Genomic DNA, 113,890 nt, shown 5'->3' with positions numbered 1-113,890 from the left:
CTACCACTGATACAGGGATAGAAAAAAATTCACTTGCAAAATATCCAATTAACAGCAGCCCTAAGATATACCATGACAGTCTGAACATGTTTTGATCTTTAATTGCTTCAACCGGTTTTTTAACCTCAGTCAGATCATAGCGTTTTGGTATGCTTTTTCTAAAGAAAAGGTAAAGTACAATGATGCTCGCCAGCAGCGAAAACAAGTACGGGACAACCATTCTGGATGCATAATCAATAAACGTAATATGAAAATAGTCCGCTGAAACAATGTTGACCAAATTGCTCACTACTAAAGGAAGCGAAGTGGTATCCGCAATAAATCCGCTGGCAATGATAAAAGGAAAAACTAATTTTTCATTAAAATGTAATGCTCTGACCATCGCTAATACGATTGGTGTCAATATAAGAGCTGCACCGTCATTTGCAAATAACGCGGCGACGATAGCTCCTAATAGAGATACATAAACGAACATCCGCACACCGTTTCCTTTTGCAGCCTTAGCCATATGAAGCGCTGCCCATTCAAAGAAACCGATATTATCAAGAATTAACGATATCAGTATGATGGCCACAAAAGCCAATGTCGCATTCCAAACAATCCCTGTCACAGTTAACACATCATGAAAATTGACAACACCTGCTATTAGAGCTAAAACTGCGCCTCCACAGGCTGACCACCCTATAGATAAATTTTTCGGCTGCCATATGACCAATACTAGAGTTAATAAAAAGATGAATACTGCCAAAATCATTGATGTCAATCTAATGCCTCCTTACTGGCAACACGCTTGAGTTTTCTTTTGTTTGATATGGTTTAACAATTCATCCTCTTGATCAATTTGATGTAAGATCAATTGCAATGTATCAAACTCAGGACAGGAACCATTTATTGAATAATAACGCCATTGGCCTCTTCTGTCCTCATTCACAAAACCTGCGTTTTTTAATTTCCGCAAATGCTGGCTTATGGCGGGCTGGCTCATTTCGAACATATCAACCAATTGACAGACACAATATTCTTTTTCAAGAAATAATCTCATCATTATAAGCCTAGTTTGATCACTAAGTGTTTTCAAACAACGAGTCATCGCCGCAACATCAATCGTCATATGCACTCGTCCTTCACAACTCGTTATATAAGCAACAAATGTCTATACATTCCCCTTTACGTTTCTTTATACAGCGCTCTGTTTGTCTAAACGAAAGCATGAGTCTCTCCCCGCGTTTTTTTAGCGCCTCCGCCATTATATAAACTATTATTTATATAAACAATCCCTTATATTTGGAACATCAAAGCTTTTTGATTCCTTAACACCAACCTCATTCTGAAAACCCTTTGCATTGCTTCATTACACATTAGATTTGATTATTTTGACATTGAAGAATGCCATTTTATTTGTATGGGACCGGCTGTTTTCAATCATGATCCAGATCATGATAAAAATGAGACGATTTCAAGTTGCAGGGAGTGGTCATTCAGCCAATGCTGAATATAGATGGAGCATCCGGTCATAAAAAAAACAGGCCTCTTTAGAGGCCTGTTTATACTGCAAGTATTTTCTCCATTGGCATGACATCTACAAAATGGCCGTTAATTTCTCTCTGTTCTTTGAAGGCTTTCTGTACCAAATCCTTCATGTAGCTTGAACTCCCTTAAACGCATTCACTACCAAATCATGCACATAGGAGTCATTCACCTCGTCCCCTGTTATAAGCAGACGATAGAAAATCGGTCCGTATATGAGATCTATGCTTACTTCAATATCAAGATTCTCTCTCAATTCACCTTTCTGAATTCCCTTTTCTAGAAGGCCTTTCGCTTGGAGGCGGCGAGGCTGGAAAAATCGCGTGCGATATTCTTCTGCCAATTTTTCATCCAACTGCCCTGCACCTATTAATTCCTTAATAACGGTTCCTTCCCGGCTTGTCAAAAACCTAGCTAAATTCGTGGCGTGGGTTACTATATCTTGTACTGACGACCCTGTATCAGGCACAGGCAGCCTGTCCGTCGCGGTCGAAAGAAAGCTGTCCATGATAACGGCAGCCTTGTTAGACCACCATTTATAAATCGTTGCTTTACTCACTTTCGCACGCTCGGCAATTTTATCGACTGTCACCGCATCGAAGCCTTTTTCCAGCAATAGGTCATAGGCTGCAGAGAGAATCGCCTTATGCGTTCCTTCATCACGCGGCCGCCCTCGTTTACTCTGCACATGAATCATTCCTTCCCGCAATATAAACTATACGTTCAGTATACTTAATCTGAATAAAAAAAGAAAACAGAAACCTATTTACAAAACTGAACGTTTAGTATATTATTTTCCTTAATCAACGAAACTGAACGTTCAGTTTATAAAATCACTTGTGAGAAGTCATGATTACACTCAAAAAACCACTTAAAAAGGAGTTCATTCATATGGCTAATGGAAACAAACAAGCAGGTCAGAGGATTTCACCCAGTTTAACCCTTCTTCTCGCAACTGCATGCGGTATCATTGTTGCTAATCTTTACTATGCACAACCCTTGGTCGGATTAATTAGTAAGGCAATTGGACTTTCTCCAAGCAGTGCTGGATTGATTGTCACACTCACCCAAATCGGATACGTTGCCGGCTTACTATTTCTTGTCCCTTTAGGAGATATTATCGAAAACAAAAAACTTATTGTTGTATCGCTCCTTCTAAGCGCAGCGGCTTTGACACTAACAGCATTTGTGAAGCATGGAACACTGTTTTTAGCAGCTGCGTTTTTCGTCGGATTGGGATCAATCGCAGCCCAAGTGCTTGTTCCATTTGCATCATACCTTGCATCAGACGCTGCACGCGGCCGGGTTGTTGGCAATGTCATGAGCGGCTTATTACTCGGTATTATGCTTTCCCGTCCGATATCTAGTCTAGTCGCTGATATCTGGGGGTGGATTGCAATATTCGCTTTGTCCGCCGTGGTAAGTGTTATCCTGGCCATCGTATTATCAAAAGTGCTTCCTGCCAGAAAACCAACAGCAAATACAAACTATACTGCCTTACTCGGTTCAATGTGGAAGCTGCTGCGCACGACTCCAATCTTACGCCGCCGTGCCATCTATCATGCGTTTGTATTTGGAGCTTTCAGCTTGTTCTGGACTACCGTTCCTTTATTATTGTCCGGTCCTGATTTTCATTTTTCTCAGAAGGCAATAGCACTCTACGCATTGGTGGGCATTGCGGGTGCAGTCGCTGCACCAATAGGCGGCCGTCTGGCTGATCGCGGCTTGACCCGGATTGCCACTGGAATCGCTCTCGGTGTTGTCATTGTCTCTTTATTACTGCCGCTCATGATTCAGAGCAGCTCCCCCTTCGGCATAACAGTTCTAGTGGCTGCCGCTATTCTGTTAGATATGGGCGTATCTGCAAACCTTGTGCTCAGTCAACGTGCCATTTTTTCGTTGGCGCCTGAAATTCGCAGTCGATTAAACGGATTATTCATGGCAATCTTCTTTCTAGGCGGTGCTATAGGGTCATCTATTGGAGGATGGGCATATGCCTCAGGCGGCTGGAGTACAGCACTATGGATTGGTATCGCTTTTCCGGTCATCGCTTTGCTTTATTTCGCCACAGAGAAATAATCTTTCACCAAAATGGCTTATTTTTGGCAGAAAAAATACCAAGGGTTTTGACACCCTTGGTATTTCTATAATTCAGACCTTTACGGTTACACCCTCAAGCCCTCAAAAAGTGTTTTTGATTATATTTATCGGCGGCATGTCAGTTAAGGTCATTCTTTTTTCTAATGATGATTAAGACTTCTAAAATTGCTGCCCTTCACTTCAGCTACGTCATATACGGTGACAAAGGCGGATTTATCAATATCATTAATAATTTCCTTTAGTTTGGTTTCTTCTAAACGGTTGATGACACATGTGATTTCTTTAAATTTCTCGTGGGAAAAACCCCCGTAAGCTTCTTTATATGTGGCGCTTCGGCCTAATTGATCACGTATTGTCTCTACCATTAATTCAGGTTGGGTTGTAATAATTTGAAAGGTTTTAGAGCCGCTTAAGCCTTCCTCCACAACATGAATCACTTTGGATGCAATGTAGTAAGCAATGACTGAAAGCAATGCCCCTTGTAAGCCAAATACTGTGGAAACAAAAATAAACACAAATAGGTTTAAGAATAGAATGAGATCGCTCGTTCCGAATGGCAGTTTTCGGGATAGCAGCACAGCAAGCATGTCAATTCCATCTAATGCGCCGCCATTACGCAGCGCCAGCCCCATTCCGAATCCAAGGATAATCCCGCCGACAACGGTAATTAACAGGGTATCTCCTTCTATGATAGCGGGTGTGTGGTGGAAAAAGCTTGTCCCCGCGGCAAGCGATACGATTCCGATAATTGATAATAATGCAAAGCTTTTCCCAATTTGCTTATATCCTAACCAGACAAATGGAATGTTGATCACAGCAATCAAAATCCCCAGCGGCAAGTTGAATAGCTGTGAACCAACAATGCTAAGACCCGTCACCCCTCCATCAGATACACTGTTTGGAATGAGCACTGTTTCTAGTCCATATGCCGCAATGATTCCTCCAATGATAACCATGATGATTTGGAGAATCATTTTCGCTTTAAATTTCTTACGTTTTTTGGGTGTATTCATACCATTCCTCATTTCTCAAATATTTCGTTATATTTAAATATACCATAATAGATATTTTCAGCTAAAAACATGCGTTTTTTTAAATAAAGTAATTAACAGTAAGGTAACCCTCTTTGACTTAGAACATTCATGTACCGTGCCGCCTGTTGAGCAAGTGCTCCTTTCAGTTCAGATCGCGAATCGCCCTCAAACTTCAACACCGAAAATCCTGAATTATTCTGATATGATACCTTAAAAAGGAGGTTCGATTACATGGATAGCCTGTGCCGCAGTAAACAAGCCCCATTTGAATACACCTTATCTCTTATAGGGGGCAAATGGAAAATGAGAATTCTCTATGAGTTAGGGTGTGAAAAAACGATGAGATACGGCGAGCTGAAAAGGGCTATGCCCTTCATCACCCATAAAATGTTAAGCGCACAGCTTAAGGAATTGCAAACTGACGGCCTTATTCATCGGTCTGAGGTTTCTCAAACCCCACTGAAAGTAGAGTATTCGTTATCTGACAGAGGGCGATCTTTGTATCCCCTCATAGATGAGATGTGTAAGTGGGGAATGGCACAAGGAGTGCCTCATATGTAAAGCTACTTACAAAAAAGTGCGTACTTGTTTCCCAATGAGAGGAATTTTATACTGAATGAAAATATTTCTTAGGAGGAAATAATGACAAAACAAGTCTATATCATTCATGGCTACAGAGCCTCCTCAACAAATCATTGGTTCCCTTGGCTGAAAAAACGTCTGCTCGCAGATGGGGTCCAAGCAGACATTTTAAACATGCCTAATCCGCTCCAGCCAAGACTTGAGGATTGGCTGGATACACTCTCTTTATATCAGCACACTTTACACGAAAATACGTATTTGGTTGCGCACAGCTTAGGGTGCCCTGCCATTTTGAGATTTTTGGAACATATTCAATTACGAAAACAGCTTGGCGGAATCATACTTGTTTCCGGCTTTGCCAAATCGTTGCCCACTTTACAGATGTTAGATGAATTTACACAGGGATCGTTTGATCATCAAAAAATCATCGAGTCCGCGAAGCACCGTGCTGTCATTGCTTCTAAGAACGACCAAATTGTTCCATTTTCATGGAGCAAGGAGCTGGCACAACAAATTGACGCTGCGTTATACGAAGTCCAGCACGGGGGTCATTTTCTAGAAAATGAGGGGTTTACTTCTTTGCCTATTGTTTATGATATTTTAACCTCTTATTTTTCAAAAGAAACCCGCTAACATCTTTCACCCATCTGCTTCAATCGAGCCCGCGAAAAGCGGGCTTTCTGAGTTATCGTTTCATCAATACGGATAACTCACCTTCAAACACTTTTACTTCTTTTTGATTATAAGTAGATAACAATACTGTGAGTATTCCCAATTCATTTCTCTTTGGCTGCTTATCAAGAACCTCAACAATTGTAAACAATTCATCATCCGGATATACGGGTTTTATGAATGTCATATGATTCATCTCTGTTCCGGCTATAATATCGTCTCCATAGAGACCTTCTTCAATCCAAAGTTTAAAAGATATGGCCAGTGTTTGTATGCCGGAAGCGATAATTCCATTAAATCTGCCTTTACTCGCTTTTTCTTCATCTACATGCATATACTGAGGGTCAAATTCACCCGCAAACCGCATAATATCATCTTTTGATACTTTTAATGATTTCGTTTTGAAGACCTGGCCAATTGTAAACTCATCTAACTTCATTCTTACACCTCTATTTTTTCAATTGTCTCTTTTGTTTATTTTAGCACTGTGATGAGCAAATAAAAAATTCTGTTTTTCGCTAAACAGACATATCGTGGGCTGGACTGCTGGCACTCATCATATACTTAAAAAATATTGAACAGCTCTCAACACTTAGTTCCGTCACTTGGCCGTTTTGCTAAACTGAAAGCTCCCTCATATCTTCCAGGCAGCCTTCAGTTTTTTTATGCCTTCTCTTATGTCGGATTCAGAAACCCCTGCAAACCCGAGCGAAACCGTTTTTGTAGGAGGATGATGTTGATAAGAAAGAGAAACAGGATAAATTTTTACTCCATGTTTTTTCGCCTTCTCAATTAACTCTTTTTCACCAAATGGCAAATAAACGTCAAGTAAGATACGAAGCCCAGAGTTTTCTCCGCGGATTCTGACATGCTCTCCTAATTCCCTTTGCACTGCCTCTAATACAATGGCTCTTTTTTTGCGGTAAAGTTTTCTCATTCTGTTGATGTGTTTTTGCCACTCTCCATTTTTTATAAATTCAGCTAGGGTTAGCTGACTGTGGCAGGACACTGTCTGCTTATATAAGGACGTGATTTCATGCCCCTTTTTTAAAAGAGGCGAAGGAAGAATCATATAGCTGATACGCAGCGAGGGCAAAAGAGACTTAGAAAAAGTGCCCATATAAATGACACGGTTATGCTGATCAAGCCCTTGCAGAGAAGGAACCGGCTGTCCTGTGTACCTAAATTCCCCGTCATAATCATCCTCTATGATAAAGGATTGATTTTCGGCCGCCCATTTGAGCAGCTGAATTCTTCTGTTGATCGTCATGATTGTTCCCAGCGTAAATTGATGGGAAGGTGTGACATATACAAGGTTTGGCTGCTGTTCTTTGATCTTCTGTATACAGATTCCTTCCTCATCGACTGGTATCGGAACAATATTCATGCGATTGGCTTCAAAAATTTTGCGTGCTCTTGGATAACCAGGATCCTCATACCCTATAGAAATATTCGGCTCAAAAACTTGGCACAAGATTTGCAGCAGAATAGGGTTCCCGGCACCTATAATCACTTGTTCAGGGCCGCAATGAACACCCCGAGATTGATACAGGTACTCTGCAATGAGTGTTCTCAGCTCAAACTCTCCTAAAACATGTCCCGGCCGATAAAGCTCGTGTCCATATTGGTCTAAGCTATTGACCATGCTTTTTCGCCATGCGGAAAAAGGGAAGTAAGAAGAATCTACATTTCCATAATGAAAATCAATCCATTGTTTATTTTCTTCTGCTTCTTGTTGGATGGGTGTTGTGCTTGGCATTCTATCATAAGCAAAATCAGAATCATGATAATCAGCAAACCACCCGCTTCTTGGCTTGCTCACAATATAGCCCTCAGCAGCGAGCTGTTCATAGGCACGTTCTACAGTCGTTTGGCTGATGGAAAGCTGATTCGCCAGGAGTCTTTTTGAAGGAAGCTTCATTCCTTTTTGAATACGGCCCCGATGCATATTTTCTTTAAAATACCGATAAAGCTGCTGATAAAGCGGAATATCCAGAGTTCTATTCAAAAAAGGCGTGATATCCATTTGCACGTTGTTCTCCTAACTGGTATGCATTTTTTTATGAAAACTGGCCGTTTAAAAAAGGCCAATTCCAGTTTATAGTCATTGTAATCCTTAGCTGCTGGTTTTGTTAAGAAAATACAGACAATGAACAAGAAAGATATGTGGAGTGATTGTAATGAACAAACGAACAAATGGCTGGATAAATGGTTTTATAGGCGTACTCATTTTCAGCGGCTCGCTGCCTGCGACCCGTTTGGCTGTGTCAGACTTCGATCCGTTATTTCTCACAGTTTGCCGTGCTGCAATAGCTGGTGTACTGGCGGGAGGTCTCCTTCTCATCTTCCGGCAGCAGCATCCTGCCAAAAGAGATCTCATTTCATTGTTAGTGGTAGCGTTCGGCGTAGTGATTGGTTTCCCGTTGCTGACAGCTTTAGCGCTTCAGCATGTCACATCCGCACACGCCATTGTCTTCATTGGACTTCTTCCACTCGCAACGGCAGTCTTCGGCGTACTGCGCGGGGGTGAACGCCCTCGCCCCGTCTTCTGGATTTTCTCAGCTGCCGGCAGCTTGTTAGTAGCAGGTTTCGCCCTCATTCAGGGGGGAGGTTCATCCCCGCTTGGCGACGCGTACATGCTGGCTTCTATTGTCGTATGCGGTCTTGGTTATGCGGAAGGGGCAAGGCTTTCACGGCGTCTGGGGAATTGGCAGGTGATCTCATGGGCACTCGTTCTGTCGCTTCCTCTTATGCTGCCATTGTCGTTCTTTTTTACGCCGGACTCATGGTCGGCGATCGGCGTTCCCGCGCTACTCAGTCTTGCATATGTATCCTTATTCAGCATGCTGATTGGCTTCGTGTTCTGGTATCGAGGTCTTGCCCAAGGGGGAATTGCAGCGGTTGGGCAGCTCCAGCTTCTCCAGCCTTTTTTTGGACTGCTGCTTGCCTCAGTGATACTGCACGAGAAAGTAGGCTGGGCACTCGTAGCAGTGAATATCGCCGTTATCATGTGCGTTGCCGCAGCTCGGCGATTTGCAAAGTAAGGCAGACCATTAAGCATAAACTTCAAAAATGCATGAAAGTATAAAAATACCAAGGGCCAGCAACCCTTGGTATTTTGTATGCGATCGAGGAGACTTGAATCTCTCGCTTAGACAAATAAGTCACCTTCTTGTTCCTAACGATTCGCAACACCCATTTACCTGCCTCCATTATAAAATCCTCTCTAACAAATCCCCCACTTTTTCTGCCATGACACGAGGCGGGTAAGGCATTTCGTTTTTCAACCACCATTCCACTACCCCTACGTAAGCATTTGCTATAAATTCAACAATGACATCTTCACTTTGGCCGTAATTCTTGCCTTTCGTTACATCTACATCTTTCCTGAACTCTTCGATATTAAACTTAAGGAACTGACTGCGAAAATATCGAGCGCCTTCACTGGCTAACATCGTCGAAAAGAATAAATAATTACTCTCAAGGTATTCCATGCAGTGTACAGTCGATTCAATCCAGTCCATTTCAGCTGCCGACTCACAAAAATCCCCCATATTGTTTATATGCTCTTCCATAATTTTTTCTAATAGATCAAATTTATCTAAGTAATGAAGATAGATTGTTCCCCGGTTTACATTTGCCCTTTCAGAAATTTCCTTAATCGTAATATGATCAAAACTTTTTTCAGTCATCAGCTCAATCAGAGCTATTTTAATAGCCTCTTGGCTTTTGGTTATTCTTCTATCCACTTTGGACATAGCTTTTCACCAAACTTTCTTAAGATAATCAACAATTTAGAGTGGAATGTTGAATAATCAACAAATCGCCTGAATGTAACCATTGTACACACCAAGTTTTTATTTACAATAATAAACAAATGTTGATTAGTGAATCATGCTTTTTTCTCGAATGAAGACATTGTCCATTTTAGTTAGTTGAGAATTATTTTGTAAACACAAAGAAAGGGTGTTATTTCAAAATGCAGAGAAAATGATGAAATTAGATCACTTATCCTAAGGTACTCTAAATTCAAATTTGATCTGCAACCCAACTATAAATCCGTCAAGAGGCAGACTTTAATGAGGTGAAGAATGATTAAAAGACAATTTACGATCATTAAGGAAACAGGGTTTGCGCGACCAGCTACCCTGTTAGTCAGTATAGCTCATCGGTTTACATCAGATATTTTTCTTGAATACCAAGGGAAAACTGTTAACCTCAAACAAGCGCCAAAAGCCATCATGGACATTATGGATTTAGGAATTAAACCAGGAACCGAAATACATATATACGCTCATGGAGCCGACGAAGCGAAGGCAATTCAAAAAATGAAAGAGCATTTACTAAAAAACGCTTATATACAGTAATCAAAATCAGACACACAATATATCGTAGTAGCGGGATTGTTATCGTTAATTTATTTTGCGGCAAAACAGCTTTTCAGATCATGCGTTCATTTTTCTTCTGGTGATCATTCAACCTAAAATACAAAAATTAAAAAGGATCTACAAACGAAAATGGAGGGTTTATATATGTGCAGCAGAACATAATACCAAGGGCAGTTATACCCTTGGTATTATTGGATACCGAAAGAACTTAAATCTCTACAGGTGCTTATAAGCTATAAATGGTTAGTCCCGTGGCATTTCTATGTGCTCCGTTTATGCTTAAGGGTGTTCCACATTTTAATGGATACAATAGAAACCAAAACAAATGATGCGACAACCAATACAGTTCCCATTAATCACTCACTAAAATTGATCACAATGAAACTCGAAAATATCAATAAAGGGATATTCGTAACGATAACCGTTAAAATGTAAGTGGTATACTTGATTCCTACAGCTGCCGATAAAAAACAAACGACATCTGTTGGAGCTATTGGACAAATCATCCCCAGCGCCAACAACTTATAATTGTAAGTCTCCAATAATTTTTTCAACTCTGGATATTTACGTTCTAAATCCTTCATCATGTTCCCGCTTGAAAACACAGAAAAAGGGGCAAAACTTCTTAAGAATTCTTAAGTTTTCGCGATGTTATTCAAGATCGTTTCCTCTTCTTAAACAGTTTTCAATATCATCCTATCTATTCCATGGTAATATTTAGATACATAAACTTATATATGAAGCTGACCTGAGTTAATGGAGAGGGAGGAATGAATGAAAGAATGAAGAAACACAGAAAGATATATTTTTGTATTACTGCCCTGCTGCTCATGATTTTGCTTGCTGGATGTACGGGCAGTAAGGATGAAGAAGCACATCAACCTTCAAATCAAGCTTCTGCTGTGCAAACTGACGAAAAACACACTGAGCCTGAAGAGAGAACCAAAATACGCAAGGATGAAGCGGAGCCAATAACAGAATCAGAAGAATCCGCAACAAAAGCTGCAAATGATACCTCTTCAGCAGAGGAGAAAAGCAAAGAAGACAATGTATTGGCAGCATACTCTTCGGAAAAAATTGAATATGCCAGGGTTTGGCTTCAACTGGGACCTAATCAAGAGATAGATGAATTAAATGTTCGACATATTTCGGCTGGCGAGCCAATTAATCCTAATGATGATACAAGTGCCAGCTATCCAGAAGATGTGACCCAGTTGGCAGGTTCTCGTTTAGTGGATGGATCAGTCACTTATCATGGCAATGGGGATGGCACGATTCATGTATATAATGTGCCTTTACGCTGGGATTCCGCTGATGATTTAGAAAAAGGCGTCATGAGGGAAGTGACTGAGAATATCATAAAAAACAGAAAAACAGTGTATGTTGATACAGGTGACAATGAAAAAATCAAGCGGCTCATTGATATCATGATGATTCATTAATCAGTATTCGTTTGTCTGTACCTGACTAAATACAATGGTTAATAAGGAAATAAGATATATTAATATAAAAACAAAGTTTGAAGTGCAGTAACTTGCTGAAAAATCTTCCGGTTCTATTAGTTCTCCTAGGCATTCTAAATGTGATGAGCCGTACCATTGAGCTATTTCTAGGTGTTGCATTAATATTTTATAACGCTGTCTAGTGGCATACAATGTTAATCAAAAGAAGCATTTCAGCAGTAAGTGAATGTTGTCCTAAGAAAAAACAAGCATCTTACTATGCTTGTTTTTCTTCTATAGAAAGGATCTTATTACGCTATGATGCTATTCCTTTAGCCTGAACCTTGGCGTGCCTAATCCTTTAATCCCTTTCCATCGAGAATTTTTTGCACATATTTTTCGACTCTCGATTCTCGGGTTTTGGATTGTTTGGCTTGAGAAAAATAAAGAGTGTACGCTCTTTGCCGTCCCGGGGTCAAAGCTTCAAAAGCAATTTTCAATGCAGGGATTTCATCGAATTTTTTTTGAAGTTCTTCAGGAATGTTCAATTCAATATTTTTGTTAACTTCCACTTTCAAACCGGCTTTTTCAACTTCAATGGCTTCGTGAATATAGGCTTTCAAAATGTTTTCTAGCTCATTTATTTCCTGAACATTTGTAAACCGAATCTGGCGCGCCGCCTGTACATTCTCCGTTTGTTGAATGAGAATTCCATCGGTATCCTGTAATAGGGCACCTTTGTGAAACAGAAGCGCACAATATTCTTTAAACCCATGTATTAAAACGACATTTTTATTATTGTATGTGTAACAAGGATGCATCCACTTAAAATCTTCAGTCAGCTCACAGTCAAGAATGATGGTTCTCAACTTCTTAAATTCTGCCTTCCACTTTTTCGCTTTACTTAAAAATTCATCAACCTTCGGATTCGTTCTGCTATTTGTCATGAAGGAATTCCCCTCTTTCCAAGCTTTTTACATTTACGTGAATTGATAATAATGAAGTCCAGTTTTATTTTTGACATCTCGGTATTTATTTTATTCTTCTATAGGTTCCTTCTCTTATTATTCAATAGATTAAGCTTAAAGTGAGGATGATGCAACAACAAAAAATATCATGGGCTATATCCATGTCCACAACATAAAAAGAGAAGGCCCACAAAGCCTTCTCATCTTGTTTTATTATTTCACTGACAACCTGAAAAAATAACAATTCAATTATTATATATCTTTTTTATTCTTGCCAATGCATAAGGTTACGGCAACACTAGCTATACTGACTAAAGTTCCTGCAATAGAAACTAGAATTGTCAAAAAGCCATTGGGAATAAGAAATCCAATTGGAATGAGCCCCAGAAAAGTGAAAACGATAAAACATTGGTAGACACCAGATATTATTCTTACAACCAAATTGCCAAAAAAGGACATGACTAATGGAGGGATAAATAAAAATACAACGATCCCAATTGAGATCATCAAGATAAGAGGTTCATCAAATGAGATGACATGATCTCCAGGCGACTCTTTAGCGGCCGCTAAAACAACAAGTATAGACATCATTAGTGTAACAAAAACAAGAGAAAACCTTTTTAACAACGTTATGACTCCTTTACCTAAAGCGAGTAATCCTGCCTTTTTCAAATCCGATAACCATTTTATGTGATTCAATTAAAGAATATGCAGTGAGTGACACAGCTATAAGGAATCCTGGTCAAATCTTTATAATAGATTTAATGGAGCAACTATAGTTCGTTAGAATATTAGATGCTGCAATAGACTTTATCTAACAATATAACAAATTAATGTAAATTAAACAATCCTACCCTTTAGCGGCCCCTAAACCATACCACCACTGGAATGAGTAATAAGGACAACATCCCTCCAGTAAATGATAATGCTAGGTAACTTGACCCTGCCACAATCATTCCAGATAGTGCCCCGCCAGCAGCTCCTGACAACGCAATCAGAACATCCACTGTCCCCTGCGTTTTAGCTCGTGTGGCAGTATCAGTTGAATCTACAATAAGGGCAGTCCCGCTTATCAAACCAAAATTCCACCCTAATCCGAGTAAAGAAAGAGCAATGACGAGAAGAACCATAGAATCTCCCGGAGCAAATGCTGCTATTACACCTGCCAAAAGCAACGTTGTTCCAGAGGAAATAGCCATTGCGGTACGTCCCAACCTATCTACAAGAACACCTGTAACCAGTGAAGGGAGATACATAGCACCTATATGAAAACCAATAACAAGCCCTACTGCCCCCAAGTCATGCCCATGATGTCTCATATGAACCGGTGTCATTGTCATAATAGCTACCATTACTATTTGGGTAAGAACCATAACTGTTGCCCCAACGATTATCCCTTTTTTGTTTTCTGTATGCTCAGTTGCCGCCAAATGTCCTTTATCACCAGGCTCTTCATTTGCCACTTCTATTGTTCTTGCTATAACTAATGGATCTGGACGAAGCATAATGAAAAGGACCACACCTGCTAACATATATGCTGCTGCGGCTAAAATGAAAGGGCCAGCAAGTGATGGAACACCAATAGAAAGAGCGAAATCCCCCATCACATTCACTAAGCTTGGACCTGCCACTGCGCCAAATGTAGTAAAAACCATCGTAATACTAACAGCAGTCGCTCGCTGCTTATGATTTGCTAAGTCTGTACCAGCATAACGGGCCTGTAAATTTGTGGCTGTTCCTGCACCGTAAATAAGCAACGAAATAAATAACAAGAAAATACTATTTATGATTGCTGCCATAATAACGCCTATTGCTCCAAGTCCGCCAATCATAAAGCCAGCTGAAAGACCTGTTCGACGGCCATAACGTTGAGAAAGTCTTCCAACAATTAATGCAGATCCTGCTGACCCTAAAGTAAATAAAGCAGAAGGCAAACCAGCAAACGCATCAGTGCCAAGCATTTGCTGTGCAATAAGCGCACCGACAGTCACTCCTGCCGCCAGCCCCGCACCGCCAAAAATTTGTGAGATACTCACAACGAATAGTGTACGCTTGTATAACGATTTTTGTTTTTCTGGTGAACTGATGTAGCTTTGTAATGAAGCAGTTTGAACATCTATTGCTTTTACGCTGTCCTTGTCTAACATCATCTGACCTTCCTTTCTAAAAGCCAATTTTGTATAAACCTCCCTCTAGATGTGGATCATCATAACACGCACAAAAAAGCCATACAATGTCATAATTGTATGGCAAACAATATTAGGTAAGATCGTCTAGCAAACGTCTCAGGATCATTAATCCTTGTTCAAGCTCTTCAAGTGTTTTTGGTGCACAGACAGAAACCCTTACAGCCCTTTCAGGACAACTATTTCCCACTACAAAGCGTTCAGCCGCATACACTTGCACGCCATGTCGAGCAGCCAATTCTTCAAATTCGGCACCAGACATTTTACCCGGTAACAACAACCAACGAAAAATGCCTGTTTCAACACCTAAACATGTATATCCCGCAACATATCGGTTTACGAGTTGATTTCTGCGAATGGTTTGTTCACGATGACTCTCAATTAAGACTTCAAATTGATTTGATACAATCGTGCGAGCAGTAAGTTCAGCTAATAGCGGGGAAACGGTTATATTTAAATTATAAAGCGCCTTCGATATTGGCTCCTTATATTGTCTCGGCACTGCTACATAAGCCAAACGCAGGCCTGGCGCTAACGATTTTGATAAACTTGCAATATGAATAACCTGTTGCGGTGCGAATGAGGCGAGTGCCGGAAGCGGCTTTTTGCTAAGAAGATGGTACGATGCATCCTCAATAACAAACAGATTATATTTCTTTGCAATGTCTGCAACCATTCTTCGATTCTCAACAGACATAAAGGAAGTCGTCGGATTATGATAATCCGGGATTAAATACAAACCTTTAATATTTTCATTTTTACACGCATATTCAAGTGACTCCGGACTCATTTCATCGTTCTCTGATTTTATCGGTACGATTTGCACACTAAGCAATGATGCAACAGTTTTTAAACCAGGGTACGTATGATGGTCAACTCCGATGCGGTCTCCAGGCTTACAAAGACTCGCCAATGTCGCTGCAATCGCATTTTGCCCTCCATTTGCAAATAAAATGTGATCAACGGATGTTTCAAATCCGCCTCTTTGGATGAGCTTTACAGCTGCATCTTTTTGCCAAAGGCTTTCGCCTGCCCGGCCGTAGCTAAACCATTTTTCATAATCCTCCTCCTGAATCATGTTTTTCAGTTGGTGTAACAAGGGCTCATATGAAGCGTGATCTGGAAGTATTGCTCCCATTTCAATTAAATGTGTCGGCTTTGTATCCTCAAGTAAATACGCATTCGACAACGCATCATACGATACAAATGTGCCGCTCCCTACAGTCGCACTCAGCAGCCCCTTTAACTCACACACTTTAAATGCTTTGGAAATCGTACTCACATTTAAATCTAAATAATCGGCCAATTCTCGCTGTGGAGGAAGTTTTGTTCCAGGTAATAAAACTCCGTTTAAAATATCCTGTTCCAATTGCCCTGCAAGTGCTTTATAAATAGGCTTTTCAGCTTTATCAATCGATGGCTTCCAGCTCATCGGATAGTTTTCAAAAGAATTGATAGGCATGATACGCATCCTTTTTCACTCAATTATATGAATGTGCCGTTTATAAGACAATTATAACTTTCTTTTATTGATGCCTTTTTATGAACAGCATGCTTCAATAAAACCTGTACAAATACAAGTGAATCACTTACTTTATTTCATATAAGTCATCCTGCAAAACTGTGCACAGAATGTCGGATAAATACATTTCACTCCTGTTATTCTTTGGTTAAAGGAGGCCAAATAAATGGATTTGCTTAAAAGTATGAATAGGGCGTTAAAGTATATTGAAGAAAACCTCACTAATGATATTGATTTTCAAGAGGCAGCAAAGCTTGCTTTCTGCTCTGAATATCATTTTAAAAGGATGTTTTCCTTCCTTGCAGGTATTTCATTATCGGAATATATTCGTCGCAGACGTCTTACTCTTGCAGCTTTTGAACTTAAAGACAGCAATGTAAAAGTGATTGATATTGCAATAAAGTACGGTTATAACTCACCTGATTCTTTTGCACGGGCATTCCAAAATTTACATGGCATAAACCCATCAAAAGCCAGACTTAATGGCCATTCCCTTAAAGCTTATCCACGAATGACCTTCCAGCTAACAATTAAAGGAGGAAATGAAATGAACTACCGTATTGAAGAAAAAGAGGCATTTCGCATCGTTGGCATTAAAAAAAGAGTTCCTATTATTTTTAAAGGGATTAATCCGGAGATTGCATCTATGTGGGAAAGTTTAGATGAAAAAGCAATAAATAAACTAAAAGAGCTTTCTAATGTAGCACCATCAGGCCTCATTAGTGCATCCACGAATTTTTCTGAAGGTCGGACAGAGGAAAACGGAGAGCTCGATCACTATATTGGCGCAGCCACAACGAAACAGTGTCCAGATAATTTCTCACGGCTTGAAGTTCCTGCCTCAACGTGGGCTGTATTCGAATCAATCGGACCATTTCCGGATACACTGCAAGAAGTATGGGGACGTATTTATTCCGAATGGTTTCCATCGTCAAATTACGAACAAATAGAAGGTCCAGAAATATTGTGGAATGAGCATAAGGATGTAACATCACCATCTTTTAAAAGTGAAATTTGGATACCAATTACAAAAAGGTAATACGTTTTTCGATCAGAGAAGAAGAATTGAAGGTTCTTGAAGAAAAAATATCAAGGGCGTCAAAACCCTTGGTATTTTTGATACTGCCGAGAGTGCTCAAACTCAACCAGTATTTTTCATTGCCGGACCGGTCATGTAAGCAAAAAAAGCCCCTATATATCCCGATTTGCATGATTCCTAATCTTTAATATCGACTTTTCACTTTGCATAGAAGGCTCTTTATTTAAAGCCAATATTAAAGTTATCCCTATAATACAAATAGCACCAATCCATTGAAAAGAACCAAATGGCGCTTTTAACCAAACGACAGTTGTTACAACAGCGGATAAAGGTTCTAAACTGCCTAATAGGCTTGTTTCTTTGGGAGAAAGGCTTTCCAAGCTTTTTATGAAGAACCAGAACGCAATCATTGTTCCAAATAATATCACAAATAAAATATATGCATACGCCTCAGCAGTTAATCGTTGAAAATCCAGTTGCCATGGCGGATGGATAAAACCCAATGCAAAACCGCCAATAATCATAGCCCAACCTACAACGACAAGAGAATCAAATTTATTTAATAAACCAACGGCATACAAAGTATAAAAAGCTGCCGCGAATCCTGATAAAACTCCCCATACTACTGCAGCTGCCGGCACTGAAAGTTGAGACATTGAACCATTTGTTAACAAAAAAAAGCAACCCACTAAAGCAAGCACAACAGTAATGATATCTTGTTTGGCAAGAACCGTTTGTTTTCGCAAAAGCGTGTAGATAATGACGATTACTGGGGATAAATATTGCAATAATGTAGCAACGGCAGCATTCCCATGTTGAATGGATGCCATATATGTGTACTGCACAGCTAGCATTCCCAATAGGCCAAAAATAAGAAGCTGGCCAGCCGACGCTTTGTTTTTCCAAACCTCAATAACCTGAGACCGATGCTTTCTGAACAATTGCAGCATTAAAAGTAACATTCCAGCCGTAAGCAAACGTGTCGTTACAAGCCAATTGACATCAATTTGATATTCTTGAAAAAGTTTTTTGGCTACTGTGCCTCCAATTCCCCAACATGTCGCCCCTGTGATAACATAGAACAATCCCATTCTTCTATTGGAAGTATTCATACATGACTCCTCACTAATAAATATAATAATAGTGTTATAATAAATGCAAAATATGATAAAAAATACTCAAATTGAATGAAAAAATATAAATATATTGAGGTGAGAAGTCAGAATGAAGAATTTTGTGATCGACCAAAATTTAAAAGAATTAACAGAGCACCGAACGGTAGAATTACCAGTTGCCTGCTACAAGACAACGATCAATCAAAATATAAATGGCTATATTCCGCTTCATTGGCATGATGAAATCCAATTTGTTTTGATACTAAAAGGGATAGCTCTCTTTCAAATAAATGAAGAAAAAATAGAGGTTCACGAAGGGGATGGATTATTTATCAATAGCGGCTGCCTGCACATGGCAGAAGAAAAGGAAGGCTCGGATTGTACGTATATTTGCTTAAATGTGTCACCCCATTTCGTTTTATCTCAAGAACTGTATTCCAGCTATGTTCAGCCCTATATGTTTTCAACCAATTTGCCCTATTTATTTTTGGATGGAAATCAACAGTGGGCAAAAAATATTCTAGATGCTGTTAAAAAAATAAATCAATTGATTCAACAAAAGACATCGCTCTATGAGATTGACATTACGATGCAATTAACGTTAATGTGGAAAAACCTGGTCGTTAATGGTTTTCAATTAGAGTACGATCAATCTGAAATGATAAAAAGTCATCGAATGAAACAAATGTTAAACTGGATCCATCTCCATTATGCTGAAAAAATCACATTAGAGGACATTGCAAAAGCTGGCCAACTGAGCCGTTCTGAATGCTGCCGTTATTTTAAACGAATGCTGAATAAGTCGCCATTACGTTATGTAATGGATTATAGAATTCAAAAAAGCTTATTATTACTGCAACACCCTGAATCCAATGTGACAGAAGTGTCTTATCAAGTTGGATTTAACAGTACCAGTTATTTCATAAGTAAATTTCAACAAGCGATGAATATGACGCCATTATCATACAAAAAAATGAATTCATAAAGTTTATTCTATTAATAAACGGAGTCCCCTTAAGGTGTTTACGGCTTTAAAACCAACATTGTATAATGATAGTCATTCTTAAAAATCGAGGTGATCATAACATGTTTTTAGCTCCACTATTTGAAAATGATGTTCCAGTAGCACTTCTCCGCCCTTAATGGAGTAAAGTGACTACTTCTCTCCGTTAGGGCATTTATTGACCTAATTTTAAATACGGAGGGAACAAAAAAATGAAAAATACCCTGTTAGGTTCTATATATTTAGCTTTAGCCGCTAGTATCTGGGGTGGCATGTATGTTGTGGTTAAGGTTGTTGTCGCAGTAATTCCGCCTTTTGAATTGGTTTGGATCAGGTATGTCATCGCCATCCTTGCTCTTCTTATTGTTGGTTTAATAAGGAAACAATCTTGGAAAATTCATAAGCGCGATCTTTTATTAATTGTGGCCATTGGAATTGTTGGCAACACCATTTCAATTGTTACACAAGAATATGGAACGATGTTGTCTTCAGCACAAATGGGAGCAATTATTACGTCCTCCACACCAGCGTTCATGGTTATTTTTGCTCGTCTATTACTTAAAGAACCATTGACTATCAAAAAAGGAACTTCAATAATTTTAGCGACCACAGGCGTATTATTTATTGTTGGAAACGGACATATTGATACCTCTAATCAGCTTGGCGGTATTTCTCTGCTTGTTGCAGCACTTACATGGGCACTGATGTCAGTGCTTATCAAACGCGTGCCAAACAGCTATTCGCCTATACTTGTTACAACGTATTCAACTTTTGTGGCCATTGTGGCACTAACTCCTTTTGTAAAACCTAGCACGATTTTTACGCCACTACTGCTTGAACCTAAAATTCTAGGTGGCCTTTTGTATTTGGGAATTGTTTCAACCGCTTGTGCATTTTTATTGTGGAACCGTGGCTTACAATTATTAAATGCTTCAAGCGGAGGCCTCTTTTTCTTTTTTCAGCCTCTGGTTGGAACCTTACTCGGATGGATTCTGCTGGGAGAACAAATAGGCGGGACATTTTGGATAGGTTCGTTTTTAATTCTTAGCGGTGTTTTATTAGTCATTAAAGAGAAAGAAAAAGAAGTGAATTCATAACAAAAAGAAAAGCAAACTATTTTATATAGTTTGCTTTTCAATTAACCTTGTTCTTTCCCCTTTACTTCTTTATGTTCTGGTCTTCATTTATAATCTCTCCTTTCTTTATTTTTCTTCTCACCTCAATACCCATTTGAAGGTTGTCAATTTCCATATTAATAATGCCAATCTCGGTGGCAAAATGTTCATTTTTCTGCTCCCAAGATAAGTGAAAATGCATCATTAAGTAAGTCGGCCGTTATCCATATCAAATCGGTAAAGAAATTAGAACTTAATCATGTGCTTTTAATATTTTTAGCTGACATTTCACAAATATCGTTCCTTCTTATTTCTACTCAAATCATTTCTGTGATGTCATTGAGCCAATGAAAAACTGATCACACGGATCAATTGACCTTTTCCTGATTGGAAATCCGACACGTTCCCTATTGTTTTTGCTTGATCTGTTTTTTCAAAAAAATTATTGACATCAAAAATTCGATCATGTTATTATTAAAATTTTGATATTACACCTCCATATATGGTAATCTTAAGAAGGTTACCATATATGGAGGTGGATGATATGTTTCAAATTGGCGATAACATTGTTTATCCAATGCACGGAGCAGGTATAATTGAAGCCATAGAAGAAAAAGAATTCTTAGAGGAAAAACAACAGTATTATGTCATAAGAATGTCAATCAGTAATATGACAGTTATGATTCCAACGCGTAAAATATTGAGTTCGAATATACGACCAGTTACCGATATACTTGCATTAAAACACATTATGCACATTTTTCAGCATGGAGAATCAGATAGGTTACTGCCATGGAAGCAAAGGTATAAAATAAACACGGACAAAATAAAAACAGGTGAAATACAAGAAGGCGCTGAAGTTGTACGTGATTTAATGCGTATGAAGAAAGAAAAAGCACTTAATGCAAGCGAAAAAAAAATGCTGGATAATGCATATGAATTTTTGATTAGTGAACTGGAAGTAATTAAAGGAATCACTGAAAAACAAATAAAAAGTTTTGGTTAGATACATCCCAAAAGATATTTCGGAATATTATGATGAAAAGCAAATCTTCTCCAAGTTATGTTTAGAACATTAACGACCTCTTTTGTTATTCCTACATTCTAATCCATTTTTATTATTTACATTTCTTCTGCGAAGATTGAAGTTTTACCAAAAAACTCAATAAAATAGTCACTTTTTTTAGTATCCTGATTCACACTGGCACGGACAAGGAGCCGTAAGGATGGAAGAGAGGTAGGGCTTTCATTGTTTTAGGTATCTCTAAGTGATTATTTCCAGGAGAAAAAAACAATCGATCTCCTCATTATTTTTAAGAATTTCTTATATCCACTGCCACATTGAATAATAATTGTTTATCTTCTTCTCATAAAAGAGATATGCGAGTTGATAACATTTAGATGAAACCATTTTTATAATTCATCTAATCTTACTTAAATGAACGAACAGGTTAGTGAAAAAAAGAGTCAGTTATCTATATTTGAACAAAACATTAAATATTTTATATACATTCCGCATATTGTCAATCCAGTATGTTATACTGTAAACAAACCTTTGAAGTTTTAAATCTTTTTCTATTACCTTGTAGCATCTCCCTACTCGAACGTTGAGTAGGGTTTTTTATTGAGTATGATATAGACATAAAAAAACAGGCCCTATATAAAGAGCCTGTTTGTATAAACGATTGAAGATTAAGCTTTTTGAACGTTAGCAGCTTGAGCTCCACGAGCACCTTGCTCAACGTCAAACGATACTTTTTGACCTTCGTCTAAAGATTTGAATCCGTCACTTTGGATTGCAGAAAAGTGTACGAATACATCGTCTCCATTTTCGCGTTCGATAAAGCCAAAACCTTTTTCTGCATTAAACCATTTAACTGTACCTTGTTCCATTTTTGTTGCCTCCTAGTGTGTAACCACACAGTATATACTATCCTTGCCCAAAGTATCATCAAGACGAAAAGTCAATCTTCATACTATCCTTTACACCGAACAAAAATAATTCTTCTTTATTATATCAGGAATCGGAAATAACTGCAAATTATATTTACGATTTATTCATGGCATTATTTGTTAAACATGTGTATACCAGCGCTGAATAAGAGGCCTATTAAAAACTTTGGTTTGAAAACACCGTGAAAAATGAATCACGAGTGTCTTTCTTTGCTTAATAGTACTTAGCTCAGCTGTTTCTTGTTCAAGAGCAAGATAATCTTTTAAAAGCAGGGCTGTTCACTTGTAAAACTTTGTTTCTGCAGATGTTTCCAAACAGTCACTCATGGATATACCCATTCTTTTTTCCTCAAACAATCAATGTTCACGGTCAAATAAATCGATCCCCATGGGGGAGCATTGAGAGAGTTTGACCCGATAATGTGCTGGGTATAATCTTCATACGCCTTTTGTATCCCGGCTGACTCTGCTAATAATAAACTGGAAATCAGTTTATTATTTCCAATAATTTTACAGATGAATAGGAAGAATACTTATCATATATGAGGTGTATAACGTTGGGCCTTCTAAGGCTATAAAACGTTTTCTACACTTAGAAGATCACCAGGGAAGGGGAAACTTTTTAATATGAAAGAACAAAACCTAAGGACTTTGAGAAAACTGGTTACACCTTATGAAAAGTCCGATTTACACAAAAGCATTTGTCAAATCATTAACACATTGGTACCATTTTTCCTATTATGGTGTTTGGCATATAAGAGCTTGTCGATTTCTTATTTCCTTACATTAGCGATTTCTGTTGTTGCGGCAGGTTTTTTAGTGAGAACCTTCATCATCTTTCATGATTGCTGCCACTATTCCTTTTTTAAGAACAGAAAGGCGAATCGAATCCTTGGAACATTAACAGGAATTCTGACTCTGCATCCTTTTGATCATTGGGCACACGACCATTCTGTCCATCATGCGACAAGCAGCAATCTGGACAAACGCGGAACAGGCGATATTTGGGTACTGACGGTTGAGGAATATAAGGAAGCCTCAACTAAGACCAAAATAATGTACCGATTGTACAGAAATCCGTTTGTTATGTTTATTATCGGGCCGATTTACGTTTTCGGGATTGCCAATCGTTTTAATCGAAAAGGGGCAAAACGCAAAGAACGGATGAATACGTATGTAACGAACCTGGGGATCGTCGCTTTGGCAGCACTTTTATGTTTGGCTGTCGGCTGGCAAAACTTCCTGCTGGTTCAGGTGCCGATTTTTATGATATCGGGCTCTCTCGGAATTTGGATGTTTTATATTCAGCATACGTTTGAGGATTCTTATTTTGAAGAAGATGAGCATTGGGAATATGTAAAAGCAGCAGTTGAAGGAAGCTCTTTTTATAAGCTTCCAAAAGTCATGCAGTGGCTAACAGGCAATATCGGTTTTCATCATGTTCATCATTTAAGCCCGAGAGTCCCAAACTATAAGCTTGAAAAAGTGCATAACAACACTGAACCATTGCAAAACGTTCCGACCATTACACTGGCAACAAGCCTTAAGTCGTTAAAGTTCCGCCTATGGGATGAAGAAGGCAAAAAATTTGTTGGTTTTAGCCACTTAAAAAAAGCTTCTAAAAGCCAAGTATCGGCGCGGCTAACAACGGATTAAAATAAACTCCCCATAATCGCAGAATAAAAGTGCAGACTCGCGCAACGATGTTGTACAGAGGTCAGCACTTTTTTAGTGGACTCCACAATGCGGTACATTTGTTGCCGTATTTTCCGCAAAAGAATAACGCCAAAGATGGTTAAACCCTTGGTATTATTGGGGGTGCGGCCGAGAGAACTTGAACCTTTACGGGTTATTCACTCCACTGGGCCCTCAACATGGTAAATTCATATCACTGGTTATGAAAGCTTATTTTCATTACATTTTACATCATCTCTAACGGTTTGTATGAATTGTGGTTAATAATTGGCGAGCAAAAAACCCCCATACTTTCCCATATCTCCAAATCTCATTATAAAATGATTTCATATTCGTTCCCTCTCCTAAAACAATTAAAACTACAGAGACACTATCTTTCTCGGTAATTGAATTCACAAAAAATCTTTTTTATATCGAACGGCTAGATAGATTGCTGAAGCGAAGAATGCAATAGAATACTTAAATAAGAAGAAAACTTGCCACATATATTCTTTTGGGAAAACCAAGTCGCACAAAATTAGTGCATATAACATACAGAGGCAACCTTTTAAAGCGATTTGGTTTGTTCTTTCGTCATTCTTACCCATTTTTTTAGTAAATACGATTGTTAGAATCAATCCAACTACAAGCAATACAAATCCGCTGCCAATGAGAATACTCCAATTTCCCGGAGAATGTTCAGCCCAGGACTTTAAAGGAGAAAAAATAGCGTTAGTGATCGTATCTGTGATCGAATTCATTTTCATTTTTGATCATTTCCTTTCTCATAAGTAAAAATCTCGTTTACATCCACATTAAAAAATTCGGCAATTCGAAAAGCTAACAGCAGAGTCGGAACATAATTTCCTTTCTCCATTACAAAGATGGTTTGTTTGGAAACCCCGACTTTCTTTGCTAATTCTTGCTGAGACAATCTGGCAAGTACACGATATTCATAAACCTTATTTGAGATCGAATCACCAAAATCTTTCTTCATGACCATCACCTCTTGAACCAAATTATAAACTCACCTTATATAAAAGTAAAGTAAACTTATACAAAAATATAAAATACTTTTATGTTTACTAAGATTACTTTGATTTAATCATGAACCAGAATGCAGAAAGAACCTGACGAAATTCATGATTCCGTCAGGTTCGATCTAGTGTAATTTATATTTTTAAAAGAACACGGTTTTGGTGGCGCATACAGAACAATGATTCTTGGTTATGACTCTGAGGCGCTGAAGTTGTAGAGCAAACAAAAGAATACAGAATCACTGATTATGTAAGAATATTTTCATTACACTTTCTAACTTCTCTTTACGTTAATAATTGGTGAGCAAAAAAACACCCTTACTTCATATTTCTCCAACTCTCATTATGTTCAAATAATCTAAGATTCGTTCCCTACCCCTTAAACTTCATATCTATTCCATGGTAATATTTAGATATAAACTTACTGAAAGGATTGGACAATGAAGGTATTTGAAGCTAAGTCTTTGTTATCTGAAGCTGAAAATCGAGCAAAAGATTATAAAGAATTGAAAAATCAAATGATTAAGCTAAGAAAAGCATTTAAGGCTGTTGCTGATCTGGATGATAGTGAGTTCTCTGGCAAGGGAGCAAACAATATCAAAGCATTTTATCACGATCATGTGGGTGTCACTGATCAATGGATTGATTTAATTGAAATGAAGATCGCATTCCTTGCTAGTATCTCCGGTGTTTTAAAAGATGCCAGCTTATCTGATGCATATATCGAGGAATCCTTCTTAGAACATGAATTAGCAAACGCATATAAAAAATCAAAATCAATTATGTCTGAGCAGAAGAAAGCAATGAAAGATATTCTGAATGACATCGATGACATTCTTCCACTTGATTTATTTTCAACTGAGACTTTTAAGGATGAACTCTCTTCTGCCGAAAACAAACGGAAAAAGACTGTTGATAAAATAGGCGATGTGGACGAAAACTTAAAAACTGAATATGCAATAACTGAACCTAACGAACAATTCATTAAAGCAGATTTTCAAAAGTTACAGGAATCAACAGGTAAGGGCAAGAATGCTACACCCCTTCACTATAATGCCAAGGCATATCGTGAGAGCGATATACATAAGAAAAAAAGCGATATCGAAAAGCAATCTGAAGCTTATTTAAAGATCAAAAAAGAGGAAGCTAATAAACGCGAAATTAAAGATTTGAAAAAAAAGCTTGTAAAGGTAACAGATCCAGACGAGTATTTAAATATAGCGAAGAAAATAGGATACGAGAATTTGGAACCTGAGCAGCAAGTTTATTTCCGCCAACTCGAAGAACTCCAACAAAAAGCTAAAATTGGAAAAGGTATTGCAGTGGGAATGTATGAAGCAGGTAAAGATACAGTGATGGGTCTCTATCAACTTGCAAGACACCCGATTGAATCGCTTTCTGGAACTGTGAACGCAGCCTTACATCCAATCGATACTTATAAGATCATAGCAAAAGACATAGAAGACACTTTTCAACGTGATATGATTAATGGAGATAGCTACAGCAGAGCAAAATGGGTTTCCTATGTAGGGAGTACTGTTGTTCTTGCAATAGTTGGTCCGAAGGGTATTGATAAAGTATCCAAAGTTGCAAAAGCCGGTTCAAAAGTTGCTGCACTTAAGACACTTGAAGTTTCAAAAACAGGAATAAAAAAAGGTATTGAACATGTTAAAATACCAAATGTTTTTGAACAACAGTATGCAATGGCTGGTGGTTCAGGGACTTTTCCTTTCAACGTGATTGATGGAGAGAATTATAAAAGCTCTGCACTTGAAATATTCAAGACCTCGTCTACTGTACAAGGATTAAAGAAAGCTGAGCCTCATGAAGTTGTAAACGAATTAAAAACTTTTCAAAGCAGAAAATACATTTTTGGAGGACAATCATTCCTCATAGACAAACGAGGAATGAAGCATATTTTAGAGCGCCATCATCCTAATTTATGGGATGGTTCAGTTAAATCTCAACAATCTTTTCTCAATAAAGAGATGACTGTTAACGATGTTGCAGATGCGATAGAATCAATTATGAAACAAAACCGTGAAGAGTTAACGAAAAAAGGAACTAAATTTAGTTATCAAATTAGAGGAACATATGAGGGTCAACAATATGTTGTAGGCTTTCAAAAAGGAAGAGTAGGACAATTCTATCCGGAAAAACAGGAGAGGTAAAATGTTTTATATTCAATCATTAATTCTTAGGCCAAATAAGAAGATAAACGATCTTTCAATCTTAAAAAATAATATTGACGATTACTTTGTTCCACTTAGCAATATAGAGGGACTAAAGAACATAAAACCACAGTTAGACTCTTACTATTTATCGGGGGCGATTATTTTAAAATATGGTGAACAAGATTTGCTTGATGTCACTATGTGGGACTTGGTTGACCAATTGTGGGCTTATTTTTTAAATCTAATTGAAGAAGCTATTGAAACAGGAAAAAGCGAAACTTATTTTCCAGATCAACCCCTTCTATTGAAAATGAAATCAATATCGAATGATATGTTGTTATTTGAAATTGACCAAAAACAAAAAGTATTACTACCGAAACTTGATTTTTTTGAATCACTCTTAAAGAATGCGAGACGTTTCTTTGAAACTATGAATTTTGTTTTAGAAGAAAACTGTGATTATGAGTACGAACTTAATAAGATCGATGAATTGCAAACCAAAATCAAATGTATGTGAGGCTAAATGTGCATTACTCTAGAGTGAAAAAGTTCTTTGATGAGAATAAAAAATATTCAATTCTTACTGGAGGTGTCATAGATAAACAAATAGATACCAAGAAGTTGTAACTCGTCCTCAAAAATTATTTCTTAGAGATAAGAGTTTTCATTACTTATTTTCAATTTTTAACATTGAACTTCCGAGAGGAGAAATCAAATGAATCCTTTATTGTTAGATGTGCCTTTACAATTGGAAACAGAAAGACTAATCCTTCGAGCACCACACCAAACAGGAGACGGGAAAATTGTAAACCAAGCAATTAGGGATTCCTTTAATGAATTAAAAGCGTGGTTGCCATTTGCTCAAAAACTTCCCACTGTTGAAGAAACAGAGATAAATTTAAGACTTGCCCATATAAATTTTCTAAAAAGAAAAAGTTTTCGTTTTCTTATTTTTAATAAAGATACCAAGGGCTTTATTGGAATAACTAGCCTTCAGGGGATTGACTGGGACATACCTAAATGTGAAATTGGATACTGGGGAAATACCACATTTAGCGGGAATGGGTATATGGTAGAAGCAGTAAAGAAATTAGCTGACTTTGGGTTAAACAATATCAAATTTAGAAGAATTGAAATAAGGTGTGAATCGACAAACCTTAAAAGTCGTGCTATTCCAGAAAAACTTGGTTTTGTATTCGAAGGCACTTTAAGAAATGATGATTTATCCGCAGATGGAAGCAAGCTGACCGACACTTGTTTTTATACCATAATAAAGTAACATTGTACCCTTAAAATAACGGAGGCGTTATTAAAACAAAAAAGGGCATAACATATTTTGTATGCTAATATACAATGCCCTTTTTATCTTATTAAACTATATACTTTTGCGGACAAATCAGACCACCTACTTAAAGTAAGTGGTCAGTTTTAGTCACAAAATACGTTCTGTTCAAAAGACACAAAAAATACCAAGGTACTCTAACCCTTGGTATCATTGATGCGGCCGAGAGGACTTGAACCTCCACGGGTTATTCACCCACTAGGCCCTCAACCTAGCGCGTCTGCCATTCCGCCACGACCGCGTGATCATGAAATTGTGTTTGTGCTGGTTTAGTAGGCTCTTAATCTAGTAAAACCGATTTGCGTGCACTTTGTAAATAAAGTGCGGGTGAAGGGACTCGAACCCCCACGTCGTAAGACACTAGATCCTAAGTCTAGCGCGTCTGCCAATTCCGCCACACCCGCAAAAAGACAAATGGTGAGCCATGAAGGACTCGAACCTTCGACCCTCTGATTAAAAGTCAGATGCTCTACCAACTGAGCTAATGGCTCTTACTATTAGATTTCAAAAAATAAAAATGGCTGGGCTAGCTGGATTCGAACCAACGCATGACGGAGTCAAAGTCCGTTGCCTTACCGCTTGGCTATAGCCCAACGAAATGGAATGACCCGTACGGGATTCGAACCCGTGTTACCGCCGTGAAAGGGCGGTGTCTTAACCGCTTGACCAACGGGCCGATGGTTGAGAACTTATATCGAAATCTTATGGCGGAGAAGGAGGGATTTGAACCCTCGCGCCGCTTACGCGACCTACACCCTTAGCAGGGGCGCCTCTTCAGCCACTTGAGTACTTCTCCAATATGGCTCCACAGGCAGGATTCGAACCTGCGACCGATCGGTTAACAGCCGATAGCTCTACCACTGAGCTACTGTGGAATAATGAGACAAGACTTATTTTATCAGCCTTGATTTACAGTGTCAAGAGGTAAATATTTTTATTTATCTCTCGTAACGACTTTTATAATGTAACATAGGCTTGCCATATTCGTCAACCTTTTTCACGAAAAAATTCTTTTTATTTTCCCGCGGCATTTTCCGCACCTGTATCTGTCAGGGTTCATGGCGCGCTTCTTTATATACTGTTGGCCGCAGGCCGTACAGATATACATATAAGTTTTTTTGTTTTCCGCTTTTTTCTTAAGGGGTGTACAGAACCTCGGCGCGTTGACTTGCTGCAAAAGCATTCTAAAATCTCTGTCTCTGTGCTTGTACCCTTTTCCTTCAAGGTGGAGGTGATAATGGCAGAGCTCGTGCTTGATAATGCCGATCAGCTCCTCCCTGCCGTGTTCAATCAGATATTTTCTGTTCAATTCAATGTTATGGGAGGTTAACAGGTACCTGCCGCCAGTGGTTTTAAGCCTGTCATTAAAAAGCGCCTGATGGCGGAACGGCTTTTTAAAATACGTTTCAGAAATATCCTCTGTCAGCTTTTGAAGCTCTATATTATCCATAGTGCACCTCACTTAAAAAACATTGAACGGGACAATTCACCGTTCGCATACAATATGGTAATCACCGTCCCTCTTATGATAAAAGCTGAGGAGGAATGAGCCTATGCCAAATTGGCTTAAAAAGCAGATGCAAAAAGCGTTCCTTGAAAAAGATAATTACCAAATTAAACTGCTGAATCAATGCTGGTATTTCTATAGGAAAAAACACTGCTCGTAAGCAGTGCTTTTATTTTACCATAGACAGCGATACTCTGCCTTTTTGTACATCTACGCCGTCAACCCAAACTGTCACAATATCGCCGACAGATACGACATCAAGAGGATGCTTGACGAATTGATTGCTCAATTTTGAGATATGCACAAGCCCGTCTTGTTTGACTCCAATATCAACAAACGCTCCGAAGTCCACTACATTGCGCACGGTGCCCTGCAGTTCCATTCCCTCTTTCAAATCTTCCAGCTGAAGGACGTCTGTTTTCAGCAAAGGCTTAGGCACCTCATCGCGCGGATCGCGTTCCGGCCTTGTCAGCTGTTCACAAATGTCTTTCAGAGTGATTTCGCCGATTCCCAGCTCTTTTGCCGTTTCAGAGAGCGCCAGCTGATTGATTTTGTCCTTCAATTCCGCCGTGCCGATATGTTCTGTTGAAAGTCCGAGTTTTTTCAAAAGTGCTTTTGTTTCTTTATAGCTTTCCGGGTGGATGCCTGTTCTATCCAAAGGCTCTGTCCCTTCCTGCACTCTTAAGAAACCGATACATTGCTCGTAGGTTTTCGCACCTAACCTTGGGATGTCCTTCAGTTCTTTTCGATTTGAAAACTTTCCGATTTCCTCACGTTTTTTGACAACGTTGCCTGCTACAGACTTCGATAATCCCGCTACATACTGAAGCAGCGCGGCGGAGGCTGTGTTGACGTTTACTCCCACCTGGTTTACGACCGTTTCGACGACAAACCGCAGAGATTCATTTAAGCGTTTTTGGCTGACGTCATGCTGATACTGTCCGACACCAACAGACTTCGGATCGATCTTAACGAGCTCCGCGAGCGGGTCTTGAAGTCTTCGCGCAATAGATACAGCACTGCGCTCTTCAACCTTAAGGTCAGGGAATTCTTCTCTGGCCAGCTCTGAAGCCGAATAGACGCTTGCTCCCGCTTCATTGACGATCACATAATAAATTTTGCGCGGCATGTCTTTGAGTACATTGACGATGAATTGTTCTGTTTCTCTGGATGCTGTGCCGTTTCCGATCGCCACCATCTCGACTTGATACTGCTCAAGAATCTTTTTCACTTTTTCATGGGCTTCTTTTGTTTTGTTGACTGGCGCATGCGGATAGATCACATCAATTTTCAAGACTTTTCCAGTCTCATCTGACACAGCGAGCTTACAGCCGGTTCGAAAGGCTGGGTCAACACCGAGAACGGTTTTGCCTTTCATCGGCGGCTGCAAAAGAAGTTTTCTCAAGTTCTCTGAGAAAATATGAATCGCCTGTTCATCAGCTTTTTCTGAGAGCTCTTTCCTGATTTCACGCTCGATTGCCGGCTGGATCAGCCTTTTATAGCTGTCTTCAATTGTCTCCTGCAAAATCTCTTTTACGGATGTTGAGCGATTTTTGATGATTTGTTTTTCTAAATACGCCTTAATGTGATCCGCAGGCGGTTCGATCGACACCTTTAAAATGTCTTCTTTTTCGCCGCGGTTCATTGCCAGCACCCTATGCGGAACGACTTTTGCAATTGGCTCTTCATACTCGTAATACATTTCATACACATTTTTCTCATCGGTGTCTGCCGACTTTCCGGCTGCAGACTTAATGGTTCCTCTTTTGAAGGTTTCCTGGCGAATCCACTTTCTGAAGGTCGGCTCGTCTGAGATTTGTTCTGCAATAATGTGCTTGGCACCTTCAATCGCTTCTTCTCGTGTGAACACTTCTTTTTCTTCGCTGATGTATTGGTCTGCAGTTGCTGCCAGACGATCATCTTGGGGAAGTGTCAGGATATAGTCGGCAAGCGGCTCAAGGCCTTTGCTTTTGGCAACTGTCGCCTTTGTTTTGCGTTTTTGTTTATAAGGGCGGTAAAGGTCTTCCACTTCCTGAAGCTTCACCGATTGCTCGATTTTACGTTTTAGATCATCTGTCAGTTTATCCTGCTCTGCAATCAGCCTGATGACTTCTTCTTTTCGCTGATTCAGGTTTTGTATGTATTGCCAGCGTTCAGAAATCGTCTGAATCTGAACCTCATCCATTGAACCCGTCTGCTCTTTTCGATACCGGGCAATAAACGGGACTGTATTGCCGTCCTCAAGCAGGCGGATGACACTTTCAACGTGTTTTTGTGATAAACCTATTTCTTTCGCAATTTGCTGTTTTAAAAGGGCTGACGTTTCCATGTAACCAAAGCCTCCAATTTTGTCGTTCTTTCTCTAGTGTATCAAAAACCGAAAAAAACACATAAAAAAAAGAAGCCGGTATTCCAGCTTCTTCTTGTTCTTATTCTCTTAGGACAGCTGTCCAAGAATATAGGTCAGGTCATCTTTTCTCGATGTCGTATACATTTTCAGCGAATTCGATATTTCTTCTACCGATTGGCCTTTTTTCAAATGGGAGCGGATATCAGGTACGTTGAGTCCATCTGTATGTATAATGAACTTTGAACCCTTTTCATAGGTGGCGGTGTGCGTTTTGTATTTTTGCGGCTTGCCTGATAAATAGCCCGAAATCGGCAGAGGATAAAAGCTTTCACCAGACGGGGAATGCAGAATAAACCGTACATTTCCGACAGAGCAGTACGTAAACTGCCTTTGCTCAAAATTGATTTTCAGGATAGATGCTGTAGCGCCTCTTTTGTTTTTCATCGCCTGATTACAGCGTTCGATAATGCTTTCTACGTCTTCACTCGCATAGTTTTCCACTAAGTCTTTGATGGCTGCAGAGGATTCGTTAGCAAGTGATCCACTTCCCAGTCCGTCAGCAACCGCGCAAATTAACTCCTTATCATCAGCTTTCATAAAAAAGCTGTCACCGCAAATCGATTTCCCTTCTTTATTCAGTTGATATACTAGAGTTTGAATATGCTCGTTTTCTTCAACCTGGATCATTACATTAACTCCATCGAGGGATCTTCAATCAAGGCCTCTCTGAGCTTCTTCACAGCTTTGCGTTGCAAGCGCGAGACGTGCATTTGAGATATACCGAGAATGTCCCCAGTTTCTTTTTGGCTTTTGTTTTGAATATACGTAAGGTCTATGATTTGTTTCTCACGGTCTGAAAGGACATGAAGCACGCTTTGCAGCATCAATTGCTGGTTGACCCGCTCATATCCGTCCTCCTGTGATCCGACGATATCAAGAATCGTGACAGTGCTTCCGTCCGAATCCGCTTCAATGCTGTGGTCAACGGATAAGGCTTGATAGCTTTTGCCCATTTCCATCGTTTCAAGAACCTCTTCTTCAGAAACATCGAGGAATTCGGCAATCTCTTCGACTTTCGGCGATCTTTGTGTTTCAGTGGTCAGCTGATCAACCGCCATTTTGATTCTTGGACCCAGTTCTTTAATTCGTCTCGGCACATGAACGCTCCATGTTTTATCTCTGAGGAAACGTTTAATTTCACCGATGATTGTCGGGATTGCAAAAGCTTCAAACGATTTGCCGACAACAGGATCGTATCGCTTAATCGCGCCTAGCAGCCCGATCATGCCGACCTGGCGGAGATCCTCATGGAAGCTTTTGCCTTTTGAGTATTTTTTCGCAAGCATGTCAACCAGATTTGTATACACCCGCACAAGCGTTTCCTGCGCTTGTTCATCTTGCTTTGTTTGGTAATCGCTTATGAGCCGATCGACTTCATCTTTAGTTAGTTTCGTAGTTTTTGATGGTTGTGTCATGATCAACTCGCTCCCCATTTAAATACTTTGTCATCGCTACGGTGACGCCGGAGTGGTTTTGCACTCTGACTTCATCCATGAGCGTTTCCATTAAATATAGACCGAGCCCTCCTTCTGATAATTGATCAACTGTGTGCGAAGGTGTGTACGGCCCTAGATCCTGCTGCTTTTGATCAAAGTCAAAGCTGTCTCCTTCATCCGCCACAATAACCTCTAAACGGTCTTCAAACACACCGAATCGTATTGACACTTCCCCATTTTTATCTTCTTTGTAAGCGTGCTGAACCGCATTTGTGCACGCCTCACTGACTGCGATTTTCAAGTCTTCAATTTCATCGTACGTATAGCCCATTCTGCTTGCGACCCCTGACAGCGTCAGTCTTATAATTCCCACATATTCAGGTTGGGCCGGCACTTTCATTTCGATGTAATCAGCATTATTCTTCATTGCACTCCACCTTCTGACTTTGCAGAAATATCAATGATGTCCTTCAAGCCTGTAATGTCAAACAGTCGGATCAGCCGTTCAGAAAGATTTTCAAGTTTCAGCGAACCACCTTGTTTTTTCACCATTTTAAAGGTCCCTACAAAAACGCCCAATCCGGTACTGTCCATGTAGCTGACATCTTTCAGACAAATTCTTAAGTCAGCTCCTTGTTCTGCCAGAGGAACGAGCTTCTCTCTAAGCACCGGGGCTGAGTATACATCAATTTCTCCTGCAATGTTTACTTGTATATCATTCTCGTTTTGCTTCACATCAACATTTATATTCATTCGTATCACCTCAAATTTTCCTTCAAATCACTAGTTGCTTTATACCCTGGTCTGACAGACGTTAAACCTTTCTCCGCAAAACAATTAACGTAAAATCATCGTGAAGCTGAAAATCCTGCAATTTGAGGAGGCTGTCATAAATGTTTTTGACCATTTCCTGCGCGGAGGAACACATATGTTCCTCAATGAGCTTCTGCAGATCAGGACGCTCCAAGAAACCGTTTTCCGTTCTGCATTCTGTGACGCCGTCAGAAAATAAAACAATCATATCGCCCTTTTCCAGATGCTGATCGAATTGTTTATAGTCATAGTCCTGCGAGATGCCGAGAACGAGTCCTTTGGCCTCTAAATCGTAAAACGTGTTGTCTTTTTGAGAATAATAGAATCCCGGTTCATGTCCCGCTGAAGCATATGTAAATTGATGCTTGTCCATATTGTAATTCGCATAAAACATCGTAATAAACATACTGGCATCAACGTTTTGTTCAACAACACGATTCAAATTTTTCAGCACTTGAGAAGGGTGTATGCCCGTTTCCGGCAAAGAGTCCATCGCGTATTTAATCATGGACATGCATAAAGCCGCTGGAATGCCTTTTCCGATCACGTCCGCGATTGCGATATTGATGGATTCCTTGTCTTTGACAAAGTGGTAGTAATCACCGCTCATCTGTTTAGCGGGAACACTGATGGCGCCGATATCCAGCGCTTCCTCCTGAGGAACTTTAGTTCCGAGAAGCGTCTGCTGGACATTTGCCGCGATTTCAATTTCTGATTTGATTTCCTGCTGTATCCCTCTAAGGGTTTGATGCTCCTGATAAGCCATTCCATAGCCAATCATGACTTCTATTAAAAAATCCAGCGAATGAAACACATCTTCCGGGAGACTTGGATACAGCTCCTTCAGCACTTTTCTGTGAATGCTGATGATTTCTTCCGGAGGAATTTGGTGCTCGATTGTTTTTCGGCTGAATTTTTGGGCTTGATATAAAGATGTTTCTGTTAATTCGGCTATATATCGACTAAGCAGCTGATGATACCGCTGCTCAATAACCTCCCTAAAATCCACGTTCTTACCTCCTACCGAAGCCATTTGATGGCTTGTATCTCTGTTCCTTCCCCCGATACGGAATTTAAGCTGAATTCATCCATCAGCCTTTTGACCCCGGGAAGTCCCGCACCAAGTCCTCCAGACGTTGAAAACCCGTCTTCCATGACTTTTCGGATATCAGGAATTCCCGGCCCTTGGTCTTCCGCTATGATTTTCAGGCCTTTTTTTCCTCTGTCTGCGACCTGTTCAATTCCAATCTGCCCTTTGCCGGCATATAAATAAATATTCCTGGCTAATTCTGAAATAGCCGTTGTAATTCTAGCCTGGTCTACCGTGCCGAAACCCAGTTCTTTCGCAACGTTTCGTCCCAGCTGTCTGGCGGCCACAATATCCCATTCTGTCATGATTCTTACACAGGATTGGTCGTTCATTCGCTATTCCCCCAATTCCCGCTTCAATGTCTCAAGCCCCTGCTCTAAGTCGAGCGCAGTTTCGATTTCCTCAAGTGCGATTCCAAGTTCAATCAGCGTCACTGCCACAGCGGGCTGAATGCCGGTCAAGACGACTTTAGCCCCCATTAACTTAGACATTGTAATGACGTCGCCCAGCACTTTCGCGATAAATGAATCAATCATATCCACAGATGTCAGGTCAATGACGACTCCGTTAGCACCTGTTTCGTATATTTTATTTAATAAGTCTTCTTGAAAAGTTAATGCTGTCTGGTCATCAAGTTCCCATTGAATGGATACTAATAAGCAATTATACAGTTTCAAGATCGGGATTTTCGGATGTCTCAAAATGTTATTCCCCCAATGAAACGATTTTTCGATCCGTCATTTCCAATGCTGTTTGAATTCCTTTTTGCAGGGTATTCTTAGTTATAACTTGGGATAAATCAATCCCCAGGTTGACGATTGTTTGAGCAATTTCCGGACGGATTCCGGCCAGCAGGCATTTTGCTCCGACAAGCCTTACAGCTTCTGATGCCTGAATAATATGATGGGCAACCATCGTATCGACGACAGGGACACCTGTAATGTCAATCAGCACGACTTGGGAACGGTGTTTGACGACGCCATTAAGAAGGTTTTCCATAATTCGTTTCGCGCGTTCGGTATCAATTGTTCCGACAAGAGGCATCACAGTGATATTTTCAAACACCGGGATAAGCGGCGCAGACAGCTCTTGCAGCGCGATTTTTTGCAGGGATACTGTTTTTTCCCATGAGATTGAGTATTGATTAAAAATTTCTGTGTTAATCGGGCTGAAAAAGCGGTCAATCTGCCAGATTAATTCCGTGCTCTCTTGATCTGGCAATCTCTTATCATTCATTTTCGTGTAGAGACGCTTCCAGAATTCAGCAAGCGCAGTAGCCAAAAACTTCATAGACAGTCCGATTTGGACCGCTCGAAGCGCCAGTTCGCTGATTTGGCTTTCAGCAGCGTTTTCGTCCTTAACAGACAGCAGCAGAATGTCGATATATTCTTTAGATATATTTTCATACACTTGGTCAGTCAGCTGATAGGATTCTTGCTCGCTTAATTCTTTTAGTGTGTCAGTCCACAGTTGGAGCAGTTCATTTTGATTTTCGGCAATGAACTGGTATACAGTCTGATTCGACATCAAATTCGCTTACCTCCCAATAAAAAACAACATATTTTTTTCGTTATTTCACTATTATATCGTTTATGTTTTTTGAAAACAAAAAAAGTTGCTCTATTTGAGCAACCTGCAAATATGTCTAAAAATCAATGAGTGCCAAACTGATTTGTAAGGCTTCATCAACCTTATCCATCATTTCATCATCCAGATGAGTAATCTTATCCGTTAACCTTTGCTTGTCAATCGTCCGAATTTGCTCCAGCAAAATAACGGAATCTCTTTCAAAACCGTAGCGTTTTGCATCGATTTCGACGTGGGTTGGTAATTTCGCTTTCTGTATTTGTGCTGTTATGGCTGCAACAATAGCAGTTGGGCTGAAGCGATTTCCGATGTCATTTTGGATCACTAAAACCGGGCGCACCCCGCCTTGCTCTGAGCCAACAACAGGAGATAAATCAGCAAAATAAACATCGCCGCGTTTCACAATCAAATGATTATCCTCCGCTGACTAAGCGCTCAACTGTCGTTTCAGCCTCGCACTCCGCAAAGTGAGCCTCAGAAGAAATATTCAGGTTGATTTTCGCCATTTCCATATAGCCGCGTCTCATCAAATCACGGTTGTGACGAGTTGTTCGTTCGCTGACATACGCTCTCACTGCTTGTGATATCAGTTCGTTTCTGCTTCGTTTCTCCCGCATCGCTACACCATCCAATTCAGCTACTAGGTTTTCGGGCAAGCTGATTTTCATTTCGGTTCTTGCGCTGGATTCAGACAAAAAACATACACCTCCACCAAACTTACGGATACGACTCTTTTATCCATCCAGTGATAATGATACCATTATTCACTCTTCAAGCAAAGCTGTTTTATGAATTCTCCATTTAGGTAAGTTAATTGCTTGTATTTACCTGCAATAAAGGATTTCTTACTTCCATTATACTCCCATTTTCCAAAAACATACGGGGAACACGGGAACTTATTGTACAGGCCACCTCATAGTTAATGGTTTCGAGCCTTCCTGCAATCTCATCCATGGAAATATATTCATCCCCCTGCCGGCCAATTAATGTGACTTTTGTGCCCGGCGGATATTCTTGATCCAGCTCCACCATAAATTGGTCCATGCAAATTCGGCCGGCAATTTTCAGGCGTTTTCCCTTCACGAGGATGTCGGTCCCTTTCAATTTTCGGAGCCAGCCGTCCGCATAGCCTACAGGCACCGTCCCGATCCATGTGTCTTTTTCTGCTGTGTAATCGGCTCCGTAGCTGACGCTCTCGCCTTTTCTGATCAGTTTGACATGTGACAACGTGGAATGCAGGGTAAATGCCGGACGCAGCTGAAACGGTATCTCGTCCGAAATGTCAGCAGACGGGCGAAGGCCATACATGCCGATGCCGAATCTGACTGCATTAAAAAAGCCTTTTTTCAGCCGGAGTCCGGCGGCGCTGTTCGCGCAGTGGACCATCAGATTCTTTAACGGCAGCGGAGCAATCAGCTCTTTAAAGCGCTCAAACTGCATTAAGAAATAGCCTCTTTCTTTTTCATCCGCTGTCGCAAAATGGGTAAATACCCCTTTGCACTTTAAACGAGGGTTGCGGTCAAGAATTGCCATCACGTTCTGAACTTCTTCCTCTGTTTTTACACCAAGCCTGTTCATCCCCGTATCGACCTTCAGATGAAAATGAAGGGAACCTTTTTTCGTGTGGCGGGCTGCCTCCTGAAGCCATTCAACAGAATAACCTGTTAAGGTCACGTTATACTCAGCAGCGATTGCAACATACTCCGGGGGAACCGCGCCAAGCACCAATATAGGCGCCTTCAATCCCTTTTTGCGCAGTGAAATCGCTTCATCCAAAATGGCCACCGCCAAGCATGAAGCACCTGCGTCAAGAGCAGCCTTTGCTGTTTCTGCATCACCATGCCCGTAGGCGTTTGCTTTCACAACTGCCATCAGGTGGACATGTTCACCGATATGTTTTTTCATATTGCTGACATTTTCTTTTATCGCGGACAAGTCAATTTCCGCCCACGTATCTCGGTAAAAAGGTTTTGTGCTCATTACGACACTTCCTAGCTTTTATTCAATATCATTTACATATCATACTAAAATTAAAGGCTAAAGGGAAACGATGTCTAACGAAAAAAAGGCCAAATCATGTTTGGCCTTTGGCGGTTATTTCGATGATTGTCCCTGCATGCTTTTCGCTACTGTCACCATTTCCTCTTTAGAAAGATCTTTAGAAGAGAGAAGGTAATCTACGCCGTCATATGTCCATGATAATGATGCATCCGACAGGGCGCCGATGGTGTAGCCGAGATTTACCGGTTCGCCGTTCAGCGTAACGGAGGAGGAAGCCTTGGCAATCTGGGCTTTTTCCTGAATTAACGTAAATGATTTTTCTCCTCCGTACGTCATAATGATGCGCTTCCCGTCTTCAGTAGATATATCTTTTTCTTCAAGCAGCTTGACACCAAGCGGCAGTTCCAGCGGCGTTTTGACCGCAAATGTATCGGAAGGCTTCGCGCTTGTGGCGACATCCATTTGAGAAAGGGTCATATTTTTCTTTTCATCAAATGATTCTTTATCAAATTGTTTATTAAATTCAAAGCTGCTGAATTCTACTTTGACCATCACTTTGCGGTCAGTATCCATCACTTTGACAGATGACGGGCTCATATCTTTTTTGTTAAATGTAATTTCTTGCGTGGGCAGCATTTTGTTATGCTGATAGTTTGTTTTTGTTTCGAATACGTATTTCTTTTCTTTCGCTGTGAAAACTGCATCCGAATCGTTTTGAACATCCTTTACGAGCGATTCAAACAGATAAACCTGGCTGCTGTTGTTCGGCCAATCGCTTTGAAATCTGAAGCTCTTATTTAAAGACGGCGTGAGAACGAATACTCCGTTTTCATTTCGTAAAATGACTTGGTTTTGGTCCTTTTTCGGATTTTCTAAATAAACCCTGTACAGAGACGGCTTTTTGTGCCAGATTTCCACATTGTATACTTGAGGCTCACTCCCTGTCTCGATGGTCATTTTCGCTTTTGCTTTGTACGAGGTGTATTCTTTCGCCTTTTCATCTAACCCGGCCACAATATCTTGCTGTGTTTTTTGCCCGCAGGCAGAAAGAATAAGAACAGCAAGCAGTCCCGTTAAAAGCAAAACAAAGCTTTTTCTCACCTTTTTCAACCCCTTTTTCTCAATTGATGTAAAAGGAAGAAATCGCTTGTTTGACTTTAACGGTACGCTCGGTACACGTTTAGGCAGAACAGATGCGTACCATAAAAGCCTCAAACAACTTGTCTCCCTTAATGCACTATCAAATATATGAGTGGGGTTTCCCTAATATGCAGACTAGCTTGACAACCTTTCAATCACAACCTGCGCGGCAGCGTATTCTTTTGTATGAGTGATCGATACGTGAACGGCAGCCTGGCTCAGTTTCGTGCAAATGATATAGGGCTTGCCATTTTGGTCTTTCCTAATTTCAATGTCCTGAAAGCTGAGCTGCCTCCCAATGCCGGTGCCAAATGCTTTCGAGAAAGCTTCTTTTGCCGCGAATCTGCCCGCGAGAAATTCGATTTTTCTTTTCTCTGAAAGCTCATAGTATTGGTCAAGCTCGCTTCGCGTCAAAATCCGCTCGGCAAACCTTTTCTGGCGTCCGGCCATAGAGGCGATCCGTTTAAGCTCGGTAATGTCCAGCCCAATGCCGTAAATCATGTATGATAACCTCCTTTGCGTACGTACTATTTAAATGGTTTGTCTCATAAACGTGTTACTATAGATATACCAAAATGAAGAAAAGGGGCTCGGAATGTTTATACGGACTGAAAATTTTCAAACATTTATCAGGCTTTACCCCGTTGTCACCTTTATATTGGCTTTGCAAGCTGTTCTCTGGCTGTTTTTTTCACTTCCTGCCCATTCAGTTGTGTTATGGAGGGATACCGTCACAGGCTATAATCTAGGTGTCGCAAACGGTGAATGGTGGCGGCTGATCACACCGATTTTGCTGCACGCCGGTTTCACACATCTGCTGTTTAATTCCATGTCCATCTTTTTATTTGCCCCGGCTTTGGAACGCATGCTGGGAAAAGCGCGTTTTCTTCTTGTATACGCCGGCTCCGGCATCATCGGCAATATCGGCACTTATGTTACAGAGCCGCTTGATTACGTGCATGTCGGTGCTTCAGGCGCCATTTTCGGGCTATTCGGCGTGTACCTGTTTATGGTTCTTTTTCGCAATGAGCTAATAGGGCAGGAGCATTCCAAAATGATCATCACACTGCTCGCATTTGCCGTTCTCATGTCATTTATCAACTCCAATATTAACATGATGGCCCATCTGTTTGGACTATGCGGCGGGTTTCTTCTTTCATTTTTATGCGTGCAAAAAAAAGAGCGGCGGTATTAACCGCCGCTTCAGATTGTTGACAAAATCCTAAAATGGTTTTCATTTTAAGATTTTGTCATCTTTTCAGCGTGATTGAAAACCCTTGAAGTCTAGGAAGGACGAGCATAGGAGCGGAGCGAATGTTCTCATTCGTGAGCACCGAAGCGCAGTCCTGACAACGAATGCGAGGGTTTGCCGACACGCTGGAGCGGCGGTATTAACCGTCCGCTTTTTCATATGAGTACCACTTTAAAATGAAGGCTGCATCCTCTTCACCTACATCCCTCACCGTTAATTCTTCCATATGGCTCGATGATTTCACCGAAGTAGAAATGGTATACAAGCGGCCTTTCTTTTGGAAATAGGATTGGCTGAACTTGCAGACCTGCATTCGTTTTTTCAGTACAATGGCGGTTGTTCTGCCTATAAATCTAGACGTCAGCTGAAGACGGTCCCCGTTGATCGTCCATGCAGCCTCTTTATACGCGAGATAGCCGAAGAACAATTCTATCGGCAGCAGGATCACTGACAGATAGCCCCATGGCTGAAAGAAGATACATAACGGGATGATCAAAAAGAGTGAAAAAATGACAGAACGGAACAAATAGCGTTTCAACGCGCGCCGTGGCAGGCGGCGGCAGTTTTCTTCCAGCGTGTATTCCGGCGTAAATGTTCGGAGCATGTGCGGAAGCTTTTTTTTATGAATCATTGGAAAGAGAATGGTCAAAGCGCCTTCTTCTTTTTCCCGGTCGCCGCCTCCTGCGCTGACGATGGACACCGTTACAAATCCGAAAAGCTGGCGAATGATATTTTCTTTGATTTTAATGGCTTGTATTTTTCGCAACGGAATCGTGACTTGATGTTTTTCAATAATTCCCCTTGAAATCACCAGTTCCTGCTCTTTTTTTATGATTTGAAAGTTCGCGTATCTAAACATCATGCCCGCGATGCTGAAAATCCAGGCGATAAATAAACCGATAAAAATCAGTACCGCGTAAATACCGATGCTGGCGTGCTGAAGGAAGGAAAACTTATCGAATAACCAATCCATCGGCAGCACTTCATCAAGCTGGGAAATAAGTGCAAATACAGCGGAGATAATGACTCCAATTCCGCCGGAGGTAGAAGCGGCCATGAGCAATTCTTTCGCGTTCATGCGATAGTGCTCTTGCACCTCAACGGCCGGAACCAACTCCTCTTCAGCTTCAAGCCGTTCTTCATCAAGTTCATTTTCTCGTCTTTGCGCTTTTTTCTTAAAGACAGCTTCTTTGATGCGTTCGGCTTCTTCAACAGAAATAGCAGAAAGAACGGCTTCTGCCTCCTTGCCTCCGCCTGCTGTTTCAATTTGCAGCTTTACAAGCTTAAAGATTTGCTGGACAAGGCCCGCGCTCGTATTCATCGTTTGAATCCGATCAATCGATATGTATCGCTTTTTCGTAACAAATAAGCCTTCTTCGATTCTAAATTCATCATCTTCAATTCGATAGGTAAACCTTCTCCATTTGATGATGCTTGCCGCTACAAGCCAGATGAACAGCACACCGAGCGCAATAGCCCCGTAAAAACGGACAGTATGGTTTGAATTGACAATATACACAAAAAAGAATGGCAGAATGATATTTTTTATCGTTTGAATAATGGTATGGCATAAATTCAAAATGACTGCTGCCGGGTGCAGGCGTTTCGGTTCAGACATCATCGTCAGTCACCCTCGCCAGACGGGAAATGGAGTCTCTCAGCCGATCCGCTTCCTCCATCTCTAAAGCGGGGATCGAATGAACGGTCGCGGCCGTGGAAATTTTCACCGTTGCCAGGTTGTATTTTTTTAATAATGGCCCTTGTGACGTATCGACGTGCTGAACTCTGACCATCGGAACAATCACACGTGTCACCACAAAAATACCTGACTGAATATCTATTTCATGTTCATGGACTTCATATCGCCACACCTTATGACGGACCTTCGGAATGATAAAGACCGTCACAATCGATCCCAGCAGCCAAACCGCGCCGAGCACGCCGCTGATCCAGTACGGCCAATGAAAATAATAGCTTAACACTGCAACTGCAATGACAATAAGTAAGCAAACAGCGGATATGATGATCTCTTGAAGTCGCCAAACCTTTAATCCGTCTGGACTGATTTGGTTTTTTGGCTGCTCTCTCAAAAATACCTACCTCCCTTTTTTTCGTCGTTATTTATACGTCTCTTTTACAGAAAGGTTTCATTCTTAAGCATACAGAGAAAAATGGCTTCCGTCAGCTGAAAGTTTGCTGAATAACAAATCGCGAACATAAAAAAGCCCAAAACATCATGTTTTGGGCTCTGAATCGATCAAATTAGTAAGATTTTTTCTGGCGTCTGTCACCTGAAGAACGGCGATCGTTTGAACGCTTTTTGTCATAGGAAGAACGGTTGTTGCTTTTCCCTTTTCCACCGCGGTAGCCGCCGCCTTGACCGTCTCTGCGTTTAGAAGAGCGCTGGTTCTTGTAGCGTTTGCTGACCATCGGCGCTTCGTCTGTTAAGCGAACCGGTGTGTCGTCTGGCTCTTTTGTAGCCATTTTGATAGCCGCCGCAACCACTGTTACTGCATCATGATCTTCAAGCAGCTCAGCTGCCGCTGTCATGTAGAAGTTCAGGTTGTTTTCACTGATTGTTGTGCGAAGACGTTCAACAGTAACCTGTTGCTGGCCTTCTAACGCTTCATCAAGTGTAGGCTCCTTCATGCGGTCCATTTTGCGTTTTGTTGTTTGTTCAATTGCGCGAAGCATGCTTTTCTCACGCGGTGTAATGAACGTCATTGCCATACCTGTTTTTCCTGCACGGCCCGTTCTTCCGATACGGTGAACGTAGCTTTCAGGATCTTGAGGCACGTCGAAGTTGTATACGTGTGTAACACCTGAGATATCAAGTCCGCGAGCGGCAACATCAGTTGCGACAAGAACTTCGATTGCGCCTTCTTTAAATTTACGAAGCGCAACCATACGTTTCGCCTGCGTTAAGTCACCGTGAATTCCTTCAGCTGCATATCCGCGAAGGTTCAGGGCTTCAGCCAGTTCATCGACACGGCGTTTTGTACGTCCGAATACGATCGCAAGCTCAGGAGACTGAATGTCAAGAAGACGAGTCAGTGTATCGAATTTTTTGCGTTCTTGCACTTCCAAATAGAACTGCTGAATGTTAGAAACCGTCATTTCTTTCGCTTTTACTTTTACGTGTTCCGGCTCAGTCATAAAGCGCTCTGCAATGCGTTTGATCGGCGCAGGCATTGTGGCAGAGAACAGAAGTGTCTGATGCTCGCTTGGCACGTTTGAAAGGATAGATTCAATATCATCAATGAATCCCATGTTCAGCATTTCATCCGCTTCATCCATTACAACGGTATTTACATTGTTTAAACGAATGGTGCGGCGATTGATGTGGTCAAGAAGACGTCCAGGTGTTCCGACAATAATATTCGGATTCTTCTTTAACGCCCGGATTTGCCGTCCAATATCCTGTCCGCCGTAAATAGGAAGAACCTTCGCACGTTTATCTTGTCCGATTTTATACAATTCTTCAGATACTTGAATGGCTAATTCACGGGTTGGCGCGATTACGATTGCTTGAATATTAGGAGACTCGGGGTTAATTTTTTCAACAAGGGGTATACCAAACGCAGCTGTTTTACCTGTACCTGTTTGCGCTTGTCCAATGACGTCTTTATTTGAAAGTCCGAGCGGTATCGTTTGTGCCTGAATCGGTGTTGCTTCTTCAAATCCCATACGATTAATTGCTTTCATGAGATCAGAACTTAAATTAAAATCTTGAAACGTTATAGTCAAATTATTCAAACTCCTTCTAATTGCTGTTTCAGTAATGTCGTGATTTACCACTTATAAAACTGCCCTTTAGACAAGAAGGACAGGATCCATCCGTATACAAAGCCCGAATTACTTTAAGTTTTATCTTACCATTACACTATTTGTTTTTCAATAAGATGAGAAGCAGATCGGCATCTCGAATATGCCGGCTGCTGCTCCATCCGCTCCCAAGAATCCAGCGGAGAACTTCGGGTCACGATGAAAAGTCCGGACGAATATGTTCGTATCGCGAAATAACCTATATATATTGTATCATAGCCGCAGCCGGCCAGATATACATAATTTTCGGCCGGCATACATTAGTGTTTGCACATCATGTTATTTTATGATGCAATATGCGTTTTTTCGCAAAATATTTTCTTACGAAAGCGGGCTCTCTATTAAATCTTTAACGATTTCTTCAAGCTTCATACCTCTGGACGCTTTGAATAAAATCAAATCGCCTTTTAATGCGTTTTCCTTCACAGCTTGGAGGAGATCTTTTTTCTCAGTGTAATGGCTGACGCGGTCTTTCTCAAAGTGTTTCAGGGCGCCTTCCGCGATAAAAGCTCCCAGTTTTCCGTACGTAAAGACGCGGTCAATTTTATCAGGGCTGATCACAGCGCCGCACTCTTTATGGAACGTTTCTTCAAGATCGCCGAGTTCAAGCATATCACCGAGCACGAGCATTTTTTTGCCGTAGCCTTCGAGGCTTTCTGTCAATTGAATTGCAGCTTTCATGGAAGTCGGGCTCGCATTATAAGCGTCATTGATTATCGAAAGGCCGCTGTCTGTTTTGATGAGTTCAAGTCTCATCCCGGTTACCTTTAGGCCGCTCAGTCCTTTTGCCGCACCCTCAGGCGTGATGCCAAAATAAGCTCCTGCAGCAATCGCTGCCATGGCGTTCATCACATTGTGCTTGCCGAGTATTGGAATAAAAAACGTGTTTTTTATCCCTTTGATTGTAAAATGGGTTCCTTCCTCACTCTGGCTGACATCCTGAAGCTGATAATCATTATGCGCTCCCGTACCGTACGTTTTCGTCTGGCAGCTGTATGCATTTTGAAGAAGCGGTTCGTCCCCGATATAAATCAGCACTCCGTCTTCTTTAAGCCCGTTAATGATTTCAAGCTTCGCCTCCGCGATGCCCTCTCTAGAGCCAAGGTCTTGCATATGCGATTCGCCGATATTCGTAATCACTGCCGCATCCGGGTTTGCCAGTCGGCTCAAGAGGTCAATTTCTCCTTTGGCGCTCATTCCCATCTCCAATACGGCGATCTCCGTATTTTCAGGCATCGCTAAAACCGTCAGCGGCAAACCGATATGATTATTGAAGTTTCCTCCTGTTTTGTGAACACGGTACTTGGTCCCCAGTACGGCGTGAATCATATCTTTTGTTGTCGTTTTGCCATTGCTTCCGGTTACTCCGATGACACGTGTGCCAAGCTCCTGCAAATAGGCTTTTGCAAGCTGCTGAAGTGCGGTAAGGGTATCGTCCACTAAAATGACGGCGTGATTCTCGGGCGGATTTGGTTCTGACCGATCCCAAAGAACAGCCGCTACACCAGCTTCAAAAGCCTGCTCCACAAAAGTGTGGCCGTCAAAACGTTCCCCTTTCAGCGGAATGAAGAGCTGATGTTGTTCCAGTTTTCTTGTATCGGTTGCCACTCCATGAATGACTGTTTGTTCATATTGCGGATTTGTTAGTGTGCCATTAACCATTTCGGCAATGTTTTTTACTGTTCGCTTAATCAAGTAAGGTCCCTCTCTTTCTTTTGTATATACGGGAAAAAACACTGCCCTTTTACCGGCAGTGTCCTTCTTCATTAGAATGTATGCTTAATCAATTGTTTTTCAGCGTGGCGTTCTTTTGCAAGCTCCACAAGCTGTTCAATCAGGTCAGCATATTCCACTCCGGCTTCTTTCCAGAGCAGCGGGAACATGCTGAAAGGTGTAAAGCCAGGCATTGTGTTGACTTCATTGATCAGAACTTCGCCGTCAGCTGTCAGGAAAAAGTCCGCTCTGACGAGTCCTGAACCGTCGATCGCTTTAAATGCTTTGATCGCCATATCACTGATTGTTGCGTATTCCTCATCAGTCACAATCGCCGGAATCATCAGATCAGTATCTCCATCCTCATATTTCGCTTTGTAATCGTAGAAATCCGTCTTCGGTGCGATTTCCCCCACAACAGAGCATTTAGGATCGTCATTTCCAAGAACGCCGATTTCGATCTCGCGGCCGTTAATGCCTTCTTCGACGACGACTTTGCGGTCATATTGGAAAGCAAGCTCAAACGCTTTTTGCAGTTCTTCACGGTTTCGGCATTTGCTGATTCCGACACTTGAGCCGAGGTTAGCCGGCTTTACGAAGCAAGGGTAGCCTAATTCCTGTTCAACCTGCTCGCAGCTTTCTTTCGGAGAACGAGTCCAGTCTTTCTTAAGGAAAGCTGCGTATTTAGCCTGAGCAAGGCCAGCCTGCGCAAATAAATGTTTCATGACAACTTTATCCATGCCAGCTGAGGAAGCAAGCACTCCGTTGCCGACATAAGGAATGTTCAACAGCTCGAGCATTCCCTGAATCGTACCGTCTTCTCCGTTCGGTCCGTGGAGGAGCGGGAATACGACGTCGATGGCTTCATTTTGCTGTGACGCTTCCTGCGGAAACATCTCCTGGTTCAAGGCAGCTGGAGAAAAAGCACTGCCTCCTTGCTCAAATTGAAGCATTTTCACATTTGAAACAGGCTCAGTTAAACGGGCGCCTCTTACCCATTCGCCTTTTTCTGTTATATAAATCGGATGTATATCAAACTTCTCAGTATTTAGCGCTTTGATTACAGCCAGAGCCGTCTGCAGGGAAACATTATGTTCTGCCGACTTTCCTCCGTACACTAATCCTAGACTTGTTTTCAATGGATACTCCCCCCACTACAATTCATCTTTACTATCTTATCATTTTCACCGGAAAATGATCTAATTATTTTTGGGCATGCTGATGTTGAATGCATTTGTATGTAATTCCTTTTTATTTTATATTAAAATGGCATTGAAAAGGAGATGTGACATATGAAAAAAATCACAACAAACGAACAATTTAATGAACTGATTCAATCTGATAAAGAAATCATTGTAAAGTTTTATGCTGATTGGTGCCCAGACTGCACACGCATGAATATGTTCATCGGCGATATTTTGGAAGAGTACAACCAAAACGATTGGTATGAGCTGAATAAGGACGAGCTTCCTGACCTGGCTGAAAAATACCAAGTAATGGGCATTCCCAGCCTGCTTATTTTCAAGAACGGTGAAAAAACAGCTCACCTTCACAGCGCCAATGCCAAAACGCCTGAAGAAGTGACTGAATTTTTATCTGAACATATAAGCTAATTCGTTAAACAGCCTTATTTTATGTCGTCGGGCTCTACATGAACATGAACATGAGTGACATCGTGTTCATGTTTTATTTTTTCTTCTACTTCATCCGCCACTCCATGGCCTTCTTCTACTGTAAGCTTCGGATCAACCGTAATCACCATCTCGATATGAACTGTACTGCCTAAATACCTCGCTTTCACATCCTTTAGGCGATGCACATTTTCAATCCTGCCGACGGTCTGTTTGTAAGGCTCAAGATCTTTTAAATGGAAGCCGTCTGTTAAGGAATGTGAAGCGTCTTTAAAGATATCCCACGCAGTTTTGCAAATGATGATGCCGATGATAAAAGCCGTTACCGGATCAATCCACGGCAGCTTCAGCTGGGACGAAAAAACACCGATAAACGCGCCGGCACTTACAAAAGCGTCTGACCTGCTGTCCTTTGCCGCTGCCATCAGGGCAGAGCTTTTAATGGACGCTGCCAGCCTTTTGTTATATAAATAGATGCCATACATAAACACAGCACTGCCTAACGCCGTCCATGCCGCGATAAGATTTGGCGTTTCCGTTGTGCCGCCCGCAATCGCTTTTCCTCCGCCGATTAACACTTCAATGCCGACTGCCATCATAATAAAAGACGCAACAAGAGACGAAATTGTTTCAGCCCGATAATGGCCGTATGGATGATCGCTGTCAGCCGGTCTTTGAGAAATCCGCAATCCTATCAGCACTGCTACTGACGCAACAATATCTGTTCCATTATTTAACCCGTCTGCTCTCAGCGCTTCAGAATGATATAGAATCCCGATGACTAGCTTTACAACAGCAAGGATGACATATGCAAAAATATTGAGGAGCGCCCCTTTTTCTCCCTTTTTCAGATTTTCTGTCCGCTCCATTGAATACCAGCCTCCATTCTATTACATAGTATGGTTCAAAACATGAAAAATAGCAGGGGGCGTTCAATGAAGCGGAATATTTCGACAGCAAATTATTGCCCGGGAAACTTTTTGTCGATTTGTTGAATGTTTGTAAATTGGTGAAAGAATAGGACTGTTTTCACCTTTACAGGCGATCGCGGACATTGTATACTGAAGTTAATTGATAATGATTATCAATATCGTTTGATTGGAGGTTGGTGACACAATGACACCTCAGTCTGCAGAAATCAGAAAAAAACAGCTCATTCATCTGTTAATACAGAATGGTATATACAAAAAGTCAAAGCGTCATCTGTATGAATTGTCGCTGACGGAGTTAGAAAGTGAATACAACCATGTCAGGAGGGCGCCGGAGCATGCCGAAGCGTAAAGTGAAAACTTACCAACAGCTGATCCAGGAAAACAAAGAGGCGATTATGGGCAATCCAAAGCTGATGAACGTTATTTATGACAGAATTGACCGCAAGCATCAAAAAAATCTGCAAGAGCAAAACAATACATAAAAAGAGCCGGTAAGGCTCTTTTTTTATGACTCAAACGCTTCAGCCGCCAGCTTGTGTATCACGGCGTCATCCATCGGCGGGTTGTGAAGACCGGCGCGCACATCACGGTAATAGCGCTGAAGCGGGTTGGTTCGTTCCAGGCTTTTGGCCCCGACAATTCTCATCGCTTTATCAACAACAGACAGCGCAGCGTTTGTGACGATATGCTTAGCCGCACCGAGCTCGCTGGTCAAGTGTGGACGCCGCTCCGGATCGTCATACAATTGAGCGATATGGAAAAGAAAGTGTCTGGCATTGAGCAGTTCAAGCTCCATTTCGCCTGTTCTTTGCTGTACGGCCGGGACATTCTTGATCGGTCCATTCAAGCTGTTTGGAGAATACTCAGATGCAAATTGCACTGCATAGTCACTAGCAGCTTGAGCAACACCAAGATAAATCGCCGGAATGTGAAGCAGCCAGCCATTCGGCTTAGCTCCGCGAGGCCCTTGAAGCAGTTCCACCAGCTTATTCTCATCAAGCATGACTTCGTTCAGTACAAGGTCATGGCTCCCAGTCGCCCGCATCGCCATCATATCCCACGTCTCTTCAATCGACAAGCCGGGATCATCTTTATGAATGAGAAACACGCCTGTTGTTTGTTTGTCTTCAATCCATGCGGTTACTAAAAAATAATCCAGAGCTTGTGACATCGTCGTAAAGGTTTTTCTCCCGTTCACTGCCCATTTGCCATCCTTTTTGACGGCGTTTGTACCGGGACGCCCTCCTCTTGTCGGGCTTCCGGTTTTCGCTTCAGTTGCCGCCCTGTTAATGACAGCTCCGTTTTGGACTTCCTTGGCAACAAATGCAAATACGTCTTCATCCCAGCTGTTGCCTTCCCCAAGCTCGCCGATTACACTCAAATGCCAGCCGATGCTAAGAGCCGTAGGAGCATCTCCCCGTGCAAGCCGTTCTTGAAACAGGAGCATATCGTAAACAGAAATGCCCCCTCCGCCATGAGATGCCGGCAATGTTAATGCCGTATACCCAGCATCACGCAGTTTTTGTATTTTCTCTGCAGGAAAACGTCCCTGTTCGTCATCTTCAGCAGCAGTTTGCTGAAATTCATCCGCAATCCGTCCGATTTTCTCCATCCATTGCCGCTGTTGATCGTTTTGTATAAATAATGACATCCGGCAGCCCCCCAAGTTTTAATTCCGATAAATTTAATATGTATTATAGATTTCCTGCCATTTTTCCGCAACTGTTAATCTTTTTGTCCAGTATAGAAAAACACGCCGTTCCCCAAGGGAACAGCGCGATTACACAGGATTTGCATCCCGGTCTTGTTTCATGCCGAGATAAATCAGCATATATGTCAGGTAACCCATCGTCATCACCAGGCCGCCAAAGAAAAAGCTTGAGAAAATCGGCTCTTCAAAAGCGGTCACTGCGGCCAACACAATCCAGCTGGCATACAGATAGATGATAAAATAGCGGATGCCCGTCTTCATTTTATATATCATGTACAGTCCCACGAGTGAAAACAACCCAAGCGCGAGCCTGAAATAAACAAGATGTTCAAACTGAAACATGAATGACACAAATGAGAATCCAAGCAGCAATACAATCGGTAAAGCGGTAATAAAGTTCCTCAATCGAGACACCTCCGTCAGTACCTTTAGTATAAACCAAAATATCACTTGATATTGATTTACGTGAGCTTTTTCACAAAAATGTCATTCCTTGCCTTTAGACCCGAACATCCCGTTTACAGAAGCACCACCAGCCAACAACGATGAAGAATATGGCATGTATGATGAGAATTCCAATTGAGAACAATGGCGTCATGCCTGAAAACAACGCTGTCTCTCCGCTTCTGTATTGCGTAAAGTCAGTGTTCGCAAAAAGCAAAAAGCTGCCCCACTTGTTTTCAAACAACTTCATGAGCTGAACAAGTGTACTCGCTCCGTATAAAACGACAAAAGAAACAACAACTGCTACCGCGCTATTGCGGAACAGCGAAGAACAAAGCAGCCCGAATAATCCCATCATTACAGCTTCAAGCCAGTTTGACCCGATCAGCGCCAAGGTGTTGACCAGCAATGTCTTTGATTCCGCAGTCACCGATGTGCCAAAAAACACGAGACCGAATAATAATGCCAGAATGTAGTATGCCAAATACAAATAGAAGCTGACCATCACGACTGTGATTAATTTTGACCAAAAGACCTTTTGGCGTTTAACCGGACGAATGAGCAAAAATTTGATCGTCTTTTTATCAAATTCCATCGAAACAATTGTTGCTGCAATTACGATCGTTAAAGCCTGCAGCAAAATGTTCAGGCTCGGTGTATACGATAAATAGCCGATGAAGTTTTCATCTGTTCCGGCACTGATGACAATCCGTTTAATGATCAATGCCATGAAGAATTGAAAGACAGCCATCAGGATAAGGGAAACCAAAGTGACCTTCCGATTAAAAAGTTTCATATGTTCATTCCAAATTAATTTAGACAAGCTCTTCTCCCTCCTCTTGATGAGCTGTTGTCGCTTTTATAAATTCGTCTTCCAGTGACTGCGTGTAAGGCGTAATGGAAAATACATTTAGATCTTGTCCGACAAGTGATCGGTTCAGCTCCGGTATGTTTTCTTTTGCCACCTCAACTACAATCGTCCCGTCTTGGCTCTCAGCTTGATATTGATTGCCTGTCAGCCAATTGAGCGCTTTTTCTTGCGGCTGCACTTCTATAATCGCTTTTTCTGTGGTTTGATCAGTTCCTTGTAAGCTGACTTCCGCTTTGATCTCACCTTTTTGAATGATGATGACACGGTCGCACAAGTCTTCAACCTCGCGCAATAAATGAGTGGCGAACAGGACAGCTGTTCCTTCCATTTCTGCGAGTTCCTTAATATGATCGCGAAAATCCTTCATCCCCGCAGGATCGAGGCCGTTTGTCGGTTCATCTAGAATGAGAAGCTTCGGCCGGTGAAGAATTGCCTGGGCGATTCCCAGGCGCTGGCGCATCCCAAGGGAATAGGTTTTCACCTTATCATGAATCGCTGACGTCAGCCCGACACGTTCTACCACTTCATCAAGCCGTTCATCCGCTATTTTTTTGTGCATATTCGCAAAGTGCTTGAGGTTTTCCCAGCCTGTCAGGTACGGATAGAACTCAGGGTTCTCAACAATCGCTCCAACCGCTTCCATCGCTTTTTCAAACTCTGTATCATGCTGGAATCCGCTGATTGTCACGCTTCCGCTATTTTGTTTCAGCAGCCCGACGATGATACGGATGAGTGTTGTTTTTCCGGAACCATTCGGACCGAGAAGGCCGATGATTTCACCCTCCATGACGTCCATGCTGATCTGTTTTAAAATCTGTTTAGACCCAATCTTTTTATCGAGGCCTTCAATATGTAAAATCGGCTCAGCCATAAAGCCTTCCTCCTTTTTCGACAAAAAATAAACAGTGCCCAACATTAGGCACTGTTTGTATTATAGCATTTGTTGCTTCCAAATGTTTGGTTAAACCGATGATGAGCGTTTGCTCCGACTGTTTGTTCTTTTCAGTTTCTGTAATGATGACAGGCATTGTCACCTGTTGTGTTCACCACTGTGCGAAGCAATGCCAAGCTCCGATCCGAGTCTTAATCTCATGCCCTGAACAGGCAGGCCGGCAGATCGAGGCACACTCATTATTCGATTTTAAACTACTTTTTATCGCTATTCACTCGGGGTCCTTTAGACCTATCTTCCTTGTTGGTGACATCCAGAATATCAAGGAGAAACACAAAGATCGGAATCCCGATAATTAAACCCCAAATGCCGAAAAAGTGTTCAGAGAAAATGAGTACAGTGAAGGTGAAAAAGATTGGCAGCTCTGTTTTCGCCGACATCAGCTTCGGATTTAAGAAATATGTTTCGATCGCATGAATGGCGAATATGACAAGGACAATGTAGAGCACATACATTCCGCCGCCAGTGCTGTAGGCGATAATGCTGAGCGGAATCAGGGAAATGACGACGCCTGCTACAGGGATCAACCCAAGGAAGAACACCATAATCGAAAGCCCAAACAGCTGCGGAAAATGCATAATCCAAAGCGCGATAAACGTCAGAATACAGTTGACGAGCGCAATGATAAATTGAGCCTCGAGCACCTTGCCGAACGTTCTTGCAAATTTGCTTCCGAAAAAAGCAATTTCCTCATAAAAGACCCTCAGTTTGCTCGTTTTAAATTTCGCCATGAATTCAGAAAGCCGTTTTTTCTCAAATAAGAAAAACATGCTGAGAATGAGCGCCATCACGACCTGCAAGCCGAATGTGCTGATATCGGCCAGATACGTATACACTACATTGAAGCCCTCTTTGACATATGAACTGATGTTAATATCTCCGAAGACACTGGTGATCTCATCAAAGAAAGGGATGCTGTCAGGGTGATACGCAATATGTTTAATCTGCTTAACCAGCTGCTGGATCTGCGCCGCGACGACCGGATAAAACACAAAGCCCCCGACTGTAAGCAGCACAGCCAGCAACATGTAAAGAAACGTAATGACAACCCGCTGGCTCACGCGGAAGAACTGGCTTACAAACTGCCGCACGACAAGCTCCAAACGATCCATTAGAAATGTGAAAATAAAGGTAAGCAATATTAAGTTGATCATGCTCTTAAATAGATATAACACACCAGTTAACACGACAAAGATGGAGAAACGCCTTACTCCCGGGTGCTGAAAAAATTTAACTAAAGCGGCCATTTATACACTCCTGTTAGGACAAACGTCCTTCATTCAATATAGTATCCATTTGTAAATTATATAACAAAAAAATGCTGAGGTCTCTGTCCTTACCTTAATAATTCTTAAACAATTAAAAAAACGGCCCCATGGATGGGCCGTTCTTTTTTCAGACTGCTGTTTTCATTTTTTTCATGCCTTCCACAGCCTCTACGCTTTTTGCTTCATCAAATTCATTTTCGCTTTTGGCAACAATGATCGTGGCGATTCCGTTTCCGATTAGGTTCACAATGGCTCTTCCTTCACTCATGAAACGGTCGACCCCGAGCAGGAGTGCAAGCCCCTCCAGCGGAATGACCTGCAGCGCTGACAGCGTTGAGGCAAGGACGATAAATCCGCTTCCCGTCACACCTGCCGCTCCCTTCGATGTCAGCATCAGAACGAGGATAATCGTAATTTGCTGGCCGATGCTGAGGTCTACTCCAAACACCTGTGCCAAAAAGACAGTCGCCATTGATAAATAAATGGATGTGCCGTCGAGGTTAAACGAATAGCCCGTCGGAATAACAAGCCCGACAACGGATTTGGAACAGCCGTAGCGCTCCATTTTATCCATCATACGCGGAAGCACCGATTCTGAAGAGCTTGTGCCAAGCACGATCAGAAGCTCATCCTTAATGAAGCGAAGGTAATTCCACAGGCTGAATCCGTAAAGCTTGCAGATGATATTTAAAGCAACAAATACGAACAGGAACATCGTAATATAAACAGACATCATTAAGCTTGCCAGCGGTTTGATGGAATCGAGCCCGAAGTGTCCGATTGTATACGCCATCGCCCCGAATGCCCCGATTGGCGCGGCACGCATAATGTAGCCGATAATTTTGAAAAAAACGTGAGAAACCTTGTCGAAGAAATCAATGACGCTTTTCCCTTTTTCGCCTAATGCCGCAAGACCCACTCCGAAAAGAATAGAAAAGAATAAGACCTGCAAAATGTCCCCTTTTGCGAAGGCATCAACCATGTTGGATGGAACAATGTGTGTAACAAATTCAATCCAGTCGATTCCCTGACCGCCATTTTGCGTGTATTGTGATACATCTCCCTTTTCAAGCTTGCTGTAATCAAGACCCGCACCCGGCTTCATAATATTGACGACAAATAAACCGATAATGAGTGCGAGGGTGGTGACAATCTCGAAATAGATAAACGCTTTTCCCCCTACTTTTCCAACCTTCTTCATATCGCCCATTTTTGCAATCCCGAGAACGATTGTGAAGAAAATAATTGGTGCGATCACCATTTTAACAGCGTTGATAAATGTATCGCCAAGCGGTTTCATTTCTTTGCCGACATCCGGCCAAACCAGCCCGACAATGACCCCAATGATGACCGCGGTTATGACCTGAACTGTTAAATTTCTAAACAGTTTCATATCCTTCATCCCCCTGTCCTATTCGCCTTTTGTGTCTTTCTTACTAGAATGATAGCGTTTTCATAACGTCTGGGGAAGTTTATGATCATAACGGACATTTTGGTCTTTTTGGTCTCAGGTTTATCCTTTTAACACGTAACGGTTGACCGGCCGGCCGACTCCGCCGTATTGAACGTCCAATTTGATGATCCCGGTTTTTTCTAAGTAATCAAGATATCGTCTGGCTGTCACTCTGGCGATGCCGAGCGCCTTGGCGACCTCTTCAGCAGAAAGGGATGCGGTTTGCTGTTTCAAAAAAGCAGTGACTTCATTCATCGTGAAGTGATTCAACCCTTTCGGCAGATCCTGTACGGCCTGCTGCGGAATATTCAGGATCGCATCGAGCTGTTCCTGGGACAGCGTATCATTCGCTTCGATTTTTTGTTTATATTGCTTGTACTTTTCGAGCGCCTGTCTCATTCGCTCAAGCTTAAACGGCTTTAAGATATAGTCAATCGCTCCGTTTTGCAGCATGAGTGAGATCGTTTCCTTGTCTTTTGCAGCGGAGACGACAATGACATCCACTTCAAGCTTTTGCTTTCTGATCTCCTGCAAGGTCTTGATGCCGTCTTTTTTCGGCATGTACACATCGAGAATGACGAGATCCGGCTGTTCTTCTTTAATCAGCTTCATGCCTTCCTCTCCGTTTCCTGCCGTTGCACAGACAGTAACGCCTTTAACAGTTGTAATGAAATCCTTATTGACCTCTTGAACCATCGGATCGTCTTCAATGAGCAGAACCTTCCATTCTTTACGAGCCATGCTGTGCTTCCTCCCCCTTCATTGGAAAAACGATAGAAAAAGATGTCCCCTGCCCCGCATGTGAATCAACTTCTATCGCGCCCGATCCTTTGTCTATGATTTGTTTCACTAGATACAGGCCATAGCCTGTGCCGCCAGTTTTATTGACCGTAAAACCTTTGTCGTAAAGGCGAGGCATATGTGCCGGATCAATTCCGCAGCCGTTATCTTCTATTAAAATAGCAAGGATATCATCTGTTTGTTCGATACTAATGTCAATTCGTTTGTCTTCAGATTGAACGGTTTCAAATGAGCCGAAGGCATTTTCAATCAGATTCCCCAAAAGCACGACAATATCATGCTGATCAACATGCTCGGGAAATTGCTGAAGACTGCTGTTTTCATCTATATGAACAGCAATGCCGAGCTCTCTTCCCCTTCTGATTTTACTTAATAGAAGGCCTGCCGCAGCGTCATTTTGAATCGAGCGGTGCAGAAATTCAGTCACATTTTCCTGCTCAGTTGACGCCTGGAATGCAAGCTGCAAGGCTTTTTCAGATTTCCCCAGCTGGATGAGACCGGCGATCGTGTGCAGCTTATTCATATGCTCATGGTTTTGGACACGGAGCGCCTCCACAAAGTTTCTGACACCAGTCAATTCCTCTGCCATCTTGGCCGCTTCCGTTCTGTCCTGAAAAATCGCGACGGCGCCGATCACTTTTTTCTTCATGACGATCGGAATTCTGCTGCTCATGATGACTTTTCCGCTGACACGGATTTCTTCATTATAAACCGCTTTGTTCCGCTCCACGATTTCGGGCAGGCGCGAATCCTTGAGAACCTCCCAAATCACCTTGCCGATCAGATCCCCCTGCACTTCAAAGATCTGTTTCGCTTTTTCATTGAAAATCGTAATGACGAGCCGATTGTCAATAGCGATCACCCCTTCATTCATCGAGTGAAACGTCGCTGTCCGTTCTTCATACATTCGGACAATCTCATGGGGTTCAAGCTGAAACATTTGTTTTTTGATATGGCGGGCCAGCAAAAAGGAACCAGCAAGGCCGAAGCCGAGTGTCAGCACAACGATGAATGCGATATCACGCTTTAAATGAAGCAGGATGTCAGCGATCCCCGGCAGCGTTTTTCCGACAAGCACCACGCCTATTTGGTTCAGGTCTTGATCCTTAACCGGATAAAAAGCGCGAACCGCCGTGCCGAGCTCGCCCTTTGCTTCAGAGAAATAAATGTGCTCCGCAAACGCTGCCTCCTCGTCTGCACCTTCTGATTTTTTGCCGATGCTTGTGCTGACAGGATGCGTATATCGGATGTGATTCATATCCATGACGACAATATAGTCTGCTTCATTAATCATCCTGATTTCTTCAACGGCATGGCGAACAGCTTCTGTTTGTTTTTTTCGCGCCAAGGCTTCTTTCACTTCTGTCATCTCTGACACCGTCCTGGCCGTATTCATCAGCCGCTTTTTCAGCTCCCGCTCCTCTGTATGCTGAATGTTGCCGATGAGCACAATGCCGCCGATCAAAAAGGAGAAAATGACGAGTATATAGGATAAGATCGTGATTTTCCAACGGATTGAGAGCTTCTTTTTGTTCATCAGCTTCTCCTTTCAGGTCTTTACGAATGTCATTGCCCCCATTATCCTTAACATAGGGGAGGGCTTTTCATGAAGAGTTTGCTTGCATGTCTCGCACTGATGATCGCTGGAATTGCAACCGCTTTATTTATCGGATTCCATGATCATACAGGCAATAAAAAGATTGTTTATGATGACGACCAGGAAGGCCTGCAGGATCAAATCGTGTTTAAATTCAGCCACGTGGTTGCTGAAAATACGCCAAAAGGGCTGGCCGCCAATAAATTCGCTGATCTGGTGAACGAAAAATCAGGCGGGAAAATAAAAATAGAAGTATTTCCGAATGGAAGCCTGTACTCGGACATTGAAGAAATTGAAGCATTGCAAAACGGCGATGTTCAATTTATCGCCCCCTCCACATCGAAGCTCGGCATGCTCTCGCCTGAATGGGGAGTGCTGGATCTGCCGTATGCATTTACAGATTACAACGCCGTCAAAAAAGGGCTGAACGGAAGCATCGGCACACAGCTGTTTGATTCTCTAAAGAAAAACCAATTAAAAGGACTGGCCTATTGGACGAACGGCTTTAAACAAATCACAACAAATCAAGGGCCGGTCAAAACACCGGATGATTTAAAAGGGCAGGATCTGCGCATTATGCAAAGTGATGTGATTGAGGATCAGTTCAAGCTGCTTGGCGCAACACCTCATCAGGAATCCTTCAATTCTACCTTTCAGCTGTTAGAAAACAATGTAGTCGATGGCGAAGAAAATACAATTTCAAACATCTATTCTAAAAAATTTTATAATGTTCAGGACTATTTGACAATAAGCAGCCACGGTTACCTCGGCTACGCTGTCATGACTGATGAACACTTCTGGAAGGCGCAAACACCAGAAACAAGACGCATTTTGACTGAAGCGATGAAGGAGACGACGGAGTGGAATGAAACGTATGCCGAACAAATGAACAAGGAGCAGCTGGAAGAAATCAAAAAGAATTCTGCTATACATATTTATGAGCTGTCAGATAAAGAGAAACAAGAATGGATGAAGCGTCTTGACCCTGTTTACCGGCAGTATGAGCCCATCTTCGGCCGGGAGCTGATCCGGGAACTGTTGGAGCTGCGAAAAGATTCATAGTTCCCATCTCGATACGCTGTTTTTCGTTTATCTTTCTATCGATCGGAAATATAAAAAGAGATAAACGAAAAAAGGAGATGGGTACATGTTTAAGCACACAAAAATGCTGCAGCATCCTGCTAAACCAGATCGTCCAGATCCATTATTCGCTAAAAAAATGCAAGAAATTTTAGGCGGGCAATTCGGAGAAATTTCAGTTGCCATGCAGTACTTATTTCAAGGCTGGAACACAAGAGGAAATGAAAAATACAAGGACTTGCTGATGGATACGGCAACCGAGGAGCTCGGGCATGTTGAAATGATTGCAACAATGATTGCCAGACTTCTTGAGGATGCACCTCTTGATCAGCAGGAAAAAGCTGCTGAAGATCCGGTCATCGGCTCCATCCTAGGCGGCATGAACCCTCACCATGCGATTGTATCAGGACTTGGCGCTATGCCTGAAAGCAGTACAGGCGTACCTTGGAGCGGCGGTTATATCGTAGCAAGCGGAAACCTGCTGGCAGACTTCCGCGCCAACCTGAATGCGGAATCTCAGGGCCGTCTGCAGGTCGCACGCCTGTTTGAAATGACGGATGACAAAGGCGTCAAAGATATGCTCAGCTTCCTGCTGGCGCGTGACACAATGCACCAAAATCAATGGCTCGCCGCCATTAAAGAATTAGAAGCACAGGAAGGTCCGGTTGTGCCGGGTACATTCCCGAAAGCGCTCGAAAAACAAGAGTTCTCACATCAGCTTATCAATTTCTCTGAAGGCGAAGAAAGCGCCCAGCAAAACTGGCTGAATGAAAAAGCGCCGGACGGAGAAGCCTTTGAATATGTGAAAGAAGCAAAAACGTTTGGAGAAAAACCGGAGTTAAAACCAGCACCGCCTTTTGTTCATAATACACTTCCGGGACGCGAGTAAAGAGACAAGCCCAAAACATGATGTTTTGGGCTTTGATTATGCCTTCAGAACCGTCCAGTCTGGTTCGTGCCGGATATCAGGGTTATGTAACAGATCGTGAACGAACGGTTTATCCTCTTCGTACACCGTCACCTCTATCGAAAGAATTACAGCCTTCTGATCGTTTTCCTCGTATATGCTGTCATGTTCGTTCTCCATAAAATGATCATAGGCTTCTCTGTTTTCCCATACACTGATGATTTCTGCGGTGAGCGGCTCGTCTATCGTTTTTCGCCAGCCGCCGGCCTGTTTGATAAAGCCGCTTATATGCGATAATGCTCCCCACTGTGACTGCGCTTTTGCAAATGCTTCAGCGTTTGCAGCGTCTACTTCACATATCATCTTTTTGATTAGCGTGGCTACTCCTCTATGATGACGGTTTCGGCTTGTTTATGCTCCACACAGAGATTTACCGTTCTGACGTAAGAGCGTGTGCGGTGAACCGTGCCTTTCGGGATCAGCAGGCTGTCATTTGTTTTGAGCACCGCGGTTTCTTTGTCCTTAAAATCGATCAGCAGCTCCCCTTCAAGAACAATAAACAATTCGTCTGAGTCAGGGTGATGGTGCCAGTCATATTCTCCCGTAAACACCGCAAGGCGCACGCAGTGGTCGTTGACCTCTGAGATTGAAAAATTGGCGTGCTTTTCTTTGACTTCATTTGCGATGGCGAGCAAGTTTTGTATCTTGGGCATTAGCGAAAACCCCTTTTTCACTTATTGTATCGCAATAGCGGCATAAATTGAGAAGATTCAAAAAAAAAAAAAAAAGCGATCCAGCTGATGTGCCGGATCGCTTTTTTATTTACAGGTTGTCTGCCTTTATGCTTTTGATTAGTCGTTGTTGCGGGCGTTTCCGCCTTTTGAGCCAATTTCTTGGTAGAATTCTTTATCATGATTTTTGCTTGTTGCCTCTCCGCCTTTTCGGCCGATTTCTTGATAGAATTCTTTGTCATGATTTTCGCTAGTGGCTTCTCCGCCTTTTTCACCGATTTCTTGATAGAACTCTTTGTCATGATTTTCGCTAGTGGCTTCTCCGCCTTTTTCACCGATTTCTTGATAGAATTCTTTGTCATGGTTTTTACTTGTGGCTTCTCCGCCTTTTTTCCCAATCTCTTGATAGAATTCTTTGTCATGGTTCTTGCTTGTTGTTTCTCCGCCTTTTCTACCTGCTTCTTCTCTGCTCATTTTGTTATCGTCTGCCATTTTGAATTCCTCCTTTAATTGGTGTTGGTTGTTGTATTCCCGCTATCAATTCTTTTAAACAAACAAAACACATTGGGTGTGTTTTCAATAAAAAAGCAGACGGATTGCGGTGTCCGTCTGCTTTCTGCTATTCCATCTCTCGTTCTGTTTCTTTCAGTCGTTCAAGAATGCGCCTCTTTTTGTACAGCATCATGCCTGTCTCGGTAATGTCGTTTAATGTTGAGCGATTGGCAGCGGCGCCAAAAACCATTCCGGCAACCGGCACCATCTGGAAAAGTTTTTTCCAGCCAAACGTGTCTCGATAGCCCAAAACGACTTCTCGCCAGCCTTGGATTTGAGAAGCGACATTCTTATATGTACGGTCTTGATCGTAGTGTTTTAATTCCTGCAAAATCGATCTTTTGCCGACAACATCAGCCGACGTCAGCTGCAGGCATTTCACAATGAAGACGCGTTCTTTTTTCTCCTTTGGGTCATAGCCGTATGCGACTGCGATATCCTGTAATGTTTTTAGTGATAAGCCAAGCACTGCCGGAATGTCTGCCGCCAGCGTAAACACGCCGCCCACACCGGTTGTCGCGCCTTGAACGGTTGCTGCGTTGGTTCTGTTTTTGCCCATTCCTTCCGCAATTTCATCCATGACAGGAAGAGGCGCTTTCCGGATGTCCTCCAGCGATTCAAAGATCTCCTCCGGCAGTTTCTTTTGAAACATCCTGATAATCTGTTTTTCAGATGTCAGGTACTGTCCGCCTGTTTGAACAAAGCTGCCGACCTCATCCAAGAGCTTGCCGATCTTTTTCTGGATGAATTCTGGTGTCAGCTTGTCCAGGAGTTGAAACGGGAGACGGCTGAGCTTTTCCCAAAACCAGACTTTTTGCTGATCTTTTTCCCATTTCTCTATCTCTTTTAATTGCTGATGTAAGTCTTCTTTTCGTTCTGTTGGCACCCAACCCGCACTTCCCTTCCGTTTTTTCTACTATATAGTATACCTTCATTTTTTCGGATGCGTTTTTATTTTTCACCTGCGGGTACCATTTTTATAAAAGGAAAAGGAGTGATGGACATGCCTTGGTCGATGAAGGATTATCCTGCTTCATTAAAAAATCTTGAGAAGCCGGTGAGAAAAAAGGCGATAGACATTGCGAATGCGATGATTGATGAAGGCTATGAGGAAGGGCGCGCGATTCCAATTGCGACAAGCAAAGCGAAGGAATGGGCGGAAAACGCCTCTACAGATGAAATTGATGATTTCCTGACGCATGATGATGAGACAGAACGCGATGCTGATCCAAGCAGCGGCAGCGGCTCCGAGCTCATGAACAAAGCAGAACATGTTATTAAGCATAAAAAAGGCTGGGCAGTCAAAGCCGAGGGCGCCAAACGCGTGTCTGAAATCAAGGATACAAAGAAAGAAGCGATTGAACGGGCAAAGGAAATCGCGGCGCATAAAGGCACTGAGGTCATTGTTCATTTAGCTGACGGCAGTGTGCAGAGAAAGATTAAAACAGGATCATAAAGGAATATGCTTTTAGGTGTTTCGAAATGATCAGGAGCGGTTATTGATTGGTAAATCATTTATGAGAGGTGATCATGATGCTTAGCTTTTTGGTTTCATTAGTTGTTGCTATTGTTATCGGATTAATTGGGAGCGCCATTGTAGGAAACCGGCTGCCGGGAGGAATTTTCGGCTCTATGATTGCCGGGCTGATCGGCGCTTGGATTGGGCACGGACTTCTTGGCACATGGGGACCGAGCCTCGCCGGCTTTGCTATTTTCCCGGCCATCATCGGGGCAGCCATCTTCGTATTCTTGCTGGGCCTTATATTCCGCGGGCTGCGGAAGGAAGCCTAGACTCATTAGATACAGAAGGCATCGTTTCGAACTGAAACGATGTCTTTTTATATGGGACCTTATCCCGAATCCCTACATATCATGTTACATAACAGGGAAAAATTCAGAAGTGTATTTTGAACATTTTCGGTTGACAAGAAACCGGGATGGTCATATGATGTAGATAAAATAATTTGCCTCAAGGAAACTCTTTGTTGTACGGCAAAAACAAACAGAATTCAGGTGAGACATGATGAACAAGGACATCACAGCACAATCTCCCCGTTCCAAAGCCGTCCAAGATGCGCTTGACGGGAAAATCAGAGGATTCAGAGGGCTGCTCCCTTTTCTCGGCCCTGCATTTATAGCAGCCATTGCCTATATTGATCCCGGCAACTTCGCAACGAATATTTCGGCGGGTTCTAAATACGGATATATGCTCTTATGGGTGATTTTATTTTCTAATATTATGGCGCTTTTAATTCAATCCCTATCCGCCAAACTCGGTATTGCGACAGGCAAAAATTTGCCTGAGGTTGCCCGTGAAGAATTCCCGAAGCCTGTCTCGATCGGATTATGGATTCAGGGCGAGCTGGTCATTATCGCAACTGATCTGGCGGAATTTATCGGAGCGGCTCTGGGACTGTATTTGCTGTTCGGCATTCCGATGCTTGAAGCGTCTATTATAGCTGCGATCGGTTCTTTCGCGATATTGGAGCTTCAGCGCCGCGGTTATCGCTCACTTGAAGCCGGTATTGCCGGTATGCTGTTTGTGGTCGTGATCGCCTTTGCGCTGCAAACCTTTTTCGCAAAGCCTGATGCCGTGTCAGTGATGAAGGGCCTTTTTGTCCCGGCGTTTCATGGCACCGACAGTGTGCTTCTTGCAGCGGGTATTCTTGGCGCAACTGTTATGCCGCACGCCATTTATTTACACTCTGCCCTTACACAGCGGCGGGTGGTTGGCAAAACTGATGCAGAACGGAAAAAAATCTTTAGGTTTGAATTTATTGATATTTTAATAGCGATGCTGATTGCAGGGGCTATTAATGCAAGTATGCTGATTGTGGCTGCTGCATTATTCTTCAAAAACGGCCTGTTTGTTGAGGATCTTGACGTCGCATTTCAGCAATTCGGACATCTTGTCAGCCCTATGTCTGCGGCTTTATTCGGGATCGGGCTGCTCGTTGCCGGTCTATCCAGTTCGTCTGTCGGCACACTTTCAGGCGACGTGATTATGCAAGGATTTATCAACTACCGCATTCCGCTGTATGTACGGCGTTTTATCACGATCATTCCGCCGATCTTGATCATCGCGTCAGGTGTTAATCCGACGACCGCTCTCGTACTGAGCCAAGTCGTGCTGTCCTTCGGGATCGCCTTTGCCCTCATTCCGCTTATTATGTTTACAAGCAATAAACGGATCATGGGATCTCTGATCAACGCCAAATGGGTCACAGTGGTGTCTTGGCTGATTGCTGTATTGATCGTCGCTTTGAATGTGTTTTTAATTGTAGATACGTTTCGATAAAAAAACCGGCTTCTAAAGCCGGTTTTTATTTTTTCGCAAAAGCTCATTGATACCCTTTTTGACAGAAATTTGTTATGATAGAAGAAAAATCGGAGTTTTGATGATGTCAGTATTTATTCTGTTTTATTTGTGGATTGTTCCTATTGTAATCGGGATTTTATGTTCTGTTGCTGCCCATAGATCCAAGGGAAAAATGAGAGTCGCGCCCGGCATTGCCATGATCGTGCTCAGTATCATTTCCTTAATCACGGCGTTTACGGCCGGACACACAAATTTCCACGTGTTTATCGGTGGCATGTTTTTATTCGGCACCTTCTTGGTCGGTTCTGCTTTTCCTTTCTTCTTCGGGCTGAAGAAAAAAGAGAAATAAGCTTATAATGAGAAGAGTTCTGTAAGATTTGATAAGAATAAGCATGCAAGGACAAAAATAATTGACTAGGTAAAATTAAGACTGCCGACTCACATCGACAGTCTTTTAACTATACAATTGTATTTATTTCGTGTTAATTAACAAAAACAAGAAGTCCTTAAGATTAGCTAAAAATAAAAACAAATAACAAAATAGCACTACTCCACTTAATCGTTTATTTTTGAAAAATATGCACTTGTCATTTTGTCCTTTTTTTGCATAGTTATAATCGTGATAACAAGCGTAGATCATTCCAATTGATCCGATTAAATAAATAATAATCTTAATGTAATCAAACATAAAACCCCTTCCCCCTAAATTGGATTGAAAAGACATAATAATTATAACAGTCTGACATTAACATTTAAACGATATTTTAAATGGTGGGATTTCTTAACTTTTGGTTGAAAATATTCCTAAACTTCAGTTTAAACTTATCATAAATTCGTGATAAAAACTTGTACAATTTCCTATACTCCGTATCCGTTATAAACAATAAATCAAGGGCTATCATTATAACACCAAATTGAAGAAGACCCATAAATATAATTATAGATAAATGAAAAAGAATTGAACCTATAAGCAGGGGAATTTTAAAATACCTATTCCAAACTAATATTGGAAACATTAGCTGGAGAAACAATGCTGAGTATGTTCCTAATACTAGAAGATAAGGGTTATCAATAACGAGATTTGTAAACCCTTTGTTTATACTATATTCATCAACCTGTAGTATATAGTAAAGTGCGGTCCCATGGGTCCACATTTTTCCTTGCGCTTTGTTAAAGCCCGCAAAAAAATAAAGTAAAGACACTTGAATCATTGAAATCATCACTGAGAAATTGTGAATAATAATAGTAACTTTAGACTTTTCTTTCGAACGGGATTCAGTATGAATAGTAAAAAACTCACCTAAGGATGCAAAAATAAGATACAACATAATAAGAATAAGAATATTATTACCACCGTCATGTATATAAGGATTCCTTTGATATAAAGACCAAACCCAAATAAAATTTATGATGCTGACTATTCTCATTTTATACCCTAATATATACAGAGTATTAATGACTATTCCACTTATAAAAATAAACTCAAAATATAACTGTGAGTCACTAAAAAGATATAGAGAAGTAAAACCATAATCTTCAAAGCATTTTTCAAATGAATAAAAAGCATTAGGTCCCCATATTTCATTCCTTTGAGCAAAGTGAATTAAATAAGTAAACATAATATGTAATCCAATAAATATCCTTAAGATGCTTGAACCTATTAAATAATGCATTTTATTTGACATTAAATGATTAAAATTTCTGAACTTATTTAAAATAATTTTCAAATTAAATCTCATTCCTTTGTTAGTAAATTGATATGGGGGAACTGCTGTACATTAAATTTTGACTTCCCCTTCTTTCCATACTCAGGAAACGATTCTATAGACAACTTAACATCTAATGATTCTAATTTTACTTTCTTACTTCTCTCTATTTTTTTCACAGCTATACTAGATATAATTTGGATGTACTCGTTCTCAATTAATTGTTTATTCTTCTTTTTATCATTCAGTTTTAGATACGGTTGAACCTCAAAGACAGCACCAGAAAGCGCAGTTTTCATTAATCTGTTTGGTGAAAATAAATTGTTTTTAATATCTGCATTATAACTTTCTGTAATATCTATCCACTCAGTATATTCTTTTTGTCCTTTATTATTTGTAAAGACCCCCCTGCAGATAATATTATTATTTGTGCTTACCGGATCTGGGGCAAATAATTGCCAGTTTTGAGTAAATAATGGATTCATATACGTTGAAATTAATTTCTCATGCTTAAAGTTAACAGGATTTAACGGCAAGTTATACATTATCATTATTATTGTATGGAATACTACTAATAAAGAAAGGAACAAAACAAGTAAATTATATTTCCTCTTTGTCTTCAAATTATACAACCTCCATTTGAAAAGGAAGGGAGGCCCCTTCCTTTTTACCTACCAAATTCCGCAACTTCTGAAATATCAATATCCTTGTGATCTTGAGGATTCACTATATAACATGCATATTTTCTAGCAGGAGCTGCACTATATATAGATTGTGCATTAGCTTTGTTTGCTTGTTTTCCCAACCAATTTCCAGCGGCTTTAATGCCATCATAAACTGCTGCACTAACAATACCGGCAGCAACTCCAGCAGCAAATGCATTTTTTGTTGTGTATTCATCTTCACCAGTATTTAATTCAATATGTTTTACCTGTTTAATATGCTCTGGTGCAGCTTGCGTTGTATAAGAATTCGCAAAAAATGTTACTCCTAATACCCCTATTGAAATTGTACTAAATAACTTTTTTTTCATAATCTAATTCCCCTTATACTTATTTTTATCGACCGAAACACTTATCCTTATAGTTCCTCCTTTTTTAAAAATTGGAAATACAAGGACATAATAACATATCATTTTTTTATATGTAAACACTTTCTTACAATACATCTATGATCCTATGAGTCGACATCTAAATCTAAAAATAGGTTTTTCAATTTAATTAAAAGGGTTATTGGGAGTTATCCCAATAACCCATAGTTATATTCACTAAAATAACCGTTTCAAACTTTTCTTCAGTGACGGCATTTCAAATTTTTGGTTTTCGAAGAAGTTTTTCAGCATGTATTTGCTAAAGCCTTTCGCCTGCCCGTAGGTGATTTTGCCAGGCAGCGGCGGTTCGTTTCCAATCATGACATCCACAACAACAGGTTGGTCAGAGTGCAGCGCCTCATGGAATGCCTGCGCAAGCTCTTCCGCTTTGGTCACTTTGATGCCCTTTGCTCCGCAGCTTTCTGCAAATGCGGCATAGTCGACATTTTGAAGTTTTGTGACATAGTCGATATTGCCTTTGACCTGCTGCTCGTACTCAATCATGCCGAGATTTTCGTTGTTTAAAATGACGACTGTGATCGGGAGCTTATATTTGACGGCGGTCGGAAGGTCCTGCATGACCATAGAAAATCCCCCGTCACCGCAGACGGCGATCGCCTGGCGTTCCGGTTCGGACAAGCTTGCTGCAATCGCTCCCGGCAGGCCGCAGCCCATTGTCGCAAGCCAGCTGGAGACGATGAAATCCTGGTTCGCGTTCATTTTGAAATGACGCGCCATCCAGACTGTCACAGTGCCGACATCGACAGAGAGCACCGCATCATCGGCTGCCGCTTCCTGAAGACGGGCCACGACCTGCTGAGGTTTAAGCGGTGTTGTTGCCTCTGTCTCATCTTTTTCAATTTCGTTCCACCAATGCTGCATATGTTCTGTGCAGGCATTCAGGAATCTTCTGTCTTCCTTGCGTTCAATATACTCTGTCAATTCGCGCAAACCGAGAGCCGAATCACAGACAAGGCCCGCTGTCACCGGATACCGTTTTCCGATTTTTGCCGGGTCTGAATCGAGCTGTATCGCCGGCGTGTCATCAGGCAAATAATCACGGTACGGGAATGACGTTCCGAGCATGATTAATAAATCACATTCCTCCATTGCCTCGTAAGCCGGCTTTGTTCCGATCTGACCGAGGTTGCCGAGAAAATGCGGGTGCTTATCGGGAACAACACCCTTTGCCGGGAGTGTAACAACGATCGGAGCGGCGGCTTTGTCCGCAAATTCTAAGAGCTCACGTTTCGCCTTTTTCATTCCCTGCCCTGCCAGGATAATCGGCTTCTTAGCGTTATTAATATATTGGGCGCAGGTGACGAGCTGTTCTTTTTTCGGTTCAAGGTTCCCTTCAATATACACTGGTGAAGTATACACGGGCTCACGTTTGATTTTCTCCGCAAACAAATCATCTGACACGCTCAATACCGCAACGCCTTTTTTGCTGTAGGCGGTCCTGATCGCCTGATTTAAGAGATCTGGAAGTGATTCTGCGCTATGTACCTCTCTGTTGAACACAGCCACGTCCTCAAACATTTGCTCCAGCTTGATCTCCTGGAAATAGTCCCGTCCGACTTCGCCAGAAGAAACCTGTCCTGCAATCGCCAGCACAGGGGCGCCGTCCGCTTTTGCATCATATAAACCATTTAATAAGTGCACCGCTCCCGGCCCTGCGATTGACAGACAGACTCCGATCTTGCCGGTGAGTTTTGCTTCAGCCGCGGCTGCCAGTGCCGCTACCTCTTCATGGCGAGTTTGAATGAACTTCAGTTGATTTCTTTCGTGTCTTAATTCTTCAATAAACTCATTTATACTGTCTCCGGGGATGCCGTATACGTGATCAACTCCCCATTGCTCAAGCAGCTCTGTCATTACTTGTCCTGCAGTTTTATGTGCCATAACGTATCCTCCTTTTTCCTTTTTTCAATACCACAGGAGAAAGGCTTTAAAACCCGGAGACCTGAATCACTTGCCCAGTCTTCTTTTCAACAGGTCGATCGCCGCGAGCAACCCTCTATCCTTGACGGTGACATTTACATCTTGAGCGCCGTTCTTGAAATCATTGATCTGCCTTTTTCGGTTCGGCACCATAAAAAGCGGCAAACGCCCCGGGGAAACCCACTTTAATCCCGCTGTCTCTGTGCCGTCAGCCATTGCTTGTCCGCCTGTTATGCTTCCGAAAAACAGATGCTGTTCATCTTGAAACTTTGGCCTTTGGTAAACACCTATTTTCGCAGAAAGCGCTGCATTGTATCCCGTTTCTTCCAATACCTCCCGCACTGCCGCTTCCTCAGCCGATTCCCCGGGATCAACCCTGCCGCCCGGCAAATCCCATAGAGGGACATCTTTTCGTTTCACCAGCAGAATTTGCTGACTTTCGTTCAATACGATCACAAAAGCACCTTGTGTATACACCGCCATACCTCCTTTTCCCGCAAAAAAGGACCAAGGTGATTCCCTTGGTCCTAGAGGTTTACTTTTTAAAATGATACGGCAGTGTGGCAACCATTATGTCCTTTTTCCAGAACAGCCGGACTCTGAGGAGAAAGGCCGATTGGTTGTGAAGGATGGTGTGCCAGCGTTTTTTCGTTATAAATTGCGGAAACAGCACCATAACGGAAAACTGCTCCTTCTTCGCTTTTGCCTCAACTGTTTCCAAAAACTTATCAAACGGATGGACAAGGCTTCTGTACGAGGAGTGAAGCGTAACGAGACGCACTCCGTTATTAAGCTCTTCCCAGCGTTTTTCGAATTTCTTTTCCTGTTCTCTGTCAAATGACACGTGAACGGCGATCACTTGATCGGACAGTGATTTCGCATAGTGAATCGATTTTTGCACGACGGTGGTGACACCGGCCACAGGCACAATCACAACGGTGCCTTTGATTTCTTCCGGCTCTTTGTCTACGATGCGAAGCTGTTCGCCAACTGCTGTATAGTGATTTTTAATCGCAAAAAACAGCAAAACAACGATAGGCATAAAGATTAACACAGGCCATACGACATTAAACTTCGTCACAAACAGAATGGATAGAACCATAAACGATATCAGAGCGCCGCAGGAGTTGATCAGCATTTTTCCGATCCAGCCTTTTGGTTTTTGCTTGATCCATTTCATGCACATGCCGGTTTGTGAAAGCGTAAATGGAATAAATACGCCCACAGCATATAACGGGATTAAGTGCTCCGTCTGCCCTCCGAATAAGATAATGAGAACAATGGAGGCAAAGCCTAAAAAGATAATCCCATTTGAGAAGCCTAAGCGGTCGCCCCTGACTGTAAACATCCGCGGCATATACTGGTCTCTCGCCAGGTTGAAGGCAAGCTGCGGAAAGGCTGAAAATCCTGTATTTGCCGCAAGGACCAAAATAAGCGATGTGACACCTTGGATGACATAGTAGAACACATTCCGCCCGAAGGTTTCGGATGCAATTTGTGAAACCACTGTTTCATCAGGCTTCGGCGCCGTACCATACCCGTACGCGAGAACCGTGATGCCGGAAAACAGAATCGCCAGCAAAATCCCCATCATCGCAAGCGTTCTTGCCGCGTTTCGCGCAGGCGGGTTTTTGAATGCAGGAATCGCATTAGAAATGGCCTCAACCCCGGTCAACGCTGAGCATCCGGAGGAAAAAGCCTTAAGCAGCAAAAACAGCGTAATGCCGGCTACAGGTGTGCCGAGCGGTGTATGATGGGCTGGCTGGTCTATTTGTCCTGTCATAAGTTTAAACAACCCGACTGCAATGAGAACCAAAAGCGCCACCACAAACAGATAAACCGGGTAGGCAAGTATGGATGCTGATTCCGAAAGACCGCGCAGGTTCAAAATCATAATCACTAACACGAGAAAAATAGCGATCGGCACATGATAATCATGCAATGCAGGAAAGGCTGACGTGATGGCGTCCGTGCCTGCGGAAATACTTACCGCTACTGTTAAAATATAATCAACAAGCAATGAACCGCCCGCAATCAATCCCGGTTTTTCACCGAGATTTTCTTTAGAAACGACATACGCCCCGCCGCCCTGCGGATAAGCGTAAATAATTTGCCTGTATGAAAGAATCAGTGCGAGCAGTAATATGAGAACGCCCACCGCAATCGGAATGGAGTACCAAAATGCGGCAGCACTGATTGTTGCCAAAATGATTAGAATTTGTTCTGTCCCATATGCGACAGATGACAGCGCATCTGAGGAAAGCATAGCCAAGGCTTTTAATTTCGTCAGTTTTTGCTCTCCAGCTGCTTGGGATTTTAGTGGTTTCCCAATCAAAAAACGTTTGATTGAATGATACATCGATGTCTTCCCCTTTTAATTTCTCATTTTTCAATTAAAACAATAAAACATCCATCAGTGTCTTGCTCTCACATGTTGATGATAGTCCTTTCTGCTATGATGTCTCTGTATGCGATTTGCATTCAAAAATGAACAACAAAAAACACAGAGGCAAACGGATGCCCCTGTGCCATAACATCGAACACAGGTTTCATTCATCTCCTCTCACGAACGCTTACGAGGTTAGCTGACGGATTCGGGCATATGAGAGTTAGCCCTACCTAAAAAGGATTCACCCCAACGGCAAAAAGCCGTTCTATTGGGTCCCCCGCTCTGATTTCAGATTAAGCGATTTGTTTTCTAAAAGAGATCATACTCCCGTTCCCGCACGTTGTAAAGAGGCTTATTGGCTGAGAGAAAAAAATAAAATGACAGGTTCCACAAATGGAATTTACTTACCAAAAATAAAAAAAACAGAGGCTAAAATCGCCTCTGTTTTATTCTGTATCTGTCTTTCTTTTTCTGCGTCTTACGGCAATCCAAATGAACACTGCCGCAACCACCATAATGAGTGCCAGCACACCAATATACATCCATTTCTGGCTATGATCCTGTGTTGGTTGTTCAGCATCGGAACTGTTTGTTTCCGATTTGAGCTGCTGGTGGTTTGTAAACACCTGCTGGCTATTTGTTTCATTAAGGACGGTTGCCGACTCATCGTTGCTGTTCAGATAACTGATGATCTCTTTTGTGACAGCCGTGCCAACTCCTTTTGACGGTGCAAAGACTGCCATTGTATAGCGTGAATCCCAAACCGATGCTTGGGTAAATACCACTTGTTTTGTCGTCTCATTCAGCATCTCGAAACCAGATACATCAAACGAGCCGTTCTTTTCCTGCGGCACAAGCAGATCTGATGATTTCTCCTTCAGAAGAGAAAATTGATTGATCCCCCCTATGAAAATGAGGTTTCGTCCTTTCGCATCCTTTGCTGTAACGTCAGATGATTTCTTTACCGTATATGAATGCTGTGCTTCGCTGCCAAAGGATTCCGTCACGAGAGAAAGCTCCTCAAGCTTCGATTGGCTTACGGTGTCAGGAAGCACGATTAACGTTGTTTGATCCTGGTTTCCGGCGTAAGGCAGCGGCCACTCTTGAAAATTCGCTGACGGAGACATGCCTTTGATGGCGTATGATAATGTACTGTTTTTATCGATAAAAACCCACTTTTCTTCATCAGTGGTGTTGCAAGGGTTGTTTTCCTTTAAACCGGTCGTGACGAACTGAATATCAATGTAGCGGTTTTTTTGCAGCAGCTTAGGGTCCACTTTCACTGTGACATGATAGAATCCGTTTTTATCTTCTTTTCCTAATTCATCAAGCCGGACCGAGTGCGGCTGGCCGTTGATCATCACTTTCAGTTCTGCAGCCTGAGAGGCTGACTCGTTTTCAGCCGTTGAGGCTTGAATCGTTTCAGACTTTTTTAGTTTAAGCGACAGCTTCGCCAATTGGTTTTCATCTAAAACAGCCGAAGCCGGATAAAAATAATGTGCTGAAGATGTTTTGTCAGCTCCAATTGTGATATCACCCGCTCCTAAATTCTCAAGGGTCAGCTTATCGCTTTCTTTTTTTTCAGTCTGCTGAAGCTTGCTGATTGAAAGTGTATCGCCGCTGAGCTGGCCTGTATATGTCTGATCTGTCATCACGCTGATTTTTTTAGTAAGCGCGTCCTCGGACGCCGCTTGCGCAAACAGAACCGGCTGCTGTTTGCCCTCTGCTTTCAGCACCCGCTCCGCAAGCAGAAGGTTTTCTCCTTTTGCCTGTAGTCCGGCTTGTTTCAACAGGTTTTTCACTTTGCCGTTCCAATGCTTGTCCACGCCGATAACAATCGTCGGCTTATCGATTTTTTTCAGTTCAGATTCCGTGACATACGCAATACTGACACTGCTGTCCACCGTTTTCAAATAGCCTTCTGTTTTAACAGCAGCTTCTATTTCTGCTGAACTTGGGTTATCCGGAATGACGATAGCTGTTTCTTCCGCTGTATTTCCAGATTGGGCGAAAGGATACGGATAATGGTCCAGCGACGTTCCCTTCGCTTCACTGCTGTCAGCAAGTGTCAGCCGGCTGTCCGGATAAATTTTGATCCAGTTGCCTGATGTATCCTGTCTGACGCACACGCCCTCTTTCATTACGCCGTAGAATTTCAGTGATACGTTGTGATAGCCTTGCGCAGACTGGCTTTTATTCAGATGCAGCTTCACTGTTTTCCGTTTGGAATCACGATCAAGCTTTAACGTCTTGACCGGTTCATCATCAATGACAGCCGTTAACGATGATGGAGAAATTAAAAGATTTGATGCCTCGTATTCGATTACCAATTGCTGATTGCCCGAAGAGGCGCCTGCCGGGATCTGGTACGTCAGCTCTGCGCTGTCTTTTGATCCATACAGTGTAATCAACTCGCTGGTCAGCACCTGCTGTTTGGCTTGTTCTTGGCTGCTTTTCCCGAGGAGCGAACCGCTGACCTGTACGTCTTTGGCAAGAGCCGTTTGTCCAGTCATCGCCAGCAGCATGAAGCTTGTGAGAAAAATCATTATTTGTTTCAAAAAGGTCACCCGCTTTTATGTTGATTGTATCGTTCTGTCTTGTACCATTTGACCTCTTGCTTGAATAAACGGTGCTTGATTTCTACGAATAAAGAGTAGATAACAAGCACAATCCATGCCTGTGAGTATGTGAAGTACATGAGAAATACGATAAAAAAGTTTTGCTTGTTCATTTCTGTTTTTTCAATGCTCAACGTAATCATGACCTCTGTCATAAATAAGAAAAACGCCAAAATCCAGAGAATCATTGCCAAAAATCCAACAGACAAATGCAAATCATAAAACAAATTCACTACAAAAATCGCATTTGACATGATCACGCCAAAGAAAAACAGAAAGTACGTAAAGAAAAAATAAAACAAATCAAAGATAATCCGTTTTCGTTTCAGCTTAAAAAACTGCGCCAAAAATTTGAGCACGACATATTGATTGCCGCGCGCCCATCGGGTGCGCTGGCGCCACCATACCTTCCATGTTTCCGGTTCCTGCTCCCACGTGATGGCGGCAGGGAAAAAGCGGATGTGATAGCCGAGATTATATACCCGGATGGTCAGCTCAGTATCCTCAGCGAGCGCTTTGTCATCCCAGCCTCCGAGCTTTTCGATAATGCTTCTGCGGATCGCAAAGTTGGTGCCTGGGATCGTGGCGATTTTGAACCACTTCCATCTGCCTCCCTGGGCCATCCACTGAAAACAGATCGTTTCGATATTAATAAACCTCGTCAGCAGCGTCTTTGCCGCATTGATGACGCGGAATTTCCCTACCACGGCGCCTGCCTTTTCGTCATTCATCAGGCCGAGCACGAGGTAATACACGGCCATTTTCTCAGGCGTGTTGTCGGCGTCATACACACAGATCACATCGCCGTTCGATTCGGCAAAACCCGAGTTAAGTGCAGAGGATTTTCCTTTTCCTGCATTTGGCGGCTTCGTAATCACCATTTTGATGAAATCGTATTTCTCGGAAAATTCATTGACGATATCACCCGTCCGGTCTGATGAATTATCATTAACGACGATAATCTCCAGCCGGTCCTTCGGATAATAAAGGTTGACCATCGCCTTCAGCGTCTGCCGAATCACAACCTCTTCGTTATGCGCCGGGATGAGGACGCTGACCTTCGGCAGTTCCTTCATGTTTTCTCTCCACTTTGGAATATTCCGTTCGAAGGTCATATAGTGGCGAAACCCGCCCTGCATGAGAAACATGTGGTAGAGAAGCATAACCCATATTAAACTTAGCGAGATAAAGAACAGCGTATTACCCAAGGCTTCTTCTCTCCTTAAAAATTCGTTTTTTCAATGTGGCTCTCAAGTAAAACGTATAACTGACAAACATGATGACAAATAAGAGCACAACAGCGGAGAGAATCCATAACGCCTTTTCAAGAGGGGTTTGCCGGTGATGATCGAAAAACTCGTCAATGGCGCTTACGCCGTTTTTCACCTGAATCGTTCCGTCACCGCTTGTATGAATTTCCACTTTGTCTGTTTTGACGGTTTGTTTCGTTTTCTTTAAATCAAGCCATTCACTGTCTGGAATGCGTTCCATCTGATCAACCAGCTCCGGCAGATATTTCATCCCGAGGTACGGGTGATAAAATCCTCCGGCTACTCCGCCTTCAAAATCAATCATCTGGGAGATGTGCTCCTCCATCTCACCGAGCGGGTTTTGCTTCGATGTGTCGACAAAGCCGATCGTTTCCGGATAAAGCGTCATTCCGTGCAACATCGAAGGAGCAGTCACAAACGGAGGTGCACCGGATGTTTTCCATGTTGTGCTGCTGAGCTGGACCTGGCCGAAAATGCTTGTAAAATACTGCGAGGCGATTTGATAGCCATATTCGGACATCGTGTAATGCGGCGCTTCAAACGCCAGCGGGTAAAGACCCGATGATGTCAAATCCTCAATGGCACGCTTCAGTTTTTGTTTTGTATACGTTTCTTCCTTTTCCCGAAATGGTTCGAGATAGCTGTGATAGGCTTGTTCGTTCGGGAAGTCCTGTTCTTTCTCCAAAATGGACGGGGGATCTTCGGCATTTCCGGATGTAATCGGCTGATCCGCCTTTGCATCCCAAAATTCAAAGCCCTCTCCTGTTTCACTGTAGCGATAAGCGTGAGTATAACCGTGAACAATGATACTGCCGCCCATGCTTTGCAGCTTCTTCAGCACCTTGACCATCTTCGGTTGATCAGACAAATACACTTTGTCGCCTGTTTCCGGGTTCAAATAAACCGGAATGACCGCCAGGATAAAAGGAATATGCCGCTTATGCAGGTATGTACCGGCTTGGAGCAGCAATTTTTCATCAGACATCGGGCTGATATCCTCGAGACGCAAATACAATAACGTTGTCCCCGCCTTCTCTCCGAAAGCTTCTCTGAGCTGTTTCGCCACGATCAAATTGTCATTTAACAAATTTGTTAATCCAATGTACACATTCCCTTTTTTTGTTTTCCATATAAAAGAATGCGTTGTGCCTTCATCGGCTTTGAAGGTGTAAAGCGCCGTTCCTTTCAGGCCTGATACACTCAGCACGTTAAGCCCGCTTTCCAGAGACACATCGGCCTTTTCCGACTTGCTGTGAACCTGAAACACATTTTCTTTGCGGGCTAATGAAAGCCCAGAAAATTGGTTGATCTGGCCTGCGTTATAGCCAATGGCGACAACCGGTTTTTTTACGCCGCTGATAAGAGACAGCAATTTTTTGCTGAGCTTTCTTTTCGTTTGGCCGAAATAAATCACATGGTCTTTCCCTTTGAAATCCGATGCTTCAACGTCTGAATCTTTTTTGACTGTCACATGGGATGTAAAGTGGCCCGCAAGCAAATCGAGCATTTTGACTTGTGACGACTCTTTGCCGTCCAAGGTTGAGTAGATGATGAGAATGCCGGCATCTTGATCTTTCGCTTGCGCAGAAACGGGAAAAGACGCAATAGCTAAAAATAGAAGCATCATGACGCATGGCAATGTGATTCCTTTATAGTTCATTCATCATCATCTCGTTTTCCAGTTCTTCTAAAAATTGATCAGCTGTTTTGATATCGTTGCGGTAGGGCAAATAGCAAACGTGGAACGTAAGCGACACATACTTTCCATTTTCCAGCTGATATGTATCCAATTGTTTCTTCAGCTTAGTCAGAACTGCCGGCATATGTTCAGCAGGCGTGTGCGTCAGCACGATCCCGATACGCTCATCAGAGGGACGGAATTTCTTATCCGTTTCCCGAACGCTTGTCCTGATTTGCTGACTGACATATTGGAAGAGGCGGTCCGTTTCTTTTTCACCGTACAAAGACTTAAACTCTTTGAAATAATGCATATGCAGCAGCAAAAAAACAAAAGAATTGCCATAGCGCTCCGCCCGCTTGATTTCTTCTGAAAGCTCCAGCCTCATCCTTTGCTTGTTATCAAATCCGGTCACTCTGTCAACAGCAACATAGCTTTTAATTTCGGATTGAAGCCGTGTTATTGAGCGCCGAAGCTCTGCTGTAATATCGTGGATTCTTCCAGAAATAAAAGAAAACAGCAAAAGCGCGATTCCCCACACAACAAGCATTCGCAGCCCTTCCTCAGCCGGAAAGAGCGATGTCTGTCCAGTCTGGAAAAACATCATTAAGGTGCCGAGAACAAAGAGTACGATTAAGGTCACTGCCAGCGCGTAAATCGGGCCGAACCAGATGCCTGCGGCGATGACGCCAAATGTGATGCAAAGGATCAGAGCACCTTCTGATTGCTGGGCTGACACATAATAAATAAACAAAGACAGGGCCGCGATGAGCCCTGAAAAATAAGCAAATAATTTTTGTGATTCACTGAATGATATTTTCATTAAAAAGCTTCCTTTCGGCTAACAGCGGCAGCAGATTGTCAAATGAATGCGTCTGAGTGCCGCTCATATAGCCTCCATAATACGATTTCACCGGATCATGAATTTCAAAGTCATTCATTCTGTCATATATGGCTTTGATGACAGAACTGTTTTCATGCTGTTTTGTCAAAAACAATACGGCTAAGGCATATACGGATGGAGACTCATATTGGACGGCAGGCTCCTTCGTATCTGCCGAATACCGCCCGTACAGCTTTCCGTTTTTCTGAAATTCCTGCTTGATCCAGTCCGCTAAAACAGATGCTTTTTCATCCCCTTCCGGCAAATGCCAAGCAGCGTAAAGCTGATCAATCAGGTTGATTTCACTATCATATGTGTATTCCTTCGTCTCCGAGCTGTATGTCTTCGGCAGAAAGCCATTTTTTAAAGGAGCTGAATAGAGAACATTGGCATTCCGCTGTTCTGTGTCTTCGTCTATGATTCCATTCTTCTTTAAGACAGCTAAGGCGTCAGGCATGACGTATGAAAGCGTCACATCCTTTGAAGCGGCCTGTGAGTCGTAATAGTCTGTAAATAACCCATTGTTCATATTGTATGTCTTCAAAGACGTGCCGATATCCCTAGCCGTTTGCGCGTAGTCGCTGCGGCCCCATTTTGCGGCGGCTTGGTCAAGAGACAGCATAATTCTCATATCATCTATCAGCGCATTCGTCCCGCTCGCTTGGCCATTTTGAATCTTCCACGTCACCAAGTGATTGCTCATCAGAAATGAATCAGTCAGATGCTGATATTGATCCTGGAAATGCGGTGCGTCATTTTTGCTGAGCAGAAACTCCATCCACAGGCCGAGAGATTCCGACAAGTAAGAAGGCTGGTCTGAAAAATCGGTTTTGATCAGCCCTTTGTCATTCATTAAATTGTGATAGATGAAATATTCCGCCGGCTGGAGCGGGCTGGCATTCACTTCTGTCGCCGACTGATTTTGGGTCTTGTTTCCAGCTTCAGCACACCCTGCGGAAAGTCCGATAGATAAGAAGAATAAGATGACAGCAATTAGTACATGCCTCACAGGCAAATCCCCCTTTGTCGCCTGAAGCAAATCAGACGCTCACAAATAGTTATAGACGAAAATATGACTGCCATGTTACAAAGTACATTTACTATAAAAGAAAAAAATGCAGATTGCTAGCTTTTTTCCCCTTTTTGAACATTAAGAAAACAGGGCCTAAGTCCACTAAAAAAACCTGTGCGATAGGCACAGGTTTTTTTTATTATTTATCCAAACCAAGTTTTTTCAGCTGTTCTGCCAGCGCGTTGTTAATCGGCTCATCTTTATTTTGTTTTTTCATATAAGAGGATACGTCCCGTTTGGTAGCACGCGCTTTGTCTTTGTTTTTTCGTTTTTCAAATACAGAGAGCTTTTCACGGTGACCGCACACACACGCAAAGGTTTGGCCCTCGCCTTGGCCGCGAAGCTCCATTCTTTTATGGCAATTCGGGCAGCGTGCGTTTGTTTTTCGAGCAATCGTTTTTCTGCTTCCGCATTCACGATCTTGGCACACGAGCATCGTCCCGCGTTTGCCGTTTACTTTCAGCATCATTTTGCCGCATTCCGGACATGCCGTTCCCGTGATGTTGTCATGTCGGAAGGTTTGGCTGCTGTTTTTGATTTCTTTTACCGTTTGGTGAGCGTAAGCCTTCATATCTTTAATAAAAACAGCCGATTTCAATTTGCCGGCCGCGATCGCAGACAGCTTTTGCTCCCATTCTGCTGTTAAGGCCGGTGATTTCAGATCCTCCGGAACAAGCTGCAGGAGCTGTTTTCCTTTAGATGTGATAAAAATATCTTGGCCTTTTTTCTCGATTAAAAAGCTGTTGAACAGTTTTTCAATAATGTCGGCACGCGTTGCCACCGTGCCGAGGCCGCCTGTTTCTCCAAGCGTTTTGACGAGGCCTTTTTCTTCTCCCTGCATAAACGCGCTTGGGTTTTCCATCGCTGACAGCAAGGTTCCTTCATTAAAGCGGGCAGGCGGCTTCGTTTGGCCGCTTGTTTCCGTTAACGTGCGGACGGCAAGTGTGTCGCCTTTTTGAAGCGCAGGAAGTGTCTGATCTCTGTCATCCTCCTGCTCATCATCCTCTTCCGCCATATCATAAACGGCTTTCCACCCTTGCGACTGCACGGTTTTGCCTTTCGCCGTAAAGGTTTCTCCGCCGATTTCTGCGATGACCTTTGTTTCCTCATATTCGAATGCAGGCATTAATACAGCAAGGAAACGTTTCGCAATCAGGTCATACAGCTTTCGTTCTTTATCACTCAGGCTGCTGAGAACGAGCGGCTCTTCGGTCGGGATAATCGCGTGGTGGTCTGACACCTTCGCGTCATTGACATATCCTTTATGAGATTTAATGCCGCGTTTTTTAATTTGGCTGACATATTGGGCATACGGTTTTACTTCCATGCCTTCCAGACGGTCTTTTAACGTCGGGACGATGTCACTGGATAAAAATCTAGAGTCCGTCCGCGGATATGTGACGAGCTTATGCTGCTCATATAGCTTTTGCAGGACAGAAAGCGTTTCTTTAGCAGAAAAACCGAAGCGCTTGTGGGCGTCACGCTGCAGCTCCGTTAAATCATAAAGCGCAGGCGCAAAGCTTTTTTTCGCTGTTTTTTTCAGCTCAGCTACGACCGCTTGCTTTCCTTGGAGATTTTTTAGCAGACGGCTTGTTACATCTTGATTGAACGTTCTCGTCTGCTTTGATTTCTTATCCTGCCACGTCAGCGTCATGCCGTCGACTGCAGCACGGATGCCGTAATACGGAACGGGCGTAAACGCCTGAATGTCTGCCTCGCGCTTTGCAATCATGGCAAGCGTCGGAGTCTGCACACGCCCGCATGAGAGCTGGGCATTGAATTTTGTGGTAAGTGCACGGGTGGCGTTGATCCCCACAATCCAATCCGCTTCCGCTCTGGCGACGGCAGAATGGTACAGGTTTTCATATTCTTTGCCGCTGCGCAGCTTTTGAAAACCTTCCTTGATCGCTTTATCCGTCACAGATGAAATCCACAGCCGCTTGATTGGTTTTCGGACATTCGCTTTCTCAATGATCCAGCGCGCAACAAGCTCACCTTCCCGGCCTGCGTCAGTCGCGATGACAATCTGATTGACGTCTTTACGGGTAAGCTGGGATTTGACTGCATTGAACTGCTTTCCGGTTTTTTTTATCACCACAAGCTTTAAGGGTTCTGGGATAATCGGCAGATCCTCTAGGCGCCATGATTGAAATTCTTTTCCGTAGCCTTCCGGATCAGCAAGCGTCACCAAATGGCCTAAAGCCCAGGTCACAATATATTGATCGCCTTCGAGATAACCGTTTCCTTTTTTATGGCACTTCAGCACCCGGGCTAAATCCCGGCCGACTGAAGGTTTTTCAGCTAATACAACTGTTTTTGACATGCTTGATCACTTCTCTTTCTTTCACGCTCATCCTGTTATTATAACAGACTTCACGCGGCACTCTCTAACCGCGCCCGTTTTTCGTGTCAATTTCTGAGAAAATGACGTGAGTGACGGTTTGCGCGTAGGGCGATGTTTTGTTAATGAAATCTTCTACCGCTTCGAGGCTTTCGGCATTGATTTTCAGCATATAGCAGGCTGCACCCGCAATCCGGTAGCAAAATTCAATATTCGGCAATGTTTGAATATAGCTTTTGAACCGCTCGTAATCCGCGTTTTTAACGGTTGCTTCCACAATGCAGGAAACGGGAAGCCCCAGTTTTTTCTGGTCGACCTCCAGCGTGTATTGCTTGATGATGCCAAACGATTCAAGCTGTCTTACCCGTTCTGTTACAGATGGAGGCGACAGCTTAATTTTTCTGCCTAATTCCCTCATCGACAAACGGCTGTCCTTCTTCAGCTCCTCAATGATATTCAGATCAATCTGGTCAAGTTTCATTTCAACATCCTTCTTTTTTGATTTTGTACACATTATCTCGGGTATTTTTGTAAATGACAAGTACAGTTCCCTAGAAAAGGCATGTAAAAATGAATGTTTTCCGAACATTTTTTGAAAGCTGTCATATGCCCCTCCGGATTGTTTATAGTATAAAATGAAAACGTGTCCACAAGGAGGGCGATTTATGCTGCACACGCCGATCGGAAGACTTCGCACGATGGGTTTTATTGAAGGAATGTCACTCTTAATCCTGTTGTTCATCGCTATGCCGCTTAAATATTGGGCAGGCCTTCCGCTTGCGGTGACAATTGTCGGTTCGGTTCACGGCGGGTTGTTCATTTTGTATTTGCTTGTCTTGGCTTATGCAACCTTCTCTGTCAAATGGCCGCTGAAATGGTCAGCTGCCGGCTTCGTCGCTGCTTTCGTCCCATTCGGAAATTTTTTGTACGACCGCGGATTAAGGAAATATAAATAAGGGAACGCAAAAAAGGCTGGATTTTTATGATCCAGCCTTTTTTATTAAAACCACTTTGTCAGCCACGCGATATAGTAGGCCCCCGGAATAAACATGAGCTGGGCGAGGAGTGTGCCCGCCACCCTTGATGTGACCATTGTGACAGAGGTCCATTTTAAATAGATATAGCTTCGTTTTCCTTTTGCCACATCATCAGCTAGAACGGATACTTTAGGATCAACAAAAATGGCCAGCAGCATCGTCGCAATTCCGTTGATCAAACCCGAAGCCATGACGGCTGTCGTACTGCGCTCCGGCGCCAGAAGGCCTGCGTATAAAGCCGAAAGCACGCCAATCGTATAAATCGATGTGATCAGCATGTTGATGACAAACAAACGCTTCGGAATCAAGCGCATATGAAATCCTTTTACATATGAAATAGACGGCAGACGCAAATAAGAAATGGCATTTTTGAATCCTTGTTTCGAGAATCCCTTTCGGAAAACTTGAAAAACGGAGCCTCCGCCGCCCGCCAAGTGAATAATCGCCCGTGAAAAAAGAGCGACAAAAGACGGGAGCAGGATAATACCCAAAATGGTGCCGACTGTCGATCCGAAAATTAAAAAGCGGAACTGCTCCCCTACAATCGCCAGTGCGTTTTTTCCAGCATCATCAATTAAATGCCCGGTAAAGGGCTGCTGCACCATATTCGACATTCTGGATACGATGACCATGACATTAAACAGAGAAAGCGCGGACGCAATAAATCCAACGCGGGCTCCGGAAAGCCTTGTCGCATAGGCTAAGGTTTCTATCGAGTGAATCAGCAATAAAAAACAAAAAATAAAAAGTACTTGTGTTGTAATGACATGCACGTTATTCTTCCTCCAATTTCATCCTAGAGATAAGACTGGAAAGAAGACAAGGAGGTTTCAGTACGATGTGTTTTTTGCAATAAAAAAACCGTCCGGCGTACGCCGGGCGGTTTGTCTTATTCTTTTCTATACGCAAATAAAGATTATATCATCCGCCAAGTCAGGCGGGTTAGATTCATAAAGCATTGTTCCGAAGAATCATTCTGGAAAGTAAACACCATGGAAATTTCTTGAACACAAGACAACGAAAGCCCTACCTCTCAATCGTCACTGCGGCTCCGAAGCCGCGCCGGTGTGAATTGTAAAACAAAAAAGTCTTTTTTCCATCTCATCGTTAGGGGCGATTTGTTATGAAGGAAAAGAATAAGGGCAGCTGGTTATGCTGCTTGGGAAGCGGTAAGCTTCTCTCTCAAAACAGAAAAAAGAAGTTTACTTTCTTTTTTATTTGCTTATTTTTCTTACTAGCTATTCATAATAACATATCGCCCCTGAAAACACAAATTTTTTATAGTTCGAGTGAGACCGGTGTTTTCTCCCCGGCATTCATTAATCTGATATCCTCCGGTTCAATTTCAAGAATCACCAGATTCGGATCATCCTTGCCGTCAAACCAGCGCTCTAATTTGGAACTCCATATTTTGTCCTTGAGTTCTGCCGAATTGTTGATTTTGGCTTTTCCGGCAACTTCGACATATGCGTCGCCAAAACCTTCACAATCATAGCCTAATAAAATGTGGACATTGGGGTTGTTCTCAATTTCTTCTGCTTTATGAGTTTCCTTGCTTGTCGGTGTGTAAATCGTGAGCCCGTCATGGAAAAAAGTCATGTAGCGGGAATGCGGTTTGCCCTTTTGAACTGTTGCGAGCGAACCTACTTTATGGTGATCTAGAACATCAAGCATTTTTTGTTTAATGTCTTGCTGATTCATCTCGAATCACTCCTTTTTAACGTCTCCGCTGTTACTTTTCCACATCCGGGGAAGATTTAAACAAGAAAGTGTGCTCTTTATTTTTCGCCTTCCCATTCACGCTTTAACAGACTGTAGTAGACGAGGTCGTGATGCCTGCCGTTTACGTATAAGCCATCCCGTGCCCTTCCTTCCTCTAGAAACCCGATCCGCTCCGGAACCGCTCTGCTTTTTTCGTTTCCGACAGCCGCACAGATCGCCACACGATTCAGCTCAAGCTCTTCAAAAGCATACGTAATGAGTTTTCGGCAGGCAGCTGTAATAATGCCTTTCCCTTCAAATTCTTTAGCAATCCAATATCCGATTTCCGCCTTACGATTCACTTGATCAAGGTTATGCAGGCTGATCATGCCGCATAGGCTGCCGTCATAAAGGAGACCCGCCTCAATGCCGTTCAGGTCGGCATACTGGCGCCGCCAATCTGGAATGATTGTTTCTCGGTACGTTTCAGCGCTGCTTGGATTTTCCGCAAAAAACAGCCACTTGCCAAGCCGCTGCTGATTTTGGATAATGAGTTCGGCCAGCCGCTCCGCATCCTTCGGCTCCAATAATCGGATGGTGATGTGCTCATTTACCTTGCAGGTGAACATTGCCTCGCCCTCTTTCCTTTTTTACCCATTATAGCGATGATTCTGTTTTTTTCAATACAAAAAAGGATGGGCTGCTAAGCCTCATCCTTATATTCTTGGATCGGTAAAGATATCATGTTTATCCGTGCTCGTCGATGACATTTCCGTCACGACGGCACCTTCTTCCCCGGCCTGGAACCAATGCTTTGTGTTTGGGGGGATTGTATATTGCCCGCCCGGTTCTAGCTCAATTTCGTGCCAGACCGTATAGTGTTCTCTGTCTTCCTGAGGAGGGAGAACTTTTGGAAGCGGCGTTTTTTCTCCTTCTACGTAAAGATACACTTTTCCGTAGCGGCAGCGGAAGGTCTCCTGCTTGCCTTCCTGGCCGTCGACCGGCGGATGGCGGTGTTCCGGGCAAGTCTGTCCCGGAAACAGCACCAATTCCTTTGAACAATAACGGTCTGTATTGACGTAGACGAAGAGCTGGAGCCCGACTTTTCTTTCTTTTCCTAAGCCGTAATCCATCAGCTGGATTTGGTCTACTTCCTCGTCCGTTAATACAATCCCTGCTTTTTGATAGTAGCTGTTCACTTCTTCTTTCGTGATGCCCATATGTCTCACTCCCTCTTATGTCGTCACAAAGTTTCCGCCGTTGACATGCAGGGTCTGTCCTGTCATGTAAGAGGACTCATCTGATGCCAGGAGCACATAACAGCCGACGTGCTCAACAGGCTGTCCAGGACGGCCCATCGGCGTATCTTGCCCAAATTGAGCAACTGTTTCTTCAGGGAACGTAGCTGGGATTAGTGGCGTCCAGATTGGACCCGGCGCGACTGCATTTACACGGATGCCGTCTTTGACAAGCGCCTGCGCCATTGTTCTTGTAAAGGCATTGATCGCCCCTTTTGTCGCTGTATAATCAATCAGTGTCGGGTTCCCTACGTACGGGTTGATGGATGTCGTATTGATGATGGCGCTGCCCGGTTTCAGGTAATCAATTGCTTTTTTAGTCAAATAAAATTGAGAATAAAAGTTTGTTTTGAATGTGCGGTGAAGCTGTTCGCTCGTAATCTCTTTGATGCTTTCCTTCGGATGCTGTTCACCTGCATTGTTGACAAGGATGTCAAGGCCGCCTAGTTCCTTGACCGTTTTTTCAACCGCTTCATTGCAGAATTCCTCTTCACCTACGTCACCAGCAATCAGCAGGCATTTTACGCCTTCTTGTTCAACACGTTTCTTCGTCTCCTCAGCGTCTTCATGCTCATCCTTATACACAATGGCGATATCTGCGCCTTCCTTTGCGTAAGCGACGGAAACCGCGCGTCCGATCCCGCTGTCGCCGCCTGTAATAAGAGCTACTTTTCCTTTTAATTTGTCTGCTCCTTTATAATCCTCGTACTCATACACCGGACTTGGATTCATTTCACTTTCAATTCCCGGCTGGCGACTTTGAGTTTGTGCCGGCAGTTCTTTTGGATAATTTGCCATGATGATTCTCCTCCTTTGTTTTCATGTCTATTTGTTGTGTACCTCACACACTCTTTGGATAAACATGGCTTGGCACCTTCGCATTGCTTTATCAGAAAAATGTTTCACATGGAACGCTGGGAGGAAATTAACTCAAAAAGGGGGTTGGTTGCTGAATGATTAACATGCTTTCTAGAAGATTCAGCAGGCCAAAGGGCGTCATCGGCATGATTGCCGGGTACATCATGGCTGCTGAAAATCAAACACTGAATCAGTGGACAATCAATCAGCTGGGTATCACGCGCGGGGACAGCATTTTAGAAGTCGGGTTTGGCCCGGGATACTGCATGCAGCAGATGCTGAAACGCGAGAAGGATGTTCATCTTCATGGGATTGATGTGTCAGAGGCCATGCTGAAGCTGGCCGCCCGCAGAGTGAAACCAAAGGGCGTACGCCTGATACAAGGAAGCATCGAGACATTTCCTCTCCCCGCCTCGTTTTATGATAAAGTGATTTCCGTTAACAACTACACCATTTGGAATGACCAAACAAAAGGCATGAAACAGATTTATCGGGCATTAAAGCCAGGCGGCAAAGCAGCCATTACGATGCAGCCGCGGGAAGCGGATGCCAGTCCTGAAAAAACCAAATCATTTGGAAGACAGATGATTGCTGACTTTAAAGCAGCCGGCTTCGAAGACATTGATATACAATTTAAGAACATTAAGCCTGAGCTTTCCGTCTGTGCAAGTGCAAAGAAGCCCGCCACATAAAGTGGACGGGCTTCTTCTTTTATGAATGTACAGCCTGATTGCGCAGGACGTCTTTTTTCACCTTGCCAAGGTTGTTTTTCGGCAGTTCGTTAACAAATTCAACTTCAGGTATTTTGTAAGCGGACAGGCGTTCTTTACAAAATGCGATGACATCCTCTTCCGTGATGCGCTGGCCGCCATTTTTCACGATAAAAGCTTTCGGTTTTTCACCGTAAAGCGGGTCTGGAATACCGACCACAGCCGTTTCAAGGATTCCCGGGATCTGCTGGATAACTTCTTCAACCTGATCAGGATAGACGTTATCGCCTCCGTAAATAATGACATCCTTGTAGCGTCCCGTGATGAAAATAAAGCCATCTTCATCTACATATCCTGAATCTCCGGTTCTAAACCATCCATTTTGCAGCACTTTCGCTGTTGCTTCAGGATTGTCTTCATAGCCTTTAAATAAGAATGGAGTATGAACAACGATTTCGCCGATTTCTCCTTGAGGAAGTTCTTCTCCGGTCAGAGGATCTTCCACTTTGACTTTAACACCTGCCACAGGTTTTCCTGCAGATGCCGCTTTATCCATTCCCATATCAGGCGTCCATGTGCTGATGCCCCAAGCCTCAGTACTTCCATAGCCATGCGCGAGCGGAATGCCAATATCAAGATAGCGGCGTATTAGGCTGCTCGGCACTTTTGTTCCGCCTGTCATTAAAATAACAAGCGAAGATAAGTCAGTTTGGTGCTTTTCCCACGCCTCAAGCAAATACGTGTAGAACACAGGAAGAGCCATCACGGTCTGAATTTTCTCTTCTTCAATGACCTTCAGCATGTGAACAGGATCTTGATCCTCTGTAAACACAAAAGTTGTTTCTGCAAACGTTCCAAGCATGATGCAAATGAGCGCACTCGTATGATAAATCGGATGGCACGCGAGAAAACGAAGGCCCTTCATGCGTGCTATTGAGCTGTTGGATTTTTTAACGTATCTGTATATGCCGCCATGTGTAATCATGCATCTTTTCGGGTTTCCCGTTGTTCCAGATGTAAACATCAGAAGTGCTGTATCATCAGGGGAAACCATTTCCGTCTCTGGCAAATGATCAGGACCTGCAAACAGCGCTTCAAATTCAGCAGATGTTTCGTAAGCTGTTCCTGTTTCCATTGTTACACACAGTGAGGACAATTCAGGTAGAACTTCATCCAGTATCTCTTTAAACTCCGCTCCGTAAAACATCGCTTTCGGTTCACTTGCTTTTAAAATGCCTGTCATTTCATATGGTTTCAGCTGCCAGCTGACAGGTACGACAACAGCACCTATTTCAAGCGCGGCGAACATAACAGTTGATGCGGGATGGCCGTTTTTGCAAAGCAATGCAACACGGTCGCCCTTTTGAATTCCTTTTTGAAGCATGGCATTCGCCAGCTGATTAATCCGTTTACGGTAACCTTTATATGTCAGTGTATGGTCTCCGCTTTTTACAGCCTCTATTTTTTCGCTATTCGGCATGTCATGCAGAATCAGATGCTGTAATGTTTCCATATCGTCATCTCCTATATTCTCTTGAATCTTCAATAATTTGTTAGATTTTCTTCCTTACCTCACCCATTTTAACCCAAAAAAGATAACTTGTAAAACTATTTCATTTTGGAATTATTCCAATACTGAATGATAAAATAGTCCCACATTTTCTTATTTTGTTCCCCATCCACAGAAAAACACACGCCAAATTTTTGACGTGTGCCATGCAGGTTTACAGTATGTTTTTTTCTTTCATCCATGTGAAAAATATGCGGTTTAACCGCTGATACAATTCTTGTTCTCCTTCTTCCTGAAACCCCGCCATGCTTTCTCCGCTCTCGATAATTGCCGAGCTGATCGCGCTTAAAATCTCCGAGCCTTCAGCAGATAATGAGCCAGGCGCCATCATGACGAGAATGCGTGTCATCCTGAGGGTATTTCCGTCCATGCCATCCACTTCATAGGAGGTGCTGAGATCAAACATTTTGAAAAAAGGCAGGACGATTTCATCATTTTTGAGATGATAAAGCGCCATGTTTGTTCCGGGGATTCCCAATCCCCCTTGTTTCTCCCGCTCAGCCAGGCAAACCGCGGCTTTTTCCGGATCACGGATCAGGCCATCCTTCTTCAGCTGTTGAAAAAGCTCTAGCAGAAGCATGCTATGGTCCGGGTTTGTTTTGAGTTGAGCTAGCGTAAAATGGCGCAGAACATCTTGGATAACTTCCATATACCGCCCTATGCTTTCCGCCGCCTCCAGCATGTCAGGTACATCAGCTTGCTGCGCCTCTTCCTTCGGGCTTCTTTTTTTGTTAAGAATAAGGGGAATCTTCCGCTTGATATACTGCTTGACCTGGTTTGCGTCTTCCTCATTTAATAGCGGGCTGACCATGATGTAATCAATGTTTTCATAAGGAATCGGTACAGTGGACACAATCATATCATAGGCTTGAACATCCTTCCCCTTTAGCTCGATCAGGGATGACATATCAAACGATTCAATTTCCGGCAGCTCTTTTTTCAGTCTGGAGGCAAGCATTTTCGAGGAGCCGATCCCGCTTGAGCAGACGACAAGCGCTTTCACTTTTGCTTCTTCTTTTTTGATTTCAAGAGCCGAGCCAAAGTGAAGAACGATAAAAGCGATTTCATCATCAGAAAAGGACATGCCCGGAAAATACTTTTCGACGCCTTCTTCGATCGCCATATAAAGCAGAAAATAATCGCGCTTGATCTGTTCCTTCATCGGATTGTATATCTCAATATTTTCTTTTATGCGGCTGACGGCTGGCTCCAAATGGGCAATCAAGCCTTCATATAAAGAGTAGTTTTTCGTCAGATCCATTCTGATTTTGTCTGAAATAAAAGCAATGAGCCGCTTTGTTTGCAGGGCTGTTTCCAGCTCAATTTCCTGCGCTTTGTATTCTGTTTTGTATTTTCGATTGGCGCTTCGAAGATGGATTGTAATATAGCCGACCTCCGCCTCTGGAATCGTCACGCCGAAGGCACGTTCAAGCTCGCCCGCGATTTCAAGAGCCGAGCTGTATTCCTTCGCATTCTTCAGTTCCTCAAGCTCATTTTGCTCCATGGTGATGGTTTCCCCAAGCTTAATTCGTTCGATCGCATACGTCAGATGGACGACGAGCGCTATATAGGAGCTGTCGGACAATGAAAAAGCGATTTTTTCTTTGAGCTGAAATAAGATGCGCTCCATTTTTAACAGCTCACCTTTGCTGACAACCCCGAACATTTTCTCTGAAGAATCGGCTTTTCCTTTGATGTTTAATTCAACCGCTTCCAAAAACATTTGGATGTCGAGACGGTTCACAATCAAGTTGCCGACAATTTTCCGTTTCGCATTCTCCGGCCCTATAAGCTGGATGCCAAAACCTCTTTTGCGGATCAGTGTCAGTCCGAAGGGAGAAATCCACTTCTCGAGCTCATCTAAGTCATAGCTGACCGTGGCATTCGTCACCTGGAGATCATGAGCAAGCGTGTACAGTTTGACGGGCTCCTGAGACTCTAATAACGAACAAAGAATGAGCAGTTTCCGTTCGTCGGCGCTGTATTCATGCTGTTCATATGATAAATCAGTAAGCAGCTTTTGTTTATCTTCGGGACTTCCCACTGCTTTCAAACCTTTACCGGGCTGTTTATCTAACGTAAGCCCCACGGTTTCCATCAGCGGTTTAATTGATTTGAGTTCCCTGTGAATGGTTCTCGTGCTGACTTGCATCAGCTCAGCAAGCTCAGTTACGGTTATATATCTGTTTTGTAATAATAAGTGCTTTAACAGCTTTTGTTCTCTGGCAGTCATATACATAAAAAAGACCTCCTAGACTATCTTGATGTGCGGATGAAGTCGCAAGGAGATGCAGTAGAGGATATAGAGAGGTTTCCTTTTAATATAAAACGCTTTCAAGAAAGAATCAATCACTTATAAATGGTAATTTGGCACTAAGCGGTGTGACAATATTGAAAAAGCATCAGCTGGTAAGCTGATGCTTTTTATGGAATATCGTAACCCTGTACGGCTGTAAAAATGCGGAACCATTGATCCTGGTCAAGCTTGTATGACAACGCATTTATCGCGGCGGAAATCCGCTCGCGCTTTCCGCTTCCGACAATCGGCATGATGCCGGCCGGATGCGTGAACAGCCATGCGTACATGACCTCGCCCAATGAAGCGGCGCCGATTTCCCCTTGGACGGATTCAAGCGCCGTGCGGACACGCCGGTCTTTTTCCGTGTCACCAGTGAAAACTTTGCCGCCTGCCAGAGGCGACCAAGCCATCGGCGGTATCCGTTTTTCCTGACAGAGGTTCAAAGTGCCGTCGAGCACATTTTCTAATTCATATGCGGAAAGCTCAATCTGGTTGGTCACGAGCTTCTCGGGCAAATACGATTCCAGCATCCGATACTGGTGATCTTTAAAATTTGAAACGCCAAAGTACCTGACCTTGCCAGAGCATTTCAAGGCCTGAAACGCCTCTGCTACCCCCTCCGGATCCATGAGCGGGTCCGGTCTGTGAATCAACAGCACATCGATATAATCCGTCCTTAAGTTCATAAGCGATTGCTCAACGGATGCCAAAATATGCGATTTGCTTGTGTTATAATGATGCGATCTGTGAGCGGGCCGTTCAGGCGATTCAAGAACGATACCGCATTTTGTGACCAGCTCTATGTTTTCTCTTAATCCAGGCGAAAGGGCAAGGGCGTTTCCAAACAGCTTTTCGCACGTATAGCCTCCATAAATATCCGCATGATCAAAGGTCGTGATGCCGTGATCGATACACCATTCAATGAGGCTCAGAAGTTCAGCATCTGAATAGTTCCATTCATTCAGCCGCCAAAGCCCGTGTATGACTCTTGAAAATTGAAGATCCTCCGCCAATTGAATACGCTGCATGCAAAATCCCTCTTTTCTTTGTATAAACCGGGTTTTGCCCCTTACTAGTTCATTCGGCCTCAGATCCCCTTTTTCCTTTCGCTCCTTTTAAAAAGACATTTTAATTCGATTGAAATTGCTTTTTCGCTTTCTCAACGACATAGTGGCTGCCGCCGCGGTCCTGCACATTTTGGATCATCATGGCGACAAGCAGGTCTTTGTTTTTGTAATCGTAGCCGACAAACCAGCCATTTTCCGTGCCGTCTTTATCATCTTTTGATGTTTTCAGCTCGGCTGTTCCTGTTTTCCCGGCCACTGTGATTCCTTTCACGACAGGCTGATACGCTGATCCGCGCTCATCTTCCACAACGCCTTTCAGACCTTTTGTAATGTCTGCCGCTCCTTCCTTGGTGACCACTTGCTTGTGCCAAACATCAGCTGTTTGTGAATCTTTTTTGATCAGCGTCGGTTTGACAAGGTCTCCATTGTCAACAAATGGCGTGTAAGCAGTTGCCAAGTGAAGCGGAGACATTTGCATTTGCCCTTGTCCGTAGCCTGTATCCGCAAGCAAAATGTCTGAATCAAGCTTGTCATTTGCAATAGACGATTTCTGGATCGGGAATTCGTACGGAACGTCCTCTGAAAAACCGAATGTCTTCAAGCCTTTTGTGAAGGTGTCCGCTCCCATATCAAGCGCATTCTGGGCAAAATAAATATTGTCTGACGTAATAAGGGCGTTTTCCAAATCGACTTGTTGAAGTCTCTCAGACACACGTGTCACTGAATAGCCGCCCCAGCTCGAATCTTTTTGCCACTCCTTGCCTTTGATTGTTTTCTTCTCATCGGCTTTAAGGGTGCCGTTTTTGATTCCAATAGCAGCCGCAATCGGTTTAATGGTAGAACCTGGCGCGTATGTCTTATTGAATTTCGCTGAAAACGGATTGTTTTTATCTTTGTTTAGCTTTTTCCATTCCTTATCGCTCCAGCCGAAAATAAATCCATTTGGATCGTAGGAAGGCGCGCTGACAAGGGCGAGTGTTTCGCCTGTCTTCGGCTGCAGCGCGACTGCCGCCCCGCTGTCATCCTTCAATTCATCATACAGCTTCGTTTGCGTTTTGATATCAATTGTGAGGTGAAGATCCTCGCCGTCCTTTGCTTTCTTTTCAGCGATGACTTCCCCGGTTTGCGGCACGTAGATTTTCCAGCCAGTTGTGCCTCTTAGCTTGTCTTCATACACATTTTCAAGTCCGGCGATACCGATGTTAGACGTATCGCTGTACGTTCCTTCTTTCTTTTTCTTCAGTTCTTCCGCTGTAATGGCGCGGACATAGCCTGTCAAATGGGCTGTCTTTTCGCCATACGGATAGTAGCGGGAGCTGACATTCGTTCTTGTTACGCCTTGTAATGACGTCGCTTCAGAAACTAATTTCTCCTGGTCAGGCTTGACCTTTTTGAGCGGCACAAACGAATCGTCTTTTACCCAGCCTTGATCCAGCTTTTTCTTGATGTCGTCTTCAGTCAAATCAAGTTTTTTGGCGAGCTCTTTTATAACTTTCTCTTTTTTATCGCCAAGCTCCCCGGGAACAATTCCAATTTCCGGAACATCTGTATTGACAGCTAAACCTTTTCCATTTTTATCGTAAATTTGGCCTCGTTTCGGTTCAATGCTCATAATTTGCACGGTTTTGTCGTCAGCCAGCTGCTTGAAAATAAACGATGGGTCCCAATCTATATTCCATGACTCCTCGTCATCTGTTTTTTCTAATTTCAGCACAGCAGTATTCTTGAAGCTGACTTTGCCGGCATTTGTGTTCATGCTGACTTTATACGGGATATGTTTCATCGTCTTGTTGTCTTGATCGTCCTTATCTACTTCTCCCGCAGTGACTTTCAAATTTTTTACGCCGGCCTGCTCATAGATGGCTTTATACCTGTTGACGAAATCTGTTTTGGAGATTTCTTTTTTGACATCTTTAGTCAGGCTTTGATACATGTCATCGAATTGCTGATCGTTCCACTGTTTCACGAATGCTTCCATGCGATCCTCTGGTGAATCTGTTTTGGAGCATCCGATTAACCCAATCAATCCGACGCATAGAAATACTAGTAGAATACACTTTTTTAACATGACTTTCCCCTGCCTTCCACTTGTTATTTTCTCTTAATTGAATTGGTGCGTGCAAGATTTTTTTGAAAATGAAGGAAAAGTTCACCGATTTTGCAGAAATCTCCTATCGTTTGCTGTAGACTATTTGAAAAGACAGGAAGAAGGGATAGCATGGTCAGAGAGGCAGCAATGCTTCACATTAAAGAAGGCCTTGAACAAGAGTTTGAGGATGCATTCCGGCAAGCGGCGCCGATTATTTCCGGCATGAAGGGCTATATCACTCACTCGTTATCAAAATGCATGGAGGAAACGCATAAATATCTGCTTCTTGTGGAGTGGGAAACACTTGAGGACCATACGGAAGGCTTTCGCGGTTCTTCAGAGTATCAAGAGTGGAAAGCCTTGCTTCATCGGTTCTATACCCCGTTCCCGACGGTCGAGCATTTTCAGGATGTGTAATAGATTTAAATAATATGAAGTGTAAAACCGATAAGGGAGACAGACCATACAAAAACGGCGGTATAAATATTAAAAGCGCCTGAGCCGTCATTTTCTTTTTTGCGTTCTTCAAGCCCCTGCATAAACATGACCGCACCAAGAAAGACGAGCATGACCGATTGGATAACAGAGGTGTGTTCCGTATAGTTAAAAGCAATAAGCGCCAGTATAATAATGATAACCGCAAAAGACATTTTAAAAATCCGAAACAAAAGGACCATCCTTCCTTATATACGAAATATTGAACGTTATGGCTATATTTGCCTACGCCCTCCATTATTCTAGCGCACTTTGTTTGTCTGTAGAACAGAAGACAGAGAATTTTAAGTTTCTTTTAATATTTCGATCACACATAAAAAACGCGCCTGTCATGAGGCGCGTTTTCTATGAAACTGATAATTCTTTATACCCTAGCTTGTGAACGGCTTCAGCCATCGCTTGATAGCCTTTGCTGTTCGGATGGACACCGTCAAAGGACAGATATTCCTGTTCTTTGCCTTTGAAGATGCTATAGGCATCCGCGATTTTGACATGGGGTGCTGATGCAAGTGTTTCTAAATGTGAATTAAAGGATGTGATCCATTTGCCGGCGATTTCAATGCCTGGAAACGGATTGTATAAGTTGAACACTCGGATGGCGTACGGGGAAGGATTTTCTCCTTTAATCTCGGCGACTTTGGCAATCATCTTTTCAAAATTCTCATGGCAATGGGCGGATACACGGCTGAAAATCGTTTCATCCTTAGAGGTTTGGTAGGCTAAGACCGAATCGATGAGATCGTTTCCGCACCCTGTGATCGTTATCATATCAGCATCTCGAATGCATTTTTGCACATAGGGATATGAGAGGAGTCCCAAAATCTCTTCTGTATTCAGGCCTGATCTGGCAAATATGTTTATTGCCGTTCTTGTTTTCAAGTCAGCTTCCATCATGTCCCCAAAACGCTGGACGAAGCCGGGTGAAAACAGCCCGGAGCCTCTCCCTGTCGTCAAGGAATCGCCCAGAGCTGTATATCGAAGCACCATGTTCTTTCCTCCACTCTTGAACGTCGATACGTTAATGTACGCAGCAGAGAAAAGATTGGCTACTTATGTATATCCTATTTTTCTTGAAATCTGTAAAGCGGCGTCCTTCACCTTTTCTGTTAAATAGGGCAGCCTGTCTTCTGTAAATCTCGCTTCAAAGCCTGCAATGCTAATGCCGGCTGCCACTTGGCGCTTATGGTTAAAGATCGGGGCGCCGATCGCCGCCGTATAGTTTTCGAGCTCTGAATAGCTGACAGTATAGCCATTTTGCACAGAGGCATCAATCTCCTGAAGCAGTTTTTCGGGATCGGTAATCGTTCCGGAGCCAATCGAAATGAGCTCGGTTTGTTTGATGTATGCTTCGATTTCTTCACGGGGAAGAAAGGACAGAATGCTTCTGGCGCACGCTCCCGCGTATAGGGGGGAACGCCTGCCGATCGCCGTATACAGCCGCACAGTCTGTGTCCCTTCTATTTTCTCAACGTATATCGCCTCATTGCCGTCCCTCATGATCAACTGCACGGCCTCATCCACTTCCCGGCACAGCTCTTCCATCACCGGTTTCGCTATTTTTCTGATATCCAGTCTGTCAGCGACAAGCTGTCCGAATTCCAAAAACACCAATCCCAGCGAATAAGCGCCGGACGCATCCCGACTGAGGAACCCCATTTCCTCCAAAGAGCTGACCATCCGGTGAACAGAGGTCTTCGGCATTCCCGTCAGCGACACCAGTTCACTTAAGGTTAGGCTTGGTTTATGCAAAAACAAATTGAGCAGCGCCATAGATTTGACTACGGTTTTGTTTTTATTCTGCATCATGCATCCCCTTTGCTATGTCAGCCATTCCATCTTTATTCTCGTTTTCAGTTCTTTTATATGCTGTTCCCGTTCTACCGCAAGCACTTCTGCTTCCTGAAGGGACACAGGCTCAAACTGGACGTGCTCACCCGGCATGATTTGGGAAACAATCGGAAGATCAGCGGATATGATATGCGCGATCCTCGGATAGCCGCCAGTCGTCTGCCGGTCTGCAAGCAGGATAATCGGGTTGCCGTCAGGCGGCACCTGAACTGTTCCGAATGAAACCGCTTCCGACACCATCTCAAGCGGGGCCTTCAGTTCGAGCGGTTCTCCTTTGAGCCTGTAGCCCATACGGTCAGACTGCGGCGTGACACGAAATGCTTCTTGATAAAAACGCGTTTTTGATTCTTCTGTGAAAAAGGCAAATTGCTTTCCTTCCAGCACCCGAATGACGGGATTCTTCTTCAATGGCAGAAATCTGCCGCGGCTGACTGACCACTTCGGTGCTGCAAATCCCTGTTTTCCAAGCTGCGAACTTAAGCGGGAAAGGATGGTTTGCGAAAGAGCTGACATCTCTCCAATGTTCAGTTCATCTTCTTTTTGAAGCGCTCTGCCATGAAGTCCGCCGATGCCTGCTCTGACGTATGTGCTTTTACTTTCCATGACGGCAGGCACCTCGATGCCGCCGGCTGCCGCCAAATAAGCACGGCTGCCGAGTTTGCAGGGGCCAAAGCTGACCGTGCTGTTTTCCTTGATGAGCACAGGCTTCCATAAAGGCGCTTCCTCGTCATTAATAAGCAGCGTGAAGTCCGCCCCTGTCACAGCAATCAGTGTCTGTTTTGAAAAATGAAACGACGGACCGGGCCCCATCATCGTTATTTCGAGACCTGCTTCATTTTCGCCGTTTCCTATCAACAGATTGGCAATGCGCAGTGAAACCGTGTCCATAGCGCCGCTGGCCAGAACGCCGTATTTTTGGTAACCCGTTCTGCCTATATCCTGAACCGTTGTGAGCAGTCCGGGCTTTAATACTTTCATGCTCAATTGGACTCCTCCTTATAGGCGTGATAGTCTTTTTCTGAGATGCGAACGAATTTCACAGTATCTCCCGCCCGCAGCAATGTCGGCGGGTTTTCCTGCGGCCGGAAAAGAGCCAGCGGCGTTTTGCCGATCAGCTGCCAGCCGCCCGGCGTTGAAATCGGATAAACGCCTGTCTGCAATCCCGCAATACCGACCGAACCTGCGGGAATCGACGGTCTTGGTGATGATTTTCTCGGAGCTGCAATGCGTTTTGACATCCCGCCTAGAAAAGGAAAACCGGGCGCGAAGCCAAGCATATATACCACATATTCACCGTTTGTATGAATGTCGATTACTTCCTCCGGTGACAGCTGATTGACCTTCGCCACCTCTTCTAAATCCGGACCGAATTCACCGCCATAGCAGACGGGAATTTCTACAATGCGGCGGTTGACCTCATAGTCTTCGGCTATTTCTACCAGCCGCTCTTCGACATCGCGCTTGACCTTCTCAAAAGGTGAGCTTATGCCTTGAGGCAAATGCTTGTACACTTCATACATATCATAAAATACGGTTAGACTTGTAAAAGCCGGGATACATTCAATGAATCCCGGAAATGGCTGTTCTTCTATATAAGCGGCCGCGGCGTGGACAATGCCGTTGACCTGTTCGTTGATTTCTTCTCCGAATCGGATCATCATTGCAGAATCACCGAGCTGTTCGATTTGATATCGTACAGTCATCTTTCTCACCTCTTTTAATTCTCGTTCATCAGGATGACGAGAGGTTACAGCACCGCAAGCGACTCGTCTCGAATATCTGTGATGAGCATATGCCCCGGCGCATGTGTGATGACCATTTCAGGCTTTACATTCATAGCCACGGCTTGCGGGGTCACCCCGCATGCCCAAAAAACAGGAACCTCGCCGTCACGAATGGGAACGGCATCTCCGAAATCCGGTTTCCCGAGATCGCGAATCCCGATTGCTCCCGGATTGCCGATATGGATCGGCCCTCCGTGCACAGCCGGAAAACGCGAGGTCACTTGTGCAGCACGTACAGCCAGCTGTTCAGGAACCGGCCTCATGCTGACAACCATCTGTCCGTGAAACGCCCCCGCCGGAACACAATCGATATTCGTTTTATACATCGAGACATTTGTCCCCTCATCAATATGCCGGACAGCTATCCCATTATTGATCAGTGCCTGTTCAAAGGAGAAACTGCATCCGATCAGAAAGCCGACAAAATCGTCCTCCCAGTATGGCGTAATATCAGATACTTCTTCCGTTAGGATACCGTGCCTGTAAATACGGTATTTCGGAAAGTCCGTTCTGATATCAGCATCCGGCGCAGCCAGAGACGGCACAGGCGAACCTGCTTCAGTCACATCCAGCACGGGGCAGGGCTTTTGATTTCGCTGGCAAAACAGCAGAAAATCAAAAGCTAGGTCCTTTTTCAAAACCACAAGATTCGCTTGGGCGTAGCCGCCGGACATGCCTGCGGTCGGCCCGTTTATTTTCCCCTCTCGTATCAGGGCGCGTACATCCTTTGGCGCCATTTTGTTTAATTGCTCCACTTATATCAGCTCCACAATTGAGGAAGTTGTGTACATAACGTGTAGATTCCCATAACTGCCATTACAATCACTACAAGCGCGCCTGTGCTTGTCAGCCAAAGCGGATGCTTATAATCACCGACAATGTTTTTCTTGTAGGCGGCAACAAGCAGCGTTCCGAGCGCAATCGGCAGAATTAAGCCGTTCAGTGAACCGACAAGGACGAGGATCTTCGCAGGCTGGCCGATTGTGACAAAAGCTAACGTAGAAACCACAATAAATCCGATAATAATACCGCGTGAATTCTTTTCAATTTTTGGAGAAAAGGTCTTGAAAAATGAAACAGATGTATAGGCTGCTCCAATAACAGACGTAATCGCCGCAGACCACATGATCAATCCGAAAATTTTATAACCGACATTTCCAGCAGCCAGCTTGAAGACAGAAGCCGCCGGGTTGCTTTCATCGATGTGCAGGCCTTTCGATACAACGCCTAGAACCGCAAGAAAAAGAGCGATACGCATGACAGATGTAATTAAAATGCCGACAACCGAGCTTTTTGTCACCTGCGGAATGGATTCCTTCCCTTTAATTCCGGCATCAAGCAAACGGTGTCCCCCGGCAAATGTGATATAACCGCCGACGGTTCCGCCCACTAGGGTGACAATGGCAAATATGCTGATGTGTTCCGGGACGAATGTATTTGCGACTGCCTGTCCGACCGGAGGAGCTGTCGTCGCCGCAACGTAGACCGTTAAAATAATCATCACGAACCCCGCGATTTGCGTAAAACGGTCCATCGCTTTTCCTGCTTCCTTGATGACAAAAATCAAAATGGCGATAACGGCACTGATTAAAGCGCCTGTTTCAGGTGTAATGCCGAACAGCACCTGAAGTCCCAGCCCGGCCCCTCCGATATTCCCAATATTAAAAGCTAGTCCGCCAAGCACGACGAGAATGGCGATGAAATACCCCAGTCCGGGAAGCACCATATTCGCAATTTCCTGACCTCGTTTTCCAGAAACTGCGATGATGCGCCACACATTGGTTTGGGCGAAAATATCTAAAATAATAGAGATTAAGATGACAAAACCGAAGCTTGCTGCGAGTGTGTTTGTGAATGTTGCGGTTTGGGTGAGGAAACCCGGTCCGATTGCTGATGTCGCCATTAAAAAGGCGGCGCCCATCAGCAATGACCAGCTGCCCGCTTTTTTTCCTGCTGTCTTTTTCTGCTGCTCCATCTATTGTTCCTCCTTTATGTTGACCTCTGTTCTGAAATAGCTGTCACTTCAATTCCAGCCGCTTTGAGCTGTTTTCTGATTTTTTGCGCAAATGTCAGCGCATGGGCTCCATCTCCATGAATGCAGACTGTATCTGCTTTTAATGACACATCATGTCCTTGCTGAGATTTGACCGCCCCTTCTTTCACCATTTTGATGACCTGGGTGACGGCGGCATCATCACTTTCAATGAGTGCGTCCGGCTGGGAGCGCGGTGTCAGCGTGCCGTCCGATTGGTATGTTCTGTCGGCGAACACTTCATTTGCGGTCTGAAGTCCGATCCGTTCTCCCGCTTTTACAAGCTCGCTCTCAGCAAGACCGAAAAGAATCAGGCCGGGATCAACCTTATAGACAGCTTTCGCGATGGCATCCGACAGTTTTTGATCGACTGCCGCCATATTGTATAAAGCGCCATGCGGCTTGACGTGCTGCATGTGAAGTCCCTCTGCTTTTAGAAAGCCAGAGAGCGCGCCAATTTGATAAACGACAAGATCATACGCTTCCTCAGGAGAAATCGCCATATTGCGGCGCCCAAAACCGAGTAAATCCGGCAAGCCCGGATGCGCACCCATTTTCACGCCTCTTTCTGCTGCAAGCGCGACGGTTTTTCGCATAACACTAGGATCTCCTGCATGAAATCCGCATGCGATATTCGCTGATGTCACATACTCTAAAATATCTTGGTCAAGGCCTATCTTGTAGGCTCCGAAGCTTTCTCCTAAATCACAGTTTAAATCAATCTGAAACACAGAATCCCTCCTGCCAAAGCAAACGATATGCTTTATGTCATTTATTGTCCCGAAATTCGGAACGACTATTCCGAATTTTTGAACTTTATTTCATTATAAGTGAATCATATCAGTTTGTGAAATACTTTTGTCAGAAAACCTACCATGGTCCCAGAATAAAACCTGCCAAACTAAAAAAGAGAGTCCATCTTAGGACTCTCTTTTTTTATAGTACCCAATGGCGAATCGCTTTAGCGACACCATCCTCAATATTTGTATCCGTGATATAATCAGCCGTTTCTTTTACGATGTCTTGCGCATTGCCCATTGCGACGCCAAGACCCGCTTCTTTGATCATCGCAATGTCATTAAGGCTGTCGCCCATCGCCATCACATTCTCCATTGTAAAGCCGAGTTTTTCCGTAACCTTGGCAAGGGCTGCAGCTTTGTTGATGCCAAGCGCGTTGACTTCAATGTTTGTCGGACTTGAATTTGTGATTTCGAGCTCTTTGTTTTTTCTCAGCTCCTCAAGCACTTCGTTTCGGATATCGTCATCCTCGATGTCAAAGCCGAATTTGAGCCATTCATGATCCGTAATGTTTTCCGGAAACTCGCCTCTCCATACTTTATTCACCGTAGAAGCCCAGAAATTAGTGTTGTGCTTATTCCGCAAATCCCACATCATTTGAATATGGTCCGTATGAAGCAGCTTCCGTTCCACCAAATTAAAATTCGAATCCCAAATTTCACTGCCGTTTGCCGTGATTAGAAAGGATGACAGCTTTAGCGATTCCGCCAGCTCCCTGCACGTCATCAGCGTCCGGCCCGTGCTGATCACCACATACACACCTTTATCCTCCGCTTCACGAATGGCTTTGCGGTTTTCATCCGAGATCAGCTGCTCGTCGTTCAGCAGTGTACCATCCATATCAATTGCGATCAGCTTGATATCTACATCTTCTCTTTGAACAGACATATATGTACCTCTCTTTATCTTTTTGTTGTGCTTCTCTCTATTCTAATACATTATACCCAGCGGGACAAAAAAGCGATTTCCTATGTTTGAGGAGAATGGATAAGAGGAAAACAAACGGTGAGGTGATCAAACATGACAGAAAAAAAACAGCAAAACAAACCAAATGAAAACCCCGAGCACAACGACTTAACCGATCCGATTCCTAATGAAGAGCTGAAGGAAAATATGAATGATGAAAAACACAAACGCCAGCAAAGAGATAACTCTCAAAGCGAACGGGATTACGACACAAAATAGAACCCCTCACAAAATGTTGTGAAGGGTTTTTTTCATTTTTCAATATAGATGCCGATTTCAGCTTCAGCAACAGGCTGCTCTCCAACTGATGCCTTGGCATGTCCGAACACAAACCCGCGCCGATTGCGCGTGACTTCAAACGTAAGATCAAGCCGGTCACCGGGCACAGCTTCTCCCAGCTTTTCCGCTTTCTTCACCGAAGACAATAATCCCAAGCTGTTCTTATCTGTAATTCCTGTAAAAGCCGCGGTTTGCGCAAGCGCTTCAATCACAAGTGAAAACGGCATTTCTGTTTGCGTATCAGTGATAAACCAGTCGTTCTCACTAATCAGCTTATAAGCTGCCGCATGTTTGCCGGGCTCGCTATCCGTCACGCCATCAATAAACAAAAATGGATAGCGGTGAGGCAAAGATAATGAGTTCATTTTATATCTCCTTTTTTTGACCATTATATCTCAGCCTAAAGTGAAACGATAGGATATAATGGAAAAAACACAAAAGGAGGCCGTTATGTCCCCAAAACCGCTTGTCATTCTCGTACACGAAATATACGGTGTAAACAGCCATATGAAAAAGATGGGCCGGCTGATCAAAATGGCTGGATATGATGTGTTGACGCCCAACCTGCTCGGCGAGGATGAAGTCTACACACTGCAAGAAGAAAAAACGGCATACGAACAATTTACAAAACACGAACGGCTGAAAACGGGAGAAACCATCATCCAGAATGTGATCAGGCAAAACGCCGGACGGCACATCTTTGTGATTGGATTCAGCGTGGGGGCTACTATCGCATGGAAATGCAGCAGTATGCCTGAGGTGAGCGGATCGGTTTGTTATTACGGTTCCCGGATACGCGACTCTCTTCATCACGTGCCAGCCTGCCCGGTCCTATTGTTTTTCCCTAATTATGAGCCGTCGTTTGACGTAGCGCTTCTTATCAAAAAACTGCGGGAAAAACAGCATACCCATCTTGAGATTTATCAATTCGATGCGCTTCACGGCTTCGCCAATCCTGATTCTGTTTATTTCAACAGGACCCTTTTCTTCAAAACGCTCTCTATCATAAAAAACGGGGCGGAAAAACGGCTCCGCCCAGTTTCATCAGAAATTTTTTAAACGCGCACGGTACTTTATAATCGCGTGTTTTGGTTCCGTACGTTCCATGTTCTTTGTTGCACTGAGTTTTATTTTGCCTGTCTCATCTCACCGAATGGATAAAAGACGAGAGATTCAGTACCGATGATATCGTTCTCAGAAGGCATGCCCATTCCGTTTCTACTATCCAGTGAATTGAGACGGTTATCTCCCATCACAAAATATTTACCGGTAGGAACCTCAACCTCGAAGTCACCCGTTAAGGTTACACCCGATTCTTTGACCTCTTGTTGTTGTTCCTTTAAGTACGGTTCTTCCACCTTTTTATCATTTATGTACAGCTGATCATTTTTCATTTTAATGCTGTCACCAGGCAAACCGATTAAACGTTTGACAAATGAGCGGCCGCTCTTTTTGTCATGAATGACTATGATGTCGCCTCTGTGAAACCCGCCAGTCCATTTGACTGCTTTATCAACCAGAATTCTTTCTGAGTCTTTAAGCGTTGGGGCCATTGATGATCCTTCAATAAGAAAAGGCTTGTAAAACACCAATCTAATCGTAAAAATGAGAGCTGCGATCATAATGATACTGAGTACAACGATCGTTTTGATTTTTCTTTTTTTCTTTAACGTGATTGTTTTTGCATTCAACTTCCTTCACCCGATGCTTTCCTAAGAATTCCAAATTATTATACAGCATTTGGATCTGCTTGGTTAGACTTTCGTGGAAATTTTCGTAAGGAAATGGACAGGCCGGGGCAGCCATCTGCCACCGGCCTGATTCATCAGAGCTTTCTTAAGCGCGAACAGATTTCATCAGTGACCTCAGCCGTTGTGCTTTGTCCCCCAATGTCGCGTGTTTTGATGCCGTCGGCAGTCACTTGCTCCATTACATCAAGAATTTTCGCCCCCAATTCTTCCTCTCCGAAGTGGTCGAGCATCAGCTTCGCTGTCCAAATCTGGCCGATCGGATTGGCAAGGCCCTGTCCGGCAATGTCAGGAGCTGAGCCGTGAACCGGTTCAAACATGGACGGATATTTGCCGGATGGATTGATGTTCGCAGAAGGCGCAATGCCGATGCTTCCCATCAGGCTTGAGCTGATGTCGGTTAAAATATCACCGAACAAGTTGCTCGCCACAATGACATCAAACGTTTCCGGACGCGTCACAAAAAAAGCGGCCAGCGCATCAATATGCTGAGATGATGTTTCGATTCCGCTATAATCAGCGGCTGTCTGCTGAAAGACTTCATCCCAAAACGGCATCGCATGATAAATGCCGTTAGACTTTGTGGCGCTTGTCACATGGCTGCGCCGTTTTTTCGCCAATTCGAAGGCAAAGCGCATGACACGTTCTGTCGCTTTTCTCGTAAACACGGCATTCTGGATGGCGATTTCATCATCGCCTCTGTGAATGCGCCCGCCGACTTCACTGTATTCACCTTCACTGTTCTCGCGAATCACCACGAAGTCAAAATCATTTGGATGCAGAAGCGGCGACGTAATGCCTGCCATTTGTTTGGCGGGTCTCATATTAATGGAAAGCTCAAGCTCCCTCCGGATTTTCAGCAGCAGGCCCCATAACGATATATGATCGGGAACCAGCTTCGGATTTCCGACGGCTCCCAAAAAAACCGCTTCAAATTGAGTAAGCGTATGTATTCCATCTTCGGGCATCATTTTGCCGTGCTCCAAGTAATAATCACAGCTCCATGGAAAAGCCGTGAATGAGAATGACAAACCTCCGTGTACCTCAGCGGCTGTATGAAGCACTTTCTCAGCAGCCGCTACAACCTCTTTTCCTACTCCGTCTCCCGGTATTGCCGCAATCTCGAATTGTTTCATCGTCATTCTCCTTCCCCTGTTTTCGTAAGCGCTTTCTATTATACTAGATTGCGAGATAGTAAAAAAAGCCCGTGACATTGTGTCACGGGTGGTCGGTTATTGATTTAGTTTCTTTAAAATGATGGCGTGCAACGGTTCATGGGACTGAATGCCGCACACCTCTTGAAGTACGCCGCTGTATCCTTTTTCTTCGATCAGCGCTTGCAGTTCAACCGCTTCAGGGTCACCGGTGAAATCGAAGCGCAAGGCTGCGGCAATTCCTTCCGCCAGTGCATTCGGTTCTTTTATTTTCTTTGCCGGACCTACAAGTCTATCATTTTCTCCCAGTTTTCTGAGAGGCGATCTCGCTACACGGGTCACATCATCCGAAATGAAGGGATTTTCAAAGCGACCGATGATTTTTTTGATATATTGCTCGTGTTCAGTTTGCTTAAAGCCATACGATTTGACGAGATAGTCACCAGTTTCAAGCAGCGCCGAATGAACAACACGGCGGATTTCCGGATGATCGATTGCTTCTTTGACCGTTTTGAGTCCGCGCTGATAGCCGACATACGCTGTGACCGCGTGTCCGGTATTGACCGTAAACAGCTTCCGTTCGATGTACGGCGTTAAATCATCAACAAACAGTGCGCCGTTTATGACTGGTGTTTTCCCTTTAAAGCCTGATTCATCAATGACCCATTCGAAAAATGGTTCAACCGATACTTTCAGCGGGTCTTCATGATGCTGAATCGGGACGATCCGGTCAACGGCAGAATTCGGAAAACCTACCGTTTCACTGACGGATTTCTGCTCTGCTTCCGTTAAATGGCTGTATATCTCTTTCTTTAAGAAGCTGCTTCCGCCAATCATATTTTCGCAGGCAATGATATTCAGTGTGTTTCCAGCGTTTCTCCGTCTTAAACCTTCTGCGATAGACGGAGCAATCAGCTTCAGCACGTTCGGGCCGACAGCTGTTGTGATGAGCGCCGCCTCATTCATCAGCCGGTACAGCTCCTCGGTCTGACTGCCGCTGTTAATAGCGCTCACCGGGCCAATGATCTCCGATGAACGTCCCTCTTCCGCCAGTTCCACTGTGTATTCTTTTTTTTCATTGAGGAGGCTGACCATCGTGTCGTTCACATCCGCAAACACCACATCATAGCCGGAATGGTGAAGCAGCGCGCCGATAAATCCTCTCCCGATATTTCCCGCACCGAAATGTAAGGCGATCATGTCAGTTCACCTCGTTGAAAATGGCGATCAAATCTTCTTCGCTTTTAGCGGAGATCAGGCGTTCAATGTTTTCTTCTTCTGAACAGATAATGGCGATGTTAGACAAAATGTCTAAATGCTCATTATTTTTACCCGCAATGCCGAATACCACTTTTGCCGTGTTGCCTTCTCCGTACTCAACGCCCTCTGGAATTTGTATGATTGAAATTCCAGAGTGAAGCACCTCGCTTTTCGCTTCTTCTGTGCCGTGTGGAATGGCAATGAAATTCCCCATAAACGTAGAAGACGTTTCTTCACGTTCAAACATTTTGCTAATGTAATCCTCTGTCACGTAGCCGTTGTCAATCAGCGTCTGGCCTGCCAATTTGATGGCCTCTTCTTTTGATGATACCGTTTGATTGAGTTTAATATTTTCCTTTGCGAGTACTTGCATGAGTATCACTCTCTTTCTATAAGATTACTTTTTCAGCTTTTCAATCAGCTCGTCGTATTTCGGGCTGTTTAAGAAGTTATCCACTGATATGTGCGTCGCGTTCGGCAGCTTTGCTTTCGCGCGGTCTGTTAAATCTTTGTGGGTGATGACAATATCCGCATCGCTTGGCAGATTGTTAATGGCCGTGTTGGTCACACTGATGTCAAGCTCCGCTTTTTTCACTTTGTTTCTTAAGATGGATGCCCCCATGGCACTTGATCCCATTCCCGCATCACACGCAAAGATAATTTTGTTCACGCTTTCAGGAGACAGCTCAGACGCTTCTTCTGCTTTGGCTTGTTCCGCCTCTAAAGCAGCTGCTGCTTGGCTTTTCTTCCCCTTCATGGACTGCATTTTTTCTGTTGCGGCAGCCAGGTCTTCTTCACTAGCTTTTGAGGATTTCAGGATCACTGCTGAAACGATGAACGATACAGCTGCAGCGACCAATACACCCGCCAATACGCCGAAATAGCCTCCTCTTGGCGTCATTGCCATCAATGCGATAATGCTTCCCGGTGACGCTGCCGCGACAAGTCCGGCATTAAAGATCGTAAACGTTAAGAGTCCGCTTGCTCCGCCGGCAATGGCTGCGAGAATCAGGGCCGGTTTCATCAGAATGTACGGGAAGTAAATCTCGTGAATCCCTCCGAAGAAATGGATGATCGCCGCACCGGGAGCCGTTGATTTTGAAGATCCTTTGCCAAAGAACATGTACGCCAGCAAAATGCCGAGCCCCGGTCCAGGGTTCGCTTCTACTAAAAACAGAATTGATTTTCCTGTTTGAGATGCTTGCTCGATTCCGATCGGGCTTAAGATTCCATGGTTTATGGCGTTGTTGAGGAACAACACTTTCGCCGGTTCTACAAAAACACTGGCTACCGGCAGTAAATTAGCGTGTACAATGACTTCCACACCAGCCGCCAGCAATTTATTTAGCGTCAGGACAACCGGACCGATGGCGTAAAACGCGAGAATCGTTAAAGCCGCGCCGACAATCCCTGCCGTAAAGTTGTTGATCAGCATTTCAAAGCCTTGTTTGACTTTATCCTTGAATAATTTATCAGTCTGTTTAATGAGGTATCCGCCAAGCGGACCCATAATCATTGCGCCTAAAAACATTGGAATATCCGATCCGACAATCACCCCAATTGCCGCTGTCGCTCCGACAACTCCGCCGCGGTGGTCGTAGATCATTTTTCCGCCTGTATACGCTATCAAAAGCGGCAATAAATACGTAATCATCGGGCTGACCAGCGTGTTCAGCTGTTCATTCGGAAACCATCCTGCCGGAATAAACAACGCGGTAATGATACCCCACGCGATAAATGCGCCGATATTCGGCATGATCATTCCGCTCAAATAACTCCCAAAGCGCTGCACTTTCACTTTCATGCCGCCTTGCTGCTGTTCTTGCTGCTGCATATATAAACCCTCCCTGTTTTGTTTGTCGCTGTAAGATAAAAAAATATGTTCAGGGAATGATGCTTCCCTTTGACTCTATGTTAAAACGCTTACAGTCCCTATACAATTGAAAGTAAAGAGGACTTTGGCACATGACTGTGACAATTTTTTAAAAATAAAAAGGCTCCTGATTTCAGGAGCCTTTTCTCTTTCCTCTATAAATGATGTTGCCATTTTGAATCACGTACTTTGCAATCATCCGCTCACTCACAATAAAAACGGGATAGGCGCACACAAGCGCAAAAACAGCCATCGGCACGTGCTGTACAGCCGGCAGCATTGAACCTGCCGCATTGCGGAGGAGCAGCAAAAGATAAATGAGCAGCACAATGGCCGCTAATGATACCAGCATAATCGGAGCTGATACTTTATATTCATAAAGCCGTTCCCGGCAGTGTCCGCAGCGAAATTGACAAGGCACATTTGATGATCTGACCATATCGCCTGTCAAAGGTTTGCCGCAGTTCGGGCATGGTGTTTCTTTCATAGGGTATTCCTCACTTTCTATTCCATATGTCTATTATACCAGAGTCTCTTCTGTTTCGTTTTGTTGCTGTTCAACACATTTTCACATTTTTTATCATCAGCTTACTTGTCTCTGTCTCTAAAATCCTCTACGCTTAAATAGATCTTAATAAAGAGGGTGTATGAATGCTTCCGATTAATAGACAGCAACACATACTGAAGTGGCTGAAAGAAGAAGGCGCGCTCAGAATTTCTGACATCAGCGCAAGGTTTGGCGTTTCGGAAATGACGGTATACAGAGATGTCAATCAGCTGGTTCAGTCAAATCAAGTCATTAAAACGGCCGGCGGCATCACGCTCCCCGCCCGAACACCTCACACGGATCATATGTGCAGCTATTGCTTGAAGCCCGTCAATCAAGCTCATTCGGTTCAGCTGATTACGGTAAACCAAGACATTGAACAGCTATGCTGCGCACATTGTGCGTTTTTGCGTTACGCGGATAAAACGGAAGAGGTTTCACACTTGATTTGCAGAGATTTTCTGTTACAGACAACCGTCAGTGCCGGTTCGGCTTATTTCGTCGTAAATGCTGAATTAAACCTGCACTGCTGCCAGCCGCAGGCCATTCCGTTTGCGACACTTGATCATGCCGAACGATTTCAAAAAGGATTCGGCGGAGCCGTCTGCACTTTCGACCAAGCGCTGGAAGACATGCTTCAAGACCGAAAGAAACGCTGCACCTGCACCAAGAAATAACACAACACATACAGCGGAAGGTGGTGTCTGAGTGATGAAGCGAAACAGATGGTGGATCATCCTTCTGCTTTTTCTTGTTTTCCTGCCGAAAACAAGCTTTGCTCACGCCTATATTGTCAAATCTTCACCAGGGGAAAACAGCGAATTAAAAAGCGCCCCTGCACAGGTGGAAATCGAATTTAATGAACCGGTTGAAGAAGGGTTTCATTACATTAAAGTCTATAATTCAAACGGCGACCGTGTGGATACGGACAAGACTGAAATCAAAAAAGATAATCATCACATCATGACAGTGAAGCTGAAGAAGAATCTGCCTAAAGATGTGTACAGAGCGGAATGGAATGCCGTATCCGCGGATGGACATCCTGTTTCCGGCGTCATTCCGTTCAGTATCGGGAAAGCGGATGGCGGATTCAGCAGCCAAAAAGCAGCCGACTCAGCGCTGAATCCGGGAACAGCAGCAGATCGCGCGATTCTGTATACAGCCTTATCTCTGTTTATCGGAACGGTTTTCTTCCATCTTTTCTGGTATAAAGGGAAATCAGAACAGCTCGTCAAACGGACGAGACGTATCCTGACCGGCTCGATCGCAGCATTGGGGCTGGCGCTTTTGCTTCAGCTTCCGATTCAGACAAAAGCGAACGCAGGCGGCGGCTGGGGCAGCGCATTCCAGCCGGGCTACATCAGAGAAACACTGTTTGAGACAGCAGGCGGCTCCATTTGGATCATACAGGCCGCGCTGTTCGTGCTGCTCGCACTGTCTGTCATCCCTGCGATACGAAAAAACCGCTTTTCATCCTTTGGCTATTGGACAGCGCCGCTCATTTTCTTTTTCGGTCTCCTGCTCGCCAAGGCGTTTACCGGGCATGCTGCTGTCGTTGAAGAAAAAACGGTCGGCATTTTGATGGATTTCCTTCATTTAACTTCCGCTTCCATCTGGGTCGGCGGAATAGCGGCACTCGTTTTGCTGCTCTCAAAAGAATGGAGGCAGCCTGACAAAACGCTCGCGTGGGAGACGGTCAGACGATTCTCTCCATGGGCGCTCACTGCAGTCGGCGTCATTTTGTTTTCAGGCTTGCTCAATGGATTTTTCATCATTCGTTCAATGGATTCACTGTTCCATACAGCGTACGGCCAAGCTCTTTTAGTGAAAAGCGGGCTGTTTGTTTTCATGCTGGTCTTAGGCACGATTCATTTTCTGCTTACCAGAAAGCAGCGCCGCACAGGAATCAGCCGAACGTTGAAAGCGGAGTGGGCAATCGGCATCGCTGTATTGATCACAGCGGCCGTGTTTACAAGCCTGCCAAGCCCGCCTGAGCCGGCGCCGGAACCGTTCTACCAAACCAAAGCGATTGAGAACGGACAAAGCGTTTCTCTCAGCATCAGCCCAAACCAGCCCGGAAAAAATGTTTTTGAGCTGCGGGTCACCGACCATAACCGAGATCCCGTGAAAAACATCCAGCAAATCACGTTAACCGTTTATAAAACAGGCCTGTCAGGCAGCGAAAACAAAAGCACTTTTACATTAAAAGAAAAAACAAAAGGCGTCTTCCAGGATCAAAACCTGTCGATTAATGAAAAAGGAAACTGGAAGATCAAAGTCCACGGCCTGACCGGCGACTTTAACGAAATCAATATCATGTTTACAAAGACCAATTAAGGAGTGTTTACATTGTTGAAAAAAATCGCATTGACACTATGTCCGGCTATTGTCGGCTCCCTCTTATTCTTTACGGCCCCTGCCAGCGCGCATGTTTCTGTAAAACCGGCTGAGTCTGCTGCAGGCTCTTGGGAAACGTATACAATGAAGGTTCCTTCAGAGAAAAATCTGCCGACAACGAAGGTAGTCCTCAAAATGCCGAAGGATGTTGAATTCCAGCAATATGAGCCAATTCCGGGCTGGAAGGTCTCCACTCAAAAACATGATGACAAATCAGTGTCCGTGACATGGGAGGCGACTGACGGAGGCATTCAGGAAGGACAGTTCCAGCAGTTTACCTTTGTTGCCAAAAACCCTGACAAAGCGGAGGAAGCTGCTTGGGACGCATACCAATATTACAAAGACGGCAGCATTGTTGAGTGGACAGGTGACGAGGATGCCGATACACCTCATTCCATTACAAACATCACGTCTGCAAAGCAAGTGACAGATGAGCACGGCGCCACGAAAACAGAAGACGATTCCGAAAACTCAGGTTCTTCAGCTCTAGACATTACAGCGATTGTGCTGTCTGCGGCTGCCATTATTTTATCTGTAGCAGCACTTGTTAAGAAAAAGCGTGCGTAATAAAAAAGCGATCCAGATGTGATGTCTGGGTCGCTTTTTTTGTTTAACCGCGTCCTGCCTGGAATGAAGGATATTGTGTCATACCGCCGTCCGCGAATAACGTGATGCCTGTGACGTAGCTGGCTTCCTTCGAAGCAAGCCAGGCTGCTACTGCGGCGATCTCCTCCGGTTCGCCGATATATCCCATTGGAATCATGCTTTCTACATCAGCTTTCTGTTTAGGGTCAGCGAATTTTTCAGCATTGATTGGCGTGTTGATCGCACCTGGCCCAATATTATTGACGCGAATGCCCTTCGGCGCGTATTCCAACGCTAATGTTTCTGTCATCAGCTTTATCCCGCCTTTACTTGCCGCATAGTGGACAAATAACGGCCAAGGAATCACTTCGTGCACACTGGACATGTTAATGACATTTCCCTTGATATCGTTTTCTACGAAATATTTAATCGCTTCACGGCTTCCTAAAAAGGCACCCGTTAAGTTCGTGCCGATGACTTTATCCCAATCCTTGAGCGGCATTTCGTGAGATGGCACAGGATTTTCAAGACCGGCATTATTAATCATAATATCGAGTGTGCCGAACTCTTTAATTGCCGTTTGCACGATATTTTTTACATCTTCCTCTTT

The 113,890-nt window shown here is 43.4% G+C and carries 121 protein-coding genes, 7 tRNA genes, 1 pseudogene and 1 riboswitch (2 of these 130 running past the window's edge); of the genes and pseudogenes, 34 read left to right on the top strand and 95 right to left on the bottom strand.

The features are described from left to right. The 3 genes from ACFVP7_RS02945 to ACFVP7_RS02935 form a co-directional block, all read right to left on the bottom strand. Positions 1-763 carry the 5' portion of an arsenical efflux pump membrane protein ArsB gene (locus ACFVP7_RS02945; protein WP_014478962.1) on the bottom strand. Its footprint begins 545 nt before the window's first position, so the window shows 763 of its 1,308 coding nt (coding positions 1-763); it begins with the start codon at positions 761-763; its stop codon lies off the left edge, out of view. 12 nt (positions 764-775) lie between these two features. Continuing rightward, positions 776-1,111: a metal-responsive transcriptional regulator AseR gene (gene aseR, locus ACFVP7_RS02940; protein ID WP_015482851.1), complete on the bottom strand. Its 336-nt coding sequence runs from the start codon at positions 1,109-1,111 to the stop codon at positions 776-778. A 525-nt stretch (positions 1,112-1,636) separates the two neighbouring features. Continuing rightward, on the bottom strand, positions 1,637-2,215 hold the full coding sequence (locus tag ACFVP7_RS02935; protein WP_338732449.1) for a TetR/AcrR family transcriptional regulator: 579 nt from the start codon (positions 2,213-2,215) through the stop codon (positions 1,637-1,639). A gap of 203 nt (positions 2,216-2,418) precedes the next feature. Here ACFVP7_RS02935 and ACFVP7_RS02930 point away from each other — a divergent pair, with 203 nt between their 5' ends. Further along, positions 2,419-3,606, top strand: coding sequence for an MFS transporter (locus tag ACFVP7_RS02930; RefSeq protein WP_338732447.1), 1,188 nt, complete (start codon positions 2,419-2,421; stop codon positions 3,604-3,606). A 161-nt stretch (positions 3,607-3,767) separates the two neighbouring features. On the opposite strand, the gene ACFVP7_RS02925 is transcribed toward ACFVP7_RS02930, so the two are convergent. Further along, a complete protein-coding gene (locus ACFVP7_RS02925) occupies positions 3,768-4,640 on the bottom strand; it encodes a YitT family protein (protein WP_338732445.1) in 873 nt (290 codons plus the stop codon). Positions 4,641-4,892: 252 nt separating this feature from the next. Between ACFVP7_RS02925 and ACFVP7_RS02920 the strand changes: the two genes are divergently transcribed. Together ACFVP7_RS02920 and ACFVP7_RS02915 are read left to right on the top strand one after the other, a co-directional pair. After that, positions 4,893-5,222 (top strand): winged helix-turn-helix transcriptional regulator, encoded by a 330-nt coding sequence (locus tag ACFVP7_RS02920; protein ID WP_128737540.1) that lies wholly within the window; start codon positions 4,893-4,895, stop codon positions 5,220-5,222. Between the two features lie 81 nt (positions 5,223-5,303). Next, complete coding sequence (locus ACFVP7_RS02915; RefSeq protein ID WP_086343495.1) at positions 5,304-5,876, top strand: alpha/beta hydrolase; 573 nt, start codon at positions 5,304-5,306, stop codon at positions 5,874-5,876. Between the two features lie 52 nt (positions 5,877-5,928). Here the strand turns inward: ACFVP7_RS02915 and ACFVP7_RS02910 are convergent, their stop codons facing one another. Together ACFVP7_RS02910 and ACFVP7_RS02905 are read right to left on the bottom strand one after the other, a co-directional pair. Next, positions 5,929-6,354 (bottom strand): MaoC family dehydratase, encoded by a 426-nt coding sequence (locus ACFVP7_RS02910; RefSeq protein ID WP_024572354.1) that lies wholly within the window; start codon positions 6,352-6,354, stop codon positions 5,929-5,931. Between the two features lie 195 nt (positions 6,355-6,549). Continuing rightward, positions 6,550-7,941, bottom strand: a complete 1,392-nt coding sequence (locus ACFVP7_RS02905; protein ID WP_273796161.1) for a PLP-dependent aminotransferase family protein — start codon at positions 7,939-7,941, stop codon at positions 6,550-6,552. A gap of 154 nt (positions 7,942-8,095) precedes the next feature. On the opposite strand from ACFVP7_RS02905, the gene ACFVP7_RS02900 reads away from it, so the two are divergent. Beyond that, positions 8,096-8,959, top strand: coding sequence for a DMT family transporter (locus ACFVP7_RS02900; protein WP_041336960.1), 864 nt, complete (start codon positions 8,096-8,098; stop codon positions 8,957-8,959). A gap of 168 nt (positions 8,960-9,127) precedes the next feature. Here the strand turns inward: ACFVP7_RS02900 and ACFVP7_RS02895 are convergent, their stop codons facing one another. Then, the gene (locus ACFVP7_RS02895) at positions 9,128-9,673 is read right to left on the bottom strand and encodes a TetR/AcrR family transcriptional regulator (RefSeq protein WP_015252737.1); all 546 of its coding nucleotides are present in this window, start codon (positions 9,671-9,673) and stop codon (positions 9,128-9,130) included. Between the two features lie 333 nt (positions 9,674-10,006). Here ACFVP7_RS02895 and ACFVP7_RS02890 point away from each other — a divergent pair, with 333 nt between their 5' ends. Together ACFVP7_RS02890 and ACFVP7_RS02885 are read left to right on the top strand one after the other, a co-directional pair. Further along, positions 10,007-10,282, top strand: coding sequence for an HPr family phosphocarrier protein (locus ACFVP7_RS02890; protein ID WP_144486936.1), 276 nt, complete (start codon positions 10,007-10,009; stop codon positions 10,280-10,282). A gap of 803 nt (positions 10,283-11,085) precedes the next feature. Beyond that, a complete protein-coding gene (locus tag ACFVP7_RS02885; RefSeq protein WP_069323049.1) occupies positions 11,086-11,745 on the top strand; it encodes a hypothetical protein in 660 nt (219 codons plus the stop codon). Between the two features lie 353 nt (positions 11,746-12,098). On the opposite strand, the gene ACFVP7_RS02880 is transcribed toward ACFVP7_RS02885, so the two are convergent. The 4 genes from ACFVP7_RS02880 to ACFVP7_RS02865 all read right to left on the bottom strand — a co-directional run bounded on the left by ACFVP7_RS02880 (position 12,099) and on the right by ACFVP7_RS02865 (position 16,361). Further along, positions 12,099-12,692, bottom strand: a complete 594-nt coding sequence (locus tag ACFVP7_RS02880; protein ID WP_338732431.1) for a YdeI family protein — start codon at positions 12,690-12,692, stop codon at positions 12,099-12,101. 273 nt (positions 12,693-12,965) lie between these two features. Further along, positions 12,966-13,340, bottom strand: coding sequence for a hypothetical protein (locus tag ACFVP7_RS02875; RefSeq protein WP_014478947.1), 375 nt, complete (start codon positions 13,338-13,340; stop codon positions 12,966-12,968). A gap of 230 nt (positions 13,341-13,570) precedes the next feature. Then, positions 13,571-14,863, bottom strand: coding sequence for an MFS transporter (locus ACFVP7_RS02870; protein WP_338734115.1), 1,293 nt, complete (start codon positions 14,861-14,863; stop codon positions 13,571-13,573). 109 nt (positions 14,864-14,972) lie between these two features. Next, positions 14,973-16,361 (bottom strand): PLP-dependent aminotransferase family protein, encoded by a 1,389-nt coding sequence (locus ACFVP7_RS02865; RefSeq protein WP_069322393.1) that lies wholly within the window; start codon positions 16,359-16,361, stop codon positions 14,973-14,975. 226 nt (positions 16,362-16,587) lie between these two features. Here ACFVP7_RS02865 and ACFVP7_RS02860 point away from each other — a divergent pair, with 226 nt between their 5' ends. Beyond that, positions 16,588-17,460 carry a GyrI-like domain-containing protein gene (locus ACFVP7_RS02860; RefSeq protein ID WP_041850738.1) on the top strand — a complete coding sequence of 291 codons (873 nt, stop codon included), beginning with the start codon at positions 16,588-16,590 and terminating at the stop codon, positions 17,458-17,460. A 152-nt stretch (positions 17,461-17,612) separates the two neighbouring features. Here ACFVP7_RS02860 and ACFVP7_RS02855 read toward each other — a convergent pair whose 3' ends face one another. Next, complete coding sequence (locus ACFVP7_RS02855) at positions 17,613-18,572, bottom strand: DMT family transporter (RefSeq protein ID WP_338732427.1); 960 nt, start codon at positions 18,570-18,572, stop codon at positions 17,613-17,615. 112 nt (positions 18,573-18,684) lie between these two features. Between ACFVP7_RS02855 and ACFVP7_RS02850 the strand changes: the two genes are divergently transcribed. The 3 genes from ACFVP7_RS02850 (at position 18,685) to ACFVP7_RS02840 (ending at position 21,699) form a co-directional block, all read left to right on the top strand. After that, positions 18,685-19,560, top strand: coding sequence for a helix-turn-helix domain-containing protein (locus ACFVP7_RS02850; RefSeq protein ID WP_338732425.1), 876 nt, complete (start codon positions 18,685-18,687; stop codon positions 19,558-19,560). A gap of 230 nt (positions 19,561-19,790) precedes the next feature. Next, complete coding sequence (locus ACFVP7_RS02845) at positions 19,791-20,675, top strand: DMT family transporter (protein ID WP_338732423.1); 885 nt, start codon at positions 19,791-19,793, stop codon at positions 20,673-20,675. A 562-nt stretch (positions 20,676-21,237) separates the two neighbouring features. Then, on the top strand, positions 21,238-21,699 hold the full coding sequence (locus ACFVP7_RS02840) for a CarD family transcriptional regulator (RefSeq protein WP_024572643.1): 462 nt from the start codon (positions 21,238-21,240) through the stop codon (positions 21,697-21,699). Positions 21,700-22,385: 686 nt separating this feature from the next. On the opposite strand, the gene cspC is transcribed toward ACFVP7_RS02840, so the two are convergent. Then, positions 22,386-22,586 (bottom strand): cold shock protein CspC, encoded by a 201-nt coding sequence (cspC, locus tag ACFVP7_RS02835; RefSeq protein ID WP_003234247.1) that lies wholly within the window; start codon positions 22,584-22,586, stop codon positions 22,386-22,388. A 687-nt stretch (positions 22,587-23,273) separates the two neighbouring features. Between cspC and ACFVP7_RS02830 the strand changes: the two genes are divergently transcribed. Then, positions 23,274-24,302, top strand: coding sequence for a fatty acid desaturase (locus tag ACFVP7_RS02830; protein WP_041336973.1), 1,029 nt, complete (start codon positions 23,274-23,276; stop codon positions 24,300-24,302). Between the two features lie 431 nt (positions 24,303-24,733). On the opposite strand, the gene ACFVP7_RS02825 is transcribed toward ACFVP7_RS02830, so the two are convergent. Both ACFVP7_RS02825 and ACFVP7_RS02820 read right to left on the bottom strand, forming a co-directional pair. Further along, entirely contained in the window at positions 24,734-25,087 is a 354-nt protein-coding gene (locus ACFVP7_RS02825; protein WP_049140443.1) for a hypothetical protein, read from the bottom strand. Further along, positions 25,084-25,317, bottom strand: a complete 234-nt coding sequence (locus tag ACFVP7_RS02820) for a helix-turn-helix transcriptional regulator (RefSeq protein WP_003240464.1) — start codon at positions 25,315-25,317, stop codon at positions 25,084-25,086. The genes ACFVP7_RS02825 and ACFVP7_RS02820 overlap by 4 nt, the downstream gene beginning before the upstream one ends. Positions 25,318-25,497: 180 nt before the next feature. Between ACFVP7_RS02820 and ACFVP7_RS02815 the strand changes: the two are divergent. The 4 genes and pseudogenes from ACFVP7_RS02815 to ACFVP7_RS02800 form a co-directional block, all read left to right on the top strand. After that, positions 25,498-25,595 (top strand): annotated as a pseudogene (locus ACFVP7_RS02815) (SMI1/KNR4 family protein); the annotation flags it as partial. 202 nt (positions 25,596-25,797) lie between these two features. Beyond that, positions 25,798-27,528 carry a T7SS effector LXG polymorphic toxin gene (locus ACFVP7_RS02810; RefSeq protein ID WP_338732415.1) on the top strand — a complete coding sequence of 577 codons (1,731 nt, stop codon included), beginning with the start codon at positions 25,798-25,800 and terminating at the stop codon, positions 27,526-27,528. Position 27,529: 1 nt separating this feature from the next. Then, a complete protein-coding gene (locus tag ACFVP7_RS02805; RefSeq protein ID WP_268487031.1) occupies positions 27,530-28,048 on the top strand; it encodes a hypothetical protein in 519 nt (172 codons plus the stop codon). Positions 28,049-28,246: 198 nt separating this feature from the next. After that, complete coding sequence (locus ACFVP7_RS02800) at positions 28,247-28,810, top strand: GNAT family N-acetyltransferase (protein ID WP_396582961.1); 564 nt, start codon at positions 28,247-28,249, stop codon at positions 28,808-28,810. 220 nt (positions 28,811-29,030) lie between these two features. Here ACFVP7_RS02800 and ACFVP7_RS02795 read toward each other — a convergent pair. From ACFVP7_RS02795 to ACFVP7_RS02760, 8 genes are all read right to left on the bottom strand, one after another. Next, a tRNA-Leu gene (locus tag ACFVP7_RS02795) sits at positions 29,031-29,114 on the bottom strand. 81 nt (positions 29,115-29,195) lie between these two features. After that, positions 29,196-29,277, bottom strand: a tRNA-Leu gene (locus tag ACFVP7_RS02790). 11 nt (positions 29,278-29,288) lie between these two features. Then, positions 29,289-29,364 (bottom strand) — tRNA-Lys (locus tag ACFVP7_RS02785). Positions 29,365-29,391: 27 nt separating this feature from the next. After that, positions 29,392-29,466: transfer RNA gene (locus ACFVP7_RS02780), tRNA-Gln, on the bottom strand. Positions 29,467-29,477: 11 nt separating this feature from the next. Beyond that, positions 29,478-29,549: transfer RNA gene (locus ACFVP7_RS02775), tRNA-Glu, on the bottom strand. Between the two features lie 29 nt (positions 29,550-29,578). Then, a tRNA-Ser gene (locus ACFVP7_RS02770) sits at positions 29,579-29,669 on the bottom strand. Positions 29,670-29,673: 4 nt separating this feature from the next. Next, positions 29,674-29,748 (bottom strand) — tRNA-Asn (locus ACFVP7_RS02765). A 122-nt stretch (positions 29,749-29,870) separates the two neighbouring features. Continuing rightward, positions 29,871-30,323 (bottom strand): SprT family protein, encoded by a 453-nt coding sequence (locus ACFVP7_RS02760; protein ID WP_071581000.1) that lies wholly within the window; start codon positions 30,321-30,323, stop codon positions 29,871-29,873. A gap of 103 nt (positions 30,324-30,426) precedes the next feature. Here ACFVP7_RS02760 and cmpA point away from each other — a divergent pair, with 103 nt between their 5' ends. After that, positions 30,427-30,540: a cortex morphogenetic protein CmpA gene (gene cmpA, locus ACFVP7_RS02755; protein ID WP_003225207.1), complete on the top strand. Its 114-nt coding sequence runs from the start codon at positions 30,427-30,429 to the stop codon at positions 30,538-30,540. A 9-nt stretch (positions 30,541-30,549) separates the two neighbouring features. Here the strand turns inward: cmpA and ACFVP7_RS02750 are convergent, their stop codons facing one another. The 14 genes from ACFVP7_RS02750 to acpS all read right to left on the bottom strand — a co-directional run bounded on the left by ACFVP7_RS02750 (position 30,550) and on the right by acpS (position 41,358). Next, positions 30,550-32,709 (bottom strand): Tex family protein, encoded by a 2,160-nt coding sequence (locus ACFVP7_RS02750; RefSeq protein ID WP_015252761.1) that lies wholly within the window; start codon positions 32,707-32,709, stop codon positions 30,550-30,552. 108 nt (positions 32,710-32,817) lie between these two features. Then, a complete protein-coding gene (rsbX, locus tag ACFVP7_RS02745) occupies positions 32,818-33,417 on the bottom strand; it encodes a phosphoserine phosphatase RsbX (protein ID WP_003246608.1) in 600 nt (199 codons plus the stop codon). Then, positions 33,417-34,205: an RNA polymerase sigma factor SigB gene (sigB, locus tag ACFVP7_RS02740; protein ID WP_003246715.1), complete on the bottom strand. Its 789-nt coding sequence runs from the start codon at positions 34,203-34,205 to the stop codon at positions 33,417-33,419. Before sigB ends, rsbX begins: the two co-directional genes overlap by 1 nt. Then, positions 34,171-34,653: an anti-sigma B factor RsbW gene (rsbW, locus tag ACFVP7_RS02735; RefSeq protein WP_003234299.1), complete on the bottom strand. Its 483-nt coding sequence runs from the start codon at positions 34,651-34,653 to the stop codon at positions 34,171-34,173. The genes sigB and rsbW overlap by 35 nt, the downstream gene beginning before the upstream one ends. Continuing rightward, positions 34,650-34,979 (bottom strand): anti-sigma factor antagonist RsbV, encoded by a 330-nt coding sequence (gene rsbV, locus ACFVP7_RS02730; protein ID WP_003234298.1) that lies wholly within the window; start codon positions 34,977-34,979, stop codon positions 34,650-34,652. The genes rsbW and rsbV overlap by 4 nt, the downstream gene beginning before the upstream one ends. Before the next feature lie 61 nt (positions 34,980-35,040). Continuing rightward, positions 35,041-36,048: a phosphoserine phosphatase RsbU gene (gene rsbU, locus ACFVP7_RS02725; protein ID WP_003234295.1), complete on the bottom strand. Its 1,008-nt coding sequence runs from the start codon at positions 36,046-36,048 to the stop codon at positions 35,041-35,043. Positions 36,049-36,059: 11 nt separating this feature from the next. Further along, a complete protein-coding gene (rsbT, locus tag ACFVP7_RS02720) occupies positions 36,060-36,461 on the bottom strand; it encodes a serine/threonine-protein kinase RsbT (RefSeq protein ID WP_017697001.1) in 402 nt (133 codons plus the stop codon). 3 nt (positions 36,462-36,464) lie between these two features. Further along, on the bottom strand, positions 36,465-36,830 hold the full coding sequence (rsbS, locus tag ACFVP7_RS02715) for an RsbT antagonist protein RsbS (protein WP_003225190.1): 366 nt from the start codon (positions 36,828-36,830) through the stop codon (positions 36,465-36,467). A gap of 4 nt (positions 36,831-36,834) precedes the next feature. Beyond that, positions 36,835-37,659, bottom strand: a complete 825-nt coding sequence (gene rsbRA, locus ACFVP7_RS02710; RefSeq protein WP_009966610.1) for an RsbT co-antagonist protein RsbRA — start codon at positions 37,657-37,659, stop codon at positions 36,835-36,837. Positions 37,660-37,774: 115 nt separating this feature from the next. Beyond that, complete coding sequence (gene ndoA, locus ACFVP7_RS02705) at positions 37,775-38,125, bottom strand: type II toxin-antitoxin system endoribonuclease NdoA (protein ID WP_003156187.1); 351 nt, start codon at positions 38,123-38,125, stop codon at positions 37,775-37,777. Between the two features lie 4 nt (positions 38,126-38,129). Further along, on the bottom strand, positions 38,130-38,411 hold the full coding sequence (gene endB / locus ACFVP7_RS02700) for a type II toxin-antitoxin system antitoxin EndoAI (protein WP_003225183.1): 282 nt from the start codon (positions 38,409-38,411) through the stop codon (positions 38,130-38,132). Positions 38,412-38,526: 115 nt separating this feature from the next. Continuing rightward, positions 38,527-39,696 (bottom strand): alanine racemase, encoded by a 1,170-nt coding sequence (gene alr / locus ACFVP7_RS02695; protein WP_396582960.1) that lies wholly within the window; start codon positions 39,694-39,696, stop codon positions 38,527-38,529. Positions 39,697-39,810: 114 nt separating this feature from the next. Further along, a complete protein-coding gene (locus ACFVP7_RS02690) occupies positions 39,811-40,827 on the bottom strand; it encodes an outer membrane lipoprotein carrier protein LolA (protein ID WP_003234282.1) in 1,017 nt (338 codons plus the stop codon). A 165-nt stretch (positions 40,828-40,992) separates the two neighbouring features. After that, positions 40,993-41,358, bottom strand: coding sequence for a holo-ACP synthase (acpS, locus tag ACFVP7_RS02685; protein WP_015252768.1), 366 nt, complete (start codon positions 41,356-41,358; stop codon positions 40,993-40,995). Between the two features lie 94 nt (positions 41,359-41,452). On the opposite strand from acpS, the gene ACFVP7_RS02680 reads away from it, so the two are divergent. Then, a complete protein-coding gene (locus ACFVP7_RS02680) occupies positions 41,453-42,052 on the top strand; it encodes a rhomboid family intramembrane serine protease (RefSeq protein ID WP_003246687.1) in 600 nt (199 codons plus the stop codon). A gap of 196 nt (positions 42,053-42,248) precedes the next feature. On the opposite strand, the gene ACFVP7_RS02675 is transcribed toward ACFVP7_RS02680, so the two are convergent. The 5 genes from ACFVP7_RS02675 to ACFVP7_RS02655 form a co-directional block, all read right to left on the bottom strand. Further along, positions 42,249-43,730 carry a PH domain-containing protein gene (locus ACFVP7_RS02675; RefSeq protein WP_038428384.1) on the bottom strand — a complete coding sequence of 494 codons (1,482 nt, stop codon included), beginning with the start codon at positions 43,728-43,730 and terminating at the stop codon, positions 42,249-42,251. Next, positions 43,720-44,199, bottom strand: a complete 480-nt coding sequence (locus ACFVP7_RS02670; protein WP_003234318.1) for a PH domain-containing protein — start codon at positions 44,197-44,199, stop codon at positions 43,720-43,722. Before ACFVP7_RS02670 ends, ACFVP7_RS02675 begins: the two co-directional genes overlap by 11 nt. Positions 44,200-44,371: 172 nt before the next feature. After that, positions 44,372-45,856 carry a degradosome RNA helicase CshA gene (gene cshA / locus ACFVP7_RS02665; RefSeq protein ID WP_003246685.1) on the bottom strand — a complete coding sequence of 495 codons (1,485 nt, stop codon included), beginning with the start codon at positions 45,854-45,856 and terminating at the stop codon, positions 44,372-44,374. Between the two features lie 399 nt (positions 45,857-46,255). Further along, entirely contained in the window at positions 46,256-47,629 is a 1,374-nt protein-coding gene (gene murF / locus ACFVP7_RS02660) for a UDP-N-acetylmuramoyl-tripeptide--D-alanyl-D-alanine ligase (RefSeq protein ID WP_032722958.1), read from the bottom strand. Between the two features lie 71 nt (positions 47,630-47,700). After that, positions 47,701-48,786 carry a D-alanine--D-alanine ligase gene (locus ACFVP7_RS02655; protein WP_014475870.1) on the bottom strand — a complete coding sequence of 362 codons (1,086 nt, stop codon included), beginning with the start codon at positions 48,784-48,786 and terminating at the stop codon, positions 47,701-47,703. Positions 48,787-48,939: 153 nt separating this feature from the next. On the opposite strand from ACFVP7_RS02655, the gene ACFVP7_RS02650 reads away from it, so the two are divergent. Further along, positions 48,940-49,260, top strand: coding sequence for a thioredoxin family protein (locus tag ACFVP7_RS02650; protein ID WP_003234326.1), 321 nt, complete (start codon positions 48,940-48,942; stop codon positions 49,258-49,260). A gap of 14 nt (positions 49,261-49,274) precedes the next feature. On the opposite strand, the gene ACFVP7_RS02645 is transcribed toward ACFVP7_RS02650, so the two are convergent. After that, complete coding sequence (locus ACFVP7_RS02645; protein WP_396582959.1) at positions 49,275-50,147, bottom strand: cation diffusion facilitator family transporter; 873 nt, start codon at positions 50,145-50,147, stop codon at positions 49,275-49,277. Between the two features lie 247 nt (positions 50,148-50,394). Here ACFVP7_RS02645 and ACFVP7_RS02640 point away from each other — a divergent pair, with 247 nt between their 5' ends. Next, positions 50,395-50,559: a Fur-regulated basic protein FbpA gene (locus ACFVP7_RS02640; RefSeq protein ID WP_014478893.1), complete on the top strand. Its 165-nt coding sequence runs from the start codon at positions 50,395-50,397 to the stop codon at positions 50,557-50,559. Then, positions 50,513-50,692: a Fur-regulated basic protein FbpB gene (gene fbpB / locus ACFVP7_RS02635; RefSeq protein ID WP_072592579.1), complete on the top strand. Its 180-nt coding sequence runs from the start codon at positions 50,513-50,515 to the stop codon at positions 50,690-50,692. Before ACFVP7_RS02640 ends, fbpB begins: the two co-directional genes overlap by 47 nt. Before the next feature lie 23 nt (positions 50,693-50,715). Here fbpB and ACFVP7_RS02630 read toward each other — a convergent pair whose 3' ends face one another. From ACFVP7_RS02630 to dctS, 9 genes are all read right to left on the bottom strand, one after another. Continuing rightward, entirely contained in the window at positions 50,716-51,861 is a 1,146-nt protein-coding gene (locus tag ACFVP7_RS02630) for an acyl-CoA dehydrogenase family protein (RefSeq protein WP_396582958.1), read from the bottom strand. Between the two features lie 129 nt (positions 51,862-51,990). After that, a complete protein-coding gene (locus ACFVP7_RS02625) occupies positions 51,991-52,326 on the bottom strand; it encodes a hypothetical protein (protein ID WP_003225151.1) in 336 nt (111 codons plus the stop codon). Positions 52,327-52,420: 94 nt separating this feature from the next. Further along, entirely contained in the window at positions 52,421-53,188 is a 768-nt protein-coding gene (locus ACFVP7_RS02620) for an ABC transporter permease (RefSeq protein ID WP_015715273.1), read from the bottom strand. Then, the gene (locus tag ACFVP7_RS02615) at positions 53,181-54,107 is read right to left on the bottom strand and encodes an ABC transporter ATP-binding protein (protein ID WP_003246573.1); all 927 of its coding nucleotides are present in this window, start codon (positions 54,105-54,107) and stop codon (positions 53,181-53,183) included. The genes ACFVP7_RS02620 and ACFVP7_RS02615 overlap by 8 nt, the downstream gene beginning before the upstream one ends. Beyond that, positions 54,100-54,264 carry a hypothetical protein gene (locus ACFVP7_RS02610; RefSeq protein ID WP_014475863.1) on the bottom strand — a complete coding sequence of 55 codons (165 nt, stop codon included), beginning with the start codon at positions 54,262-54,264 and terminating at the stop codon, positions 54,100-54,102. The genes ACFVP7_RS02615 and ACFVP7_RS02610 overlap by 8 nt, the downstream gene beginning before the upstream one ends. 118 nt (positions 54,265-54,382) lie before the next feature. Beyond that, complete coding sequence (locus ACFVP7_RS02605; protein ID WP_396582957.1) at positions 54,383-55,435, bottom strand: AI-2E family transporter; 1,053 nt, start codon at positions 55,433-55,435, stop codon at positions 54,383-54,385. A gap of 148 nt (positions 55,436-55,583) precedes the next feature. Next, positions 55,584-56,849, bottom strand: coding sequence for a C4-dicarboxylate transporter DctP (gene dctP, locus ACFVP7_RS02600; protein ID WP_017697010.1), 1,266 nt, complete (start codon positions 56,847-56,849; stop codon positions 55,584-55,586). 120 nt (positions 56,850-56,969) lie between these two features. After that, on the bottom strand, positions 56,970-57,650 hold the full coding sequence (dctR, locus tag ACFVP7_RS02595; protein WP_014478888.1) for a two-component system response regulator DctR: 681 nt from the start codon (positions 57,648-57,650) through the stop codon (positions 56,970-56,972). Continuing rightward, a complete protein-coding gene (gene dctS, locus ACFVP7_RS02590; protein WP_212060414.1) occupies positions 57,640-59,247 on the bottom strand; it encodes a sensor histidine kinase in 1,608 nt (535 codons plus the stop codon). Before dctS ends, dctR begins: the two co-directional genes overlap by 11 nt. Before the next feature lie 69 nt (positions 59,248-59,316). On the opposite strand from dctS, the gene dctB reads away from it, so the two are divergent. Continuing rightward, positions 59,317-60,369, top strand: a complete 1,053-nt coding sequence (gene dctB, locus ACFVP7_RS02585) for a C4-dicarboxylate TRAP transporter substrate-binding protein DctB (RefSeq protein ID WP_003234350.1) — start codon at positions 59,317-59,319, stop codon at positions 60,367-60,369. A gap of 85 nt (positions 60,370-60,454) precedes the next feature. Continuing rightward, on the top strand, positions 60,455-61,276 hold the full coding sequence (locus ACFVP7_RS02580) for a manganese catalase family protein (protein ID WP_021481714.1): 822 nt from the start codon (positions 60,455-60,457) through the stop codon (positions 61,274-61,276). A gap of 36 nt (positions 61,277-61,312) precedes the next feature. Here the strand turns inward: ACFVP7_RS02580 and ACFVP7_RS02575 are convergent, their stop codons facing one another. The 4 genes from ACFVP7_RS02575 to ACFVP7_RS02560 all read right to left on the bottom strand — a co-directional run bounded on the left by ACFVP7_RS02575 (position 61,313) and on the right by ACFVP7_RS02560 (position 63,463). Then, the gene (locus tag ACFVP7_RS02575; RefSeq protein WP_396582956.1) at positions 61,313-61,657 is read right to left on the bottom strand and encodes a YdbC family protein; all 345 of its coding nucleotides are present in this window, start codon (positions 61,655-61,657) and stop codon (positions 61,313-61,315) included. Between the two features lie 17 nt (positions 61,658-61,674). Beyond that, the gene (locus tag ACFVP7_RS02570; RefSeq protein ID WP_210216712.1) at positions 61,675-62,007 is read right to left on the bottom strand and encodes a cupin domain-containing protein; all 333 of its coding nucleotides are present in this window, start codon (positions 62,005-62,007) and stop codon (positions 61,675-61,677) included. A gap of 138 nt (positions 62,008-62,145) precedes the next feature. Further along, complete coding sequence (gene gsiB / locus ACFVP7_RS02565) at positions 62,146-62,517, bottom strand: glucose starvation-inducible protein GsiB (RefSeq protein WP_003234357.1); 372 nt, start codon at positions 62,515-62,517, stop codon at positions 62,146-62,148. A 127-nt stretch (positions 62,518-62,644) separates the two neighbouring features. Further along, the gene (locus tag ACFVP7_RS02560; RefSeq protein ID WP_014478880.1) at positions 62,645-63,463 is read right to left on the bottom strand and encodes an EcsC family protein; all 819 of its coding nucleotides are present in this window, start codon (positions 63,461-63,463) and stop codon (positions 62,645-62,647) included. A gap of 117 nt (positions 63,464-63,580) precedes the next feature. Here ACFVP7_RS02560 and ACFVP7_RS02555 point away from each other — a divergent pair, with 117 nt between their 5' ends. The 4 genes from ACFVP7_RS02555 to ACFVP7_RS02540 all read left to right on the top strand — a co-directional run bounded on the left by ACFVP7_RS02555 (position 63,581) and on the right by ACFVP7_RS02540 (position 66,245). Beyond that, the gene (locus ACFVP7_RS02555; protein ID WP_046380792.1) at positions 63,581-64,033 is read left to right on the top strand and encodes a DUF2188 domain-containing protein; all 453 of its coding nucleotides are present in this window, start codon (positions 63,581-63,583) and stop codon (positions 64,031-64,033) included. A 77-nt stretch (positions 64,034-64,110) separates the two neighbouring features. Then, positions 64,111-64,368, top strand: coding sequence for a GlsB/YeaQ/YmgE family stress response membrane protein (locus ACFVP7_RS02550; protein WP_003246519.1), 258 nt, complete (start codon positions 64,111-64,113; stop codon positions 64,366-64,368). 229 nt (positions 64,369-64,597) lie between these two features. Continuing rightward, positions 64,598-65,875, top strand: coding sequence for an Nramp family divalent metal transporter (locus ACFVP7_RS02545; RefSeq protein ID WP_032680356.1), 1,278 nt, complete (start codon positions 64,598-64,600; stop codon positions 65,873-65,875). Between the two features lie 103 nt (positions 65,876-65,978). Then, positions 65,979-66,245, top strand: coding sequence for a hypothetical protein (locus tag ACFVP7_RS02540; protein ID WP_021481716.1), 267 nt, complete (start codon positions 65,979-65,981; stop codon positions 66,243-66,245). Positions 66,246-66,660: 415 nt separating this feature from the next. Here ACFVP7_RS02540 and ACFVP7_RS02535 read toward each other — a convergent pair whose 3' ends face one another. From ACFVP7_RS02535 to lrpC, 13 genes are all read right to left on the bottom strand, one after another. Beyond that, a complete protein-coding gene (locus tag ACFVP7_RS02535; protein WP_051632932.1) occupies positions 66,661-67,623 on the bottom strand; it encodes a hypothetical protein in 963 nt (320 codons plus the stop codon). An 8-nt stretch (positions 67,624-67,631) separates the two neighbouring features. Continuing rightward, positions 67,632-68,225, bottom strand: coding sequence for a DUF5819 family protein (locus ACFVP7_RS02530; protein ID WP_014478874.1), 594 nt, complete (start codon positions 68,223-68,225; stop codon positions 67,632-67,634). A gap of 44 nt (positions 68,226-68,269) precedes the next feature. After that, positions 68,270-68,635 (bottom strand): hypothetical protein, encoded by a 366-nt coding sequence (locus tag ACFVP7_RS02525; protein ID WP_014478873.1) that lies wholly within the window; start codon positions 68,633-68,635, stop codon positions 68,270-68,272. A gap of 234 nt (positions 68,636-68,869) precedes the next feature. Then, positions 68,870-70,594 carry a pyruvate oxidase gene (locus tag ACFVP7_RS02520; RefSeq protein WP_338732357.1) on the bottom strand — a complete coding sequence of 575 codons (1,725 nt, stop codon included), beginning with the start codon at positions 70,592-70,594 and terminating at the stop codon, positions 68,870-68,872. A gap of 66 nt (positions 70,595-70,660) precedes the next feature. Continuing rightward, positions 70,661-71,110 carry an 8-oxo-dGTP diphosphatase MutT gene (mutT, locus tag ACFVP7_RS02515; RefSeq protein WP_029726552.1) on the bottom strand — a complete coding sequence of 150 codons (450 nt, stop codon included), beginning with the start codon at positions 71,108-71,110 and terminating at the stop codon, positions 70,661-70,663. A gap of 58 nt (positions 71,111-71,168) precedes the next feature. Continuing rightward, the gene (gene kimA, locus ACFVP7_RS02510) at positions 71,169-72,992 is read right to left on the bottom strand and encodes a potassium transporter KimA (protein ID WP_003234374.1); all 1,824 of its coding nucleotides are present in this window, start codon (positions 72,990-72,992) and stop codon (positions 71,169-71,171) included. Positions 72,993-73,188: 196 nt separating this feature from the next. Beyond that, positions 73,189-73,332, bottom strand: a riboswitch (cyclic di-AMP (ydaO/yuaA leader). 136 nt (positions 73,333-73,468) lie between these two features. Next, positions 73,469-75,580 carry a cellulose biosynthesis cyclic di-GMP-binding regulatory protein BcsB gene (locus tag ACFVP7_RS02505; RefSeq protein WP_396582955.1) on the bottom strand — a complete coding sequence of 704 codons (2,112 nt, stop codon included), beginning with the start codon at positions 75,578-75,580 and terminating at the stop codon, positions 73,469-73,471. A 5-nt stretch (positions 75,581-75,585) separates the two neighbouring features. Beyond that, positions 75,586-76,848: a glycosyltransferase gene (locus ACFVP7_RS02500; protein WP_003246697.1), complete on the bottom strand. Its 1,263-nt coding sequence runs from the start codon at positions 76,846-76,848 to the stop codon at positions 75,586-75,588. After that, a complete protein-coding gene (locus ACFVP7_RS02495; RefSeq protein WP_134982073.1) occupies positions 76,841-78,550 on the bottom strand; it encodes a DUF2334 domain-containing protein in 1,710 nt (569 codons plus the stop codon). The genes ACFVP7_RS02500 and ACFVP7_RS02495 overlap by 8 nt, the downstream gene beginning before the upstream one ends. A gap of 10 nt (positions 78,551-78,560) precedes the next feature. Further along, on the bottom strand, positions 78,561-79,412 hold the full coding sequence (gene epsK / locus ACFVP7_RS02490; RefSeq protein ID WP_086343469.1) for a cyclic-di-GMP receptor EpsK: 852 nt from the start codon (positions 79,410-79,412) through the stop codon (positions 78,561-78,563). Then, on the bottom strand, positions 79,393-80,481 hold the full coding sequence (locus ACFVP7_RS02485) for a lipoprotein YdaJ (RefSeq protein ID WP_086343468.1): 1,089 nt from the start codon (positions 80,479-80,481) through the stop codon (positions 79,393-79,395). Before ACFVP7_RS02485 ends, epsK begins: the two co-directional genes overlap by 20 nt. Before the next feature lie 202 nt (positions 80,482-80,683). Continuing rightward, entirely contained in the window at positions 80,684-82,867 is a 2,184-nt protein-coding gene (locus ACFVP7_RS02480) for a DNA topoisomerase III (RefSeq protein ID WP_003246684.1), read from the bottom strand. Between the two features lie 64 nt (positions 82,868-82,931). Further along, positions 82,932-83,366: a transcriptional regulator LrpC gene (lrpC, locus tag ACFVP7_RS02475; RefSeq protein WP_003246585.1), complete on the bottom strand. Its 435-nt coding sequence runs from the start codon at positions 83,364-83,366 to the stop codon at positions 82,932-82,934. Between the two features lie 184 nt (positions 83,367-83,550). Here lrpC and ACFVP7_RS02470 point away from each other — a divergent pair, with 184 nt between their 5' ends. After that, positions 83,551-83,841, top strand: a complete 291-nt coding sequence (locus ACFVP7_RS02470) for a DUF3817 domain-containing protein (RefSeq protein ID WP_015252794.1) — start codon at positions 83,551-83,553, stop codon at positions 83,839-83,841. A 44-nt stretch (positions 83,842-83,885) separates the two neighbouring features. Here the strand turns inward: ACFVP7_RS02470 and amj are convergent, their stop codons facing one another. The 5 genes from amj to ACFVP7_RS02445 all read right to left on the bottom strand — a co-directional run bounded on the left by amj (position 83,886) and on the right by ACFVP7_RS02445 (position 87,719). Further along, positions 83,886-84,695 carry a lipid II flippase Amj gene (amj, locus tag ACFVP7_RS02465; protein ID WP_375060395.1) on the bottom strand — a complete coding sequence of 270 codons (810 nt, stop codon included), beginning with the start codon at positions 84,693-84,695 and terminating at the stop codon, positions 83,886-83,888. Between the two features lie 505 nt (positions 84,696-85,200). After that, entirely contained in the window at positions 85,201-85,623 is a 423-nt protein-coding gene (locus ACFVP7_RS02460) for a pyridoxamine 5'-phosphate oxidase family protein (protein WP_375060394.1), read from the bottom strand. Between the two features lie 77 nt (positions 85,624-85,700). Continuing rightward, complete coding sequence (locus ACFVP7_RS02455; protein ID WP_163131622.1) at positions 85,701-86,252, bottom strand: GNAT family N-acetyltransferase; 552 nt, start codon at positions 86,250-86,252, stop codon at positions 85,701-85,703. Between the two features lie 87 nt (positions 86,253-86,339). Further along, positions 86,340-86,843 (bottom strand): D-lyxose ketol-isomerase, encoded by a 504-nt coding sequence (lyxE, locus tag ACFVP7_RS02450; RefSeq protein ID WP_003234400.1) that lies wholly within the window; start codon positions 86,841-86,843, stop codon positions 86,340-86,342. Positions 86,844-86,858: 15 nt separating this feature from the next. After that, positions 86,859-87,719 (bottom strand): SDR family oxidoreductase, encoded by an 861-nt coding sequence (locus ACFVP7_RS02445; RefSeq protein ID WP_042977133.1) that lies wholly within the window; start codon positions 87,717-87,719, stop codon positions 86,859-86,861. A 155-nt stretch (positions 87,720-87,874) separates the two neighbouring features. On the opposite strand from ACFVP7_RS02445, the gene ACFVP7_RS02440 reads away from it, so the two are divergent. After that, on the top strand, positions 87,875-88,471 hold the full coding sequence (locus ACFVP7_RS02440; RefSeq protein ID WP_014478864.1) for a class I SAM-dependent methyltransferase: 597 nt from the start codon (positions 87,875-87,877) through the stop codon (positions 88,469-88,471). Positions 88,472-88,490: 19 nt separating this feature from the next. Here the strand turns inward: ACFVP7_RS02440 and ACFVP7_RS02435 are convergent, their stop codons facing one another. The 4 genes from ACFVP7_RS02435 to pbpC form a co-directional block, all read right to left on the bottom strand. After that, the gene (locus tag ACFVP7_RS02435; RefSeq protein ID WP_375060393.1) at positions 88,491-90,002 is read right to left on the bottom strand and encodes a class I adenylate-forming enzyme family protein; all 1,512 of its coding nucleotides are present in this window, start codon (positions 90,000-90,002) and stop codon (positions 88,491-88,493) included. A gap of 211 nt (positions 90,003-90,213) precedes the next feature. After that, positions 90,214-92,298 carry a mannitol operon transcriptional activator MtlR gene (gene mtlR / locus ACFVP7_RS02430; RefSeq protein WP_101169821.1) on the bottom strand — a complete coding sequence of 695 codons (2,085 nt, stop codon included), beginning with the start codon at positions 92,296-92,298 and terminating at the stop codon, positions 90,214-90,216. Positions 92,299-92,483: 185 nt separating this feature from the next. After that, positions 92,484-93,386 (bottom strand): aldo/keto reductase family oxidoreductase, encoded by a 903-nt coding sequence (locus ACFVP7_RS02425; protein WP_217011609.1) that lies wholly within the window; start codon positions 93,384-93,386, stop codon positions 92,484-92,486. 100 nt (positions 93,387-93,486) lie between these two features. Beyond that, entirely contained in the window at positions 93,487-95,493 is a 2,007-nt protein-coding gene (pbpC, locus tag ACFVP7_RS02420) for a penicillin-binding protein 3 (RefSeq protein WP_326228412.1), read from the bottom strand. A gap of 150 nt (positions 95,494-95,643) precedes the next feature. Here pbpC and ACFVP7_RS02415 point away from each other — a divergent pair, with 150 nt between their 5' ends. Further along, on the top strand, positions 95,644-95,931 hold the full coding sequence (locus tag ACFVP7_RS02415; RefSeq protein ID WP_003234413.1) for an antibiotic biosynthesis monooxygenase: 288 nt from the start codon (positions 95,644-95,646) through the stop codon (positions 95,929-95,931). Positions 95,932-95,936: 5 nt separating this feature from the next. Here the strand turns inward: ACFVP7_RS02415 and ACFVP7_RS02410 are convergent, their stop codons facing one another. The 9 genes from ACFVP7_RS02410 to ACFVP7_RS02370 form a co-directional block, all read right to left on the bottom strand. After that, complete coding sequence (locus ACFVP7_RS02410; protein ID WP_003240256.1) at positions 95,937-96,182, bottom strand: YczI family protein; 246 nt, start codon at positions 96,180-96,182, stop codon at positions 95,937-95,939. A gap of 172 nt (positions 96,183-96,354) precedes the next feature. Continuing rightward, entirely contained in the window at positions 96,355-96,996 is a 642-nt protein-coding gene (gene lipC / locus ACFVP7_RS02405; RefSeq protein WP_256683211.1) for a spore germination lipase LipC, read from the bottom strand. 63 nt (positions 96,997-97,059) lie between these two features. Then, positions 97,060-97,812, bottom strand: coding sequence for an IclR family transcriptional regulator (locus tag ACFVP7_RS02400; RefSeq protein WP_014478857.1), 753 nt, complete (start codon positions 97,810-97,812; stop codon positions 97,060-97,062). Positions 97,813-97,827: 15 nt separating this feature from the next. Then, complete coding sequence (gene pxpC / locus ACFVP7_RS02395; RefSeq protein WP_396583250.1) at positions 97,828-98,835, bottom strand: 5-oxoprolinase subunit PxpC; 1,008 nt, start codon at positions 98,833-98,835, stop codon at positions 97,828-97,830. Positions 98,836-98,837: 2 nt separating this feature from the next. Beyond that, positions 98,838-99,560, bottom strand: coding sequence for a 5-oxoprolinase subunit B (pxpB, locus tag ACFVP7_RS02390; RefSeq protein ID WP_086343463.1), 723 nt, complete (start codon positions 99,558-99,560; stop codon positions 98,838-98,840). A gap of 44 nt (positions 99,561-99,604) precedes the next feature. Further along, positions 99,605-100,378: a putative hydro-lyase gene (locus tag ACFVP7_RS02385; protein WP_396583249.1), complete on the bottom strand. Its 774-nt coding sequence runs from the start codon at positions 100,376-100,378 to the stop codon at positions 99,605-99,607. 23 nt (positions 100,379-100,401) lie between these two features. Continuing rightward, the gene (locus tag ACFVP7_RS02380) at positions 100,402-101,616 is read right to left on the bottom strand and encodes an NRAMP family divalent metal transporter (RefSeq protein WP_003234422.1); all 1,215 of its coding nucleotides are present in this window, start codon (positions 101,614-101,616) and stop codon (positions 100,402-100,404) included. Positions 101,617-101,630: 14 nt separating this feature from the next. Then, positions 101,631-102,404, bottom strand: coding sequence for a 5-oxoprolinase subunit PpxA (gene pxpA, locus ACFVP7_RS02375; protein ID WP_003234423.1), 774 nt, complete (start codon positions 102,402-102,404; stop codon positions 101,631-101,633). 205 nt (positions 102,405-102,609) lie between these two features. Then, positions 102,610-103,359, bottom strand: a complete 750-nt coding sequence (locus ACFVP7_RS02370; RefSeq protein ID WP_003234424.1) for a phosphoglycolate phosphatase — start codon at positions 103,357-103,359, stop codon at positions 102,610-102,612. 132 nt (positions 103,360-103,491) lie between these two features. On the opposite strand from ACFVP7_RS02370, the gene ACFVP7_RS02365 reads away from it, so the two are divergent. Continuing rightward, positions 103,492-103,656, top strand: a complete 165-nt coding sequence (locus ACFVP7_RS02365) for a hypothetical protein (protein WP_003234425.1) — start codon at positions 103,492-103,494, stop codon at positions 103,654-103,656. 32 nt (positions 103,657-103,688) lie between these two features. Here the strand turns inward: ACFVP7_RS02365 and ACFVP7_RS02360 are convergent, their stop codons facing one another. After that, complete coding sequence (locus ACFVP7_RS02360) at positions 103,689-104,081, bottom strand: 3-hydroxyacyl-ACP dehydratase FabZ family protein (protein ID WP_122895042.1); 393 nt, start codon at positions 104,079-104,081, stop codon at positions 103,689-103,691. 85 nt (positions 104,082-104,166) lie between these two features. Here ACFVP7_RS02360 and ACFVP7_RS02355 point away from each other — a divergent pair, with 85 nt between their 5' ends. After that, entirely contained in the window at positions 104,167-104,775 is a 609-nt protein-coding gene (locus ACFVP7_RS02355; protein WP_181216790.1) for a dienelactone hydrolase family protein, read from the top strand. A 68-nt stretch (positions 104,776-104,843) separates the two neighbouring features. Here the strand turns inward: ACFVP7_RS02355 and sipU are convergent, their stop codons facing one another. The 6 genes from sipU to ACFVP7_RS02325 all read right to left on the bottom strand — a co-directional run bounded on the left by sipU (position 104,844) and on the right by ACFVP7_RS02325 (position 110,238). Further along, positions 104,844-105,407, bottom strand: a complete 564-nt coding sequence (gene sipU / locus ACFVP7_RS02350) for a signal peptidase I sipU (protein ID WP_375060392.1) — start codon at positions 105,405-105,407, stop codon at positions 104,844-104,846. Positions 105,408-105,541: 134 nt separating this feature from the next. Beyond that, positions 105,542-106,606, bottom strand: a complete 1,065-nt coding sequence (locus ACFVP7_RS02345; RefSeq protein WP_003234436.1) for a tartrate dehydrogenase — start codon at positions 106,604-106,606, stop codon at positions 105,542-105,544. A gap of 90 nt (positions 106,607-106,696) precedes the next feature. Further along, positions 106,697-107,818: a mannitol-1-phosphate 5-dehydrogenase gene (locus ACFVP7_RS02340; protein WP_124073411.1), complete on the bottom strand. Its 1,122-nt coding sequence runs from the start codon at positions 107,816-107,818 to the stop codon at positions 106,697-106,699. Between the two features lies 1 nt (position 107,819). Next, a complete protein-coding gene (locus ACFVP7_RS02335; RefSeq protein ID WP_003246714.1) occupies positions 107,820-108,251 on the bottom strand; it encodes a PTS sugar transporter subunit IIA in 432 nt (143 codons plus the stop codon). 24 nt (positions 108,252-108,275) lie between these two features. Next, the gene (locus ACFVP7_RS02330) at positions 108,276-109,712 is read right to left on the bottom strand and encodes a PTS mannitol transporter subunit IICB (protein ID WP_010886406.1); all 1,437 of its coding nucleotides are present in this window, start codon (positions 109,710-109,712) and stop codon (positions 108,276-108,278) included. A 172-nt stretch (positions 109,713-109,884) separates the two neighbouring features. After that, positions 109,885-110,238, bottom strand: a complete 354-nt coding sequence (locus ACFVP7_RS02325) for a hypothetical protein (RefSeq protein ID WP_003234445.1) — start codon at positions 110,236-110,238, stop codon at positions 109,885-109,887. 164 nt (positions 110,239-110,402) lie between these two features. Between ACFVP7_RS02325 and ycnK the strand changes: the two genes are divergently transcribed. From ycnK to ACFVP7_RS02310, 3 genes are read left to right on the top strand one after another with little or no spacing between them, the layout of a single operon-like run. Further along, positions 110,403-110,975 (top strand): copper uptake transcriptional regulator YcnK, encoded by a 573-nt coding sequence (gene ycnK / locus ACFVP7_RS02320; RefSeq protein WP_076458421.1) that lies wholly within the window; start codon positions 110,403-110,405, stop codon positions 110,973-110,975. 34 nt (positions 110,976-111,009) lie between these two features. Next, on the top strand, positions 111,010-112,635 hold the full coding sequence (gene ycnJ / locus ACFVP7_RS02315) for a copper transporter YcnJ (RefSeq protein WP_396583248.1): 1,626 nt from the start codon (positions 111,010-111,012) through the stop codon (positions 112,633-112,635). Between the two features lie 12 nt (positions 112,636-112,647). Further along, the gene (locus tag ACFVP7_RS02310; protein WP_014475816.1) at positions 112,648-113,262 is read left to right on the top strand and encodes a YcnI family protein; all 615 of its coding nucleotides are present in this window, start codon (positions 112,648-112,650) and stop codon (positions 113,260-113,262) included. Between the two features lie 43 nt (positions 113,263-113,305). On the opposite strand, the gene gdh is transcribed toward ACFVP7_RS02310, so the two are convergent. After that, positions 113,306-113,890, bottom strand: the 3' portion of a protein-coding gene (gene gdh, locus ACFVP7_RS02305) for a glucose 1-dehydrogenase (RefSeq protein ID WP_003246720.1). 201 nt of this gene lie beyond the right edge of the window; only the last 585 of its 786 coding nucleotides appear in the window; its start codon lies beyond the right edge, outside the window; its stop codon occupies positions 113,306-113,308.

It is taken from the genome of Bacillus sp. SG20033, from assembly GCF_044570195.1.
Classification (GTDB): Bacteria; Bacillota; Bacilli; order Bacillales; family Bacillaceae; genus Bacillus; species Bacillus subtilis.
This window is presented reverse-complemented; position numbering and strand designations above follow the sequence as displayed.

Coding starts and splice junctions, on each gene's coding strand:
- aseR (WP_015482851.1), bottom strand. CDS start 1,111: ATGACGATTGATGTTGCGGCGATGACTCGTTGTTTGAAAACACTTAGT.
- ACFVP7_RS02930 (WP_338732447.1), top strand. CDS start 2,419: ATGGCTAATGGAAACAAACAAGCAGGTCAGAGGATTTCACCCAGTTTA.
- ACFVP7_RS02925 (WP_338732445.1), bottom strand. CDS start 4,640: ATGAATACACCCAAAAAACGTAAGAAATTTAAAGCGAAAATGATTCTC.
- ACFVP7_RS02920 (WP_128737540.1), top strand. CDS start 4,893: ATGGATAGCCTGTGCCGCAGTAAACAAGCCCCATTTGAATACACCTTA.
- ACFVP7_RS02915 (WP_086343495.1), top strand. CDS start 5,304: ATGACAAAACAAGTCTATATCATTCATGGCTACAGAGCCTCCTCAACA.
- ACFVP7_RS02910 (WP_024572354.1), bottom strand. CDS start 6,354: ATGAAGTTAGATGAGTTTACAATTGGCCAGGTCTTCAAAACGAAATCA.
- ACFVP7_RS02905 (WP_273796161.1), bottom strand. CDS start 7,941: ATGGATATCACGCCTTTTTTGAATAGAACTCTGGATATTCCGCTTTAT.
- ACFVP7_RS02900 (WP_041336960.1), top strand. CDS start 8,096: ATGAACAAACGAACAAATGGCTGGATAAATGGTTTTATAGGCGTACTC.
- ACFVP7_RS02895 (WP_015252737.1), bottom strand. CDS start 9,673: ATGTCCAAAGTGGATAGAAGAATAACCAAAAGCCAAGAGGCTATTAAA.
- ACFVP7_RS02890 (WP_144486936.1), top strand. CDS start 10,007: ATGATTAAAAGACAATTTACGATCATTAAGGAAACAGGGTTTGCGCGA.
- ACFVP7_RS02885 (WP_069323049.1), top strand. CDS start 11,086: ATGAAGAAACACAGAAAGATATATTTTTGTATTACTGCCCTGCTGCTC.
- ACFVP7_RS02880 (WP_338732431.1), bottom strand. CDS start 12,692: ATGACAAATAGCAGAACGAATCCGAAGGTTGATGAATTTTTAAGTAAA.
- ACFVP7_RS02870 (WP_338734115.1), bottom strand. CDS start 14,863: ATGATGTTAGACAAGGACAGCGTAAAAGCAATAGATGTTCAAACTGCT.
- ACFVP7_RS02865 (WP_069322393.1), bottom strand. CDS start 16,361: ATGCCTATCAATTCTTTTGAAAACTATCCGATGAGCTGGAAGCCATCG.
- ACFVP7_RS02860 (WP_041850738.1), top strand. CDS start 16,588: ATGGATTTGCTTAAAAGTATGAATAGGGCGTTAAAGTATATTGAAGAA.
- ACFVP7_RS02855 (WP_338732427.1), bottom strand. CDS start 18,572: ATGAATACTTCCAATAGAAGAATGGGATTGTTCTATGTTATCACAGGG.
- ACFVP7_RS02850 (WP_338732425.1), top strand. CDS start 18,685: ATGAAGAATTTTGTGATCGACCAAAATTTAAAAGAATTAACAGAGCAC.
- ACFVP7_RS02845 (WP_338732423.1), top strand. CDS start 19,791: ATGAAAAATACCCTGTTAGGTTCTATATATTTAGCTTTAGCCGCTAGT.
- ACFVP7_RS02840 (WP_024572643.1), top strand. CDS start 21,238: ATGTTTCAAATTGGCGATAACATTGTTTATCCAATGCACGGAGCAGGT.
- cspC (WP_003234247.1), bottom strand. CDS start 22,586: ATGGAACAAGGTACAGTTAAATGGTTTAATGCAGAAAAAGGTTTTGGC.
- ACFVP7_RS02830 (WP_041336973.1), top strand. CDS start 23,274: ATGAAAGAACAAAACCTAAGGACTTTGAGAAAACTGGTTACACCTTAT.
- ACFVP7_RS02825 (WP_049140443.1), bottom strand. CDS start 25,087: ATGAAAATGAATTCGATCACAGATACGATCACTAACGCTATTTTTTCT.
- ACFVP7_RS02820 (WP_003240464.1), bottom strand. CDS start 25,317: ATGAAGAAAGATTTTGGTGATTCGATCTCAAATAAGGTTTATGAATAT.
- ACFVP7_RS02810 (WP_338732415.1), top strand. CDS start 25,798: ATGAAGGTATTTGAAGCTAAGTCTTTGTTATCTGAAGCTGAAAATCGA.
- ACFVP7_RS02805 (WP_268487031.1), top strand. CDS start 27,530: ATGTTTTATATTCAATCATTAATTCTTAGGCCAAATAAGAAGATAAAC.
- ACFVP7_RS02800 (WP_396582961.1), top strand. CDS start 28,247: ATGAATCCTTTATTGTTAGATGTGCCTTTACAATTGGAAACAGAAAGA.
- ACFVP7_RS02760 (WP_071581000.1), bottom strand. CDS start 30,323: ATGGATAATATAGAGCTTCAAAAGCTGACAGAGGATATTTCTGAAACG.
- cmpA (WP_003225207.1), top strand. CDS start 30,427: ATGCCAAATTGGCTTAAAAAGCAGATGCAAAAAGCGTTCCTTGAAAAA.
- ACFVP7_RS02750 (WP_015252761.1), bottom strand. CDS start 32,709: ATGGAAACGTCAGCCCTTTTAAAACAGCAAATTGCGAAAGAAATAGGT.
- rsbX (WP_003246608.1), bottom strand. CDS start 33,417: ATGATCCAGGTTGAAGAAAACGAGCATATTCAAACTCTAGTATATCAA.
- sigB (WP_003246715.1), bottom strand. CDS start 34,205: ATGACACAACCATCAAAAACTACGAAACTAACTAAAGATGAAGTCGAT.
- rsbW (WP_003234299.1), bottom strand. CDS start 34,653: ATGAAGAATAATGCTGATTACATCGAAATGAAAGTGCCGGCCCAACCT.
- rsbV (WP_003234298.1), bottom strand. CDS start 34,979: ATGAATATAAATGTTGATGTGAAGCAAAACGAGAATGATATACAAGTA.
- rsbT (WP_017697001.1), bottom strand. CDS start 36,461: ATGAACGACCAATCCTGTGTAAGAATCATGACAGAATGGGATATTGTG.
- alr (WP_396582960.1), bottom strand. CDS start 39,696: ATGAGCACAAAACCTTTTTACCGAGATACGTGGGCGGAAATTGACTTG.
- acpS (WP_015252768.1), bottom strand. CDS start 41,358: ATGATTTACGGCATTGGGCTGGACATTACCGAGCTTAAACGGATCGCC.
- ACFVP7_RS02680 (WP_003246687.1), top strand. CDS start 41,453: ATGTTTATACGGACTGAAAATTTTCAAACATTTATCAGGCTTTACCCC.
- ACFVP7_RS02675 (WP_038428384.1), bottom strand. CDS start 43,730: ATGATGTCTGAACCGAAACGCCTGCACCCGGCAGCAGTCATTTTGAAT.
- ACFVP7_RS02650 (WP_003234326.1), top strand. CDS start 48,940: ATGAAAAAAATCACAACAAACGAACAATTTAATGAACTGATTCAATCT.
- ACFVP7_RS02645 (WP_396582959.1), bottom strand. CDS start 50,147: ATGGAGCGGACAGAAAATCTGAAAAAGGGAGAAAAAGGGGCGCTCCTC.
- ACFVP7_RS02640 (WP_014478893.1), top strand. CDS start 50,395: ATGACACCTCAGTCTGCAGAAATCAGAAAAAAACAGCTCATTCATCTG.
- ACFVP7_RS02630 (WP_396582958.1), bottom strand. CDS start 51,861: ATGTCATTATTTATACAAAACGATCAACAGCGGCAATGGATGGAGAAA.
- ACFVP7_RS02615 (WP_003246573.1), bottom strand. CDS start 54,107: ATGGCTGAGCCGATTTTACATATTGAAGGCCTCGATAAAAAGATTGGG.
- ACFVP7_RS02610 (WP_014475863.1), bottom strand. CDS start 54,264: ATGCCTGTCATCATTACAGAAACTGAAAAGAACAAACAGTCGGAGCAA.
- ACFVP7_RS02605 (WP_396582957.1), bottom strand. CDS start 55,435: ATGGCCGCTTTAGTTAAATTTTTTCAGCACCCGGGAGTAAGGCGTTTC.
- dctP (WP_017697010.1), bottom strand. CDS start 56,849: ATGAAACTGTTTAGAAATTTAACAGTTCAGGTCATAACCGCGGTCATC.
- dctR (WP_014478888.1), bottom strand. CDS start 57,650: ATGGCTCGTAAAGAATGGAAGGTTCTGCTCATTGAAGACGATCCGATG.
- dctS (WP_212060414.1), bottom strand. CDS start 59,247: ATGAACAAAAAGAAGCTCTCAATCCGTTGGAAAATCACGATCTTATCC.
- dctB (WP_003234350.1), top strand. CDS start 59,317: ATGAAGAGTTTGCTTGCATGTCTCGCACTGATGATCGCTGGAATTGCA.
- ACFVP7_RS02580 (WP_021481714.1), top strand. CDS start 60,455: ATGTTTAAGCACACAAAAATGCTGCAGCATCCTGCTAAACCAGATCGT.
- ACFVP7_RS02575 (WP_396582956.1), bottom strand. CDS start 61,657: ATGATATGTGAAGTAGACGCTGCAAACGCTGAAGCATTTGCAAAAGCG.
- ACFVP7_RS02570 (WP_210216712.1), bottom strand. CDS start 62,007: ATGCCCAAGATACAAAACTTGCTCGCCATCGCAAATGAAGTCAAAGAA.
- gsiB (WP_003234357.1), bottom strand. CDS start 62,517: ATGGCAGACGATAACAAAATGAGCAGAGAAGAAGCAGGTAGAAAAGGC.
- ACFVP7_RS02555 (WP_046380792.1), top strand. CDS start 63,581: ATGCCTTGGTCGATGAAGGATTATCCTGCTTCATTAAAAAATCTTGAG.
- ACFVP7_RS02550 (WP_003246519.1), top strand. CDS start 64,111: ATGCTTAGCTTTTTGGTTTCATTAGTTGTTGCTATTGTTATCGGATTA.
- ACFVP7_RS02545 (WP_032680356.1), top strand. CDS start 64,598: ATGATGAACAAGGACATCACAGCACAATCTCCCCGTTCCAAAGCCGTC.
- ACFVP7_RS02540 (WP_021481716.1), top strand. CDS start 65,979: ATGTCAGTATTTATTCTGTTTTATTTGTGGATTGTTCCTATTGTAATC.
- ACFVP7_RS02525 (WP_014478873.1), bottom strand. CDS start 68,635: ATGAAAAAAAAGTTATTTAGTACAATTTCAATAGGGGTATTAGGAGTA.
- ACFVP7_RS02520 (WP_338732357.1), bottom strand. CDS start 70,594: ATGGCACATAAAACTGCAGGACAAGTAATGACAGAGCTGCTTGAGCAA.
- kimA (WP_003234374.1), bottom strand. CDS start 72,992: ATGTATCATTCAATCAAACGTTTTTTGATTGGGAAACCACTAAAATCC.
- epsK (WP_086343469.1), bottom strand. CDS start 79,412: ATGAAAATATCATTCAGTGAATCACAAAAATTATTTGCTTATTTTTCA.
- ACFVP7_RS02480 (WP_003246684.1), bottom strand. CDS start 82,867: ATGTCAAAAACAGTTGTATTAGCTGAAAAACCTTCAGTCGGCCGGGAT.
- lrpC (WP_003246585.1), bottom strand. CDS start 83,366: ATGAAACTTGACCAGATTGATCTGAATATCATTGAGGAGCTGAAGAAG.
- ACFVP7_RS02470 (WP_015252794.1), top strand. CDS start 83,551: ATGCTGCACACGCCGATCGGAAGACTTCGCACGATGGGTTTTATTGAA.
- ACFVP7_RS02460 (WP_375060394.1), bottom strand. CDS start 85,623: ATGAATCAGCAAGACATTAAACAAAAAATGCTTGATGTTCTAGATCAC.
- ACFVP7_RS02455 (WP_163131622.1), bottom strand. CDS start 86,252: ATGTTCACCTGCAAGGTAAATGAGCACATCACCATCCGATTATTGGAG.
- lyxE (WP_003234400.1), bottom strand. CDS start 86,843: ATGGGCATCACGAAAGAAGAAGTGAACAGCTACTATCAAAAAGCAGGG.
- ACFVP7_RS02445 (WP_042977133.1), bottom strand. CDS start 87,719: ATGGCAAATTATCCAAAAGAACTGCCGGCACAAACTCAAAGTCGCCAG.
- ACFVP7_RS02440 (WP_014478864.1), top strand. CDS start 87,875: ATGATTAACATGCTTTCTAGAAGATTCAGCAGGCCAAAGGGCGTCATC.
- ACFVP7_RS02435 (WP_375060393.1), bottom strand. CDS start 90,002: ATGGAAACATTACAGCATCTGATTCTGCATGACATGCCGAATAGCGAA.
- mtlR (WP_101169821.1), bottom strand. CDS start 92,298: ATGTATATGACTGCCAGAGAACAAAAGCTGTTAAAGCACTTATTATTA.
- ACFVP7_RS02425 (WP_217011609.1), bottom strand. CDS start 93,386: ATGCAGCGTATTCAATTGGCGGAGGATCTTCAATTTTCAAGAGTCATA.
- pbpC (WP_326228412.1), bottom strand. CDS start 95,493: ATGTTAAAAAAGTGTATTCTACTAGTATTTCTATGCGTCGGATTGATT.
- ACFVP7_RS02415 (WP_003234413.1), top strand. CDS start 95,644: ATGGTCAGAGAGGCAGCAATGCTTCACATTAAAGAAGGCCTTGAACAA.
- lipC (WP_256683211.1), bottom strand. CDS start 96,996: ATGGTGCTTCGATATACAGCTCTGGGCGATTCCTTGACGACAGGGAGA.
- ACFVP7_RS02400 (WP_014478857.1), bottom strand. CDS start 97,812: ATGCAGAATAAAAACAAAACCGTAGTCAAATCTATGGCGCTGCTCAAT.
- pxpC (WP_396583250.1), bottom strand. CDS start 98,835: ATGAAAGTATTAAAGCCCGGACTGCTCACAACGGTTCAGGATATAGGC.
- pxpB (WP_086343463.1), bottom strand. CDS start 99,560: ATGACTGTACGATATCAAATCGAACAGCTCGGTGATTCTGCAATGATG.
- ACFVP7_RS02385 (WP_396583249.1), bottom strand. CDS start 100,378: ATGGCGCCAAAGGATGTACGCGCCCTGATACGAGAGGGGAAAATAAAC.
- ACFVP7_RS02380 (WP_003234422.1), bottom strand. CDS start 101,616: ATGGAGCAGCAGAAAAAGACAGCAGGAAAAAAAGCGGGCAGCTGGTCA.
- ACFVP7_RS02370 (WP_003234424.1), bottom strand. CDS start 103,359: ATGTCTGTTCAAAGAGAAGATGTAGATATCAAGCTGATCGCAATTGAT.
- ACFVP7_RS02365 (WP_003234425.1), top strand. CDS start 103,492: ATGACAGAAAAAAAACAGCAAAACAAACCAAATGAAAACCCCGAGCAC.
- ACFVP7_RS02360 (WP_122895042.1), bottom strand. CDS start 104,081: ATGAACTCATTATCTTTGCCTCACCGCTATCCATTTTTGTTTATTGAT.
- ACFVP7_RS02355 (WP_181216790.1), top strand. CDS start 104,167: ATGTCCCCAAAACCGCTTGTCATTCTCGTACACGAAATATACGGTGTA.
- ACFVP7_RS02345 (WP_003234436.1), bottom strand. CDS start 106,606: ATGACGATGAAACAATTCGAGATTGCGGCAATACCGGGAGACGGAGTA.
- ACFVP7_RS02340 (WP_124073411.1), bottom strand. CDS start 107,818: ATGATCGCCTTACATTTCGGTGCGGGAAATATCGGGAGAGGATTTATC.
- ACFVP7_RS02335 (WP_003246714.1), bottom strand. CDS start 108,251: ATGCAAGTACTCGCAAAGGAAAATATTAAACTCAATCAAACGGTATCA.
- ACFVP7_RS02330 (WP_010886406.1), bottom strand. CDS start 109,712: ATGCAGCAGCAAGAACAGCAGCAAGGCGGCATGAAAGTGAAAGTGCAG.
- ACFVP7_RS02325 (WP_003234445.1), bottom strand. CDS start 110,238: ATGAAAGAAACACCATGCCCGAACTGCGGCAAACCTTTGACAGGCGAT.
- ycnK (WP_076458421.1), top strand. CDS start 110,403: ATGCTTCCGATTAATAGACAGCAACACATACTGAAGTGGCTGAAAGAA.
- ycnJ (WP_396583248.1), top strand. CDS start 111,010: ATGAAGCGAAACAGATGGTGGATCATCCTTCTGCTTTTTCTTGTTTTC.